At 44.8% G+C, this 81,894-nt stretch carries 76 protein-coding genes and 1 tRNA gene (1 of these 77 running past the window's edge); 35 read left to right on the forward strand and 42 right to left on the reverse strand.

Annotation, left to right across the window (positions count from 1 at the left end; translation table 11 throughout):
• A protein-coding gene (locus tag R7P72_RS03720; RefSeq protein WP_005374106.1) for a hypothetical protein crosses the window boundary here: on the forward strand, nucleotides 1-382 show its 3' portion. 53 nt of this gene lie to the left of the window's left edge; the window shows 382 of its 435 coding nt (coding positions 54-435); the start codon falls outside the window, past its left edge; it ends in the stop codon at nucleotides 380-382.
• 79 nt (nucleotides 383-461) lie between these two features.
• Here the strand turns inward: R7P72_RS03720 and R7P72_RS03725 are convergent, their stop codons facing one another.
• Entirely contained in the window at nucleotides 462-1,001 is a 540-nt protein-coding gene (locus tag R7P72_RS03725) for an NUDIX domain-containing protein (RefSeq protein WP_005374107.1), read from the reverse strand.
• A gap of 51 nt (nucleotides 1,002-1,052) precedes the next feature.
• Nucleotides 1,053-1,727: a pyrimidine 5'-nucleotidase gene (gene yjjG, locus R7P72_RS03730; RefSeq protein ID WP_005374109.1), complete on the reverse strand. Its 675-nt coding sequence runs from the start codon at nucleotides 1,725-1,727 to the stop codon at nucleotides 1,053-1,055.
• Between the two features lie 138 nt (nucleotides 1,728-1,865).
• Here yjjG and R7P72_RS03735 point away from each other — a divergent pair, with 138 nt between their 5' ends.
• From R7P72_RS03735 to R7P72_RS03760, 6 genes are all read left to right on the forward strand, one after another.
• Complete coding sequence (locus tag R7P72_RS03735) at nucleotides 1,866-2,789, forward strand: LysR family transcriptional regulator (RefSeq protein WP_005374110.1); 924 nt, start codon at nucleotides 1,866-1,868, stop codon at nucleotides 2,787-2,789.
• Nucleotides 2,790-2,904: 115 nt separating this feature from the next.
• Nucleotides 2,905-3,219, forward strand: coding sequence for a hypothetical protein (locus R7P72_RS03740; RefSeq protein ID WP_005374111.1), 315 nt, complete (start codon nucleotides 2,905-2,907; stop codon nucleotides 3,217-3,219).
• A gap of 47 nt (nucleotides 3,220-3,266) precedes the next feature.
• Nucleotides 3,267-3,953, forward strand: coding sequence for a helix-turn-helix transcriptional regulator (locus R7P72_RS03745; protein ID WP_005374113.1), 687 nt, complete (start codon nucleotides 3,267-3,269; stop codon nucleotides 3,951-3,953).
• A 164-nt stretch (nucleotides 3,954-4,117) separates the two neighbouring features.
• Entirely contained in the window at nucleotides 4,118-4,300 is a 183-nt protein-coding gene (locus tag R7P72_RS03750) for a hypothetical protein (protein ID WP_031778850.1), read from the forward strand.
• 849 nt (nucleotides 4,301-5,149) lie between these two features.
• Nucleotides 5,150-6,211: a glycine zipper family protein gene (locus tag R7P72_RS03755; protein ID WP_230849489.1), complete on the forward strand. Its 1,062-nt coding sequence runs from the start codon at nucleotides 5,150-5,152 to the stop codon at nucleotides 6,209-6,211.
• Entirely contained in the window at nucleotides 6,199-6,579 is a 381-nt protein-coding gene (locus R7P72_RS03760) for a hypothetical protein (protein WP_005374128.1), read from the forward strand. Before R7P72_RS03755 ends, R7P72_RS03760 begins: the two co-directional genes overlap by 13 nt.
• Before the next feature lie 90 nt (nucleotides 6,580-6,669).
• Here R7P72_RS03760 and R7P72_RS03765 read toward each other — a convergent pair whose 3' ends face one another.
• Together R7P72_RS03765 and R7P72_RS03770 are read right to left on the reverse strand one after the other, a co-directional pair.
• Nucleotides 6,670-7,221, reverse strand: coding sequence for a sugar O-acetyltransferase (locus R7P72_RS03765; protein WP_005374130.1), 552 nt, complete (start codon nucleotides 7,219-7,221; stop codon nucleotides 6,670-6,672).
• A 129-nt stretch (nucleotides 7,222-7,350) separates the two neighbouring features.
• Nucleotides 7,351-7,749 carry an OsmC family protein gene (locus R7P72_RS03770; protein WP_005374132.1) on the reverse strand — a complete coding sequence of 133 codons (399 nt, stop codon included), beginning with the start codon at nucleotides 7,747-7,749 and terminating at the stop codon, nucleotides 7,351-7,353.
• A gap of 202 nt (nucleotides 7,750-7,951) precedes the next feature.
• Here R7P72_RS03770 and msrB point away from each other — a divergent pair, with 202 nt between their 5' ends.
• Complete coding sequence (gene msrB / locus R7P72_RS03775) at nucleotides 7,952-9,094, forward strand: peptide-methionine (R)-S-oxide reductase MsrB (protein WP_005374134.1); 1,143 nt, start codon at nucleotides 7,952-7,954, stop codon at nucleotides 9,092-9,094.
• Nucleotides 9,095-9,127: 33 nt separating this feature from the next.
• The gene (locus tag R7P72_RS03780; protein ID WP_005374142.1) at nucleotides 9,128-9,274 is read left to right on the forward strand and encodes a DUF2256 domain-containing protein; all 147 of its coding nucleotides are present in this window, start codon (nucleotides 9,128-9,130) and stop codon (nucleotides 9,272-9,274) included.
• A gap of 61 nt (nucleotides 9,275-9,335) precedes the next feature.
• Here the strand turns inward: R7P72_RS03780 and R7P72_RS03785 are convergent, their stop codons facing one another.
• Genes R7P72_RS03785 through R7P72_RS03795 form a run of 3 tightly spaced genes read right to left on the reverse strand, consistent with a single transcriptional unit; the run spans nucleotide 9,336 to nucleotide 12,939 of the window.
• Nucleotides 9,336-10,043: an SDR family oxidoreductase gene (locus R7P72_RS03785; RefSeq protein WP_005374144.1), complete on the reverse strand. Its 708-nt coding sequence runs from the start codon at nucleotides 10,041-10,043 to the stop codon at nucleotides 9,336-9,338.
• Nucleotides 10,043-11,587 carry a cryptochrome/photolyase family protein gene (locus tag R7P72_RS03790; protein ID WP_005374147.1) on the reverse strand — a complete coding sequence of 515 codons (1,545 nt, stop codon included), beginning with the start codon at nucleotides 11,585-11,587 and terminating at the stop codon, nucleotides 10,043-10,045. The genes R7P72_RS03785 and R7P72_RS03790 overlap by 1 nt, the downstream gene beginning before the upstream one ends.
• Nucleotides 11,587-12,939: a DASH family cryptochrome gene (locus R7P72_RS03795; RefSeq protein WP_025768046.1), complete on the reverse strand. Its 1,353-nt coding sequence runs from the start codon at nucleotides 12,937-12,939 to the stop codon at nucleotides 11,587-11,589. Before R7P72_RS03795 ends, R7P72_RS03790 begins: the two co-directional genes overlap by 1 nt.
• Before the next feature lie 349 nt (nucleotides 12,940-13,288).
• Between R7P72_RS03795 and R7P72_RS03800 the strand changes: the two genes are divergently transcribed.
• On the forward strand, nucleotides 13,289-14,302 hold the full coding sequence (locus tag R7P72_RS03800) for a GGDEF domain-containing protein (protein WP_005374150.1): 1,014 nt from the start codon (nucleotides 13,289-13,291) through the stop codon (nucleotides 14,300-14,302).
• A 90-nt stretch (nucleotides 14,303-14,392) separates the two neighbouring features.
• Here the strand turns inward: R7P72_RS03800 and R7P72_RS03805 are convergent, their stop codons facing one another.
• Complete coding sequence (locus tag R7P72_RS03805; protein ID WP_005374156.1) at nucleotides 14,393-14,971, reverse strand: malate synthase; 579 nt, start codon at nucleotides 14,969-14,971, stop codon at nucleotides 14,393-14,395.
• Between the two features lie 174 nt (nucleotides 14,972-15,145).
• Here R7P72_RS03805 and R7P72_RS03810 point away from each other — a divergent pair, with 174 nt between their 5' ends.
• Nucleotides 15,146-16,702, forward strand: coding sequence for a DUF3612 domain-containing protein (locus R7P72_RS03810; RefSeq protein WP_005384164.1), 1,557 nt, complete (start codon nucleotides 15,146-15,148; stop codon nucleotides 16,700-16,702).
• A 387-nt stretch (nucleotides 16,703-17,089) separates the two neighbouring features.
• Here R7P72_RS03810 and R7P72_RS03815 read toward each other — a convergent pair whose 3' ends face one another.
• Nucleotides 17,090-18,445, reverse strand: a complete 1,356-nt coding sequence (locus tag R7P72_RS03815) for a diguanylate cyclase (RefSeq protein WP_005374160.1) — start codon at nucleotides 18,443-18,445, stop codon at nucleotides 17,090-17,092.
• Nucleotides 18,446-18,577: 132 nt separating this feature from the next.
• On the opposite strand from R7P72_RS03815, the gene R7P72_RS03820 reads away from it, so the two are divergent.
• Nucleotides 18,578-19,183, forward strand: a complete 606-nt coding sequence (locus tag R7P72_RS03820) for an alpha-ketoglutarate-dependent dioxygenase AlkB family protein (protein WP_025768047.1) — start codon at nucleotides 18,578-18,580, stop codon at nucleotides 19,181-19,183.
• Nucleotides 19,184-19,252: 69 nt separating this feature from the next.
• Nucleotides 19,253-20,341 (forward strand): DUF3541 domain-containing protein, encoded by a 1,089-nt coding sequence (locus R7P72_RS03825; RefSeq protein WP_017635514.1) that lies wholly within the window; start codon nucleotides 19,253-19,255, stop codon nucleotides 20,339-20,341.
• Nucleotides 20,342-20,395: 54 nt separating this feature from the next.
• Here the strand turns inward: R7P72_RS03825 and R7P72_RS03830 are convergent, their stop codons facing one another.
• On the reverse strand, nucleotides 20,396-21,604 hold the full coding sequence (locus tag R7P72_RS03830; protein ID WP_017635515.1) for a NupC/NupG family nucleoside CNT transporter: 1,209 nt from the start codon (nucleotides 21,602-21,604) through the stop codon (nucleotides 20,396-20,398).
• Between the two features lie 412 nt (nucleotides 21,605-22,016).
• Between R7P72_RS03830 and R7P72_RS03835 the strand changes: the two genes are divergently transcribed.
• The 3 genes from R7P72_RS03835 (at nucleotide 22,017) to R7P72_RS03845 (ending at nucleotide 22,891) form a co-directional block, all read left to right on the forward strand.
• The gene (locus tag R7P72_RS03835; RefSeq protein ID WP_021035910.1) at nucleotides 22,017-22,199 is read left to right on the forward strand and encodes a hypothetical protein; all 183 of its coding nucleotides are present in this window, start codon (nucleotides 22,017-22,019) and stop codon (nucleotides 22,197-22,199) included.
• Nucleotides 22,164-22,247, forward strand: a tRNA-Leu gene (locus tag R7P72_RS03840). Before R7P72_RS03835 ends, R7P72_RS03840 begins: the two co-directional genes overlap by 36 nt.
• A 32-nt stretch (nucleotides 22,248-22,279) precedes the next feature.
• Nucleotides 22,280-22,891 (forward strand): DUF2913 family protein, encoded by a 612-nt coding sequence (locus R7P72_RS03845; protein WP_005384170.1) that lies wholly within the window; start codon nucleotides 22,280-22,282, stop codon nucleotides 22,889-22,891.
• 78 nt (nucleotides 22,892-22,969) lie between these two features.
• Here the strand turns inward: R7P72_RS03845 and R7P72_RS03850 are convergent, their stop codons facing one another.
• The gene (locus R7P72_RS03850; RefSeq protein WP_205461108.1) at nucleotides 22,970-24,370 is read right to left on the reverse strand and encodes a tryptophanase; all 1,401 of its coding nucleotides are present in this window, start codon (nucleotides 24,368-24,370) and stop codon (nucleotides 22,970-22,972) included.
• Between the two features lie 297 nt (nucleotides 24,371-24,667).
• Nucleotides 24,668-25,912 carry an NADH:ubiquinone reductase (Na(+)-transporting) subunit B gene (locus R7P72_RS03855; protein ID WP_205461109.1) on the reverse strand — a complete coding sequence of 415 codons (1,245 nt, stop codon included), beginning with the start codon at nucleotides 25,910-25,912 and terminating at the stop codon, nucleotides 24,668-24,670.
• Between the two features lie 159 nt (nucleotides 25,913-26,071).
• Between R7P72_RS03855 and R7P72_RS03860 the strand changes: the two genes are divergently transcribed.
• The 3 genes from R7P72_RS03860 to R7P72_RS03870 all read left to right on the forward strand — a co-directional run bounded on the left by R7P72_RS03860 (nucleotide 26,072) and on the right by R7P72_RS03870 (nucleotide 29,049).
• Entirely contained in the window at nucleotides 26,072-27,460 is a 1,389-nt protein-coding gene (locus R7P72_RS03860; RefSeq protein WP_213904384.1) for a cytochrome ubiquinol oxidase subunit I, read from the forward strand.
• A 10-nt stretch (nucleotides 27,461-27,470) separates the two neighbouring features.
• Nucleotides 27,471-28,469 (forward strand): cytochrome d ubiquinol oxidase subunit II, encoded by a 999-nt coding sequence (cydB, locus tag R7P72_RS03865; protein ID WP_213907116.1) that lies wholly within the window; start codon nucleotides 27,471-27,473, stop codon nucleotides 28,467-28,469.
• Between the two features lie 175 nt (nucleotides 28,470-28,644).
• Nucleotides 28,645-29,049 (forward strand): hypothetical protein, encoded by a 405-nt coding sequence (locus tag R7P72_RS03870; RefSeq protein WP_025768052.1) that lies wholly within the window; start codon nucleotides 28,645-28,647, stop codon nucleotides 29,047-29,049.
• A 47-nt stretch (nucleotides 29,050-29,096) separates the two neighbouring features.
• Here the strand turns inward: R7P72_RS03870 and lhgO are convergent, their stop codons facing one another.
• The 3 genes from lhgO to R7P72_RS03885 form a co-directional block, all read right to left on the reverse strand.
• Nucleotides 29,097-30,323, reverse strand: a complete 1,227-nt coding sequence (gene lhgO, locus R7P72_RS03875) for an L-2-hydroxyglutarate oxidase (RefSeq protein ID WP_025768053.1) — start codon at nucleotides 30,321-30,323, stop codon at nucleotides 29,097-29,099.
• Nucleotides 30,324-30,331: 8 nt separating this feature from the next.
• Entirely contained in the window at nucleotides 30,332-32,455 is a 2,124-nt protein-coding gene (locus tag R7P72_RS03880) for a TRAP transporter permease (RefSeq protein WP_009705104.1), read from the reverse strand.
• An 88-nt stretch (nucleotides 32,456-32,543) separates the two neighbouring features.
• On the reverse strand, nucleotides 32,544-33,554 hold the full coding sequence (locus tag R7P72_RS03885; RefSeq protein WP_213907115.1) for a TAXI family TRAP transporter solute-binding subunit: 1,011 nt from the start codon (nucleotides 33,552-33,554) through the stop codon (nucleotides 32,544-32,546).
• Nucleotides 33,555-34,390: 836 nt separating this feature from the next.
• Here R7P72_RS03885 and brnQ point away from each other — a divergent pair.
• Nucleotides 34,391-35,701, forward strand: coding sequence for a branched-chain amino acid transport system II carrier protein (gene brnQ, locus R7P72_RS03890; RefSeq protein WP_025768055.1), 1,311 nt, complete (start codon nucleotides 34,391-34,393; stop codon nucleotides 35,699-35,701).
• 103 nt (nucleotides 35,702-35,804) lie between these two features.
• Nucleotides 35,805-37,013 (forward strand): GGDEF domain-containing protein, encoded by a 1,209-nt coding sequence (locus R7P72_RS03895; RefSeq protein WP_005374203.1) that lies wholly within the window; start codon nucleotides 35,805-35,807, stop codon nucleotides 37,011-37,013.
• A gap of 43 nt (nucleotides 37,014-37,056) precedes the next feature.
• Here the strand turns inward: R7P72_RS03895 and R7P72_RS03900 are convergent, their stop codons facing one another.
• Complete coding sequence (locus tag R7P72_RS03900; protein WP_213907114.1) at nucleotides 37,057-38,406, reverse strand: sigma-54-dependent transcriptional regulator; 1,350 nt, start codon at nucleotides 38,404-38,406, stop codon at nucleotides 37,057-37,059.
• Between the two features lie 171 nt (nucleotides 38,407-38,577).
• On the opposite strand from R7P72_RS03900, the gene R7P72_RS03905 reads away from it, so the two are divergent.
• Nucleotides 38,578-40,638 (forward strand): sensor histidine kinase, encoded by a 2,061-nt coding sequence (locus R7P72_RS03905; RefSeq protein WP_285437673.1) that lies wholly within the window; start codon nucleotides 38,578-38,580, stop codon nucleotides 40,636-40,638.
• A 147-nt stretch (nucleotides 40,639-40,785) separates the two neighbouring features.
• Nucleotides 40,786-42,177 (forward strand): glycoside hydrolase family 1 protein, encoded by a 1,392-nt coding sequence (locus R7P72_RS03910; RefSeq protein ID WP_213971483.1) that lies wholly within the window; start codon nucleotides 40,786-40,788, stop codon nucleotides 42,175-42,177.
• Nucleotides 42,178-42,276: 99 nt separating this feature from the next.
• Here the strand turns inward: R7P72_RS03910 and R7P72_RS03915 are convergent, their stop codons facing one another.
• Nucleotides 42,277-44,313, reverse strand: a complete 2,037-nt coding sequence (locus R7P72_RS03915) for a PhoX family protein (protein WP_017635525.1) — start codon at nucleotides 44,311-44,313, stop codon at nucleotides 42,277-42,279.
• Between the two features lie 266 nt (nucleotides 44,314-44,579).
• On the opposite strand from R7P72_RS03915, the gene R7P72_RS03920 reads away from it, so the two are divergent.
• Complete coding sequence (locus R7P72_RS03920; protein ID WP_005374208.1) at nucleotides 44,580-44,918, forward strand: YggL family protein; 339 nt, start codon at nucleotides 44,580-44,582, stop codon at nucleotides 44,916-44,918.
• Nucleotides 44,919-46,249: 1,331 nt separating this feature from the next.
• Nucleotides 46,250-47,149, forward strand: a complete 900-nt coding sequence (locus R7P72_RS03925) for a LysR family transcriptional regulator (protein WP_017635526.1) — start codon at nucleotides 46,250-46,252, stop codon at nucleotides 47,147-47,149.
• Here R7P72_RS03925 and R7P72_RS03930 read toward each other — a convergent pair.
• Nucleotides 47,117-47,461 (reverse strand): DUF5329 family protein, encoded by a 345-nt coding sequence (locus R7P72_RS03930; protein WP_017635527.1) that lies wholly within the window; start codon nucleotides 47,459-47,461, stop codon nucleotides 47,117-47,119. The two genes, R7P72_RS03925 and R7P72_RS03930, sit on opposite strands and share 33 nt — an antisense overlap.
• Before the next feature lie 95 nt (nucleotides 47,462-47,556).
• Nucleotides 47,557-48,570: an MBL fold metallo-hydrolase gene (locus R7P72_RS03935; protein WP_104980340.1), complete on the reverse strand. Its 1,014-nt coding sequence runs from the start codon at nucleotides 48,568-48,570 to the stop codon at nucleotides 47,557-47,559.
• Nucleotides 48,571-48,725: 155 nt separating this feature from the next.
• On the opposite strand from R7P72_RS03935, the gene R7P72_RS03940 reads away from it, so the two are divergent.
• From R7P72_RS03940 to R7P72_RS03950, 3 genes are all read left to right on the forward strand, one after another.
• Nucleotides 48,726-49,340: a TetR/AcrR family transcriptional regulator gene (locus R7P72_RS03940; protein WP_025768062.1), complete on the forward strand. Its 615-nt coding sequence runs from the start codon at nucleotides 48,726-48,728 to the stop codon at nucleotides 49,338-49,340.
• Between the two features lie 329 nt (nucleotides 49,341-49,669).
• Nucleotides 49,670-50,575 (forward strand): 30S ribosomal protein S6--L-glutamate ligase, encoded by a 906-nt coding sequence (rimK, locus tag R7P72_RS03945; protein WP_005374224.1) that lies wholly within the window; start codon nucleotides 49,670-49,672, stop codon nucleotides 50,573-50,575.
• 65 nt (nucleotides 50,576-50,640) lie between these two features.
• On the forward strand, nucleotides 50,641-51,069 hold the full coding sequence (locus tag R7P72_RS03950) for an ATP-dependent zinc protease (RefSeq protein WP_005384193.1): 429 nt from the start codon (nucleotides 50,641-50,643) through the stop codon (nucleotides 51,067-51,069).
• 66 nt (nucleotides 51,070-51,135) lie between these two features.
• Here the strand turns inward: R7P72_RS03950 and R7P72_RS03955 are convergent, their stop codons facing one another.
• The gene (locus R7P72_RS03955; protein WP_033906547.1) at nucleotides 51,136-51,861 is read right to left on the reverse strand and encodes an MBL fold metallo-hydrolase; all 726 of its coding nucleotides are present in this window, start codon (nucleotides 51,859-51,861) and stop codon (nucleotides 51,136-51,138) included.
• Between the two features lie 323 nt (nucleotides 51,862-52,184).
• On the opposite strand from R7P72_RS03955, the gene speA reads away from it, so the two are divergent.
• From speA to R7P72_RS03975, 4 genes are all read left to right on the forward strand, one after another.
• Nucleotides 52,185-54,095, forward strand: coding sequence for an arginine decarboxylase (speA, locus tag R7P72_RS03960; RefSeq protein ID WP_250159052.1), 1,911 nt, complete (start codon nucleotides 52,185-52,187; stop codon nucleotides 54,093-54,095).
• Between the two features lies 1 nt (nucleotide 54,096).
• Nucleotides 54,097-55,017, forward strand: a complete 921-nt coding sequence (speB, locus tag R7P72_RS03965; protein WP_053307121.1) for an agmatinase — start codon at nucleotides 54,097-54,099, stop codon at nucleotides 55,015-55,017.
• 409 nt (nucleotides 55,018-55,426) lie between these two features.
• Entirely contained in the window at nucleotides 55,427-56,632 is a 1,206-nt protein-coding gene (gene emrD, locus R7P72_RS03970) for a multidrug efflux MFS transporter EmrD (RefSeq protein ID WP_138939801.1), read from the forward strand.
• A gap of 310 nt (nucleotides 56,633-56,942) precedes the next feature.
• Nucleotides 56,943-59,108, forward strand: coding sequence for a S9 family peptidase (locus tag R7P72_RS03975; protein WP_213907110.1), 2,166 nt, complete (start codon nucleotides 56,943-56,945; stop codon nucleotides 59,106-59,108).
• Nucleotides 59,109-59,326: 218 nt separating this feature from the next.
• On the opposite strand, the gene R7P72_RS03980 is transcribed toward R7P72_RS03975, so the two are convergent.
• The 19 genes from R7P72_RS03980 to R7P72_RS04070 all read right to left on the reverse strand — a co-directional run bounded on the left by R7P72_RS03980 (nucleotide 59,327) and on the right by R7P72_RS04070 (nucleotide 76,356).
• On the reverse strand, nucleotides 59,327-60,322 hold the full coding sequence (locus R7P72_RS03980; RefSeq protein WP_017635534.1) for a porin: 996 nt from the start codon (nucleotides 60,320-60,322) through the stop codon (nucleotides 59,327-59,329).
• Between the two features lie 215 nt (nucleotides 60,323-60,537).
• Nucleotides 60,538-61,407, reverse strand: coding sequence for a metal ABC transporter solute-binding protein, Zn/Mn family (locus tag R7P72_RS03985; RefSeq protein ID WP_053307119.1), 870 nt, complete (start codon nucleotides 61,405-61,407; stop codon nucleotides 60,538-60,540).
• Between the two features lie 22 nt (nucleotides 61,408-61,429).
• The gene (locus R7P72_RS03990) at nucleotides 61,430-62,305 is read right to left on the reverse strand and encodes a metal ABC transporter permease (protein ID WP_005393560.1); all 876 of its coding nucleotides are present in this window, start codon (nucleotides 62,303-62,305) and stop codon (nucleotides 61,430-61,432) included.
• Nucleotides 62,305-63,033 (reverse strand): metal ABC transporter ATP-binding protein, encoded by a 729-nt coding sequence (locus R7P72_RS03995; RefSeq protein WP_025768067.1) that lies wholly within the window; start codon nucleotides 63,031-63,033, stop codon nucleotides 62,305-62,307. The genes R7P72_RS03990 and R7P72_RS03995 overlap by 1 nt, the downstream gene beginning before the upstream one ends.
• Nucleotides 63,033-63,959, reverse strand: a complete 927-nt coding sequence (locus tag R7P72_RS04000) for a metal ABC transporter solute-binding protein, Zn/Mn family (protein WP_130546497.1) — start codon at nucleotides 63,957-63,959, stop codon at nucleotides 63,033-63,035. The genes R7P72_RS03995 and R7P72_RS04000 overlap by 1 nt, the downstream gene beginning before the upstream one ends.
• A gap of 22 nt (nucleotides 63,960-63,981) precedes the next feature.
• Nucleotides 63,982-64,533, reverse strand: coding sequence for a DUF6162 family protein (locus tag R7P72_RS04005; protein WP_104980328.1), 552 nt, complete (start codon nucleotides 64,531-64,533; stop codon nucleotides 63,982-63,984).
• A complete protein-coding gene (locus R7P72_RS04010; RefSeq protein WP_005374251.1) occupies nucleotides 64,530-64,850 on the reverse strand; it encodes a hypothetical protein in 321 nt (106 codons plus the stop codon). The genes R7P72_RS04005 and R7P72_RS04010 overlap by 4 nt, the downstream gene beginning before the upstream one ends.
• 42 nt (nucleotides 64,851-64,892) lie before the next feature.
• Nucleotides 64,893-65,723, reverse strand: a complete 831-nt coding sequence (locus R7P72_RS04015; protein WP_025768070.1) for a DUF4198 domain-containing protein — start codon at nucleotides 65,721-65,723, stop codon at nucleotides 64,893-64,895.
• A gap of 15 nt (nucleotides 65,724-65,738) precedes the next feature.
• A complete protein-coding gene (locus R7P72_RS04020) occupies nucleotides 65,739-66,278 on the reverse strand; it encodes a DUF2271 domain-containing protein (protein ID WP_005374253.1) in 540 nt (179 codons plus the stop codon).
• Between the two features lie 21 nt (nucleotides 66,279-66,299).
• Nucleotides 66,300-66,929, reverse strand: a complete 630-nt coding sequence (locus tag R7P72_RS04025; RefSeq protein WP_005374254.1) for a PepSY-associated TM helix domain-containing protein — start codon at nucleotides 66,927-66,929, stop codon at nucleotides 66,300-66,302.
• A 133-nt stretch (nucleotides 66,930-67,062) separates the two neighbouring features.
• Entirely contained in the window at nucleotides 67,063-68,235 is a 1,173-nt protein-coding gene (locus R7P72_RS04030) for a tetratricopeptide repeat protein (RefSeq protein ID WP_005374255.1), read from the reverse strand.
• Nucleotides 68,232-68,852, reverse strand: coding sequence for an energy transducer TonB (locus R7P72_RS04035; protein WP_005374256.1), 621 nt, complete (start codon nucleotides 68,850-68,852; stop codon nucleotides 68,232-68,234). The genes R7P72_RS04030 and R7P72_RS04035 overlap by 4 nt, the downstream gene beginning before the upstream one ends.
• Entirely contained in the window at nucleotides 68,852-69,256 is a 405-nt protein-coding gene (locus R7P72_RS04040; protein ID WP_005374257.1) for an ExbD/TolR family protein, read from the reverse strand. The genes R7P72_RS04035 and R7P72_RS04040 overlap by 1 nt, the downstream gene beginning before the upstream one ends.
• Complete coding sequence (locus R7P72_RS04045; protein WP_005374258.1) at nucleotides 69,253-69,807, reverse strand: MotA/TolQ/ExbB proton channel family protein; 555 nt, start codon at nucleotides 69,805-69,807, stop codon at nucleotides 69,253-69,255. Before R7P72_RS04045 ends, R7P72_RS04040 begins: the two co-directional genes overlap by 4 nt.
• Nucleotides 69,807-71,174 carry a MotA/TolQ/ExbB proton channel family protein gene (locus tag R7P72_RS04050; RefSeq protein WP_042523423.1) on the reverse strand — a complete coding sequence of 456 codons (1,368 nt, stop codon included), beginning with the start codon at nucleotides 71,172-71,174 and terminating at the stop codon, nucleotides 69,807-69,809. The genes R7P72_RS04045 and R7P72_RS04050 overlap by 1 nt, the downstream gene beginning before the upstream one ends.
• Nucleotides 71,175-71,942: a DUF3450 domain-containing protein gene (locus R7P72_RS04055; protein WP_005374260.1), complete on the reverse strand. Its 768-nt coding sequence runs from the start codon at nucleotides 71,940-71,942 to the stop codon at nucleotides 71,175-71,177.
• Between the two features lie 74 nt (nucleotides 71,943-72,016).
• Entirely contained in the window at nucleotides 72,017-74,110 is a 2,094-nt protein-coding gene (locus R7P72_RS04060) for a TonB-dependent siderophore receptor (RefSeq protein WP_213907109.1), read from the reverse strand.
• A 207-nt stretch (nucleotides 74,111-74,317) separates the two neighbouring features.
• Nucleotides 74,318-75,691 carry a sensor histidine kinase gene (locus R7P72_RS04065; protein ID WP_005374264.1) on the reverse strand — a complete coding sequence of 458 codons (1,374 nt, stop codon included), beginning with the start codon at nucleotides 75,689-75,691 and terminating at the stop codon, nucleotides 74,318-74,320.
• On the reverse strand, nucleotides 75,691-76,356 hold the full coding sequence (locus R7P72_RS04070; RefSeq protein ID WP_017635544.1) for a response regulator transcription factor: 666 nt from the start codon (nucleotides 76,354-76,356) through the stop codon (nucleotides 75,691-75,693). Before R7P72_RS04070 ends, R7P72_RS04065 begins: the two co-directional genes overlap by 1 nt.
• A gap of 229 nt (nucleotides 76,357-76,585) precedes the next feature.
• Between R7P72_RS04070 and R7P72_RS04075 the strand changes: the two genes are divergently transcribed.
• On the forward strand, nucleotides 76,586-77,296 hold the full coding sequence (locus R7P72_RS04075) for a glycerophosphodiester phosphodiesterase family protein (protein ID WP_318110377.1): 711 nt from the start codon (nucleotides 76,586-76,588) through the stop codon (nucleotides 77,294-77,296).
• Nucleotides 77,297-77,331: 35 nt separating this feature from the next.
• Here the strand turns inward: R7P72_RS04075 and R7P72_RS04080 are convergent, their stop codons facing one another.
• The gene (locus R7P72_RS04080; protein WP_005374271.1) at nucleotides 77,332-77,814 is read right to left on the reverse strand and encodes a murein L,D-transpeptidase family protein; all 483 of its coding nucleotides are present in this window, start codon (nucleotides 77,812-77,814) and stop codon (nucleotides 77,332-77,334) included.
• A 242-nt stretch (nucleotides 77,815-78,056) separates the two neighbouring features.
• Between R7P72_RS04080 and R7P72_RS04085 the strand changes: the two genes are divergently transcribed.
• Together R7P72_RS04085 and R7P72_RS04090 are read left to right on the forward strand one after the other, a co-directional pair.
• The gene (locus R7P72_RS04085) at nucleotides 78,057-79,052 is read left to right on the forward strand and encodes a 2-hydroxyacid dehydrogenase (protein ID WP_318110378.1); all 996 of its coding nucleotides are present in this window, start codon (nucleotides 78,057-78,059) and stop codon (nucleotides 79,050-79,052) included.
• 85 nt (nucleotides 79,053-79,137) lie between these two features.
• The gene (locus R7P72_RS04090) at nucleotides 79,138-79,494 is read left to right on the forward strand and encodes a YibL family ribosome-associated protein (RefSeq protein WP_005374274.1); all 357 of its coding nucleotides are present in this window, start codon (nucleotides 79,138-79,140) and stop codon (nucleotides 79,492-79,494) included.
• 157 nt (nucleotides 79,495-79,651) lie between these two features.
• On the opposite strand, the gene R7P72_RS04095 is transcribed toward R7P72_RS04090, so the two are convergent.
• Nucleotides 79,652-80,683 (reverse strand): hypothetical protein, encoded by a 1,032-nt coding sequence (locus tag R7P72_RS04095; protein WP_025768076.1) that lies wholly within the window; start codon nucleotides 80,681-80,683, stop codon nucleotides 79,652-79,654.
• Nucleotides 80,684-80,786: 103 nt separating this feature from the next.
• Nucleotides 80,787-81,548: a hypothetical protein gene (locus R7P72_RS04100; protein ID WP_005374276.1), complete on the reverse strand. Its 762-nt coding sequence runs from the start codon at nucleotides 81,546-81,548 to the stop codon at nucleotides 80,787-80,789.
• Between the last annotated feature and the right edge of the window lie 346 nt (nucleotides 81,549-81,894).

An 81,894-nucleotide genomic window follows, 5' to 3' on the forward strand; every position in this document is an offset into this window, starting at 1 on the left:
CCAATCGATTGCTGGAGACAACGATTGGGACAAGATTGCAGATAAAACCGTCAGTTTTAAATCGGAAACCGACACAGTCAATCCACTGTCACCATTTGCTAACGCTCGTTTCAGCCACATCAAAATCAAATGTACGCAAGGTACGGTCGATCTGAAAAGCGTTAAAGTAATCATGAAAGATGGTCAGGAAAAGACGTTCGACAGTTTAGGTGTTCTGACTAAAGGCATGTCATCAAGAAGCTTAAGCCTACCAACAAAAGATAACGCGAAGTTAGACAAAATCGAGTTGAACTATGAATCGGTTGGCAGCACTGCGCTGCAAGTCGCGGGGGTGACCAAAAAAGCGCAAGTGGAAATCTTAGGTAAGAAAATCGACGAGTAAGCGATGGCTCAACGAACTCACCCAAACTAAAAACAGCGGCACTAGGCCGCTGTTTTCATTAAAAAATCGTCATGGATAACTAAATGAATTTCTTCAGCTTCGCCAAACCATAAGCGGCGATGGTGACACAATCTTTGATCGTGCCGTCGATCATCATCTGTTCGAACTCCTCAACAGAAAAAGCGCGAGTGATCAAATCCTCTTCTTCACTGTCGAGTTGATTGCCCACGTCCGTTAAATCACTGGCGAAGTAGACGTGACATGTCTGATTCAAAAAGCCGTATGCGATAAACTGCGCGCCGACATACGCCATAGTGCTCGCCTGCATACCCGTTTCTTCACGCAGTTCGCCTTTGGCAAGCTCAAGATGATCCGCATCTGGGTTTGATTCCCACGCCCCTTGTGGGATCTCCCAACAACGTTGACCTACGGTGTAACGGTACTGCTGAACCAAGTGAATCATCCCGTTATCGATAGCCAGAATCGCAGCACAATCAGGTTTGTCGACCACACCATAGATGCCCTCTGCGCCGCTCGGACGTAAAATTTTGTCCTCACGCACCGTCATCCACTTATTCTGGTAAACGACTTTGCTGTCTAGCTGTTTGATATCTGACATGATTATTCCTTGATTTTTCTGAGGGTTACTACGGAATAATACCCGATTCAGTTACGCCACCAAAATGTTCTTTAGTTCACTCAAAGACTCAACGGTATAATTTGGTGCGATACGCTCATCGACGCTTGCGCCTGTGGTATTTAACCAGCAAGTTTCAATACCAAAATTATTACCACCCAGAATATCGGAATGCAGGTTGTCACCCACCATCAGTACGCGCGTTTTGCATGGGTTGCCCATTTGCTGCATCGCGTATTCAAAAATACCTAAGTCCGGTTTTGCTACGCCCACTTGTTCAGAGATCACCACTTTATCGAAGTACTCAGTCATCCCTGTGCGCTCAAGGCGAATTGCTTGCAACTCTGTAAAACCGTTGGTGATAATGCCCATTTTAGCTTTGCCTTGCAGCGCTTCCATCAGCTCTTTTGCACCTGGCAACAAGCTGCAAATATCGGCCATTGCTTCTAAAAATGCACTGTTGAGATCTGCTGTTGTGGTATTCAACTTCTCAGCCCACTCGGTAAAACGCTTATGTTTTAGCTCATCTGCCGTTACTTTGCCGTCTTGGTAATCCACCCAAAGCGGTTTGTTTACGGTTTGGTAATGAGCAAAATCTTGTTCAGTAAAATCTACGCCTTTGCGAGAAAACATAAGCTGCAAACCTTTGAAAGCATCAAAGTGGAATAAGGTTTCGTCAGCGTCAAACAGGATCCAATCGTACTTCATTTTCTTCTTCCCAAAATCAAGGTCGTAATACTGGTGCATAGTCTAGATTGTTTTCTTCTTGAAGATAATCTCTATAATTGGAAATTAATTGTATCCTTGTGCTCAACAATAAATGCTTCACGATAATAGGAGATTGATGTGAACGCGATTGCCTCCCTGCCCGTTTTTGTTGCTGTTGTCGAATGCGGCAGCTTTTCCCTTGCGGCCAAACAGCTGAATCTGACGAAATCGGCGATCAGCAAACGCATCAACCAGCTAGAAGACGATTTGGGCATTCGTCTCCTTAACCGAACTACGCGTAAGCTGAGCCTGACCGAAGCGGGAGAACGCTATTTTGAGTACGCTTCTCAAGCGCTCAATCTGGCCCAGCAAGGCGTAGACGCGGTATCTGAGCTGCAAGGCTCTCCACAAGGTCGGCTCAAAATTACCGTGCCGATGTCTTTCGGTGTACTGCATATCGCACCTTTGATCAGCGAGTTTCTCGCTCGTTACCCGAAAATTGAAGTGGATTTAAACCTCGAAGACAAAATGGTCGATCTGGTTAAAGACGGTTTTGATTTGGGGATCCGTATTGGTGAACTCACCTCTTCCAATCTAATCGCAAAACGTCTCGCCCCTTGTAAAAGTGTGCTTTGTGCCTCACCAGATTACTTAGAGGAGTTTGGAACACCACAAAAACCAAGTGATTTAGTCGGTCACAACTGCCTGCGCTACTCCTATTTCCGTGGCGGCGTCGAATGGATGTTCATCAACAACGGCAGCGAATACAAGGTACTTCCAAAAGGAAACTTTATCGTCAATAACAGCGAAGCCATTCGCCAGTTGCTGTTAAGAGGTTCGGGCATTGCGCAGCTGCCAACATTTATTGCAGGGAGAGACTTTGCCGCAGGAAATCTAAAACCGGTGATGGAAGAGTATTCTCTACCAGAACACGCCATTTATGCGGTTTTTCCTGAGCGCAAGCACATGCCGTTGAAAGTAAGAGCCTTTATCGATTTTATCAGCGAAAAACTCGGCACAGATTTACCTTACTGGGATCGTTACAATAGCCCAGAAAAATAACCATATTGATGATAAGTGAGTGAGATTTCACTACTGACACGTTCTGACATTCCATCCGCGTAACCTTATTTGGAACTCAACAGGCAATCCGCCAAAACCAATAAGGAATCACAATATGGAAACCGTTATCGAAACTGTGCAATTTCGTCTAACCGCAGGCACAACAGAGCAAGACGTGATCGCCGCTGCCAAACAGTCACAAACGTTTGTGAAGAATCTGCCGGGCTTTTTGTATCGCTCACTCAGTCACGAAGCGACTGACGGTGTGTGGACAGACACCATTTACTGGCGTTCAATGGATGATGCAAAACAGGCGGGAAAACAGATTAAGCAAGCCGTTGAATTTCAGCCTCTGTTATCAATGATTGACTGCGAAAGCTTCGAGCTTAAACATCACAACTTAAAAATGTGCAGTGAGCTAGAGAAGTAATCAGCCACACTACCACTAACAACCAGTAGGTCTAGATAAGGAACATCATGAGCAAATCAGAACGACTGTTTGAGCTACTGACGCTTCTGCGCGCAAAGCGTTACGCCGTGACAGCGAAAGAGCTCGCAGAAAGAATGGAAGTTAGCGAACGTACGATTTATCGCGATATTCAGTCGTTGCTTAGTTCTGGTGTTCCGATTCAAGGTGAAGCAGGTGTTGGCTACCTGTTGCAAGCTGGCTCTCATCTGCCGCCTTTGATGTTCTCAGAAAAAGAGATGATGGCGCTTGAACTGGGTATGCGGATGGTTCGAGCCTGGTCGGATGTTGAACTCGCCGAAGCGTCTCACTCTGCGTCCACCAAAATACTTTCGGTATTGCCAGATAAGCTCAAACAACAAGTGGAAGATTGTCCGCTGATTGTGCCCGATTATCACACCCAATCCGAGACTGCCAAACGAGGGCAGCTTCTGCGCCACGCGATTGATCATCAGTTTAAGGTCAGTTTGGATTACCAAGATGAAAGCGGACAGGTGACCGAGAGAAAAATCCAACCGTTAGGCCAGTTCTTTTGGGGCAAAGTCTGGACGCTGGTCGCCTGGTGCGAATTGCGCGATGACTACCGCCAGTTCCGCCTCGACCGTATCCAAGCACTGCGTATGCACGATGAAGAGTTTCAGAGTGCGGAAACCAAATCTCTCAAACATTATATTGCGCAGTATGAATCGAAAGATTGAGTGTTCTTCATCCTTCCATCACAAGGATTCTAAATTGCTCTGCTCAATGCTCGATATTTGGAAAGGCACATTTGGTTAAACTAATGTTTCATTTTTAACAGATGCGCAACCAGCCTAAGATCGTTAACTTAAGTAGCACGTCAACCACACCGGAGCGTGAAGCTATGAAAGTACTGATTCAATACACCCAAGCAGGGAAATATCGAGATCAAGCGTGGGAGTCTTTAACTCTTCGATCTAAAGGTGATATGCAGGCCGTTACCCCTTCTTATGCTGCCCAACTTATCGAACAAAGCAAAGCGACACTTGTGATGACTGAGGAGCAACAAATCGTTATTTATCCATAACCGACTATTAGCCTTGTTTAACCAACCTTTGTTAGTTGTGCAAGGCTTACATCTCGCCATTACACGTTATCCATTTTATACACGACCAACTATATTTACATAAAAATCAATAAAATAGTTCTTATTTTCGTTCTCGACACTCCTTCAAAACGCCCTTACATTCATAGCTAAGATATAGGTTATCTGTTAGTCTCTTTATTTCTTCATGATAAAAATTAGGATAAAACCTTTGAAAAAGCATCGGTTTATTATAAGGATAGGTGCAATATGCAATTGATCTGGAACATTATTGGATACTTAATGTTCTCTGGTGTATTAGTTATTTTTTTTCAAACATTCTTTATAGGTATCATGCACCTTTTAATGCCAAAAGACATTGTCAATAGCTACTTTAAAGAACCTTATTTTAACACTTTCGAACTAGCTCTATTTACAGGTTGGCCTTACGCATTTTTCCGAACATTGATGTTTGTTCGTTTAATCGTTCAACCTAGCTCAGGTGAAAAGCGAAAGTTACCCGATGTATCCCAAGAGGTGCCTAGGTGGTACCGTCTATTATCCTTCATATTAATATGGGTAATTATCATAAACTCTACAATGTTAGCACTTGTATTTTTTATCGCAGGTTTTTTATCACTAGCAAATCATGTATGACCTTCACTTATCCAACCAAGTTTAATATCACACTTTAAATGTAAAAAATCACATTAACAATTTCATGCAAATAATAAATACATCAGCTAATTTGTAACTTTTTAAAATGAAAGTCTAGAATGCAAAAAATAAACCTTTTTAAATATAGTTTTTTGTTAGTATCTGCACAAACAAATTATTAGCTAAAGGTGCTCTGTGTCGGGATTATTTGAGTATAAAATAAAAACTCATGATAACTTATCATCAATTATATTAAACATGTATGGTGCTCCATATGGTAGCAAGGACTATCAGATGGTACTGACTCATATAATGACATTAAACAAGCATATTTCAGATCCTAACCGCATTAGAGCAGGCGATATCATTTGGTTATCAGCTCTACCCAAATCAAGCTCTCAACTTAAAACTCAAAGTAACAATGCGTTACCTCCTAAAAGTATCGCGAAGCTAGGGATCTACCCAGCGTCTAAACCTCAAATGCCCAGCTCTCCTCCCCATAAAGTTTTGCCTCCCAATCTTCTCAGCTACAATCAACCTCCAAAATCAATCTCAAATCAAGTTCCACCGCAACATGCTGACATGTTTTGGGCGTTGGCATGGCTAGAAAACAACGCCAATATGATTACTATTCCAGGAGGTACCTTGATGGGTGCTACAGGGAACTTGATGAGTAAAGGAAATATTAAGCTCATTGAGAACATCAACGACCTTTACGCAAACTATAAAAACGGAGTAATAAGTAAAGGACAATATGATGGTCGACGTAAAAAACATTTAGACCTACTAAAGAAAAATGTTGGCCCTATGGAAAAGCTGTTATTTGGCAACAAAACGACTCACCAGTCTATTCGCATAGCTCGAAGTGGAGGGTTACCTGCGAATGCTCATATAGTTAAACAAGCCGAAAAACTGAATAAAATAGCTCAAGCATCTAAAGTGGGCGGACATGTTTTAGTCGGTGTTGGTCTGACGGCTTCCTGCATTCAGATTGCGAATACACAAGACCAACATGAGAAGAATGAAATTTTTGTTGAGTCAATAACTAGCACAGCTGTAGGAATGGGTACCAGCGCGTTAGTCGGTCTATTTTTAGTATCAAACCCTATTGGCTGGGGGACTGCCATTGTACTCGCTGCCGGTTCAACGGCTGTAGGTTATGCATCCGGTAAAGTGGCAAAAAGCTTTTATAATTCAATTGAAAGCAAGCCAAACTTAGTCGCTAGTACTGGAATAGAGTCTATATGCAGCAAGTAATCACATTTCTTTTTTACACTTTAATGACTGGTGTGATTATTATTTTCTTACAAACCATTTTTATCGGTGTCATGCACTTTCTGATGCCGAAGGAGATTGTTGGAAACTATTTTAAAAAACCATATTTTAATGAATTTGAGCTTTCTTTATTCACAGGGTGGCCTTACGCATTTTTCCGAACATTGATGTTTGTTCGTTTAATCGTTCAACCTAGCTCAGGTGAAAAGCGAAAATTACCTAATATTTCTAGAGAAGTACCAAAATGGTATCGTTATTTGTCGATTCTATTACTAGGTATTATCATTGTTAACTCTGTTGTCGTTGCCCTGACTTTATCAATTGGTGCCGTTCTTTTAGCAATTGAGTGAGGAATTAACATTAAAATATAACGATGTACTCGACGAAGAGAGCTCAGTCTGAACTCTCTAATCGCCAGAGTTATTGCATACTAACCTCTACTATTCTTCGTTGAGACGGCGAATCAACTTAGCTGGCGTGCCTCCGTATAGACAATCTGGCTGCACATCATGGTTAACGACCGAGTTCGCCGCAATCACCGAGCGAGCGCCAACTGTTACACCTTGGTTGATGACGGAATTTCCGCCAATCCACACATCATCTTCAATCGTGATGGGTTTACAAAACGTTTCCCAACGTCGGCGACTGCGGTAATCAACAGAATGAGAAGCGGTATAAAATTGCACGCTCGGTCCAATGAGCACGTGGTTCCCGATGGTAATTTTGGCACCATCGAGCATGACCACGTTCATGTTGATAAAGGTTTCTTCACCTATTTCGATGGTCTTACCAAATTCACAATGAAAAGGGGACTGGACAATACAACGGCCTACCTTGCCAAATAGCTGCTTTTGCAATTCGTCGCGCTGACTTTCGTCGGTGTTATTATTAAGTGCTCTAAGTGCTTGAAGAGCATGGCTTCTAATGGCGTCAATTTCTTTGTCCATGCCATCAAAGACCTGGCCAGACATCATTTTTTCTAGTTCTGTCACTGGAAGACTCCTACAACCTGCAATTACTGCTTTCAGATTCTTCACAAGGTACGTGAACTGCGAAATAAAAAAAGAGAAAAGCCCGGACTTTTCTCTTTCCTGTTTTTATATTTTGTGGAGTCTGTCGGCTTACACAATTTCCCAGCTGTGGGTCATCTCAACACCTTCACCTAGCATTAAGCAAACCGAGCAGTATTTTTCTAGCGAGTCAGCCGCCACTTTTGCTACGACTTCTGGGTCAAGCTCGTCACCTGACACTTCAAAGTGGATATTCACTTGCGTAAAGATACGCGGTGCGGTTTCACGACGCTCTGTGGTTAGCTTGGCATTAACTGACGAGACCTTTTGGCCTGCCGTTTTCAAACCATCAACAACATCGACAGAGCTACAGCCACCAGCAGCCATTAGTACCATTTCCATTGGGCTTGGTGCGGTTGCACCACCATTGCCATCCATCACTACGGAGTGGCCCGACTGAGATTGCCCAAGGAATTTAAAATCTTCTATCCATTTAACTTCAGCTTGCATGATTTACCTCATTTAGCATCGCTTATTCAAGGCATCGTTGCCCTTACTAGCTGTGTGTTTCTTGTCGATACTTTAGCTCTATCGCATAAAAGGGCAACGGAATTTTCAACATTACTGTAATTTTTTCGCTCGGTTACCTTTCTCTATACGTAACACTTTTTATTTAAGTAACACTTACTACAAAAATAACGATGAGGTAGCTATGAAGAATATGTCTAAGTTATTGGCCGGTTTCTCCTTCGCACTTCCAGTCTTGTTTCTACTATTGAGTAAAACAGGTACCGCCGATACGATGGATAAGCTGAAGGCTTCAGAGAATACAAGAATCGCAACGCTAGCTGGCGGTTGTTTCTGGTGTACAGAATCGGATTTAGAGCAACTGCCCGGCGTAATCGATGTTGTATCAGGTTATTCAGGTGGTCATATTGAAAACCCGACTTACCGCCAAGTCTCTTCTGGTAAATCTGGTCATATTGAAGTGATTGAGGTGAAGTACGATCCTGCTGTCGTGAACTACGAGCAAGTGCTGGACTACTTCTTCCGTCATATCGACCCTACCGACGATAAAGGTTCATTTGTTGACCGTGGTCCTCAATACCGTCCAGCGATCTTCTACCATAATGCGGAGCAAAAGCAGATTGCTAAGCAGTTTATGATGGAAATCGACAAGGCGATGATCTATCCAAAACCGTTGAAAACAGAGCTGATCGAGTTTGAAAAGTTTTACCCTGCGGAGTCGTACCATCAGGATTACTACAAGAAGAGTAGCTTGAAGTACAAATACTACCGCTACGCATCAGGTCGCGATAAATATCTCGACGAAGTATTTGGTGAAGATCGAAAAGAAAGTCCTAAAACACTTCGACAGTTGATTGAAGAAAAAAAGTTGCTTTCGAAAGTGAAAGCGTACAGTAAACCTGCTCAGTCTGAAATCAAATCAAACTTAACAGAGCTACAGTATTACGTGACGCAAGAAGAAGGCACGGAGCGTCCGTTTGATAATGAATACTGGGACAACAAAGAAGCGGGAATTTATGTGGATATTGTGACCGGTGAACCGCTATTTTCTTCTACTGATAAATACAAATCTGGCACAGGTTGGCCAAGCTTTACTCGACCAATTAACCCGGGTTACATCGTGGAGAAAACCGATTATAAACTGCTCTACCCTAGAACGGAGATCCGCAGTAAGTTTGGTGATTCACACCTAGGTCATGTGTTTAAAGATGGTCCGAAGCCGACGGGATTACGCTATTGTATGAACTCTGCTGCGATGAAATTTGTACCTGTGAACAAGATGGCGAGTTTAGGCTACGGCGATTACCTGTACCTATTTGATAAGTAGTTTTAACCAAATTAGGAGTGAACATTCAGCGCGATGAAAGGTTTTAAATCCAACCTTCCCATGAAAGTCTGTCCGGTCTGTCAGCGCCCATTTTCTTGGAGAAAGAAGTGGGCGCGAAATTGGGAGGAAATCGTTTATTGTTCTGAGCGTTGCCGAAGAAATAAATCAACGAAAACGTAGGTCACTCCGACCCTCTCTGGAGTATGTTATTTCATTTGTATTAACGTTTGTACGCGTTCTCTTACCAAGGTAATAACGTCCCATCATAAGCCCAAAACGCCCCGCTATCTTGCGGGGTTGCTTTTTCTATCAAGCCTAATAAATCCTTTGCGACTCGCTCTGGTGTGAACAGCTTTCCCTCTGGCACATTGGTTTGAAAAGGTGCCGACAAAGCGGTGTCTGTAGTACCTGGGTGAAGTGACAGCACCGTGCCATGTTTGACCATTCTTTGCCATTCGATCGACATGGTTTTGAGGAACATGTTTAATGCGGCTTTCGATGCTCGATAGCTGTACCAACCACCTAACTGATTATCGCTAATGCTGCCAACTTTGGCTGAAATGGTCGCAAACTTAGGTGCAGTACTGCATTTTAGCTTGGGCGTGAAGTATTTTGCCAACAGTAAACTTGGCAAAGTATTGACCGTGATGGTTTGCTGAAAGAAGTCTGCGTCGAGCGAGCTAAGATTCTTCTCAGGACCTTTCTCTTGGGTGTGCAACATACCAACACAGTTCACCAACCAATCGACGTGTTCAATCTGCTCACTGAACGCTTTTACCTGCTCGTCTTGCGATACATCCACTTGATGCCAAACGACATTTGGGTGTTGCCAATCTGGTTGCTGCTTACGATAAGTGGCATGCACGCGCGCTTGAGGGAACCGAGCTGCGGCTTCTTGAACCATCGCCAAACCAATTCCACCATTGCCACCGACGATGAGTATTTCCATCACAAGTTCTCCACGTTTTCTATGTAGTGCTCTGCGGTATCAAGAATCGCTTGGCGTTGCTGTTCTTCCATGTTGTCCCAAGAGCGGAAAATCATCCCGATTCGTGGATTGGCTGCGAGGCGCTTGTCGTGTTTGTTCATAAAGCGCCAATAAAGGCTGTTAAACGGACACGATCCTTCCCCACTCCTCGCCTTATTGTCGTAATGGCAACCCTTACAGTAGTCGCTCATTTTGTTGATGTAAGAACCACTCGCCGCGTAAGGTTTGGTGCCAACAATGCCGCCATCCGCAAACAATGCCATGCCACGTGTGTTCGGCATTTCGACCCATTCAATCGCATCAACATAGATACCGAGATACCACTCATCCACTTGATCTGGGTCGATCTCGGTTAGCAAGCAAAAGTTACCAGTGACCATCAATCGTTGGATGTGGTGTGCGTAGGCGTAATCGAGGGACTGCCCAATCGCATTGCGCATACAAGCCATTTTAGTTTCACCATTCCAGAAGAAATCTGGCAGCTTTCTTTCTGCGCCCAATTCGTTGTTTTTCGGGTAATGAGGCATGTTCGCCCAATAGACCCCTCGAATGTACTCTCGCCATCCTAAGATTTGGCGAATAAACCCTTCAACTTGAGAAATGTCGATGTCCGCGTTGGAATGAAATGCCTTGAGTGAAGCATCAATGACTTCTCTCGGGTGCAGTAATTTGCTGTTAAGCGAGAATGAAATTCGGCTGTGATACAAGCTCCACTTAGCGTCGTGCTGGCCTGTCATGGCATCTTGAAAACGTCCGAATAACGGCAGACAGACTTGGCAGAAATGCGCGAGTAAAGAGAGGCTTTGCGCGCGATTAATCGGCCACAACAAGTCCCCTTCGAGATTTCCGATGGTTTTGATGTCATGTCGTGCCAGCCGCTCAATAATGCCGTGGATGTCAGTACTGAACATCAAAGGTTGTGGCAGTTGTTCAATGTCTTTGGCTTTGAGCTTGTTACGATTATTGGCATCGTAATTCCATTTTCCGCCGACGGGCTTTCCGTCTTGCATCAAGATGTCGAAGCGCTTGCGCATACGGCGGTAAAAGTGCTCCATCATGATGTGTTTACCTTGAGGAAACTGCGATTCTATTTCCTCAAACGGCAACAAAAAATGTTCCGAGTCGACACAACGCGTCACGACCCCATCAAGCTTTAGTTTGGCTAACTGCTCCAGAAGACGGTATTCATCCGGGCGTTGATATTCAAACTTACTTGCACCAACTTCACTCGCGTAGTGTTGCAAGACTTGCTCAAGATCGTCGAAGGATTGTGTGTCATCCAACGTGAGGTGCAGAACTTGGTGACCTTCACTCTGACGCTCTTTCGCAAACTGTTCCATTGCGGAAAAGAACGCACACACTTTCTGAATATGATGCGTGACGTAAGTATTCTCTTGCTTGAGCTCCGCAATCAGGTAAAGCACTTGCTCATCCGGTTGCTGAAACCAAGAGTGCTCACTGTTAAGTTGATCGCCCAAGATCAATCGTACGGTTTCAAATTGCATTACGGTTTCTCCGATGACGAAGCTTTGTCACTGCTGCCCATCACAATCGGCCAATCGACCATGTCTACACTATCCAAATGCGCGCCAGGACAACGACCTTGCCACCTATCGATGAACTCCATGTGCGGGTCGTACATTTCGGTTTGCTTTTCGAGGTTGAATTGTCGTGAACCACGCGGATCAGCACCAACGCCTGCTAAGTATTGCCAATTTCCCCAGTTTGATGCCACATCGTAATCGACCAGTTGTGACTCAAAGTACGCCGCGCCATAACGCCAATCGAGGCCAAGCTCATGCACCAAACAACTGGCAACTAACTGTCTGCCACGATTCGACATATAACCGGTTTCATTAAGCTGGTGCATACACGCGTTCACGATAGGAAATGGCGTTTCACCTTTCTTCCATTGTTGAAAACGGTGCGCATAAAAGCTGGTGAGTGGTGCTTGATTTTGGATGCCACCGAATCGGAACAGCTGCCGCTTGTATCGACGGGCATACCAATAAAAGTATTCACGCCAAAGCAGTTCGAAGTAAATCCAATAGGTTGAATCATTTGCGCCATTCGCGGCTTCATAACGTTTCAACATGGCATAAATAGTTTTCGGAGAAACGCACCCATGAGCTAGCCAAGGAGAGAACTTGGTGGAGTAATCCATGCCATCTAAACCATTGCGTGTTTGTTTGTATTCACTGGCTAGTGTGGAAGCAAAATACTGGCGACAATGTTCAAGCCCGCGGCTTTCTCCACCATGAAACGCAGCTTTTGTGTCAAAGTAATATGCAGTAACGGAAGGAAGATTCACACCTAAGGGAATTGGAGGTAACGAACGGACACTCTCGTGGGGCCGAGAGATGTCTAAACCTTCAACTTGCTTTCTAAACTGCGTGAAAGTGGTAGGCAGATTGCTCAAGTCAAATGGCAGTTGTTCTTCCCTTAACAGGGTCCGGATTGCTTGCTGTTTTATTTTTACATGAGACGCGCCTTCAACTGCGCGATCTAACGCTTGTTGCTCATCCGAACCGGGAAAGGCGTCAGCATATATATGTGTGACGCCGAAGCGATTAACAGCATACTTGATTGCTTGATCGGGCGTTAGTTCAACCGCCCATAATCGCTGACCAAGGTGATTCAAAGATTGATTGAGTTCACTAAGCGATGAGTCGAGAAACTGCAATTTCGCGCGCCCGAAAGAGGCTTCCTGCGCAAAGTGATGCAAGTAAGGCGTCATTGAAGGGTAGCAATACAAGCAAATTAACTCGTCCATTTCTACACTGGCGCTTTTCAACAGTGGGTTGTCGTGCAATCGCAAGTCGTTCGTGAACCAATAAAGTCCTATTTTCTTTTTCAATTCGCACCCTCAGATGTTAATTCTTCGTCTACGAGTTCTTTTCACGGAGACCCTGACGTTAAGCCTTTTGATTTACTTGCTTTTATACGAAAACGAGAGTTTGACGATCATTAGGTTACTAACGTTCACACGGAATCCATTTGCTGGATATCTCAAAACACGCAATACCACCAAATTCCTGTACATGTTTCATACTGATATTTTATAAAATTTGAATCCAACGGTATTGATCACGATCTTAATCACTCATTTTCTATATAAACCATGCAAAAGTGATAAAAATTAAAGCGACATTAGTTAATATCCGTTAATCTAAGCCCAATCCCATTTTGCTAGTACCATCGCAGAAATGACCGACGAGTTTAAGAAATCAACCGCTAATTTAAAAAAAGCGGTCCCACTGATGATCAAAAACCATGTTGCTGCCACGCCAGCCAACTACGCGCTTTGGTATACCTACGTTGACAAGACCATTCCAGAACTCAACTTTGAGTTAGACACGGTGTTAGAAAACTACGGTATTTGCCCGCCAGCAACCAATAAACAGCTTTACAACAACTATGTGGCCAGCAAAGCAGAAACCAGCCTTGAAGATCTTAGAACCAATGTAGAAGTTCTGCTACATGAAGTATCCAGTTCAATGAGCGATACGATTTCAGATACTTCCTCCTTTTCTGAGATGGTAGACAAAAGCTTTAATAAACTGGAAAAAGTTGAGGACAATAGCCTAAGCATTGAAGAAGTGATGGTGGTGATTCGTCAACTTGTCGCAGAGTCACACGAAATTCGTCACTCAACAAAGTTTTTGAATAGCCAATTGACTAACGCGAGTGAAGAAATTTCTCGCCTCAAAAACCAACTGGCTGAAGTACAGCAAGATGCGTTGTTCGATGGTTTGTCAAACCTATACAACCGCCGAGCATTTGACAAAGATCTCTCTTCACTTATCGCATCAAATCAGGCAATGACCTTAATCATGCTTGATATCGATCATTTCAAATCATTTAACGACAATTACGGGCACCTTTTTGGCGATACAGTGTTAAAAGCCATTGCCCGCCGGCTACAACAAAGCTGTCGAGATGGGATATGTGCGTACCGTTTTGGTGGTGAAGAATTCGCGTTAATTGTACCTAACAAATCTCTGCGAATTGCTCGCCAATATGCAGACACACTACGCCGGATGATAGAAAAACTGCGTATCAGAGATAAGCGCTCAGGCACACAAGTTCACAGCATTACCGCTTCTTTTGGGGTAGCAGAATTTGAGCCGGGTGATACGCCTGAAGCCTTAATCAATAAAGCCGATAAACAGCTTTATGAAGCAAAACAACTCGGTCGTAACCGCGTGATGCCAATTTAAATAAACTGACTAAGCGAAAACGACTTTTACGATGAAAAAGAAAACCCCGCGACGTAAAGTGCGGGGTTTTTGTATCCAATCATGAGTATCTTAATCGACGCTGTAACAGTAACTTAGAATGTAGTCGTCACCATTTTTTGCGGTATATTCTTTATCTTCACTGCATGCCATCGGCTTACCTTTTTTGTCGCCTTTGATTAGACTTATCCAATGGCGCATCGCGGTTGGTGCATTGCCAGTTAGTTCAGGATGAAACGTCGTGCGAGTTTCCAATTGAATATCGTCAATGTCCACTAATTCCACGCAACCAGTACCTTTGTGACAGCCAAACAGCACTTCTACATGATTACCCGAATCATCTTTAAACAAAATCGATTTTGGATCTTCCTTTTCACCAGTGTACGCCACGAAGTGTTTTGGGCTTTTCAGGCCGCTGTGTGTACCGTCTTTGAAATAAGCCAAAACATGGCGGTAATCAATCACGTAACTTGATACATCTTGGTGCGACCCATTCTCCAATGGAAACATGCGGTCTAGTAGTTGCTTCGCTTTTACTTGTTTCTCACTCTGCTGCTCAGCACTTACCGCTTCGACGGCAAATACGGCTTCAGCGATAAATGGGCGTTGTTGTTGTTGCATCTCTTTTTTATCGAAGTTCAGCATATTCATCGTCATATCCTCGCACTTAAAAACTCGTCCTAGAGTAAAAACTTAAATCCTTTATTTAAGTTTCAGGCAATTCTGTGAAGTGGATGGTTAATTTCCTTGCCTGCTCATTATGTAGACTAGCGAAATATTGACTACAATTTCACAACAAAAATTTTACAATGTGAATTTTACAAAATGTCTGTGTCAAAAAGCCTTATTCGTCAGTCTCATTTTCTTGGTACGAAAATTCGTAACCTAAGAAAAAACAACCATTTAACGATGGAAGATTTGTCTGCCCGTTGTGTAAGAATTAATCCAGAGTACGCTCCGTCGGTTTCTTACCTTTCAATGATTGAGCGCGGAAAACGCGTACCGAGTATCGATATGCTCGAAGTGATCGCGGAAGTTTTTCAAAAAGATCCTGCTTGGTTTTTAGATGATGAACCCGAATTAGAAGCCATCACACCCAACAAAGGAAATCGTGGCGGGATTAGTGGCATGGCGTTGGAGCCGAGCTTTCTGTTCTCCAATGATATTCTTCAAATCGCGATACCAGAAATGCTCTCCCAAACAGGTATCACGGGGCGTCAGTTTGCTCATCTCTTGATTCGAGCACACCAAGAAAACCATCAAAACCATTTTCCTGATTTAGAGCGCGCCGCCGAAGAGGTCGGCTTGAAGCGGCTGAATCTATCTGTAGAAGATCTCGTAGACATTGCAAAGAGTATGGGATTGGATATCCGCTGGGTAGATCGAGCGCCACAAGATGTGATTGATGAACTGGGCGTCAGCGCCAAACAGTTGATTACGTCTTTCATGGAGCCACCTGGGACTATTTATCTCAATAAACGAATGCGTGACTATCCAACCCGATTGAAGTATGACTTGGCGGTATATATTGGTCATCGAGTGCTCCATAGCAGCGATGCAATGAATAACGTTTTATCTATCGGGCATCAAAACAATTGGGAGCAAATGGACAGCCCTGTGTCGAACTCTGAACTCAATTCGCAAGATATCCTGCAAGCTTGGCGTGATTTTGAGTCCAGCTTCTTTGCCGGTGCCCTACTCTGCCCCAAAGTACCCTTTCGTCAGTTGCTTGACCGTTCTGGTTACGAGATTGATGTTCACAAAAAGGCGGGGGTTTCTCCTTCCGTTGCAATGCGTCGCATGACGGTGGTCTCGCCTTACCCGCATTGGCACTATTTTGATGCCTATGGCCCCGGCAAGTTAAAAGCAGTGTATCGAGGAAATGGTATTCCATTGCCTTGGGGCAACATGCGCAAAGTAAACGACCCTTGCCAGCACTGGGCGGTATTCCGACGCCTTTCCCAGCCTTTGGATACAAGTTCAGCGCAAATTTCGATTTTAAATGTTGGTGACGAGCCACGTATCTACTGCTGCGAATCGGTCAACGTATTTGATCCTGCGGGGAATAATCGCGTGCTATGTGCCGGTATTGATCTTAACCCTGCCATTTCTGCACAAGGTGGCGATGCCGTTTCCATAGCGGAAGAACTTAAGTCCCTTTGTGTCGCTTCCGGCGGAAGTAGTGTTATTCCTCCCCACATCAAAAAAGACTTAACGACTATCGCTAAGATATTAAACATCAACTGGATAGAGCGCGGGATTCAAACCCAAGCAAGGTTAATCTGCTCCAGAGGGGCGGTTTGTCCAAGACAACCTAGTTGTTACAGCAAGTGCGGAGAAGCTGATGAGACGGGCAACGACGTGAATATCATCGGTCTTTAGAAAGAAAAAACGCCAATCACAATAAACGTGATTGGCGGTATATACTTGTGAACAATTTGTATTCACTAACAACGTCAGTTGGCTAGGTGACCCTCGGCTTAATAAGGGTCACTCTAAGTAAAGCACGATGCGTGCCAACTTTAAAAAAGCCGTTTTTTAGTAGATCCAGATGCATATCGTTGCTTTATTAACCATTAATTTCGCAAACTGCATTTGCAAAATGCAAAGTTATGCAAATATGCCACTTAATGCACTGCTAATAACGACTCTCTCAGCAAAGTGTCTGTGAACATATGAAGTCACATATTCTTGCACCTCAATGATGATGAGATTTCGGACTCCCAACTTTACCATTCTTCTAACCCCTTATTGAAACTGGGTTCAGGCTCATCCGCCATGCTTTTGTTGATACATTCTCTCATCGGCTATTTTCATCATTTGCTCAGGAGATGACATTTGCGGGTCAAATATCGCGTACCCAATACTGGCTTTCAAATAGATAAGCGTTTCATCGTAAATGACGGGCGTAGAGCATAGCGCTAATCGAAGTTTTTGTAGAAGAGACTGAACATTTTCTTCCGTTCCTGGGTGATGAACTACAACTAAGAACTCATCACCGCCCATTCTGGCCACGATGTCTGATTTACGCAGAGAGCTTTTTACCCTTTCAGCCGTAGCGATTAAAACTTTGTCACCTGCGTCGTGACCATAGGTATCGTTAATGTGTTTAAACCTATCTAGGTCAATATTAATTAAGGCGAAGCTATAACGCTTTTTATAACGTTTCGCTATTTCAAACTGCTGCTTGTAAAACTTCATAAAATAGCGACGGTTTGGTAAATTCGTGAGTTCATCGTGTAAAGCTCTGTCATCTGCAATGGTATACAGTCGATAAATGGCGAACAGCGCGAGGCTAAGTGCGAATATAATGGGATAGCCGATTACTCTAGCTAAATGCAACTGATGCCAAGAGATTTGGCGATCAGCTTTACCTCCAGAGAAAACCACCATACTCCACCCACCATAAGGAAAATGAACCATCTCTTTTGCATATACCATGCTATTTACACTTTGCGCGCCAAAGAAAGCATCACCAAATGAGCCACCGCTATCGTAACCACGGATCATTAAAGGGTAACGATACGAGAAATCAATTACGCCGGTTTCTCTCATCAGAGCATCGAAATCAATCACCGCACTGATCACTCCCCAGTAGTCCTGATTCATTGGAGGATCAAGAAAAACAGGCACACGCACGATCAAACCTCGGCCACCTTGAATCAAAGTCACTGGCCCTGCGATGAAAATTTCTTGTACATCCTTGGCTTTTTGCACCTGTACCCACTGCTGTGGCACTGCGCGGTAATCAAGGCCGATTAGGCGCTCATTACCTTGGCGTGGAAATACATGACTAATTACATCATTTTTCGCGATACCGATGATTGTAATATGTTTACTTTTATTTAGGATTCGGTGAGCGGCGATACTCAATTCTTCTTCTTGATTTTTAGGAAGTAACGTAATGAGTGTCGCTAAAGTACTGGCTTTGTAGATATCCGCCATAAGTACCGCTTCCAAATTGGAACGGAGAATGGAAAGTTGTTCTTTGGCCTCAACTTGAACTCGCTCTTTGTGAAGCTCTTGCTGGTTTCGATTTAACAGCTCAATAACCCCAATACACAAAGCGAAAAAGGTGAGGAAGAACAATGCAAAATAGCATCGCTTTCTGGGTAAATAACGCATTTTCTCCCCACAACTCGTATACAACTACGAGATTTTTTATTTATTGTTAAAATTCTTATTATCACAAGAATAACCAATCATAATCAGAAAGGTAACAGTGATTGACAACTTTTATGTTTTAGGTGTGAGATGATGCATCAACAAGGCGATTTATTTGGCGGCGATCTATGGCAAGAAGTAGAAAGAGGAAAACTTTATTATGATCCTCATTTTCTTAACCATCTTGAGGCGGATAATTACTTTGACCAACTTCGAAAGACACTGCCATGGCACCAAGAACACATTACTATGTTCGGCAAGTCAGTACTTCAACCTCGCTTACAAGCGTGGCACGGTGATGCAGCATATACTTACTCAGGCTTAACCATGCAGCCTCACCCTTGGACTCCTGAGTTAACTCAGCTCAAAGTGCGTTGTGAATCAGTTGCTGATGTCACTTTTAATTCTGTTCTCGCTAACTTATATCGACACGGTCAAGACTCAATGGGCTGGCACCAAGATAATGAACCAGAGTTAGGTAGAAACCCTGTTATCGCATCTTTGAACTTAGGTGAAACACGTCGATTTTTGCTTAGAAATTTACATTGTAAAACTGAGATTGAATATGAGCTTTCTCACGGCTCCTTACTGATTATGGCTGGCGAGCTACAGCATCACTGGAAGCACTGCGTACCAAAAACCGCGAAAACCAAAGATGAACGTATCAACCTGACTTTTAGGCAAATTTTTAACTATTGACTCAGCTTTTACATTCTCAATTAATATTGATGGTAGGTTTAGGTTCAGGACTTCATAGGGAATGGATTTATGCGTATTAAACCTCTTAGCTTAGCGGTCTTACTCTCTTGCTCACTTACCTTTGCAGCTCAGGCATCACAGGAAGAGGTACCGCTTCTCGATAATACTCAATCAGCGCAGTTGATTCGTAGTACCTACGAACAGGAACTGTTCACTTTCCCGGCGTTTAAAGAGGGCCATTTTGGCTTACGCATGTACCGCCAAACATTAGATGAGAAATATCACGCTGCCATTTGGACCGACATGGCACAAGTAGCCAGCCGGTTAAACCAATTTGCTAATGAAGTCGTTGAACCAGAAGACATCATTCTCTATTCATCTCAAAGGCTGACCACGTATCAAGAGAAAGAAACCGAACGAGGTCAGCGACGCTATACCGTGACTAAACACCATCCTGAGTACCTTTATCTTGGTGTGGATTTGCTTGGCGCAATGGCAAGAGCAAACGAATATGGCCTACAACATAAACAAGACAAAACGCTGAGAAAAATTATTAGGCGCTACGATTTCTCGCGTTACGTTACGGACAAAGAGATGATAGAGGCATGGGCAGCTCAGCTTGCAAACCAAGTCTACTGGCTTCGTCAGCTAGGAGAGCAAGATGTGGTCGAGGAATTCACTCAAACCTTCCGGAACACCTACCCCGACGATAAAGATAAGATGCTTTCAGCTCAGCAGTATTGGAACAAACTCTATGGTATGACGCACATCATCTTTGCCGATTCAAAGTATTATCAGGAGCGAGTAAGCGAGAAGAAACACCAATGGATTTATGATTACTTTCGCAACAACATCGACACTATCCTACTGCGCGCCAAAGAAGACGTGATTGCGGAAGTCGGCATTTCGTTTTTGTTAGCAGGCTTGGACCATGATCCGGTCGTAAAGAAAACCCGCCAAGCCATTCGTCACGCAATCAACGCAGAAAAAGGGATGATTCCGTCGGTCGACGGTAACTTTGATCTCAAGTACGGCGAACACCGTAACGTGCTAGCCATCATGCTGCTCGATTGGAAAGGGGTACATAAAGCGCCAACTTATCAAGAGCACCCAGAGGCTTTTAAATCGATACCTTACGGCTTAATGCCCAAGCCTTAGAAATAACAAAACCCGCCATTTAGGCGGGTTTTTAGTGTGTATCTTCAATCTAAATTAGAGAGAGATAAAAATGCCCGCTAAGCACGCACTCATCAGGTTAGCGAGTGTACCAGCAGCAACCGCTTTTAGGCCTAGACTTGCAACATCTTTGCGGCGCTCAGGTGCCATCACGCCGATAGAACCCAACTGAATCGCAATTGAGCCAATGTTCGCAAAACCACACAACGCAAAAGTGATAATAATTTGAGTATGCTCAGACAGTGTCGCTTTGTGCTGCACAAAATCGATAAACGCAACAAACTCATTCATCACCACTTTCTGACCAATGTATGAACCCGCAGCTAGAATTTCGTGGCTTGGCACACCAATCAACCATGCGAGAGGTGCAAACAAATAACCAAAAATCGCTTGTAGCGTTACGCCAGAGAAACCAAGTATCTCGCCCAAGTTTTCTAGCCCCGTGTTCACCATCGCGATAACACTCACGAAAGCGATAAGCATGGTACCAACAGCAACGGCAACTTTCATACCGCCCATGGCACCGCTTGCTAGCGCATCAATAACGTTACTTTCTTCTGATTTATCTAGCTCAATATTGTTGTAATCGCTTGGCGTTTGACGCTCAGGAACGATGATTTTTGCCATCATCAAACTACCTGGTGCTGCCATAAAGCTTGCCGCGATCAAGTATTTGAGGTCGACACCCAAACCAGCATAACCACCAAGCACACTGCCCGCCACTGAAGCCATACCACCAGCCATCACGGCAAACAGTTCAGAGCGAGTCATGTTAGAAAGAAATGGACGAATAAGAAGTGGTGACTCGCCTTGAGATAAGAAAATGTTCCCTGTTGCAACCAAAGACTCTGCTTTACTCGTACCCAAGAACTTCTGGATAGCGCCGCCAATAAATTGAATCACTTTTTGCATAATGCCCAAATAGTAAAGGGCGGAGATAAGAGCACTGAAGAAGATGATGATAGGAAGGACACGGATAGCGAAGATAAAGCCAGAAGAAGCGAGGTCACCAAAGAGGAATTTAATCCCTTCATCAGCAAAGCTGAGTAGCCCCGCGACACCATTACTTAAACTCGCCAGCGCCGCTTGACCCAACGGGAAATAGAGCACCAAAGCAGCAAACCCCATTTGTAGCATCAAGGCGCGAGATACAGTTTTCCAATTAATGGAAGAACGACCCTCAGAAAGTAGGAAAGCACAACCTAGCAGTGCAACAATACCAAATAGACTAAATAGAACACTCATGAGCTGGACCTACTAAACGTTGAAAAAGAAAAAAGAGCCAAAGGAATTGGCAGAAGAAAGGGACAACGCAGCGAGTGATAACTCACTTTTAGATCCAGAATGTAGACAGAACGAATAGTTCGACATCTTATTTTTACCTTATACAAGCAATTGAACGTAGCTGGTCCGGTCCGTGGGGTCATTCACTGCTGGCGAGCATGTTGCTTGGCCTGCTCCATGTGACGGCTTGTATGGGTAAGGGTCCTGAACAACTAAACCCTAATTCCCGCTTAAACGGGACGCAAGTATAGCCAACAAAAAGAGATATTCATCACATTTATTTACGCAAACGTTCAAGCGTTCAAAATTTAGGCAAAAGTACTCTTTTGTCGTCATACCATTAATAAAAGCAAGGGCATAAGGATAGGCGTTGATGGTAAAAAACATAAAAGTGACCAATAAATACGCAATCAAACTCGAAAGAGCCAAAATTCGTCATTTTGCTCTCGCCAACAGGTGGATTTTGGTTATAATTCGCGTTGCTTCTTTCGAGGCCTCTGAGTATTCAGAGCATCATGATGCCGAGATGGTGAAATTGGTAGACACGCTAGCATGAGGTGCTAGTGCCTTTGGTGTGAGGGTTCGAGTCCCTCTCTCGGCACCATTATCCTTCTTCCCTAATTTTGTTCGAGTGTAATGCAAAGTTCTAAGCAGGCAAGACAGTCTACAGATGCTAACCAACTTCTGAGTGAGCTTGCGGTTCACGCTTTATTACACCTGCACTTTAAAATTCACGCGTCCTCGCATGGCCTCTCCCTTAAAGAACGTAATGACTTACTTCAGAAATGGCTGAAACCAAAACTGAAGAGTAATCGCTATAAGCTGATTAAAAAGCCGTTAAAGTCTTTGACTCAGCAGGCAAAAGGTGAGAACGGAAATCTGGAAGAATTACTCGAGCGCTGCGTCGGTGCAGACAAACCCAGAAATCCTCAACCCGATCTAGATAGCTACTTGCTGCTGATCAACGAGATTGAGAAGAAACTGGGGACTACCGTGTTATTATCGCGACCGGAAGACGTCGACTTATCTCACGACCAACACGGCTGTTTGCTGTGTGTGCTTTCTGAGAACTTAAATCAGCACTTCGATGATAATAACGCCCTAATCGCTCCTATTTCGATGCTGTTCCGCGGACCAATGAGTCAACGCTCACTTTTCCTTGGCAGCATTTACGCCAGTGGTACCTTCAATTATGAAGTGCAGTATCAAGACGACCAGTTCGTTCGCATCACATTAGAGTTAGCGTAACTGTAACGCTAAGAAATAAACGAATCGAAAAAGGCCGTGAAACTCGCGGCCTTTTGCTTATCTAGATTTAAACTTGAGTTAATCGATCTCTTTAAATCGAGCAGTAAAGTGGCGCAGCACTGGTGGCTCGTACTCGAAAGTGAGCCCTTTTAACTCATGTGCACGATTTTTCAGTTCGATAATCGCATCCGCAATGTAATCCATATGATCGTTTGTGTAGACACGACGTGGAATGGTCAAACGCATCAACTCAAGCTCTGACGCTTTTTGTTTACCCGTTTCCGGATCTCGACCAAGCAGCAACGATCCTATCTCTACTGCTCGAATACCCGCTTCCAAGTACAAAGCATTACACAATACCTGCGCAGGAAACTGATCCGCTGGAATATGTGGCAAAATCTTAGCGGCATCCACAAAAACCGCATGACCACCCGTTGGGTATTGAATCGGAATACCGCATTCACGTAAGCGCTCACCTAAGTATTGAACTTGGCTAATTCTATAGTGAAGAAAATCCTCATCCGCGGCTTCATACAAACCGCGAGCGAGCGCTTCCATATCACGCCCAGCCATGCCGCCGTATGTTACAAATCCTTCCATGGGTACGCAGCGCGTCTGCACCGCCTGGAACAACTCCTTATGATCACGAATACAACACATGCCACCAATGTTTACCATCGGGTCTTTCTTAGCTGACATGGTGAGCATATCACCGTACTGGTACATCTCACGGATGATTTCCAGAATCGATTTATTCTCGTAACCCGCTTCACGCTGCTTGATAAAGTAGGCGTTCTCACAGTAACGAGCCGAGTCAATCACCACTGGAATATCGTACTTGGTTGCAATCTCGTACACACTGCGCATGTTTTCCATCGACACAGGCTGACCACCGGAGCTATTACAAGTAATCGTGGTGATAATTGCACAGATGTTATGCGAACCGTGCGCTTCAATTGTTGCCACCAGCTTATCGATATCAAAATTGCCCTTCCAATCATAAGGCGTAGTGGTGTCGAATGCTTCTTCCGTTACCACGTTAATCGCTTTACCGCCATTGAGTTCAATGTGACCCGCTGTGGTATCAAAATGGTAGTTCGAGATAAATACTGGCGTTTCGCCACCACGCACCTGACGCATACGCTCAATCAAAGCGGGGAACAAAATTTGCTCGGCACCACGCCCTTGGTGTGCAGGCACGGTGAGCTTATAACCGAAGAAGTGCTCCACTGCATCACACAGGTTGTAGTAATTTCGACTCCCCGCATAGGATTCATCCCCCATCATGATGCCAGCCCACTGATTATCACTCATGGCACCAGTGCCAGAGTCAGTCAGCAAATCGATATAAACATCATCACTACGAAGAAGAAATGGATTATAGCCCGCTTCTTTTAACGCGACTTCACGGTCTGCCAAAGTCGTCATTTTGATTGGCTCAACCATTTTGATACGGAAAGGTTCTGGAATACGTTTCATTGTTAATTTCCTTATACGCATTGCCCTACGCAGTTTCACGTAAGACTAAAAAACAAATAGATAGAATGCTTTTCATGCAATTGCATTGAGGAAATCAACGAGAAGAGATTTTACTAAGAAGAGACAAGCAGTAGTCTAGGTTATACCAGAACGACAGCACCAAACGGCTATCGAGAATATCCTTTATTCTCATCGTCTTCGTCCTCCTGATAAAAATAAAAAGTCAGAAACCCCATGTCTCTGACCTTTTCAATATAGTGTAGTTTTCAATCAATTTTCAGTGAGGTCACCCTCATTTTAAGAAGGTCTCGCCCTTTTCATTCTGCGTTTGATATTACTTTCTTTGACTAAGTAATCGAAAAGTGGCGCGAATAAGTTAGCAAATAGAATCGCTAACATGATGCCTTCTGGATAAGCCGGGTTCAGCACTCGGATAAAAATCGTCATCACACCGATTAATAGTCCGTATGCCCATTTCCCGTTATTGGTAAAAGCTGCCGAGACAGGGTCTGTCGCCATAAAGAAGGTACCAAACGCAACCCCACCAATCACGAAGTGCCAGTAGAACGGCATGGAGAACATGGGGTTAGAGTCTGAACCGATCGCATTCAATAGTAATGAAGCTCCGATTAAACCGACCAACACGCCCGCAACAATTCTCCACGATGCAATCTTCATAAAGATGAGAACCAAGCCTGTTAGTGCGATCAACAACGTGGAGACTTCACCCATCGAGCCTGGTAAATTACCAACAAAAGCATCTCCCCATGAAATTGTTTGTCCTGTCATATTATTTATCAAAGCACTTTGCCCGCCTTCATACCATTGACTAAGTGGAGTAGCGCCAGAGTAACCATCAGCCGCGACCCACACAGCACCACCGGACATGTTGGCAGGATAGGCAAAGTATAAGAACGCTCGCCCTGCTAAAGCTGGATTTAGGAAGTTTCGTCCAGTACCACCGAAAATCTCCTTCGCCACAACAATACCGAAAGTGATACCTAAAGCCGCTTGCCATAGTGGAATTGTCGGGGGAAGGATCAGCGCAAAGAGTATAGAGCTGACAAAAAAACCTTCATTTACCTCATGCTTTCGCACAATAGCAAACAGAACTTCCCAGAAACCACCAACGATAAACACCGTCGCATAAACCGGGAGAAAGTAAGTAGCACCAAGCCACATTTTACTTCCCCACCCCGCTTGTGAAACCGCATCTAACGAGCCCCATACCCAACTCAGTTGCCATGAAGAAACAAGCGCTTGCTGAGCTGAGGCTTGATCCATTCCATACAACAAGGCATCACTCGCTTGCTGGCCTATGTTGTACATACCCCAGAACATGGCAGGGAAGACCGCCAACCACACCATGATCATAATACGTTTTAAATCGATGCTATCTCGAACGTGAGTCATGCCCTGGTTTACCTTACCAGGCGTGTAAAAAATGGTTTCGACAGCTTCGAAAAGTGGGTAGAACTTGTGATACTTCCCACCTGGACCAAACTTAGGTGTCGCTTTTTCAAAGTAATCTTTAAGGCTCATAACACTCCTCCTTTATCTAAAAGATGGTACGCACATGTGTAAAAAGCGATCGTTTTTTAATCTCTTCGTCTTCCTTCTTCGTATTTCACCTTGTTCGCCACTCTTCTGTCTCCTCTTTAAATCCGGCGAACAGTTTATCCAACGAAAAAGGGACCGCTCATGGACACACTCGCCATTGACCTAGCTAGATTCCAATTTGCCTTTACTGTCTCTTTCCACATTATTTTTCCAGCTTTTACGATTGGTTTGGCAAGTTATCTCGCTGTATTAGAGGGCTTGTACTTAAAAACGGGCAACAAACAGTACATGCAAATCTATAAGTACTGGCTAAAAATCTTTGCCATCAGTTTTGGTATGGGTGTGGTGAGTGGCATCGTGTTGAGCTATCAATTCGGTACTAACTGGAGCGTGTTTGCCGACAAAACAGGCCCAATCCTAGGCCCGCTAATGGGTTATGAAGTTTTTACTGCGTTTTTCCTCGAAGCTGGGTTTTTAGGCGTGATGCTTTTCGGTATGGATAAGGTGGGTAAGAAGCTTCACTTCGCCGCGACTTGTATTGTTGCATTCGGGACGTTTTTGTCTGCGTTTTGGATACTTTCGGTTAATAGTTGGATGCAAACACCAGCGGGCTATAGTATCAACGAAGCCGGACAGTTTATCCCAGAAGACTGGTGGGCGATTGTCTTCAACCCTTCTTTTCCTTACCGGCTCGTTCATATGTTGCTCGCCGCTTACCTTACTACTGCCTTTGTTGTAGCCGGCGTTGCCGCTTATCACTTGCTAAAAGCAAACCATAACCCTCTAGCCAGAATTATGTTCTCGATGGCAATGTGGATGGCTGCCATCGTGACACCAATTCAAATCGTTGCTGGAGACATGCATGGATTAAACACCCTTAAACATCAACCCGCCAAAGTCGCCGCGATGGAAGGGCACTATGAGTCTCACCAAGGCGCGCCATTGATCCTCTTCGGTATCCCTAACGATGAAGAAAAACGTATGGAATACGCACTGGAAATCCCCAAACTCGGTAGTTTGATTTTAACTCATGACCTCAACGGTGAAGTGAAGGGATTAGATGCTTTTCCAGAGGAGGAACACCCTCCTGTATCTATCGTTTTCTGGTCTTTCCGAGTCATGGTCGCGCTTGGTTTTGGCATGCTTGTTATTGGTTTGTGGAGCCTTTGGCTAAGAAAACGTCGCAAACTTTTTGATTCGAGGGCACTTCAACGTATTTGTGTGCTGTTTGCCCCAGCGGGGTTCATTGCAGTTTTAGCAGGCTGGATAACTACCGAAGTCGGTCGACAGCCTTACACCGTATACGGTCTTTTAACCACAGCCAATTCGGCATCGCCTATTGATGCCGCCGCGGTGAGCGTCTCCCTGACGGCGTTCATCGTGGTTTACTTTGTGGTTTTTGGAGCTGGCTTCTTCTATCTCCTACGTTTGATGCGCAAGTCTCCAACTCGATATGAAGAAGGTCTAGATAGCCGACTTCCTGATGGCACGAAAACTGATGCCATCACACATTCTAACCATCTAACCTAGGAGCTAACTCATGGATTACGCATTAATTTGGTACGCTTTGATTGGGCTCGCCGTTCTGATTTATGTCGTGTTAGATGGCTTTGATCTCGGTATTGGTATCCTATTCCTCAGCGCTAATGACGATGAAGAGCGCGACATGATGATGAACAGCATCGCTCCTGTTTGGGATGGGAATGAAACTTGGCTAGTTCTTGGCGGTGGTGGGCTTTTTGCCGTGTTCCCCCTCGCCTACGCGGTCATTATGCCAGCACTCTATGCTCCCCTGATTTTAATGCTGCTCGGGTTAATTCTGCGCGGGGTTTCTTTTGAGTATCGCTTCCGAACACAACGCGGAAAGTTTTTATGGGATAGCGCTTTTTTCATTGGTTCACTCACCGCGGCATTGATGCAAGGCATTATGCTCGGAACCCTGCTCCAAGGTATAGAGGTTAGTGAACGAGCATACGCAGGTGGATGGTTTGATTGGCTTTCGCCATTTAGCGTATTTTGTGGCTTGGCGCTTGTTTGTGCTTATATTCTGCTCGGTTCATGCTGGTTATTAATCAAGCTTCCAGAAGAGCTGATGGGGCGCTATTACGTAGTCGCGCGACGATGGGGACTAGCGATGGTAGCCTGTATATTCATCGCCAGTTTGTGGCTGCCATTGAGCCAAAATATTGTATTTGAACGTTGGTTCTCATTACCAAACTCGCTACTGTTTTTCATTTTACCAATTATTACAGCGGCACTTATTTGGCAGCTATTCAAAGCCTTACTCGACCACAAAGCCGTCCGAGCCTACGTTCTTGCGATCGACCTGTTTCTTGTGTCCGCGATGGGTTTCGGTGTCAGTACATTCCCTTACTTGGTCCCATTCGCACTCACTTATCAAGACGTCGCCGCGCCAGACAAAAGTTTGGCATTTTTACTTGCCGGTGCGGTGGTATTACTTCCTCTGATCATAGCCTACACGGCTTATTCGTACTGGGTTTTCCGCGGCAAGATGAAACGTGGAGAAGGATATCACTGATGAAACTAAAGCCCATTTTGTGGTTCATTGGCATTTGGCTGGCAAGCGTGGTCGCCTTGTTTATCATCAGTTCGTTGATACGAACTGCGATATTGTAGGCCCAGAGTCGACTGCACCACATCTGAAGCCATTGAGGTCTATACTCAAGCAAGAGTAAAACAACGGAGTGTTTTTTATGACCTTAAAGCGGTTTCTGGTAACTTTGATTCCTTTGACGGTTCCACTGTTTTCACCAAATGTATTGGCCGTAGACAAGCAGATGTCATCCGCCATGAAAAGTAAAATGCGGTCTATTTGCTCCGCAACAAACGAGCAGGGTCATTGGCAACTTGCTGAGGCAACTCCTGACGCCAGACGCTCACTCAACATGGTGCTTTATCAAATGAATGCCGATGATAAATTGAAAGCAATTCATGAGGTGAGAACCAAAATGGTCGGCGGCACCCATTATGCGTTTGAGTTCGAGTTGCAAGATGGCCAAGTCTGGAATGCAATTGTATTGCACAGTGCTCGCGGCGATTACATGATCGAGAGACACGCCAAGAAAGGCGAACTCTGCCCTAAAGATGGCAACTCCTAATTCCCAGATTCAAATACAATAAAGGCGACAGTTACGTCGCCTTTGTTTTATACCGTTTTCGCCTCTATCTTCTCATTCACTTTATCGCAAATGTACTCCCCAATGGGCATCGCAGATGTCGCTGCGGGTGAGGGTGCGTTGCAAACGTGCAGGCTTCTTGCGCTTTCGGCAAACAAGAAGTCATGAACCAAGGTTCCGTCGGATAACACCGCTTGCGCACGAATACCCGCAGGATATGGTTTGAGATCGTCTACCTTGATGCTTGGGCAATATTTGTTGACCAACTTGAGGTAGCCCGGCTTCCACCACGAGTTCTTAAACTCATCCAGTCCGGTTTTTAGATGCTTATGTGTCACCTTCCAGAAACCGGAGAAACTGAGCATTTGCATGGTATCTTGCAAGCTGAAGTTAACCTTGTCGTACCCTTCTCGCTTCCAGCCTTGCACGGCATTTGGACCTACGGTCACACTGCCATCAATCATGCGGGTCAGGTGGACGCCCAAGAATGGCAAATCAGGGTCTGGAATTGGATAAATGAGATGATTCACCACTTGGTCGTGTTTGCTATCTAAGCGGTAGTATTCACCACGATAAGGAATGATTTGGAAATCGGTCGGAATAGACATCATCTTAGTCATGCGATCCGCCATCAAGCCGCTGCAAGTGACCAAGAATTTGGCATTGAGCTGCATCGTTTGACCGTCTGAAGTGCAGGTCAGTTGGACTTCTTCGTCCTTCTCTTCGGCAGCCACAACTTTGGTTCTCAAACTGATTTGACCGCCGAGCTTTTTGAACTCTTCCGCCATCTGCTCAGTGACCAAACGATAATCGACAATACTGGTGGTTTTGACATAAATCGCGCCCAATCCCGTGATGTTTGGCTCAGCCAGTTTAAGTTGAACTTCATCGAGTAGCTTTACGTCGATGCCGTTGACATGGCAGCGCTCATAGAGGGCATTCATGCGTTCGACTTCTTGCTCATTGGTCGCAACCAGTAACTTGCCACAGTTCTCCACCGGAATATCGTGCTGAGCACAGAACGAAATGGTTCGCTCTACCCCACGCTTACAAAAATCGGCTTTTAGGCTGCCCGGTGCGTAGTACACTCCAGCATGAATCACGCCGCTATTGTGTCCGGTTTGGTGCTTCGCAAAACCGGACTCTTTCTCAACCAATAAAATGGACTTGTCTGGGTGGCGTTGCTGCAGTTGCCATGCTGTCGACACACCAACGATACCGCCACCAACAATGATGTAGTCATAGACTGATTTCATACGACCTCTTATAAAACCGATAGTTGAGATTGTTGCAATTTGAACTTGCGACCACTGTAAATGAACACCGCGACAAATACCGCGCAGCTTGCCACACGAACCAACATTGGGATGTCGTGCCAAACCAGCAATGTACCCACCACTACCAACAAGAGGCGTGTCAGAATGTTTAGAGGACCTTCCAAATAACCTTCAATCGCACCAATCAATGCATAGGTACCGATGATGGCAAAGAAGCCCACGGTAATCACTGACGTCACATCCCAACTGACTAAGCCTGTGTAGGCAATAAGTAATGGTACAAGATACAAACCCTTAGCGATTTTCCACGCCATCAAACCAGTGCGCATCGGTGGTGTTTTGGCGATGGTTGCTGCTGCAAAAGCGGTCAAACACACTGGTGGTGTAACGTTACTGTCTTGCGATAACCAAAAGATGATGAGGTGAGCAGCCAGCAATGCCAAGCCTACCGCTTCCATACCCAAACTTTGCTCTAGTAGGGTTTCCATAAAGTCCGCAGGTACTAACGCCACCATTTCTTTCGCGGTTTCCAACGCCATTGGTGCATTAAGAAGTTCCAGCTTTTCTGGCGCCGCCAACATAAAGATGGCTTTTGCTTGTTCAGGCAATTGACCCGACACCATCAATTCAAGCAATTGGTTCTCTGCAATCAACTTGTAAAGCGCAGGGGCAGACAGTGTACCCAATACAATATACGCCGCTGTCACAGGTAAACCCATACCCAAAACAAGAGAAGCGAGTGCAATCAGAACGATCATGATGAACAAGTCACCATTCGCCCAACCATCGATCATCAATGAGAACGTGTTGCCGATACCCGTTGTACTGATCACGTTGATCACCAAACCAATACCCACCAGCAATACAGCGGTTGTCGCCATGTTTTTCGCGCCTTGCGAAAGTGCTTCGATGATCGCTTTTGGTCCCATCTTATGATCTTTCGAAAACCAAGACGCCACCACCACTGAAATGATCGACAAGCCCGCAGCGTAAGTTGGCGTAAAACCTTGAACCAACAAAGTGACCAATACCGCCAGCGGGATAAGGTTGTGCCAACCGCTGATCAACACTTTTAATAGAGATTCATCGCTGGTCGTGATTTTTTGAACGCCGCTGCGTTTGGCTTCGATACGCACAAAGAACGCAACAGACAAGAAATAGATAAGAGCAGGAATGAAAGAAACCGCAATGATATCAACATAAGGAATTTGCGTGTAAGACGCCATGATGAAAGCACCCGCCCCCATCACTGGTGGCATCAACTGACCACCTGTTGACGCTGCAGCTTCAACACCCGCCGCAAAGCGCGAAGGGAAACCTGCTTTTTGCATTAAAGGAATACTGATAACACCGGTTGAAACCGTATTTGCCACACTAGAGCCCGATACTGAACCCATCAAACCGGAGCCAATCACTGCGATAAAACCCGGACCACCAATGATTTTGCCAGCCGCAGCACGTGCCACATTGATGATGTAATCACCGACACCAGAGCGCACAAGAAACGCACCAAACAGAATGAACATGAATACGAAAGTCCAACTGATGCGCGAGATAGAGCCAAACATGCCCTCAGAAGAATAGAAGCTACGGTAGAGCAAGGTTTCCATGCTCAAACCCGGGAAGTGGAAAATACCTGTCGCCCACTTACCCCAAAGCACAACGTAACTGAGACACACCACAATCAGCACTGGAATAAACCAACCCATGGTGCGTCGGATAAGCTCAATCACAATCAGGATTGCCATGATGGCGAAGACCCAATCGCTGGTCACGAACTTCACACCACGTTCGTAGAGCGCATCTTCGGCATAGGGAATGTATAGCAAACACGCGACCGCGCCCATGGCAATTAACACATCGATACCGAGTGCAATCTTACTCTGCTTGAGAGAGATATGAGCCGGATACCAAAGCGCACAAATCACCGCAAAGCCAGCAAAGTGGGTCGCGGAAATCCATAACTCTGGTAACGTCGATAAGGTATTAAACCAAATGTGCAAAGCAGACAACACCACGCCAAACACTGTGATTGTGGTGGTTACCCACGGAAAATCAGTGCGCGTGGGCAGCTCAAATTTCTGCAATTCCTTTTCTATTGAGTCGCTCATCTCATACTCCAAGCTCTGGCGGCTTTTTCCATCTTAGAAATCGGTAGGGATAAAATGCCCCGAGCCAAAACTCGGGGCCAAGTTAGCGTTATTTCGCCATTAGGTCTGATGGGATTTCGATGCCCATTTCTTTGTAGTAACGCGCCGCACCTGGATGAAGAGGCACTGGCAAGCCAGCAATCGCTTTCTCAATCGCCATTGCTTTTGTTGCTTTGTGGATTCCTTGTAGAAAAGGCAGGTTCTCGTAGATCGCTTTGGTTAGCTGGTAAACGTCTTCTTCCGAGATATCTTCACGAACTGCCAAGAAGTTTGGCTGTGCAATGGTGGTGATCGGCTTATCTAGACCCGGGTACGTGTTCGCTGGGATCTCGTACTTCGTCCATAGGTTGTAATTGCCGTTCGCCTCTTTGATTTGTTCGTCAGTAAACGAAAGAATCGAAATGTCTTTACCCAACGCAGCAAAAGCTTGAGTAACCGCACCAACAGGTACACCTGCAGGCGTGTTCATGCCGTCAATGGTACCGTTTTGAAGTGCGCTCGCGCTGCCGCCGTAGCCCATGTAAGCAAGATTGAACTTATCAGGGTCGACCTTCAGACCTTTCATGATATGGCGACCCGAGTTCTCAGTACCAGAGTTCTTCTTACCGATAGAGAACTTCTTGCCATCTAGGTTGTTCAGGTCAGTCACCGTGCCAGTTTTTGCTAAGTCAGAGCGAACAATAAAGTGCTCAACGTTTTGCCAAAGCATAGAGACTGAGCGCAGCTGCTCTTGGCGACCGCTTTTCTCATAAGGACCTTCGCCAGACCAAGCCCATGCACCGTAAAGACCTTGTAGAATCGCGAACTGTGCTTCGTTTTCGTTCAGCAGTTTGACGTTTTCACCAGAGCCCGCAGAGCTGATTGCAGAAAGGGAGAAGTGGTGCTTTGGTGCCAATTTCACTTTGCTTAACGTCGCCAGCGCTACGCCCACAGGGTAGTAGGTACCACCTGTCGATGCCGTTGCAAGAATGTAGCTACGATCTTCTGCCGCAGCGTTAGCAGCAATACCAAAAGAAGTCACAGCGACAGCCAAAGCTTTTACCAGCTTGTTCATTTTCATTATTACTCTCCGTGTAGTCGTTTCACGATTGGGGATTTACATCATGTTAAATCTTTATTAACAACAAATTCCCTAGAGCAATTGAAATGCCAACTTTTAACCCTTTGTATTTATTGAACTAAGTGCTGAAAGACATCAAAAATGAGCAAAATCATGCTGATTTAATAGCAAAGTAATGAGCAAGATCTTGCTCATTGAAGAGAAGAAGGTTGCACGCCTAGATCGCAAAAGGTTAATAAAATGTGATCAAGACAAAATAAATGCACGATTCACTAATAAGCAATATTTTGCCGATGCAATTTTGGATTGAACTGCAACTAATGAGCGTCTTAACAATAAGAAGAAAAAGCGCATCATTCTAAACTGCTCACTTTATCAGCGGAGGTTTATAGCCTAAACGACTACAAATAGCACAAAAATACAGCAAAACAAGCCATGTTACAGAAATGAAAAGTCATTTATTCTAATTTTGAATTTAAAAAGCAGTTCGATCCACCAGTTCAGAAACAAACATTGACCGTATCAACTTATTTTCTACTTCGGGGTTGTGCCAATAGCCCTATGTTCGTTAGGGTAACAACACACCAAGGCAAACGTATTCCTTGGTATTTTTTCGTCATTAAGGATCACCCATGTCAGCAACTGCGCAATTACAATTCGCTTTAAAACGCCCATCTGGCGTTGCTGCGGCGATCCTCCTGCTCTCTCTGAAACTGATTCAGAGCTGACAGGCTATATCTAAACTTTCTGTCAGCTTGAGAAGAAGCTGACGGGAACGCCACATACTCCTCCCATTCCTTTCAGTTTCTTCCAAGCGAAACATAAGAGGAATAACAATGTTAAGCGCACGCAATATCGCCGCTTTGGGCTTCATGACTTTCGCCATGTACTTAGGCGCAGGTAACCTGATCTTCCCTCCATTTTTGGGTTACCAAGCAGGTGAAAACTTTCTGAGCGGGATGTCTGGCTTCCTCTTAACGGGTGTTGGTCTGCCTGCGATGGCACTGGTGATGGTGGCTATCGTAAACGGTTCAGACAAATTAACCGCTGCCCTGCCTAAACCTTTGGCGACAAGTTTTTGGGTGATGGTATTTATTGTGATTGGCCCTGCGTTCGTAATCCCACGTGCGATTACCGTCGCTTATCAATTCAGCTTTGCGCCAATGTTTGGTGATGCCGCTTTGGTGCCTTTCACTATTGCCTTCTGTGCTATCACCATTCTATTTGCTCTATATCCGGGTAAGTTGGTCGACAACCTAGGCAAGATCTTAACGCCTGCCTTGATGGCAATCTTGATCATCATGTCTGTGACGGCTTTGGTTTCTCCTGCAGGTGAGCTAACTGCCGCAACGGGACCATACGTATCTGGCGCATTTGCTGAAGGCTTAACCCAAGGTTACATGACCATGGATGCATTAGGTTCTATCGGTTTTGGTTGGATTATCTTCCGCGCGATTCGCAGCATGGGTGTGGATTGCCCGAAAGCCACCGCAAAATACACGCTAATCGCAGCTTTGATGTACGCGGTTGCCATGGCGTTTGTTTACATCTCATTGGCTTACATTGGCTCGACAAGCTCATACTTGGGTTCTGAGTTCAGCAATGGTGGCGACATTTTAACGGCATTCACCTTCAGCCACTTCGGCGCGTTTGGTTCACTACTACTAGGTGCCGTGATGGTATTGGCGTGTTTGACTACTGCTATCGGCGTAACCACCGCAGGCAGTGAGTTCTACGACAACACTTTCAGCAAAGTGAACTACAAAGGCTGCGTTATCACGACCATGGTATTGGCTGGTTTGATCGCCAACGTAGGTCTAGAGCAACTATTGGCTATCACATTGCCAGCGGTTGTGGCGCTTCACCCAGTCGCGATTGCGTTGATGATCATGGCACCAGTGCGCAACAAGATGTCGCAAATCATGGTGGTAGCAACCGCATTCACTGCTCTAACGTTTGGTTGTGTTGATGCGCTGCACATCCTAGGTTACATGCCAAGTTCCACTGATGAGTGGATGGGTAATTACATGCCTCTGTACAATGACTTTGCTAGCTGGATTGTGCCTAGCGTATTTATGATGATTGTTGGTCTGCTGTTTACGACGAAAACCAACCAAACCGAACAATTCGAGCTGGTGAATGAATAGCCGTTTAACATAAGACATCGCTCAATAAGTGCGTTACTATGTAGCTCGCTTATTGATATCAGGCAAAGGAGTTGCCTGAATGAAAGATTGATATGGGTCGCCTATGGATAATCAGTATCTAGACATCAGAACACTGAACTTTATCGTTATTCTGTTCTCTTGCATTTACTCTATTAGTCTGCTTTGTTATCAATACACTCAGGGTAGAGTCAAAGGCTTAAAAACCTTCTCGATATCACTACTGTTTATTGGTTTAGGCCCTTTTTTACTTGGCTTTAGAGGCTCTGCGCCAGACTGGCTGACCATCGTCATAGCCAACACTCTCATATTAGTCGGCTTCTTGCTTACGCTATATAGCGTAAGCATTTTTCGTCAATATCCTTTAAAATTGGCTCACTGTCTTACCTTGTTAACACCTGTTTTCAGTGGTTCATTTTACTATTTCACCTTCCATGACCCTTCTATCAAAAGCCGCATTATTTATCTGAGCATGTATATTTGTATCGTCACCTTCTTTAGTGGTGTCGCCATGCTTAAAGGTACCCAAAAGGACTTAAAGCTCCCTGTTAAAGCAATGGCTTACTCTTTCTTTGGATTTAGTTTTTTTATGGGATTTAGGGCGCTTTGGAGTACTTTTTCAGGTGAGTTACCAAGTTTTATGGTCGCAGGCCTTATCCATCAGCTGACTTTCTTATTTAGCATCTGCCTGATCGTTGCTTTGAGCTTTAGTATGCTGTGGTTAATTAACGGACGCTTGGTGCAATCCATAAATGATCTCTCTCATTTAGATGCACTCACAGGGCTATATAATCGTCGAGCCATGGAAGAAATCGTTCCAAACTTGGTTAGTAAAGCACATAAAAAAAGCCAAGCAATCAGCATTATTATGACTGATGTCGACAAGTTCAAAGCGATTAATGATCACTATGGTCACACGGTTGGCGACTCCGTCATGGCAACGATCTCCACTATTTTTAAAAAGCATCTTCCTGAGTCAGCCTGCATTGTGCGATTTGGTGGTGACGAGTTCATGATTGTTTTGCTCGAAAAAGCACAACAAGCCAAAATTGTCGCAGAGCAAATTCGCCTTGCGGTCGAAACTGAAACCGCTTTGCAATCATTTAAAACTGAAGTGACCATGAGCTTTGGTATCAGTCAGTTATCTGAGGGGCAATCACTTCAAGAGGCGCTTGCTGAAGCAGACGAAGCGCTATATAGCTCTAAACATACTGGAAGGAACCTCGTTACCTTGTTTGGAGAAGGGAAAGACCTAAATTATAAGTTTGTCCCAGCTCCAGCCAAAAGCGCATAACGTGTTTGTTATGCCAGTAATTTCGAATTAGCTAGAAATCGCACTAAGTATAGTCGGAGCGATTCAAACCAAACTTCTGCATCTTTTGGTTAAGGGTTCGACGTGGTAAATCCAACTCCTGCATCACCTCATTGATGCGTCCATGATGCCTAACTAAAGAATCATGTAGCACCTTACGTTCAAAGTTATGTAGCTGAATCGCCAACGGCACGCCTGCATGCGTCTCTTCGGTTGTTGAGGATGGTCGACTGGAGAGAATTTCCATCACGGAGACGGTTTCATCCAATGCAAAACGCATCGCTACATTCCTAAGCTCACGTACGTTACCGGGCCAAGAGTAAGCAAGAACGGCCTTTCTATCGGCTTCACTCAGCGGACGACTCTCAGGATTACTTTTCAGAGCAAAGTGTTCGAACAAGATCAACGCATCTTCTTCTCGCTCACGTAGCGGTGGCAAATAGATCTGCGCCACATTAAGACGATAGTACAAATCCTGACGAAACTCGTCATGATCATTGAGATCTTCTTTCGCGGCGGCGATCACTCTTAAATCAACCGAGATCTGTTGGTTACCCCCAACGCGCTCTACCGTATGTTCCTGTAATGAACGCAACACTTTCACCTGCATCGACAGCGGCATACTCTCGATTTCATCAAAGAATAAGGTGCCTTTATCCGCGTATTCCAATTTACCAATGCGCTTTTTACCCGCTCCAGTAAATGCCCCTGCTTCATGCCCAAACAGCTCACTTTCAAACAAGTTCTCAGGAATAGCACCACAGTTAATTGGCACAAAATGATGGGTTCTACGTTGGCTTTCATTGTGCAAACTGGTCGCTACCAGCTCTTTACCACAACCTGTCTCACCGTAAATGATCACGTTGGTATCAATGCGTGCTAACTTGGCTACTTGTTCTCTAAGCTGTTGCATAACTCGGCTTCGCCCAATCAACACTTCTTCTAAGCCGCTAACGCTAGAAAGGTACTCTTGACGATCTTGAGTAGACGTTTGTGCGCGATAACTCTCGACCGCTTCGGTCACACGTTGAGATAAGCGCTCAGGTTGGAAAGGTTTCTCGATAAAATCGAACGCACCGTTTTGTAACGCCCCGACAGCCATGTCAACGTCACCATGTCCGGTGATCAAGATAACCGGCGTTGGAATGTGATTGGCAATCAGGCTTTCTAGTATCGACAAACCATCGGTGTCCGGCAGGCGAACATCACTGACAATCGCATCAAATTCTTGGCTAAGAATGGCCGCTTTCCCCTCTTCTCCTAAACTGAATGCGGTCACGTCGAACCCCGCCAGTTGCAGCCACTGACTGGTAGCCTGACGAACAATGTCATCGTCTTCGATAAGTGCAATTTTAGGGGTGTCGTCAAAAGCCATGAGTTACTACCGTAGGTGGAATAGAAATCGCTCTTTGCTAACGGTAGCAAAAACCACTGAGGAGAAAAGGAGCTAGATCTCACTTCTTGCTTACAAGTCTTTAACATCCAACCAGTTAGGCGCACTCTTTAATGACTCTCGGTGAGAACGCACTAGCTGAACGGAGTCAGTATGCAGCGCAAAAGGAATGGCAAAACGTGGCTTGTGGTCGTAATTGCAGCAGTGCTGATGTTGTCTTGTTATAGCGCCAGCAGAGAGGTTGCTCGTCAATGGTTGAGCGTACAAACTCAAACCGAAGCTCAACAAAAACTGCTCGACTATATCGGTGAAGTTCGCCGTGCACTCAAACGCTTCTATCACTTGCCTTACCTTGTCACCAATAACCCGGAAACCATCGCGTTTGTGAAAGGAAACCGGACTTATTACGAACCGTTGCAAACCCAACTGACTCAGCTAGATAAAGCCGCCAATACGGAAGGTTGGCTAATCCTGTCTAACTCTGGCGAAGTATTGGTCTCGAGTTTAATCGAAGAGCGCTTTAGCCTATCTGACCGAAAAGCCATTGTGGAACAAATTCACAATCAAGGCGGCGGTGTTTCCTTGGTGAACAAAACCAAAGGTTCGAGTCCGTTGTATTATCTTGCAGCCCCTATCTACGACGGTCTGGATATAGCAGGCATTGTGGTGGTGCAAATCAACCTCAGCTTATTGACCGAACAGACTATTACTAGCCAAGACATCATTACGTTGCAAAATCGCCAGCAACGCTTTTTCCTATCGAGCAGCTCGCTCTATAACGCTGACTGGTTTAACGAACCGAGCAACACCGTTCAGTTAGAAACGCAGCGCTTATACGACAACACCAATATCAGTGTGTGGACGCTCAATCAGCAACGCTATTTTGCGCACACCGTAAAATTGGATGATTTGAATTGGTACGTAAGCTACCTCACCCCTTCTAAGCCGATTCAGCAAACCATCAACGTAATTGGTTGGAGCGTAGCAGCGCTACTCTTATTGGTTATATTACTCGTCATCATTGGTCTACAACGTCGCCAAAAGCACATCAATCAACAGCGAATTCAAGCCCTGTTGGAAGAGTCTCAACGCCGCTTGAAACAGATGATCAATAAAACCCACGTTGGTTTGCTATTGATTGATGAACAAGGACAACTGTTCGATCTCAACCCAATGGCGAAGCGTTTGTTCTGTTTACCAGAAAGCGTCAATCGACACGCTTTTGCTTGGGAGTTATTCGATGCAGGCAATCCTAATTCCACCACACTTAAGTTGCTCAAGGACTTACCTAAACATAAAGAGCTCGCAGAGATCAGTACGGTCGAAACCATTGCCAGACGCAGCGATGGAAGCGTCTTCCCTGTCCTGTTCTCGCTAACCAGTTTCCCTTGGCATGGCGAGCAGTATTTCCTTGCAACGATCATCGACATCAGCAAGCGGAAAAAAGCCGAACAGTCACTGCAACAGGTCAACCAAGAACTGGCACAACGGGTTGAAGAGCGAACTCAAGCACTAAAAGAGGCGCAAAGCCAGTTGATTGAATCGAGCAAAATGGCCGCCTTGGGTCGCATGTCGAGCGCGATCACTCATGAACTCAATCAGCCGCTGACGGGCTTGCGTACCCTGCTCACCACGAACGAGCTGCTAGCAGAGCGCGGTGAAACCGCGATGATGAAAGCCAACAACGTATTAGTACAGAAGCTGATTGATCGCATGGCAAGCATGACTAGCCAGTTAAAGACGTTCGCCTATAACAAACCAGAAAGCCTACAAGCAATTTCTCTTACCTCCGCACTCGAAGAGACCTTACGCGTTTATCAATCCCAATTAGACAAAGTGGATGTGCGTGTTCGTGTTCCTCATGACTTACCTAATATCATGGGTGAAGAACAACGACTGCTTCAGGTGCTCGGTAATCTTGTCTCGAATGCGCTAGACGCAATGAACAACACCACCAACCCGCAGCTCAGCTTGATCGTCAACCCAACCGGCAATCAGGTCGAACTGATCGTCAGTGATAATGGCTGCGGCGTGTCGGATGAGATGCTTGAGTCGATGTTCGAGCCCTTCCAAACCTCAAAGAAAATTGGTGAAGGATTGGGGCTGGGTTTAGCGATTACGGCCAACAATATGCGTGATATGAACGGACAAATTACCGTGCATAAGAATGAACAAAATGGGCTGACTTTCACTCTATTGTTCAAATCAGCCTAGGTTGATATTGATTACAAAATCATCATTAGAACTAGGCATCCCCGCTGTTTGAGAAAAACACGATCTCGATACAAGAATCCCTCCTTGACCTACACTATTCTCAAGCAAATAAAACGAATAACTTCCGAACGATAAAGAGTGAGAAACATGATTAAGTTTCCTGAACATTTTCTTTGGGGTGGTGCCATTGCTGCAAACCAAGTAGAAGGGGCGTACAACCTTGGGGGTAAAGGGTTATCGACATCAGACATGCTGCCAAACGGTATTTTGAGTCCGCATCAAACCCGTGAAGAGCGTACACCGGGTATCAAAGACGTGGCGATCGACTTCTACAATCGCTACCCAGAAGACATCGCGCTGTTCAAAGAGATGGGCTTTAACTGTCTGCGTCTCTCTTTGGCATGGAGCCGCATCTTCCCGAACGGGGACGAACTAGAACCTAACGAAGAAGGTTTGGCGTTCTACGATAAAATTTTTGACGAACTTGCCGAGCACAACATCCAACCTTTCGTGACCTTATCTCACTACGAAATGCCTTACGCACTGGTTGAAAACTATGGCGGTTGGGGCGATCGTCGCGTCATCGAATTCTTCGAACGTTATGCTCGCACAGTGCTGGAACGCTACAAAGACAAAGTGAAGCTGTGGTTAACCTTCAACGAAATCAATATGTCTCTACACGCACCATTTACTGGTGTTGGTTTGCAAGAAGGCGCCAGTGAACAAGAGATTTACCAAGCGATTCACCACCAGCTAGTCGCAAACGCAAAAGCGGTAAAACTTTGTCAGCAAATCGTACCAAACGGCAAGATTGGTAACATGCTGCTTGGCGCAATCAATTACCCATACACCTGTAACCCTGATGACGTGCTGGCAGCAATGCATGAAAACAACAAGTGGTTGTTCTTCGGTGATGTGCAAACACGTGGTCAGTACCCTGGCTACATGAAGCGTTACTTCCGTGAAAACGGTATCGAAATTCAGATGGAAGCAGGCGACTTAGAAGAAATTGCATCGGCAAGTGTCGATTTCATCTCATTCAGCTACTACGCAAGTGGCTGTGCAAGTGCAGACCCGAAACAGAAGGAAGTGGGTAACATTGTCGATAGCGTACCAAACCCATATCTTGAGAAGAGCCAATGGGGTTGGTTGATCGATCCAAAGGGTCTTCGCGTTCTGCTGAACTTCCTTCACGATCGCTACCAAAAACCACTGTTTGTCGTAGAAAACGGCTTAGGTGCACGTGATGAAATCGATGAAAACGGTGAGATTCAAGATGATTACCGCATCGCTTACTTGAACGACCATCTTGTTCAAGCACACGAAGCGATTCTGGATGGCGTTGAGCTGATGGGCTTTACCAGCTGGGGGCCAATCGATTTGGTCGCAAACTCAACCGCAGAGATGAGCAAACGTTACGGCTTTATCTATGTCGATCGTCATGATGATGGGCAAGGAACGCTAGAACGTAAACGCAAGAAAAGCTTTTTCTGGTATCAAGACGTGATTCGTACTTCAGGCGGTTCATTGAAAAGCTAAGCCGGTTGTCTAGGTATAAAGTGCAACTAGGCATTCGCCTAAACCATCAAGCCCTGCAATTGCAGGGCTTGAATTTTAAGGTGTTTATTCATTTAGAGATTAAACTGCAATCTCTCCACCGTCTTCACGTCGAATAACCACTGTCGCCGCTCGTGGGCGCACAGAAACACCAGCAGGCGTTTCTTCGGCTGCATCTTCACTGTATGGCCAGTTGCCTGGGTGCTGAATATTCACAAACAATGATTTGTAATCAGGGCTGATGGTAAAGCCTGTTACTTCACAACCATTTGGTCCGACAAAGAAGCGTTTCAATTCAGCTTGATTATCCGCACCAATCACAGCTTGATCACCATTCTCATCTGTTAGCTTAGATGGCACAACAGCCAACATTTGATCATTGGTGTAAGACGTGACTTCATCTGCGCCGTTATCAGTCTGAATCCACAAAATACCACGGCCATCAAACGCTAATCCGTCTGGGCTCGCAAACTGGTTTAACTCATTCAAGCCAGAACGGTTGGTATCTGCATCACCATTTGCTGGCGAACCAAACACAAAGATATCCCAAGTAAAGTCAGTTGCTGAAGCACCTTCATCCCAACGAATAACATGACCAAACTTATTATTTAAACGTGGATTCGCAGGATTGGTTTCATCTGTACGGCGCGTATTGTTCGTCAATGTTAAATATACTGAACCCGTGAATGGATCAACCGTACACCACTCTGGTCGATCCATTGGTGTTGCCCCAACTAAATCCGCCGCACCCGCAGTATTGATGATAATTTCAGCCAGTGAATCAAAGTGATCCGCTAATGTACCACCAGCGGTTGTTACGCTATCAAGCGTTAATGGTAACCAAGTACCTGTGCTGTCTTCATTGAAGCGCGCCACATACAGTGTGCCTTCGTCCATGTACTTGTCACCCATCGCCAAGCGGTTATCAGGGTTAGCATCTGCTGGATCCCACGCTGCCGCAGATTCAAATTTGTATAGGTATTCAAAGCGAGAATCGTGACCAGAATAAAATACCACTGGTTTGCCTTCTTCAAGCTTACCGAAAGTACAGCCCTCGTGACGGAAACGACCTAGCGCAGTACGTTTCTTCGCACGTGAGTTTTGCGTGTAAGGGTCAATCTCGACAATGTAACCGTGACCATTGGCTTCATTACGGTAATCATCCATCGCACTTGCTCCTGTTGGAGCCACATTAAAGCGAGAGAACTCATCAAGACGCTCTTCTGCATTTCCTGCTAATGTCTCCCATAGGTAACGAGTGCTTTGGTCATCGACACCAATGCGATCTTGCTCTTCTGTACGAGTCCCGGCGTTAACAAAGTAACCTGGCCAGTTCTCTTCACACGTTAAGTACGTGCCCCACGGCGTGTAGCCGTTGCCACAGTTGTTTAACGTACCACGCGCTTGGCTGCCATCTGGTGAGAAACGAGTGACAGTTAAAGATGTGTGGGCTACCGGGCCAGACAAATCCATGACTGTCGCACCAGTATAACGACGGTTTAGTGGGTCGGTATCAACCAACTTCCACATGTTGTCTTCCAGTTGAATGCGAACCACTGATACACCGTGCGCGTTAATCTCTTTGCGCACTTCATCTACAATGGTACGTACGCCATTTTCAACCGTCGGACCGTTTGGATGCAGTGCTGATGTGTCGATGTACTCGTGGTTAATACATAGCAAGCCATCTGTAGTGCTATCGTTCAATGGGAAAAAATGCATGCCGTCATGGTGCATGCCTAGCGCATTTAACTGATCGGTACTGGTGTTGGTACCATCATTTTGCCATGCGCTGCCTTGTGCATTAAGTGGTGTTCCCCAAGGTACTAGTACTTGTGCGGTGTAGCCTTGTGGAATTGAAACTGCGTCAGTGAGTGAGCCAGGGATAGATTCAAAGTTAAGAACGGCTTTAGATGCGCCCGAACCACTGCTTACTGTACTCCCTGAGTCAGACGAGTTACAACCAGCCAATCCGAAAGCACCAAACGCTGTCATCGCACTGATACCTAAACCACCTTTCAGAATGCTGCGTCGAGATAGGCTCGCTTCTAATACTTCTTCAAATGGTTTGTTTTCACTTTGGTTATAACGCGTCGCGTCAAAGGTTTCCTTGCTCATTTTTACTTTCCCGATCTTATAGTTTAATTAATAAATAAGTGATTAGTTGAACGGCAAGAAGTTTGGATAAGAAAAATGACAAAAGTGCTTAAAACATATGAAACTTGTGTTTCAACAATACTGCAAACCAACCAACACAGCTAACGAAGCAATTAAATTCTGGTTACATAATCACCAACTGTATCGCTTCATTCTGATTTTACTTGGGCTAAAGTGTGATAGAAGGTATAAGGTGTACGAAATCAAATCATCTACGAGAGATAATCATGAAATTAGACAAGATCGATAACAAGAGCCGTCGTATCCGTAAAAAGCTGTTCTTAGGTGAGTTCGCAATCCTAGGTTTCGAGATCAGCTGTGAAACAGACATTAACGACTTCGACCGTTACGATGCATTCGTTGATGACTTTATCGACTACATTGACGAGCTTGGTCTTTGCTTCGGTGGCGGTGGTCTAGAACTGTTTGAAGGCTTCCTATGTTCTACTGACCGTTACGGCAGTGCGACTGAAGAACAGAAAGCGCAAGTTATCAAATGGTTAGAAGCACGCCCAGAAGTGAAAAGCGCGCAAGCGGGCGAACTAGTTGACGCCAACTACCTGTAACTAAAGGGCAACCTGTAATACGCAGAGCTCAGTAAATGGTAGAGAAAGCTGGTCTTAAGACTGGCTTTTTTATTTTTGGAAGAATGCGATATTAAAAATAGGGTGCTTGGGAAGTTGCGCGGAGTGATTGTGGCGTTTTTGAGCTGGCAATCAACGGGAAACTGCGTTCCACAGCCAGCTCGTGCCTTTAGGTATAATTAACTATGATTTTTTAGCTGGGGCGTCTTTCGTGTCTTTCCAGTATTGAATACGCACACGATGTAGCTGAGCTCTTCTAGTCTTTTTCATAGTAAAGTCCCTCATCTTATATAAGTAACGCTCCTCATGGAGCTTATTGTCTAAGGTCGTATCCCCTTCAATCTATAAGGGAATCAATCATTTAACCGTGACCAATTTCACAACATAATGATAATTACCGATTTCTTGCAGCCTGTTTTTACTGGCAAACGGCATATTATCTATCTGACACAGTTAACTTACTCACCAGATATGACAGAAAAATGGCAATCAAGTTCCCTACTTATACTGTCATTGAATCTTAATAAGGATTAACAAGGTGGGCATTTCAGATCTACCATACTGTTTATAAAAACCGCAAGAATTTTTATTTCTTTTCAAACAAATCTCTACTCAAGATCAATTCACTTTCATCTTTATCGTCTCCCTTTTAACGCATTGTGATCCAGTTCAATCCACAGAACTCGGAGCAAAAAGCGCTCATTAATACATTCACCACCAAACTTGTGCGAGATCTCTTACAAGAGTTGTAAGCAAATAGATTAACCACCTCTAAGAGCAATGCCAGAAAAAACATTAAACATATGATTTAAAAGTAATATTTAAATTCACTTAAAATAATAAGTAAAAATAATTTAGAAAAGTTAATTGAGTCAAATCAGCAAAACATCAATACTCAATTTGTCGACAGGATGTTGGCGGGAACAGGAAAAAAGCCTAAAGGATTGGGTATCTTCAGGATGAAGATTTGATAGCTTAGGATGAGTTGTCAGCAAGGATGTAGTTAAGCTCTAGGATAGAGTTCGCCCGTCAGGATGATAGGCAAGAATGGACACCGCTAGGAAGGCGATGAACAAGGAACTCGGTTAAAGGACTTAGCCACAATCAAGGATAGATGCAGGGAGCACCTATTAGTAGCTGGATTGCTGCGAAAAAGAATAAGCCCCGTCTGGGAAACCAGGCGGGGTTTTATTTTGTCTGTAATGTATTGATAACGATTCATCTTTATCGTTTAAGTCTTCTCTGTTTTCATAAAACACCGTGCTATCATTTTCTTTACGTCTCCCAACAAAGCTCTCAGAAAATCACACACTATGCTTAATCCTGTTTGGTTACATACATTTAAGACATTGATTGAAGTCGGTCATTTTACGCAAACGGCAGAAAAACTTTTTATGACTCAGCCTGGCGTCAGCCAACACATCAAAAAATTAGAGCAAAGTTGTCAGCATGCCTTGATCAAGCGCGAAAACAAAAGCTTCGAATTAACCGAGCAAGGCAGGATTGTCTACGCATATGCGCTCGAGTTAGAAGATAGAGAGAAGAAGCTGCTCGAAGAGCTCAGTTTTGATGATGCGTTTTCAGGCCACTGTAAACTGGCTTGTTCTGGTGCAATGGCGTTAATGTTGTATGGGCCCATTTTGGAGAAGCAAAAACAGCACCCGAGCTTATCGTTACATTTAGAAGCCGCGCCAAATCAATCTATTCTCAACGCCATAACGCAAGGGCACATCGATATTGGTATCGTGACTGATGTTCCCAACAAAGGTCTGTTTCACAGTGAGCGAATTGGTAAAGAGAGGTTGTGCTTGGTTCTGCCAAAGCATTATCAAAATAAGCAGATAACGCCACAACTCTTGCATGACTGTGGTGTCATTAGCCACCCTGATGCCGAGCATTACATGACGCTGTTTTTTGACCAATGTGAAGAACCACAGCTCCAAGAAATTAAGATGAGCGATTTACCATTATCCGGCTACGTAAATCAATTGAGCCAAATTTTGCTGCCTGTCAGCAAAGGACTTGGCTTCACCGTGCTGCCTCAAAGTGCGGTCGACAATTTTCCACTAAAAGACACGTTATACATTGCTCAACTGAAAAACACTGTATGTGAAGAGCTATTTCTGGTTCGTAAGCGCAGTCGTGCTCTACCTCTGCGCTATCAGACCATCAAAGAAGTGTTATTGGATGTGATCGGTGGTGCGCATCAATGATGTTAGCCACTCTTCGCTGGTAATGCGTTCCTCTTGGCAATCCACCCAATATGGTTTGCCAGATAACCAACTTTTCGACGCAACTTCTTTTATAAACACATCCACGGAATCAACGTCATCTTTGGCGTAATCCCATTTATTGCGCATGTGTTCTGCCGCTTCTTGATTAGTGTACGCCTTGCCGTTGCGGATAAAGGTGCAAGAGGATTGCTCAACTCGTTTTATCAACGTCGAGATATCTTGCTCTACCCCTGCTAGTGCAAAGGTGGGCAGAATGCTTAATGTAAGTAACAACGTCCACTTTGCTTTCATCGCACCTTTATCTTTATCCCTGACCACGTAACTACTAATAGTAACTACTGATAAGTGACTTAACTATTCTGGTGTTTGGCTGTTTAGCTCAGCAATTATTGCCACCATGCCTTAGCAGGCTGAGGCTCCGCAATCGCCAAGCGTTGACCAATCTCAGGGCTCACCAACGTAACACCGCGCTCTTCACTGATGTCTAACGCACGTTGCATTGGCTCATTCCAATCGTGCATTGATAAATCAAACGTGCTGTTATGGATCGGCATCATCACTTTGCCCTGCACATCGATGTGTGCTTGAACGCTTTGCTCTGGGAACATGTGAATGTCTGACCAGAGTTCATTGTACGCACCTGTTTCAATCATGGTGAAGTCAAACGGACCGTACTTTTCGCCAATCTCTTTAAAGCCATTGAAGTAACCAGAGTCACCACTGAAGAACACTTTGTGTTGTTGTGCATTGATAACCCAACTGCCCCACAGCGTCGTATCGCGGTCTGTCAAACCTCGACCAGAGAAATGCTGAGTCGGAGTTAGTGTATATTCAATGCCGTCAACAGAGTGTGACTCCCACCAGTCTAGTTCGATCACTTTCTCTTTGGGTACACCCCAATTCACCAGTAATTGGCCAACTTTTAACGGCACCAAGAAAGTGCCCACCTTATCGCCTAGCACTTTAATAGAAGCTTTATCTAGGTGATCGTAATGGTCATGACTGATCACCACCACATCGATAGTTGGCAAATCTTCTATCGTGATGGGGGGTTGGTGAAAGCGTTTTGGCCCTGCCCATTGTACAGGAGACGCGCGATCACTGAATACAGGGTCGGTCATTACCAGTTTTCCATCGAGCTTCATTAATACGCTTGAATGACCCAGACGATAGATGACGTCATCTTGCTCTTCTAACAGTTGCCGCGCTGTGATCGCATGCACTGGAATTTCAATCGTTGGTGTTGGGTTAAAGCGCTCAGTCGTAAAATACGCTTTCATGATTTCGAACATGTCGCCCAAACCGCTTTTGTATTCCAACTCTGTATTTGCAAATTTGTCCGGGTATGTTGGCGCTTTTTCAGTATCAACATTAGAACAAGAAATCATGGATGTACCCATCGCGAACGCTCCTACTGTGGCTAGCAAAGTTTTTTTCATAAAAAGTTAACCCGAACAAATGTAAACTACACGGTGCAGTTTACATTCTAATTATCAAAAGTAAACTACTTAGTGTAAAATAGATCAAGAAATGATCTTCTTAACTTAGCAAGCTTATGAATGTAAAAAGAAAAAGTCGTAGCGAAACCAAAAGAGAAGCCATCTTGTGCGCGGCAAGGCAAGCGTTCCAAGAGTTTGGGGTGCAAAACACCAGCATGGATAAGCTCTCTGCAATCGCACAAGTCTCTAAGCGCACGGTCTATAATCACTTCCCTTCTAAGGAAGCGATCGTGACGGAGTTGCTGACTGAGCTTTGGCGTTCGTCAATGATGGAAAGCGATATTAAACGCTTGGCCACTCTGCCACTCAAAGATCAATTGATTGAATTACTCTACAGCGAGATCATTGTGGTGACGGAACCAAACTATATTGAGCTGGCAAAAGTGGCATTTGGGCACTTCTTATTTAAGCCGGAAGATCTCAAAGAACAAGCAGAACAAATGTCGAAACAGGAAACCGCCCTGTACCGCTGGCTTACTGAGAAATCGAACAGTGGCGCTTTGCAAATTGATGATGTACATATAGCAAGCACTCAATTGCACAACTTACTTAAAGGCAGTGCATTCTGGCCGCAGTTAATGGGAATTCGCCCCTCTTTGTCGAATGAAGAATCTAGGCTGTTAGCTACCCAAACGGCGGAACTTTTTTTAAGTCACTATCAAAACAGCTAAAAACAGCGGTCAAATTGGCCGCTTTTTTAAGCGATAATTCGTGACAAAGCGATGAAATTTTTGCTCAATTTTATTTATCTCACCCTTGACAGTCTCATACCGCAAGGCGTGAGCGTTTGATAAAATATTTTTGTCGTGTCGACGATGCTTTTTCGTTTTCATCTCACAAAAAAACGCCCTAAGGTGCGCACCTCTGACGACGTGGTTGTTCAACCACAATTCTAAATCGTTGAAGTAAGTAGGTTATGTCATAACATGATCACCTGCCTACTGCATTCTATGCTCTATACTTATATTTTAATTTGGTACTGACTTACTAAGGAATTGCCATGCGTATTGCTATTCTCTCTCGTAATGAGAATTTATATTCAACCATGCGCCTAAAACAGGCGGGTGAAGAACGTGGGCATCAAATCGATGTGATCGACACGCTTCACTGTTATATGGACATTACGAGCAACAACCCTAAGATCCGCTACAAGGGTGAAGAATTACCGCAATACGATGCTGTTATTCCGCGTATTGGGGCATCTATTACGTTTTACGGCACTGCTGTTGTACGTCAGTTTGAAATGATGGGTACATTTTGTGTCAACGAATCTGTCGCGATCAGCCGCTCTCGTGACAAATTGCGCTCATTACAACTGCTATCACGTAAAGGCATCGGTTTGCCACGCACTGGCTTTGCTCACCATCCTGACAACATTCAGGACGTGATCAAAAACGTTGGTGGCGCACCTCTAGTGATTAAATTGCTAGAAGGCACTCAAGGCATTGGTGTTGTACTTGCTGAAACAAATAAAGCGGCAGAAAGCGTGATTGAAGCTTTCATGGGTTTGAAAGCTAACATCATGGTGCAAGAATTTATCGAAGAAGCAAAAGGCGCGGACATCCGTTGTTTTGTTGTCGGAAATAAAGTTATAGCCGCAATGAAGCGCCAAGCAAAAGAAGGTGAGTTCCGTTCTAACCTTCACCGTGGCGGCTCTGCACAACTCGTGCGTTTGAGCAAAGAAGAGCGTGCGACCGCTGTAAATGCTGCGAAAGTGATGGGCTTGAACCTTTGTGGTGTGGATATCCTTCAATCTAAAAATGGCCCAGTGGTAATGGAAGTGAACTCTTCCCCTGGTCTAGAAGGCATCGAACTAGCAACGGGTAAAAACATTGCAGGTATGATCTTCGATTTTATCGAGAAAAACGCTAAGCCAAATTCAAACCGTACTCGCGGTAAAGGTTGATTTTTGTTTAACGCACAAGAGAGCCAAAAAACGGCTCTCTTGTTACTCGTCGCTAGGATGACACTATGAATCAGAAAATGATCATTGGGAATGCCGAAGCTATTTGCTTGCCAGAGTTAGGGATTACTCACCTTGAAGCGCGTATTGATACAGGCGCTCAAACCTCTTCATTACATGTAGACAATATTGATTGCTTTGAAAAAGATGGTCAGTCTTATGTTGCATTCGATCTGCACCCAGATGTATACCATTTAGAACAAGTGGTTCGCTGCACAGCGAAACTAAAAGCAAACCGTAAGGTTAAATCTTCTAACGGTACTTTTGAGCACCGCTGCGTGATCACGACGATGCTGCGTATGGGCGACCAACAATGGCCAATCGACATTACGTTGACTAACCGTGAAAAAATGACTTACATGATGTTGTTAGGTCGTCAAGGCATGGCAGACAAAGTGCTCGTTGATCCTAGCCAATCTCACTTATTGGCATCTTAACCCCGTAGCTTCAGATGAGTGATCGAACGTTTTTGTTGAGCATCACTCGTCTGGCTTTATCTTCGCCTACTTCCTACGAAATAACGCAAACAACAATCCCTTCGCTTTAACTTTTGTCACTCGCCAGTGCGTCATTGGCTTAGTCGGCGCTGTATTCAAAATGTGCTGATACGCTTTTTCATCCAAAGTCACCTCTCCCCCATGTGCCAGAAGCAAACATTGCGGATTCATCTCAAACACACGCTTTAATGATTGCCGATATTGATTCGGATGAAATATGGGAAACGGCGCAATCAGATGCTTTTTCACCTGCACCATTAAATCCGCCACATACAGCACATCTTGTTCAGAATGATAAACCGACAGATCTCGATCAGTATGCCCTAGCGTTTCTAGCACCTGCCAATCATCAAATCCAGGAATAAACTCTCCATCAATAAGTTCAATATCTGGCTTTAACTTGCGGGAATACCACAGGTTTTGCTTTGGTTTACGCATCCGATTCGCCATCCAGCGTGCTAACATTAAATCGGTCAAATGCATTAGCCAACCGTCTACACCGCTATACCACTGGCTCTCTCGCTTTGCGGCCAATAGCTTACATCCTGTTAAATCACGTAGTTTGTGCGCACCACCAGCATGGTCTGGATGCATGTGGGTCACAACAACCAACTTTAGGTCAGAAAAAGGACGATGGAGTTGATGTTCAATAAAGTCTTTAAGATGAGGGATGTCTGCTCGACTGGCACCATCAAGCAACAATAATTTATCGGAATATTCGGCGAGATACATGGTCTGAATGTACCCCTGAATTCTGTGCAGCTGCAAAATATGTCCTTATTTTAGTGAGATGCTTCATGACCGAATCCTTACTGGTCAGACCAACTATAACAGCAGAATGGACGCTTCGGTAAACAAATATTCACACGTAGCGACGACAACAAATCATAATCGAGATGATAGATTTTAATCATTAGACTCAAGGGCCCTTTTATCCGTTAATGCGCGCACACGGAGTTCGTGTCAGGGTATGAGGTAAATACCTCATGATTTGCTTTTTTGTACTTTTCCTTCTAATTAATTAAGGAGTTAAGTACATTTTTGTGAGAATCGAGTTGGAAAAAGCAACTAAATTAGACCGCATCCGCGCGGACTACAACGTTCACTACTGGAGCCAAGGTTTCTACGGCATTGATGACCAAGGCGAAGTATATGTATCACCACGTAGTGATCGTGCACATCAAATCCCTTTCAGCGCTATTGTAAATGAGCTAGAAGCGAAGCAGTTAAATCTGCCTGTATTAGTACGCTTCCCGCAAATCGTGCACCAACGTGTGCATGGTATTTGCCACGCATTCAACCAAGCAATTGAAGAATACCAATATCCAAACAAATACTTGTTGGTGTACCCAATTAAAGTAAACCAACAACGTGAAGTGGTGGATGAAATTCTAGCGAGCCAAGCTCAACTAGAAACCAAGCAGCTTGGTCTTGAAGCGGGTAGCAAGCCAGAGTTGTTGGCGGTACTTGCATTGGCTCAACAAGGTAGCTCCGTGATCGTGTGTAATGGCTACAAAGACCGTGAGTATGTGCGTCTTGCACTGATCGGTGAAAAGCTGGGTCACAAGGTATTCATCGTACTAGAGAAGCTTTCTGAGCTGGATCTGGTACTAGAAGAAGCGAAAAGTTTGGGTGTAAAACCGCGCCTTGGTTTACGCATTCGCCTCGCCTCTCAAGGCGCAGGGAAATGGCAAGCAAGTGGCGGTGAAAAATCGAAGTTTGGTTTATCAGCATCGCAAGTGCTTAGCGTTATTGAACGTCTTAAACGCGAAGGCAACCTAGACGCGATGCAACTGGTTCACTTCCACCTTGGTTCACAGATGGCAAACATCCGTGATGTACGCAATGGTGTGAACGAGTCTGCACGTTTCTACTGCGAACTACGCGCACTCGGTGCAAACATCGAGTACTTCGATGTGGGCGGCGGCTTGGCAGTGGATTATGACGGCACACGCAGCCAATCATCGAATTCGATGAACTACGGCCTTGCAGAATACGCACGTAATATCGTGAACACAGTGGGCGATGTGTGTCTGCAATACGAACAACCAATGCCAGTGATCATTTCGGAATCGGGTCGCTCGCTAACAGCGCACCACGCTGTATTGATTTCTAACGTAATTGGTACCGAGTCGTACCTACCGGAAGAAGTACATGAGCTTGATGATGACGCTCCGCTTTTGCTACAAAACATGTGGCGAAACTGGGAAAACTTACAAGATGGTACAGACGCTCGTGCGTTAATTGAGATTTACAATGATACCCAAAGTGATTTGGCAGAAGTGCACTCTCAATTTGCTACAGGTGTGCTTAACTTGGAACAACGTGCGTGGGCAGAACAATTGTCACTGCGCATTTACTTCGAATTAAGCCGCAAGATGAGCACTAAGAATCGCTTCCACCGTCCAATTCTGGACGAGTTGAGCGAACGTCTTGCGGATAAGTTCTTCGTGAACTTCTCGCTCTTCCAATCTCTACCAGATGCTTGGGGTATTGATCAGGTGTTCCCTGTTCTGCCACTTTCTGGTCTTGGCGAGGCGGAAGAGCGTCGTGCAGTGATGTTGGACATCACATGTGACTCTGATGGCGCGATCGATCACTACGTTGATGGTCAAGGCATCGAGAGCACGCTACCTGTACCAGCTTGGAGCAAAGACAAACCGTACTTAATGGGCTTTTTCCTAGTAGGCGCATACCAAGAAATCCTTGGTGACATGCACAACCTATTTGGTGATACTCACAGTGCTGTAGTCAATGTTGATAAACATGGTCAATTTGAGATCAGTTACATCAACGAAGGTGATAGTGTAGAAGACATGATGCGCTACGTTCATATCGACGTGGATGCGATTCGTGACAATTATAAACAATTGGTTTCACAGCGAGTTGAAGCCAATGAACAAGCACAAATCCTAGCAGAACTAGAACAAGGTCTAGCAGGATACACCTATTTAGAGGACTTCTGATATGAATGATTTGTTTACTAAAACTGATTATTCGCTTTACTCCAACTCTATGTCGTTTTTACGTCTGCCGTACATTCGTAACCCGGTATCGGCAGACGCAGACGTTGTGGTGTTGGGAGTCCCTCTGGACATGGCAACATCTGGGCGTCCAGGTGCGCGTATGGGTCCAGATGCAATTCGCCGTGCCTCAGTCAACTTGGCATGGGAAGGTAAGAAGTTCCCGTGGAGCTTCAACGTATTGGATAAACTGAAAGTGATCGACGCAGGTGATCTCGTGTTCGATTGCGGTGATGCGGAAGATTTTACTTACCGCCTTGAAGCGGCAACCAGTGAAATTCTAAAAAGTGGTAAAACCATGTTGGGATTGGGCGGTGACCACTTCATTACGCTACCTATCCTGCGTGCCTATGCGAAGCATCATGGCCAAATGGCGTTGATTCACTTTGATGCTCATACGGACACCTATGCAAATGGCAGTTCATACGACCACGGTACGATGTTCTACCATGCGCCGAAAGAAGGTTTGATCTCAGCGAAGAACTCAATACAAATCGGCATTCGTACGGAATACAAACAGCAAGATCACGGCTTCAATGTGATTAATGCGATGCAAGCGAATGACATGTCGGTGAACGAGATCCTAGAAGAAATTCGTCGCACCGTCGCAGACAAGCCAATATATGTCACTTTTGACATCGACTGCTTAGACCCGGCCTTCGCACCGGGAACTGGTACACCAGTTTGTGGTGGCTTGAACTCAGACAAAGCGCTGAAAATTATTCGTGGTTTAGCCGGCATGAATATCGTGGGTATGGATGTTGTCGAAGTATCGCCTCCATACGACCACAGTGATGTTACCGCACTAGCGGGAGCAACCATCGCACTAGAAATGCTTTACGCATACGCATCTGAGCGCGAATAGACATAATCATTTCTAAGGGAGCTTCGGCTCCCTTTTCTTTCTGATGCTTTCCTCTACCTTTTATTCACTCGTTTCATCTTGAACTCAGATCAACCGAGCAGACGCTTTATTTTTGCACTTTAACCATTAAAACCAGTTACCTATAAGGCTCATTCTATTCACGAAAAGTAAAAGATTTAACGTAATTAGACAAAGAAATGCACCGCTTTTTGAAAACAAAATCGGATTAGTTTTTCTAATTGAAATCATAGATTTTTATCTTGCTCAACTTCACACTTTTCGATTGCTAATTATACAAGCAAGCACTATTATCTCGCGTAAATACCCCCGCAACACAAGAATTCAGTTGGCACTCTGTAAAAGAGCGCTAAGGGTTTTTACGTCTTAAATTTTTTGGAGAGATACGCAAATGTCTGCTTCGTTTCCATTAGCGAAACTTACCTTTTTAATCGCTATATTGACTGCCGTGGGTCAAATGACCCAGACAATGTACGTGCCTTCAATCGGTCATATGGCGGGCGAGTTTTTGGTATCTGCGTCATCACTTCAAGCTGTGATGGCTTGTTACCTAATCCCATATGGCTTGTCGCAATTTGCGTATGGCACACTATCGGACCGCTTGGGACGCAAACCGATCATCATCGTCGGGCTGCTTATCTACATCGCGGGTACACTGGTAGCATTATTTGCACATCAATTTGAATGGTTCTTGATTGGTAGCTTTATCCAAGGCTTAGGTATTGGCTGCGGCGGTGCGATGTCACGCACTCTGACTCGCGATTGCTTTGAAGGCTCTGATCTACACAGAGCAAACAGCTTAATTAGCATGTGTGTGATTTTCTCACCATTAATGGCACCAGTATTAGGCGGCTACCTAACAGAAGCTTTCGGATGGCGGTCGAGCTACTTGTTCTTAGCGCTATTTGCTATCGCGGTTGTGATCACCATGATGACAAGCATGATGGAGACGCTACCAAAAGAGAAACGCAAATTCGAACCAGTAGCCAAAAGCTACAAACACGTTTTGTCTGACCGTCGCTTTCAAGGCTTTTTGATTTGCCTGGTTGCAACATTCGCTGGTGTAGGTGTATTCGAAGCGGCGGCTGGGGTGTTGTTAGGTGGGGTATTAGAATTACCTGCAACAACGGTAAGTTTGCTGTTTATATTGCCGATCCCAGGTTACTTGGTGGGTGCGGGCTTATCTAGCTACATCGCAAGACGTCGCTCTGAGCGTCGTGCTTTAAACGTAGGCTTGGTCTCTATTTTTGTGGGCTCTGCTATTGTGCTCATCCCAGGCTTGTTTGGTTTGACCACGGCGTTAACGCTAGTTGGAGGCGCAACCGTGTACTTTTTGGGTGCGGGTATTCTCTTCCCAGCAGCAACAACTGGAGCGATTGCGCCATTCCCATACCATGCAGGAACAGCAGGCGCGACATTGGGTGGCATGCAAAACTTGGGGGCAGGTGTCGCAACTTTGCTCGCGTCACTATTTCCAGCGCATAACCAGATGCCTTTGGGCATTATGATGATGGCAATGTCGGTAATTGCAATGCTTGGGTTAATGTGGGTGAATCGAGCACACAATCACTCAAACGAAGTACCGCAAGTTATCTGATCATTATCAGCTTACTTTCAAAATCCAAAGGGACACACTCAACAAGTGTGTCCCTTTTTTCATATCACACTATATCGATTTCCCGATGAGAATGATTTAACTTTCGAATTGATATTTGTTAAAAATAACAGCTGCTTACACAATGTGTTTTCAGCTTCCTTCAAATTGAGTAGCCAACTCGAAAATATTGAGGATTCTCACTTTTTCGGCATACCCCATAACAAAGAATGGACAACTGAAAACCACTAACAAAATGAAAGCCCAGCCCTCAGGATGAGGCCACTTGGGTGTACAATAAGGATAAAATCAGATGCGTTTCACTTTAACTACGTTGGCCGTCTCGGTCGCGCTTGTCGCCGGATGCAGCAATCAAGGAATCCCCAGCATGACTCAATACTCCCAAACACAGATCGTTGCTCAACAAACTCAAGCTCCGGTTGCGAAAAAAGTCCCTCACGCGATGACTATTCATGGCGATACCCGCGTTGATAACTACTACTGGATGCGTGACGACGAACGTAAAGACCCTGAAATTTTACAGCACCTAGAGAAAGAAAATCAGTACGCAGAAACCGTTCTAAAGCACACTGAAACATTTCAAGATACGCTATTTGAAGAAATTAAAGGGCGTATCGCAAAAGACGACAACTCAGTACCGGTTCGTAAAGGCAACTACTTCTACTCCAGTGAAGTGACCGGAGATAACGAGTACGAAGTCCATTTGCGAGCTAAAGACTTTGCAGGCAAAGACAAACAAATCATTTTAGATGTCAATGAACTAGCAAAAGAACATGAATTTTTCAGTATCGGCGGCCTATACGTTAGTCCGAATGAAAACTTATTGGCGTATGGCGAAGACACATTAAGCCGCCGCGTGTACACCCTTAAGATCAAAGACCTGACAACAGGCAATTACCTACAAGATGAAATCGAAGGGGCCTCAAGCGCTGTCGCATGGCAGAACGATAACAACGCCTTTTACTACATCAAAAAAGATCCACAGACCTTATTGGGCTACCAAGTTTATCGTCATGTATTGGGCACACCACAAAGCAGCGATGAGCTGATTTTTGAGGAAACCGACAGCGCCTATTACACCTCACTAAGCAAAAGCAAAGATGGCGAAGATATTTATATCTGGCATTCGAGTACAGAAACCAGTGGGGTCTCTATCATTGATGCGAACAACCCTAAAGCAAAGGCGAAACCGTTCTATCCTCGTGAAGATGGCATTGAATACAGTATTTCTAAGCTAGGCGATTGGTACTACATTTATACTAACTATCAAGCCGTCAACTTCCGTTTGATGAAAGTTCATCAAAATGACATGCATGACCGCTCTAAATGGCAAGATGTGATTGCCGCAGACGACAATACTCAACTTGTCGACTTCGAGTTATTCAATGATCACATCGTCTATGAGCAGCGCTCTAACGGCCTAGCAAGCGTCACTGTACGTCAGCTTTCAACAGGAAAAGAACTCCCCCTCACATTTAATGACGATGCGTTTGCTGCCTATTTGACAGGTAACCTAGAGCTGGATAACGAGAAAGTTCGTATTTATTACAGCAGTTTAACCACTCCAGGAACCTACTACGATTTCGATCTAAAAACGGGCGGGTCAGAAATCATGAAGCAAACACCTGTACTTGGTGATTTTAATCCTGACAATTACCAATCAGAACGCATCATGGTCACAGCCCGTGACGGTAAAGAAGTACCCGTTTCTTTGGTGTATCGTAAAGACTTATTTAAGAAAGATGGTACAAATCCACTCTACCAATATGGTTATGGATCTTATGGCGCAACCATTGAGCCAACTTTCCGCTCGACACGTTTGAGTCTATTGGATCGCGGCTTTGTTTACGCCATTGCTCATATTCGTGGATCTGAAATGCTTGGCCGCCCTTGGTATGAAGACGGTAAAAAACTAACCAAGCAAAACACATTCAACGACTTTATTGATGTGACTAAAGGTTTGGTTGAACAAGGCTACGGCGCGAAAGATAAAGTCTTCGCTGTTGGTGGCTCTGCAGGAGGTCTCTTAATGGGGGCTATCATCAACCAAGCACCAGAACTGTACCGCGGTATCGGTGCACATGTTCCGTTTGTGGACGTGGTAACCACTATGCTCGATGAATCAATTCCATTGACCACCAATGAGTATGATGAATGGGGTAACCCAAATAACAAAACATACTATGACTATATGTTGAGTTACTCGCCTTACGACAACATCAAGGCGCAAAACTACCCGAACATGTTGGTAACGACTGGCTTGCACGACTCTCAAGTACAGTACTTTGAACCAATGAAGTGGGTCGCCAAACTTCGTGAAATGAAGACAGACGATAACGTCTTGTTGTTCAAAACCGATATGGAAGCCGGACACGGCGGCGCATCTGGTCGATTTAAGCGCTTAAAAGAAGATGCGCTAGAGTATGCCTTCTTCCTCGATTTACTCGATAAAAAATAAGCGTATTAATAGAACTGCATCTCTTCTAACAACAAAAATGCCCGCAAGTTGCGGGCATTTTTTATAGACGCACTCTCTAAACAAAGAGTGGGGTTACCTAAGCACAGAATGACTAGCGTCTCTTATAGCCAAAGGATAGCAGAAAGAAAAACGCCTACTCACAACGAGTAGGCGTTAACACAATAAATGTGTTTAGGCAGTAGAAACTGGCCTATTTATTAGAAGTAGTAACGAGCACCTAGAGTCCAGTAGTCGTTCTCTTCATTGTTGTAGTCGTTACCTAGATCAAACTGGTAAGCTGCAAACGTTACGAAAGCAGGAGTTACAGCGTACTCTGCTTGTAGCGCAGTTTCGCTTGAAACTGTCTTATTGTCTTCTTCGTCTTCTACGCCTTCGTAGTTAACGCTGAATGTCCAATCGTTTACGCCGTATGCCAAAAGAGCTTCAAGTTGAGAAGTGTCTTTACGCATTTGGTAGAAGTACTCGTTCATACCGTATACTACTGCTGCGTATAGACCTGAACCGTACTGACCGTAGTTTACAGAGAATAGGTGTGATTCAGCGTTCTTAGTACCTAGAGTCGCGTTTTTAACATCACCACCGCTGTATACGTAGCCTAGACCAAAGCCAGCTACAGAACCGCTCAATGCAACTTGACCACGTTGCTCGTATGTTGTTGCATCTGAAGTTTGCTCACCTTGCCAACCTAGACCTAGGTTGAAAGCAAAACCTTCACCAAATTCAAAACCTTTACGGTAGCTAAGCATTTTATCAGCACGAGCTGAGCCTAGGTTGCCGTGGTTGTCGTACAAAAAGTCGTTCGCAAACGCGATTGGTAGATCCGCAACGCCAGCGACATCGTAGTAAGGTGACCATTGAGTACCTGCTACTAAACGGCCAAACTGCTCATGAGTAGCACCGATGTAACCTAGACGAGTTTTGAACGATTGCTCGCCACCGTTTAGGTAGTTAAGCGCCCATTCGCCTTTAGCGTCGATAGTAATACCGTTGCCAATGTCTTTCTTACCCGCAACGTTAATACGTGGAGACACTTGGTGAACTTTTACATCTTCTTCGAAATACTCACCCACGCCAACTGAAACGTGACCGCCGATCGATAAAGATGTACCATCGCTGTTGTAAACTTCTGCTGCGAAGGCCTGTGAACCACATGCTAGTGCCGCCACTGCAACGGCTAGAGTTTTCATTTTCATTGTTAACATCCGTATAGTTGTTTGTACCGGTTCGCTTAGAAACAGATTAAATCCGAATCAATCGCAACGAACACATAACAAAGTAGTAATGAAATAGAAATGAAACAAACACTTTCTTATGCAACCAGTGGTATTAATGCTCACATTTTGAACTGAGTCACAAAAAAATAGGGAACTTTTCATTCCCCATCATAAAATCTGTGGCTTTTTACGTGTCACATCTCCCAACGTGCGAGTGGCTTCTCAGTTTTGATACCCTTACTGCCCCAGCGGTCAATAACATCAATTTGCAGTATGCGGCTCGGTTTAATAAGCGATGTCAAGGTTTTCGACGGTCGTTTATCCGTCACTAACCATAGCGTTTTATCTTGTTCAAACTGAGCTTTTAAAGATAATTTGTCTTCTTCTGTCCACTCGAGTTCCGGCTTAAATTCGCGCCCAACCACAAACAATTGGTTGCCAGAGGCAAAGTCCTCTAATGACTCACTCATCAGTACCACTGAATCGATGCCTTTATCGAAGATCTCTGCCTGTTGTTGGTTGATCAGTTCACGCACATTGAGCATAAGAGCCTGTTGATTCGTTTGAATAGCCTTTTGGTGTTCAGGATATACACGTTGTAGATCCTCTCCAACAATGCCCGCCATTCGGATTAAGTTTGTAGGGTTCAGCCATGCGTACTTCGATGTTGACCCGTTTTCCAATGTCAGTACTGCAACTCCTTGAGCTCTAGGAGAAATGGCCTGCGATGCATCGATTTCAATCAAGTGAATGTTGCCCTGTCGAGCGTAAACATAAGTCGGGTCTTGTTTCCAAATCGCACCAAGAGTAACAGCAACCGTCGCGGCTTGACCCGCTTGCTTAACTTGCTCTGTACCTTTATTTGCGAACCAGTTCTCAAGACGCTCAACGCCGTAACGCTTTGGAGGCAGATACTGAGTCTCTATCCCTGTACCTTTCATGAGTTGCTCAGACAACATGTACGTGACGGGAGTGCTGGTTAAAATGTCTTTGGCGCTTGCCAACGATGGAAGTGTCGTCGCTATAACCAAACCAAAAGTTATCGCTAATTTTTTTATCTTCATGTTCATTACTTTATAAAAAGGGTTACGCTTTTTGTATAATTCGGTAAACCGTTGCTGTTAGGAAAAATGCCGCAGAAACAATGATGATGGATGCGCCTGATGGCACTGGTAGCTCAAGCTCCATCGGCAGTATGGTTCCTACTAAACACGCAATGGTTGCCAATAAAGAAGAAAGGAGAACGAAACTGCCCATGCGTTTAGTCAATAGCCTAGCCGTTGCACCAGGAATCAGTAGCAATGCACCAACCAATACCGCGCCAATAATCTTTACCGCGGCGATGGTGACCAAGGTGATCATCATGACAAATAAGTAATCATAAAAGCTGGTATTAAAGCCGCGTACACGTGCAATATCCGGGCTAATACAAGTCAGCAAAATGCGGTTAAACGTTGGAATAAGAAGCAGTAATATGATCAAACAACTGATCGCTAAAATAAGGATATCGTTGTCCGTCACAGTCAAGATCGAGCCAAACAACACGTTCTCCAACATGTGAATGTTGATCTTGCGAGCAACGTACATTAACAGCGCAGCACCAACCGCTAACGCTAGTGCAAGAAAAACCCCAACCAGTGTGTCGTAAGGTACATTCGTACGATTACGAACAAAGTGAAGCAACAGCGCAAAAATCATACAAAAGCTAAACAATCCGATGATCGGATTCTCTGGCGGCTCACCGAGCAACACACCAATCGCGATTCCGGTAAGCGCAGCATGCCCAACCGCTTCAGAGAAAAAAGCCAGTCGCTTGGCGATGACTAATGTACCAAGACCACCAAGTAATGGCCCTAATATCAGCGCTGCCACAATTGCGTTCACCATGAAAGCATAAGAAAAGCTATCGCTTAACCATCCAGCTTCAACGCCGCTAACCGCTAACTCTCGCAACCAATCCATTATGCAGCCTCCACTTTTGCTGTGTAGTGCTTGAATAATGTTTCTATACGATCAGGACTTAGCACATCTGAATGGTGCCCTGACGCCACAATTTGACGATTTACAACATGGACCTGCGCATCTAAACGGCGCACTGCGGTCACGTCATGGTGCACTGCCAGTACCGTTTTGCCTTCTCCAACGACTTCATGAATCAAACCTTCAAGATATCGAACACCTTGCTCATCCATGCCAGTTGTAGGTTCGTCTAAAACCAATAAATTGGGCTCATCCAGTAAAGCTTGCGCAAACAAAACACGCTGTTGCTCACCGCCAGAGAGTTGCCCCATACGACGATCGCAACGCGTTGCCATACCCACGCGATCCAGCTGGGCCAGGGCATGTTGAGTTTGTTTGGTTTTACGTCGCCAAAATAGAGGGATACGAGTTTGGTTAAGCAGTACAAAATCCATCACGGTTAACGGGAGGCTTGCTTCAAACATCGCTTTTTGTGGCACATACCCTATCTTCCCCGATGCAGCTGATGGTTCTGGCCAATTGAGCGCTATGTTTCCCGAAAATGGCGTGAGTCCAAGTACCGAACGAAGCAAAGAGGTTTTACCACCGCCGTTCGGTCCCATAATCACGTGACATTTCGCGTTCTCGAATTCGGCGCTGATGTTCTGCAAAATGATATTGTCGGCGTATTTTAGGCCCACGTTACTTAAGGAAACGGAAGGTCCAGTCATTACGCCTTTTCCCCTGCTCGCTTACTCGCCACAAATTTCATGGCTTCGATTAGTGTTTCCACATTATCTCGCATCTCAACCTCGACTTTATCAGCCTCATACTCACCGTGAGTCATGTGAGAAAAGCGATAAAGCTGCACCCCAGTCGCCTCTTCGATGGTATCAACAAAGCGATTCGGCATATTGAGCTCATAAAACAGAACATCAATGCCCGATTCACGAATTTTCTCTATCGTTTCCTGTAGCTGACTTGCACTTGGTTCAACGCCATGAGCAGGCTCAATGACAGCGGCAACGTCAACACCAAACTCCTGAAGGATATATCCGTAAGCATTGTGGGTTGTCGCCACCTTCATACCAGCCGTGTCCAACTCACCAAGAGACAACATTGCATCACGCTTCATCAGGCGAAATGTTTTCGCGTATTTACGAGCATTTTGGCGATAGAACGTAGCATTGTCTGGGTCCAATTGGCTTAGCTCACTCGCGATGGTGTAAACCTTTTGAATGGTTGTTGATAGACCGACAAAGGTGTGAGGGTTCACTGCTCCTTGACCAACAGACTGCCCCATAGCGGGCAATAAAGGCACTTCTTTGTTCGCTTCGATAACCACGAGATCATCACGCTGAGAAGCCTTGATCACTTTCAGTGCAAAATCGTCATGACCAATACCATTGATCACTATTACGTCCATTTCATTTAAGCGCTTAAGATCATTAGGTTGTGGCAAATAGTTGTGAGGATTAAAACCAGCATCAACCAAAGGAATGATGTCCGCCTTCTCACCAACAACGGCTTTAACATAGCTGTAATAAGGTTGTAGCGTAATACCAATACTGAGTTTTTCGGCAGCAAAGCCAGTAGAAGACACCGTCAATAACGCGGTGGCTGTAAGAATACGACGTAAAAGAGAGCGTTTGATCATAGTACTTATCAATTATGTTGTCTTAATGGGCGTGAGAGTGGGAAGAAGAGTCTGACACAACGATTTGTTTCCAACCGAAATCGTGGCGTTTTGCTAGCTCGCTTAGTCCATCCACATTTAACGAACGGCTAGAATCATTAAACCAAATATCAGCTTGAGAACTGCGGCTATCCAACAGCATGGAAGCAGAGCCTTGGGCACTGGTCTTCACGCCAATGTAGACACCGTCATCAATTCGTTGCCACTGATGAGAACCTTTACGCTTCCAATTTTGGTCTTTCACGAAAGGAGCAATCCAAAGCGCCTCCATATCAGAGATCTCAGGCCAAGTTCCGGTATCTAACTGCAAATCACGAATCTCTTCATGAGCGAGCTTAAGTTCAGCGATCAACCCCAACTCATTTTGATGTAAATCCGTGATTAACACTTGATGAGACTGCATGTCTGGCTTTTCAGTCGCGACCTGATGGTAGGGCATAAGTATGGCTGCTGAACTGAGAATTGCTGCGATTGTCAGTGCGACCCACTTTCCTTCTCGGTTACCATCATCAGGGCGAACTTTCTGTACACTCATTTCTCTTTCAGCTCAACGATATCCACTTCCACCGGGCTTTCATGTCCGGCATCAAATACCAAATAGAAATCTGTTTCAGGGTGAGTAAATTCTGCGATGGAACGCTTATCTGTTTTTTCTTTGGCGATCAGATTGTCGTCGTAATCGTACATTTCGACATCGTAGTCGACCGCTGTGGATCCATCCGAGTAGCCCGCTTCACAAATCACTTTATCTTGCGCCAAGTGACAGCTCATCAGAGGAAAATGTGCAGCAGCGTGAAAGGACGCAAATCCAGAAAAAAGCAAAACCGCTTTTAGAAGAGAAGTGTTATTCATGATAATTCCAAAATGGCCCAGCAATTGCTGAGCCTAATTCGATTAGTTAAGTTGAGTTTCAAACGTTAGGTGAACATTGGCACTCGCTTTATCCGCCAATGGATTATCTTTCAATTCACCTTTGTAGTTCGCTTTCATTAAGTAGCGCCCGGCGACTTCTGGCGTGAAAATCACTTTGCCATCTTTATCGCTCACCACATCGATTTGTTCTTGATGGTTTCGGTACATGGTCCCTTCACGTGTAATCTCAGCAGTAACGCCCTCTTGTGGCTCTCCGTTAAAGAAAAACTGGAAAGTCACAGGCTCACCTTCAATGATGTCCGATGGATGCGTGATCGGTTTCATCTCTAGCATTTTGCCTTCAATCTCCAACGCTTTGTCCGTTGGCATACCAACCGTAATGTAGCTTTCTGCTCGGGTGTAACTTAGTTGAGTAACCACATCACGCGCTTGCTCGGGAAGCACATCACCACGCTCAGCTTTGCTTGCTCGCGCCCATTTCACCGTATCACGACGGCCCGCTTTGTATTGTGTGTAGTAGCTCGGCTGATTATTAATCGCAACTTTGTGCGTGCCTTCTTCTGTAAAAAAGAAATCAAACATAGAGCGACGCTTGCCACGAACAACAAAGTTAGGACGCTCAGAGCGGCCATCCGGCATCACCACAAACGCCTGGTCACTACCCGCAGGCTTATCAAAAACAAACGTTCCGTGAGAGGCAGTAACATCAAATGTCAGCCAGTCACCGCCTTCTTTAGAAACCGTAAAGTGAGAGGGCAGAACCCAACGTGGATGTGCTTGTGCGGTGGTGGTTACAGCCAATCCCATTGCCATTACACTCGCCAATGCCACTGCTTTCATTTTGGTTTTCATTGTTGTGTCCTTTAATCACTTAACTTGATAATTGACGGTGATGACACCCGTCTCTTGTGTTGGTTTAAGCTCATAGCGCACGTCACTGTCCGCTAGCGTTATTTTTTGACGTAAGTAGTTTCGCCCACCGTGTTCACGAACGACTTCGACGTACAACGTGTAATTTCCTTGTTCCAAACGCTCCCCTGCGTCATTGGTTCCATCCCAGACAAAGCGGTATTGACCAGCAGGACGTGTTGCAGAAGTCACCGCATCAACAAGTTCACGATCATAACGACCCGCTTTTCTCCACCAGCTGCGTAGATCTTTTAACCATTCGTCTTTCCCTACCCATAACTGAATGGTTTTAACCGGTTTACGCTGATCGTTTTCAACCCAAACCGCCACATAAGGGCGTGCATACATTGAGGTATCTATCTTTGGAAGTTCGAGTTCGAAGTCGACCTTCGCGTTATCTGGTAGAGGCGCCGCGGAAAGAGAGAAAGGAGCAAAAGCCGCGATCAAAGCGGCTTTACAAAAGTGATTACTGCGGAAAAATCTTCCTGTGTTCAACATAAGTGTTCTCTAAAAAAGCTGTTATGGAACAGCAACAAAATAAATTACGAGCGACAGTAACGTACCAAAGCTCATCCATTGCATAGACGTTCTGAGCGTCTTCTTCTTAGGCAGTAACAAGCACACGCCTGTAAGAACAAAAAACACCATCAAAAGCGCAGTGACGTCGATAAACCACTTCCAAATCCCACCACTGTTGCGTCCTTTATGTAGATCGTTCAGCAGCGCAACAATACCGTAGTGCGTCGTTTCGACGTCTGCTGCACCAGTAGTCATATCAATAAAGACCGTAGCGTTATAACCCGGGCCTTTAAAATCCATAGAAAGCTCTCCGAGTAACAACTCACCTTGCTCAACTTCGGTATACACATCTAGTGCGGAGGGAGTGCCGCGAAGCTCGGTTTCTTTAGTCAAGAAAGCCACCAGCCCTTCACGATTAGGTTGAAAGGTATCTGAATGTGAGAATAAAACTGAGTGCGGAACCGTCAGAGTATGTTGTTGAATGATAGGTTCGCTGCGTTCAAACAATTCGGGGCGATTGAGGGTAATACCAGTTACTGCAAAAAACAGCGTAACTAAGAGAAGAGCCATCGAAATATAGATATGTAGGCGGCGAGCCCAAGTTTGAACACCTTTGCTTTTAAGCAACATAGAAACAATCATCACCAATAAATGTGGGGCATAATTTAGGTGATAATCATTCGTATTGGCATTTAATTTACATTGTTTACTTTAAACAAAAAAATACCCGAGACTGAGCTCGGGTATTTAATAAAAATGTTCGCTATGAGTTCTGCGTCGATTCTACTTTGCGTAGCTGAGATAGATACTTAACCCAACTTTTTGCCTGATTCGATGGCTTAATCTCATTCGCTCTTTTGGCATTAGCGAGCGCATCGTCAAACCGCTTAAGTTTGTAGTAAGCGCGAGTTTTGATAAGTGCAACATCCGCTTTACGACCTCTGACATTATCGAGCGCGGCAATGGCATCTTTATAATGGCCTTCTTGCACCAGCAGTTGAGAATAGTTCCAGTAATACTGCCTATCTAGCTGAGCTGCAATACGCCAGCTATCAATAGACTCTTCCCACTCTTTTGCCATTTGCCAATACGTTGCTTGCTGAGCTTTTAGCTTACTATTCGAGTTTACATCCTCTAGCTCGTTCATCACCAATGCAGCTCTCTCAGGAATACCTCGTTTCGCGTACAATTGTGCCAGCAGCTTTAAGTCATCTTGGCTAAGTTGTAACCCTTTCAGTTTTGCCAACGCCAAAGAGTCTAGGGCACGTTTGTTGTCATCAACCCGTAGATATAGAGCAACAAGCTGACGCCACCATTCAATTCGCTCAGGTTCAATCACTATTAAGCGTTTGATGGTCGAGATTGCCGGCTTCCACTTTTTCAGTTCTAGCTCAGCAGAAAGCTTTATCGACAATGCGCCAAGCTTGTCTGGCTGACCAAACTTCTCATAACGAGCCATTGCTGAAAGCACTTTTTGCCACTGACTCAGTTGATAATGAGATTGGGAAATACGCAGCCATAGTTCATGCGCTTTTTGACCTTTAGGAATGTTTTTGCTCAAGGCATAGTAATGAGGTAAAGCCTTAGAAAAACGTTGCTCGTTCAGCAGTATATCAGCCAACATTTTTCGGGTTTGCCATGCTTGCTCATCTTGTAGCAAACCACTATTGACTGCCAACTCAAGTTGCTTAATCGCCGCTTGAGTTTGCTCGTTCTGCCAGTAAAAAATACCCAACATTCGAGCGACATAAGCTTGGTCATATCCACGAGAAAGCTCCATAGCTTCAAGAGATGAAATCGCTTCTTTTAGTTTCTCCTCTTGAGCCAAGTTGTGTGCTCGTTGAACTCTCGCTGCGGTGTATTGGCTTAACTCACTGGCAATGGTTGAGAGTGCACTCAGGCTTAATACCGTACCGATTAAGAATTTTTTCATCATTTGGCTAACTTGAACTCCACTTTAGCGGTTTGTCCGAACTGCTCAATTGACACACCATCCTCAACTTTTGGCTGATACTTCCATTTTTTAAGCGCACGGATTGCTTCCCTTTCAAACATGCGCTCGGGCTCAGCCTCGATCACTTCAATATCTTTTGGTCGTCCAGTTGCATCGATCGTGAAACGCATAATGACATAACCTTCCACTCTACGTTTCAGCGCCTTACTTGGATAACGAGGATCAACACGATACAACGGCAGTGCTTGCTGGTTGCCCATTGTTCCCTTCAAGTTTGGGGCGCTAATCGCGATGCCTTCAAGGGCTGTGTTTAAACCTAAAGCACTGACTGGCGTCATCTGACTCATTGGTTCCATTTGAGTGTCAGCTTGAGACAGATCCATTGGCTCCGGCGCTTGAGGTGGTTCTGGTTGCTCCGGCACTGAACGTTGACGACGCTGCACGTCTGCTTCATTCTCTACCATCACCATATCAAAACGAACGGCTTCTGAAGCTTCTGGTGCACGCTGGTTGCCTTTATCAACCATCCACGCCATAAAGCTAAACAAGCTCACAGAAATTAACAGTGATGCTGGTAGTGCAAGTAACAGCCTGCCCATTAAGGTTTCTCCGCCGCCAATGCAATGTTCTTCACACCCGCCGCCTTTGCAGCGTCCATCACTTTCACGACAGTGCCATTGTAAGCATGCTCGTCAGCTTGGATAACTAACGAGGCATCAGGTTGATCAAGTAACAGGTGCTCAATAGAGGCCTCAACACGCTCAATATCAACCACTCGTTTGTCAATGTACACATCATTCGCTGCCGTTACTGCGATAAAAATGCCCGCGTCTTTTTGACTTACTACATTAGAAGCCTGGGGGCGATTCACTTCTACACCGGATTCACGTACAAACGAACTGGTCACAATGAAGAAGATCAACATGATGAAGACGATATCAAGCATCGAGGTTAAATCGACTTGAGCTTCATCTTGTTGGTTAGGTCTGCGTCCGAGTCTCACTTTTGACTCCTTAAAGATTGTTCTAACTGGATAGCTTTTCGTTCACACACTTTGCTAAGGCGAGCATGAATAAACATGCCCGCAAGCGCTGCTACCATACCTGCCATGGTTGGCAGCGTAGCAAGTGAGATACCAGAAGCCATCAATTTCGGATTGCTGCTGCCTTGCGATGCCATTACGTCAAACACCGTAATCATGCCTGTCACCGTCCCTAACAACCCTAGCATTGGGCAAACCGCCACAAGTAGCTTAATAGTCGATAGGTTTTGGCGTAGTTCGATTTGCGCTTTTGCAATCCATCCTTCACGGATTTGATGCGCGTACCAAGAGTGGTGCTCTGATCTTGCGTGCCACTGCTCACAAAGCTGTTTTTTTACCCCAGGGAAAACCGTTGTGAGATAAATAACTCGCTCCATAACCAACAGCCAGCACACCGCCACGACGGCGGCCAGCCACCATAGGATTTGACCACCTTGCTGCATAAAGCTCGTCAAGGTTGTGGCCCAATCCTCACTGATCAAACCCAATGTGCTGAGTAGGATCTGCTCCATTACGCTGCGTTCTCCGCTAAGGTGTTAGAGTGACTTTTGTTATTCGGCATATCACGCTCAGCTTGTTCTGCAACTAAACCGATGCCTTGTTTTTCTAAGATACTGCGAATATTTTCTGCTTGAGAGCTCAATACGTTGTGCGCTAATAGCAAAGGCATGGCTGAAACAAGGCCAAGTACGGTAGTCACAAGTGCCATCGAAATGCCACCCGCCATTACTTTCGGATCACCATTACCAAATTGAGTGATGACTTGGAAGGTTTCGATCATACCCGTTACCGTGCCTAGTAGGCCAAGCATAGGAGCTAGAGCAGCAAGAAGCTTAAGCATCGACAACCCTTTTTCTAGGTGGGTTTGCTCATCAACAACGGCTTCCAAAAGACGTAGTTCTAACGCTTCTACGCTGCGATGCTTGTCTTTCTGGTATACCGCAAGCACGCGACCCAAAGGGTTGTTTCCTGGCTGCGCTGGGGTTTTCAGTTGCTTCATGATTTTCTGGCGCGAAATCATCAGAGATGCACCACGTACGAGCGCAATCAATAGGCCGATAGCCAATAAACCAAGGATGATTTTGCCGACAACGCCACCCGCATTTAGGCGATCAGCCAAAGTCGGTGAGTTTGCGAGCTGCTCAAGAAGAATGCCACGTGACGGATCTATGACAAGCGCATCAATGTCACCAGAGGAAATAGTATTCGCTGTTGGACCGCTTTCAGGCTGACGAAGATAGTTTACCGCATCTCCGCGTTGACCATTCCACTTAACGTAGCCAGTGTCATCCAGCAGCGCCATAGAACCAAGACGAACACCACTAACCGTTTGTTCACGGCCCTCGCCATTTAGCAGTGTGAAAGAGACGTTTGCCATTTCACCGCTTGCTTTGATTTGTTCTTCCATGCTGCGCCACATCGCCTGAAGTTGGGTCAACGTTGGCAGTGATTTAGCCGCAACAATAGCATCGATATCTTTCTGATATGAGTTTGCATCTACACCGGTTACTGAGCTTTTTAGCTCAGACTCTAGCTCTTTTGCGTTCTGGCGAACGACGCCAAATAACTCACCTAGGCTCCCGGTTTCTAGACGCAACTTTTCTTCTAGCTGTGCCAGTTCTGCTTCATTTTCACCGAAGGTAACACTTAATGAGTCCGCCTCTGCTTGAAGAGCAGCACGCTCTGCCACCAATTTATTCTTTATAGCCTGTAGGTCTTGCTCTGTTTGCTTAAAACCTGATTCACGCGCGACATTGTGCGATTGCTGTTGACGATTTTCTTGCTGCGCCTTTTGTAACAACGCATCACTAGCAAAAGTTGTATAAGGCATTAATGCGGCTGTCGAGATTAATGCAACCGATAACCATTTTTTCATCATTTATTTGCCCTCCGCAGCGGTTAACGACACTGGCAGAGTTAACATACTCGGCGCGATCTGTTTATTCGCCATAGCGAACGCTTTGTCTAGCTCTGATTTTTGCTCAGAACCCACTTGTTGCCATGCTTGTTGTTGCTGTGACCAGCTCCAAAATGTGTCACCAGATAAGCTACGCGCTACCAAAGACAAACGGCCTAAATAGAGAATGTCCGCCTCCACAGCTTCATTGTCACCCAGGTTAATCTTGCCTTGGTAAACGCCAAGCTTGGTGCCGTAATCCATTTCAATTTGGTACGCTTCTAAAATACGACGAAACTTCTCTGCATCCGCAACGTCTGCACGCGTCATCATGGAATCCAGCTTTGCAATTCGCTCCTCACGTTGCGCTTTGCGTATAGGCTTGTCGTTAGCGACGAGCACTTTTAAGCCCTCAAGCATGTGATACATTAAAGGCACGACACCTTGACGAGTTTGAGCAATCTGTTCAATTTGCTCGTTCAAGCTATCAACTTCTTGATTTTGGCTCTCAACAAGGCTTGCAAGATGATCGCGATAAATCTTCAAGTTACCGACTTCTTCTTGCAGCTGCTCAATTTCAGCTTCTAGAGTAAGTGATTTTTCTGCGCTTGCATCAATACGTTTTTGGCTTACCGCCGACGACTGGTTTGTTTTACTCTGCACAGCTTGTGCATCGTTTAAGTTCGCCGCGTGAGCGGGAATCAAAACCGATGATATCAACAGAGCGATACTTGATTTCATTAGATTCATACGAGTTATATTTCTGTGTTCCAAAAACGACCAAAGGGGAAGACTACCCTTCCCCTTTAATAATCAAATTGTTATCAGTACTTGAACTGGATTGTTGCCATGTAGTTGCGGCCTTCTCCAACCACAACCCCACTCGCACCTTTTTGCTCGCTATTCGTGCTACCACCACCTGCGAAGTAGTCGGTATCGAATAAGTTCTCGACATTGAATCGAGCAATGATATCCAAGTTTTCATCGTACTTATGTTTGTATGACACGCCCATATCAACGCGAGCGTAGCCATCTTTCTTGAAGGTATTCGCCGCATCACCGTAGCGATCACCTTCATAAATCAAACCAAGGTTTAGGTTCGTATTGTCCTGAACCTTGTAGCTAGACCATAGACTTGCTGAAAACTCTGGCACATCTACAGGGCGGTTGCCTTCATATCTTTCTGCCTTCTTAAGCTCTGCATCCAAGTACATTGCAGAAGCGGTTAGCGACAACTCAGGGGTCACAAAACCTTGGGCCATTAGCTCAGCACCTTTGTGTACTTGCTCACCACCTTGAGTTTTCTTATGTAGAACTTTATTACTAGTATCTTTACCACTTTCAACATCCAGCGACATGTTCTCTAATGTGATATCAAACACAGCACCAGATACAAATAAACGCTGATCAAACAGTTCCCACTTAGTTCCGATCTCGTAAGAGATACCACGCTCAGCGTCGAGTTTCTCACCTTCATTGATGTAGGTACGACTACCGTTGCTGACTTCACCTTGAGGCATGAAGCTTTCAGAATACTGAACGTAAACCGAGCCATTCGTCGATGGGTGGAATATCACACCTAACTTTGGAGAAACTTGGTTTTCGGTCAGTTCATCATCACGCTTTTCGTCATAACGAACGCCTGCAAGCACTTGCCAGTAGTCATTAATCGTCATCATATTTTGCGCGTAGATACCCCAAGTGTCGTGCTCGCTTGTGGACTGTTTAACTTTCCCAGAGTAGCCAGGACGAGGCACTGTCTGACCGGCTTCTATACTTATAGGGTTGTAATACTTTTGGAAACGGTCATAGGTATACTCTAGGTAGTTCGCACCTACCAAAAACGTGTTATCTGTACCAAACAAAGAAAAGTCCGTCGTCACATCTATATATGCAGTATCAAACACCCAATTATCTTTGCGTTCGTTACCAGAATGGTCGATCTTAGTATCTTGGTCATAAGTTTCGAAACCTGGGTAAGACTCCACATCAAAACGCTTAAAGTCTTGACGGTTGTAACCTGCTTTTACGTTCACGTTATCCGTGACTTGCGCATTAATATCGACACCGTAGTTTTCTACTTCGTTATCAATTTCAGACCACTGCGCATCCCAAATGTACTTATCACCGCGAACCGCTTTGCCATCAACAATGTATGCGCCAGAGTCTACGCTACCATCGTCTTTCGTGCGATCGTAATGAGCCGATACCATAAAGTTGTCGGTGATGTCGTACTCAACCACTAAGCCCGCTACCGTACGATCTGTTTTAGGCTCAGTGCCATCACCGTATCTGCGCCAAGAGCCGTAGCTTTCTTTGGCAAAAATTGCGCGCGCACGCAGTGTCTCTGCATCATTTAGCGCGCCACTCACATCAAGCACAGTGCGTGAGTGATCATTCGAACCTAGATCTTGACTCAAACTTGCTTGTGTTTGAGTTGTTGGTTTTTTCGAAACCATGTTTACCAAACCACCCGGCTCAGATTTACCGTATAGCAGACCTGATGGACCTTTAAGCACTTCAACACGCTCTAAAAGCTCAATTGGCTGACGGTAGTGTGACCAGTGTTGACGACCATCACGAAGAAAACCGTCTGAACTGCTAAGTTCAAAACCACGTAGAGAGAAACGTTCGCGGTTACGGCTTGTACCACCCGCGCTAACACTTGCATCGTTACGTAGCACTTCACCAAGTGTACTTGCACGCTGCTCATCAATTACCGTTTCATCGATAACCGCTACTTGTCCCGGCGTTTCCAGCTGCGTCATTTCCATGCGCATTGCTGTACTGTTTGTATCTGCCTTGTAGCCGAACTCTCGACCTTCTACAACTACATGTTCGTCTGTTTGAACTTCCGCCACTGCAGGTGTTGCTAACACTGCACCGATCACTAACGCCAAATGGCTCTTAGTAAACATATCCTTTCACTCCGATTATTATTTTTCGGGTCACATACTTGTTGAATGCGATTCCCTCTTAATTATTTCGCGGGTGAATATAAGTGATAAGTATTACCATTTGCATTAAATTTACATTCTTTGCATTTGCAAACTTTTGTAAAGTACTCTCTGATGATGCGCCATTATAATGTGACTTTAGTCACAAAAGTTACAACTTAATCATACTTATTGCTTGAACACTAAAGTAACCCTCAGACCACCTTGCTCACGGTTTTTCGCCGTAACTGCTCCACCCATAATACGCATGGATTCTTTGACAATCGCAAGACCTAAACCGTAGCCACCAAGCTTTTTATCTCTAGAAGCATCTAAGCGCGTAAACGGATCAAAAATATCGACCAGCTTGTTATCTGGAATACCAGGCCCATCATCAGATACTGACATGATGGTGAACTGCTGCCCTTCTTTGACATAATTTTCCAGAGAAACTTCTATCTGAGATGCTTGTCCTGAATATTTAATGGCATTACCAATAAGATTGTTCAAACAACGAATGACGAGCGTTTCTTCACAAAAAGCTTTAGCACATACAGCTTCTGAGCGGAAAGACAACGTCTGTTCTGACTTCAAATCTATTTTGCAACGCTCTACTTGCGGGGAGAGCAAAACTTCTAAATCACAGCGTTTCGTGGCTTTGTCGAAGCGCGCATTTTCCAAGCGACTGAACTCCAATATATCGCTGATCAAATGGTTTAGCTCTTTTGCTTCATCTTCTAACCTTGTCACTAGACTTTGCTCACTTTCTCCAACACGCTTTCGCAAAAGATGCAGAACCAAGTTCTGCCTCGCTAACGGCGTTCTCAATTCGTGAGAGACATCTCTTATAAGCAGTCGCTGCTTTTCAGCGAGAGAATGAATCTGTTGCGTCATGTGATCGAAATCTTGCGCTAACTCGTTAAACTCACGCGTGCTCGACTTCAGCTCTTTCACGACACTGACATTAAAATCGCCATTAGATAGCTTTTTGCTTGCTTCTCTCAATCGATCCAATGGTTGCTGTAAGTTACGTGCCATTAGCAGTGAAAAGAGCGCCAAAATAACCACTGCAATCACGACTTTGAGAATAGAGAAATACAGAATGAAGTCATTTGCAGGGTGCAGTCGATGTGGCAACTGAATCACTAAAGTATTGCCATGAACTAAAGGAATATTGATGATGGGGCGATTCACTTTCCCCTCAAGTTGATCATCGATGCTTCTCTTAAATTGAAGTTTGAACTCGAAGTGCGGATGCATCAGACGGTGCGTAACTGGTTGCTGATGTTCATTCAACACAAATAAATAAAAGTTTTGCGCATTTGCCCAGTCAGCAAGTTCGTCCATGTCTCCGTGCTCAATCAATACGTTAGCTTGATGTGCAAGGTCTAGCATTTCTTCTCGCACACTATCGGGCACTTTCAACATGGCTTTCACCAGAGCTTGTTCCGCTAAGGATTGCACGACCAAAATGCTAATGACAATTGCGGTCATGCAACTAAATAACTTGAACGCTAAGCTGTCTTTACGTTTTGCAATAAAAGGTGGACACCGGAGCTTCATTAACAGTTTACAGCCTCTAAATAACTGTAACCTTTGCCACGGAAGGTTTTGATATGTTGCTTGGAAAGCCCCGCTTCAACTAACTTGCGACGTATGTTACTGATGTGCATATCAAGGTTGCGATCAAAAGGACTCAGCTCTTTCTTTAACACTTCAGTTTGAAGCTCTGCTTTTGAAATCACGACTCCTTGGTTTTTTACCAAGTAGCTCAATAGTTCAGCTTCCGTACTTGTGAGGGGTAAGCTATTAAGCTGGTCACTGATCGTTTGAACGGTACTACACATCGTCTGACGTTGACGTTCCAAGCCAACACGACGAAGAATCGCTTTGATGCGCATTAGAAGCTCAGCGACATTAAAGGGCTTTCCGATATACTGATCGGCCCCCGCTTGGTAACCATCAAGCATCGAGTTTTCATCGTTGAGAGCGGTAAGCATTAGGATAGGTGTCGCGAAGCGCTGACAGATCCTACGAGCAACTTGCATACCGTTAAGGTTTGGTAACATGACATCAAGCAATACAAGATCTACAGGCGTTTTTTCCATATATTGCAGCGCACTTTCACCGCAATGTACAGAAGAGACGATGTAGCCCTCCTCTTGCAAAACCGCTTCTAACAGCTCACACAAAGGAACGTCATCATCGACTATCAAAACTCGTGACATTACCACTCACCATTCAAATAAAAATGGTTCGCATTTTATTACTCATTTACCAATTAAACAACTAACACTCTAATGCTTTAAGTCCACAGGACTCAGTCCAAGAAGCAGCAACGTGCCATTAGAGTTTAATGTTCACTTTTACTAAAGGTTCCTAACAATATGCACCTAGATATATCTTCATAGAAAAAACGAGTACAATCTGGCAACCGCAAAGCAAAAGATAAAGCGAATGGAAACGTTATTAATTGGTCACCGTGGCGTGGCAGGTTCATACCCTGAGAATACAAAAATAAGCATTCAGGCAGCCATTGACCTGGGGTTGAAGTGGGTGGAAGTGGATATACAGCCTACCAAAGATAATGTTTTAGTGGTTTGCCATGATCATACCGTCAATCGATGCAGCAATGGACAAGGGCGTGTTGATGAGCTCACCCTGGAAGACTTAAAAGCATTAGATTTCGGTAGTTGGTTTAGCACAGACTTTTCAGGCGAGAAGATCGTGACACTAGATGAACTGCTCACTTTAGCTACTGAGAATAAGCTTAACTTGAATATCGAAGTTAAAGTAGACAACCATCCAGCGGAAGAAGTGGCGCAGACTCTCGCCAATGCGTTAACAAAAAGTCCAATGCCGCAAGAGAATGTACTCCTATCGAGCTTTAGTCATGACGTCATTAGAGCGATGCACAAATACTGCAGTGGCTACCGATTGGGTGTGTTAAGTGAATTCTTTACGAGAAAAGATAAACGCCTTTTGGAAGAAGTTAGTGCCTATAGCTGCAACCTAAATATTAACTGGGTTCGTACTCGCCAGATAAACAAACTCCAACAAGCCGGTTACAAAGTGATGTGCTATACGGTGAACAATCCAAATAAACTGAAATACCTACCTCAATTAGTCGGTATTTTTAGTGATCATCCACAGCGCTTTATGCCATAGCCTATAAGAGCCAGAACATTAAAGGGGACCTTTTATTACCACTCAATCTGAATTGGTGTCCCCATCTCGACAAGCTGGATAAATTCGTCCATCTCCTCGTTGGTAATCGCAATACACCCATTAGTCCAATCAAAACTTTGGATGTAAATCGGCAACTGACTCTCACCGTTTTTTAAGCCATGAATTTTGATGTTCCCTCCAGGGGACACACCTCGGCGCTTCGCTTCCAACGTATCAATCGCATCAGGGTAACTGATATGCACAGAACGATAAAAAGCAGAGTCCTCTATAACATAATCTAGAGTGTATTCGCCCTCTGGCGTGCGATTGTCTCCCTCTTCTTGTTTATGTCCTTGCGGGTTCGCTCCTAAAGCAATTCGGTATTCTTTTAGCACTGCTCCTTGTTCCATCAAATACATTCGACGCTTAGACTTGTCGACTTTAACAAGGTCAACAGCTGCGTGAGTGCCCGAAGCAAACACACAACACAAGAACATAGAGAACCATTTTACTGACATTGTCGTAACGCCTAAGCTAATAAAGTGAACAAGAGAAGAGCGATAATGCTAGTCAGTTAATGCTCGTAAAGCAAACAGTATCTAATGCGGAACCGTAAGATAGCACTCGCTGAAAGGCGTACTTCTTGTTGTTGTTTGATACAACAAAAGTCAAAGAGAAGATTTCTCTATTCATTGCGGCTAAGTTGCATTACTTTATAAGCATATTTATTTATAAAGTCCGTACTTTTTGAGAGGGAACCATGATTAACATTGCTTTTTTTAGTGCAAAATCCTACGACGAAGCCTCTTTTAATAAAATTAAAAATAACCGCGATTTTGAATTTCACTATCACGACTTCCGACTAACCGAAAAAACAGCCAAGATGGCGCACGGCAGTGATGTCGTATGTGCGTTCGTTAATGATGATCTTTCAGCTCCCGTTCTTAAACAGCTTTCTCTAGGCGGGACCAAGCTTATTGCTATGCGCTGCGCGGGATTTGATAAAGTTGATCAACAAGCAGCCAAAGAACTAGGCTTACAAGTGGTTCGAGTTCCAGCTTACTCACCAGAAGCAGTGGCAGAGCACACGGTTGGTTTAATGATGTGCCTAAACCGCCGTCTTCACAAGGCCTACCAACGGACACGTGACGCCAACTTCTCGCTAGAAGGTCTTGTTGGCTTTAACTTTTTCGGAAAAACCGTTGGTGTTATTGGTACGGGTAAGATTGGTATCGCGACGATGCGTATCTTCAAAGGGCTTGGCATGGAACTGCTTTGCTACGACCCCTACGAAAATCCATTAGCACTAGAAATAGGAGCCCGTTACTGTTCGCTTGAAGAAATCTACGCTAATGCGGATGTTATCTCTCTCCATTGTCCAATGAGTGAAGAAAACTATCACTTATTGAACGAAAAAGCCTTCGCGCAAATGAAAGATGGTGTAATGATCATTAACACCAGTCGAGGCGAGTTGCTAGATTCACTAGCGGCGATAGAAGCGTTGAAACAAGGTAAGATTGGTGCGCTTGGCCTAGACGTGTATGACAATGAAAAAGACTTATTCTTCCAAGATAAATCTAACGATGTCATTGTAGATGATGTTTTCCGCCGTTTATCGGCTTGTCATAACGTGCTGTTTACTGGCCACCAAGCATTCTTGACTCACGAAGCACTTAATAATATTGCCTCTGTGACGCTTGATAACGTCGGAGCCTTTTTCTCTGGTAACGTATCGGGCAATGAACTGATTAACTAAAGCCAGACAATCGAGAAGTATAGTAGAGCGTGTGATCTCAGCTATGCTATACTTCTCGACTATTTAAAATTTGAGCCAAATTACCATGAGCATAAAAACTGATATTCAAAAGCTGCACAACCGTTTAGATACATGCCAACGTAAACTTGATGCGGCACGTTCTCGTGGTGATCACGAAATGATTACAAAGTTCACGGATGAAGTAGAACAGCTTACCAAAAAGCTTAACCAGTTAAAGCACAAGCAAAACTATGAGCTGAACAAAGAACGTAAAAGCTTACTTGATATGCCTTTCTCTCGTGAAATCACCAAAGCAGAACAAGCGGACATCGGCAAACTGAAAAAACGCGTACGCGGCTTAGTAATCGTTCACCCATTAACAAAAGTTGGTAAAGAACTTCGCCTTGATGTGATGACAGGCTTTGCGCCAAAAGAGTTTTAAAACTCGCATTAACATTTATGGAGCCCAAGCATTTGCTTGGGCTTTTTATTTTGTACTGCTTCATTAAATTTCATCGAAATATCAACCCATAAGCTCTTAAAAAGGCCAGCGACAAAAGCCACTGACCAAATTCAAAATGCCAGTCTGCATTACTCGCCTACGACAGTTGCTGCAACTTGTGCTCCACAACGGGGTCATTCGGAACTAACTGCTGAGCCACTTCCAAAAGTTGTACTGCATCTTGCGGATTGTCATGCTCATGCTTCATCGCAATATCAACAAGTGGCTGAATATCGATTTGCGCTTGATGCTCCTTCACATGTTCTTTCTTTTCTTCAATTAACACATTATGAGCGGTACTCAGTAAGTTCAAACGATGCTGTGAACTCGCATTCGCCTTGTTAAGGCACTGATAGTAATCTTCTTTTAATCGCAGCGTTTTAGTCTGATGACGAAACTGCGCTATATCTATCTTCTGATAACGTATAAAGTCTACAGCCACTTGCTTATAAAAACCGAATTTATTCAAATACGTCGCGTGGGTACCATGTCCCATCCCGAAGACTCTTAAGTGAGTGAGCTCTGGGTAGCGTTTGGCGTGAAGGCGGTCGATTTCATTAGTTGGATCATAAATGATGTAGCCTTTTGCATCGCCAAGGTCAAGGTCGTGATACTTTCCTTCCCAATCAAATTGTTGGGCTAGTTCAGTACTTGGCCTATCATCCCATGGCACCAAAACTCTGTTTTTTGTGCTGACCGGGTGAAACATCAATACTTGATCCAACTTTAATAGATTGGAAAAGGCACCAATAGCAAAACCACCGCGGCTAAGCCCATAACCTAAACGACATTCAAAAGGCTCAAGTAAAGTTGATAGCTGCTCTAGAAAGAAAATCAAATTACGGCTGCGAAACCAGTTACTTTTCCCAAGATGCTGAAATGAAATAATATTTACTTTTTGTTTCTGGGCTAAGCGATAACCCCAAGGCGCAAAGTCTGAGTGTAAGTCCTGTACTTGTAGATTCGTACCAGCAGGGGAAAAGGTGAACAACAACGGTTTATTGCGGTCGACAAACTCATACTTAACAAATACATCATCAAGTAAGTCCTCCCCGGACATCGGTAGCCTGGTTTGCTGTTCTTCACGAGAAAGAGCCAGCCATTCATCCAACCAGTACAGTAACTTCATTAATCCTCCATCTAAATTGCGCCTAGCAATTGTGTTAAAAATCTAGTTTTTAGTGTGTGATCATCTCCCCCTGGTTACAGGGGACTCTGATATCAGTCCTCTTTTAAAACAAAGCGTGAATTTGCTTATTAAATTGGTCAATATCTAAGGTTTGATGGCGAACAAACTCCTGCGCCACCAGATTAAAAAATTCTAATTTATCTAATTGTGTGGATTGAGTGCCGTGTCCCATACCGACGACTTTTAAATGGGTAAGCTCTGGATAACGTTCAGCATGAAGACGATCAATGCGATTGGATGGGTCATAAATAATATAACCTTTGGCATTGCCCAAATCTCGATCATGGTAGCCGCTTTCCCAAGCAAACTGCTGAGCAAGCTCAGTACTCGGCCGATCATCCCAAGGCACTAACGCTTTATTTTTAGTGCTAACAGGATAAAACAACAAAAGATGTTCTAGTTTCAGCAAGTTAGCGAACGCGCCAATTGCAAAGCCACCTCGACTTTGCCCATAACCCAAACGACATTTGAAGGGATGAAGCAACTCAGATAGCTGCTCCAGAAAGAAAATCAAATTCCGACTACGGAACCAATTACTTTGTCCTAAATGTTGAAAGGCAATAATGTTTACTTGTTGTTGTATTCCGAGCTCGTAGCCCCAAGGAGAAAAATCCGGAGTTAAATCTTGTACCTGCACATCAGTACCGGAAGGAGAAAATGTAAACAACAATGGCTTGTTAAGATCGACGAGTTCATACTTCACAAACACATCATCAAGTAAATCGTAGCCAGAGATAGGTAAAGCCATCTCTTGTTCTTGTTGAGTAAGAGCTTGCCATTCATCTAACCAGTAAAGTAGCTTCATTTTTTCTCCAAGTGCATCCGCAGTATTTAGACTGGAACTCTATCAAAATGCGTTTAAGCATCCCACGTTGAGACTTAAGAAAGCTCTATTTGAAGCCCAAATGAGACGTATGGAAATGTCTTCGATTGAAGGTATTACTGCGTAAACTAAACCCAAAGTAGGTACGCAAAAACTTGGAGAAAGAGCTAGAGAAAAATCAATTAGAAGTTTCGATAACAGCGGTTAAAAAACAGCAGATACAAAAAAACCGCTGTAAGAACAGCGGTTTTTTTAAAAGTGGCGGAGAGATAGGGATTTGAACCCTAGATACGCTATTAACGTATGCCGGTTTTCAAGACCGGTGCTT

This window comes from Vibrio sp. Vb0888 (genome assembly GCF_033338835.1).
In the GTDB taxonomy this organism is placed as follows: Bacteria; Pseudomonadota; Gammaproteobacteria; order Enterobacterales; family Vibrionaceae; genus Vibrio; species Vibrio alginolyticus.

Coding starts and splice junctions, on each gene's coding strand:
- R7P72_RS03725 (WP_005374107.1), bottom strand. CDS start 1,001: ATGTCAGATATCAAACAGCTAGACAGCAAAGTCGTTTACCAGAATAAG.
- yjjG (WP_005374109.1), bottom strand. CDS start 1,727: ATGAAGTACGATTGGATCCTGTTTGACGCTGACGAAACCTTATTCCAC.
- R7P72_RS03740 (WP_005374111.1), top strand. CDS start 2,905: ATGGAAACCGTTATCGAAACTGTGCAATTTCGTCTAACCGCAGGCACA.
- R7P72_RS03745 (WP_005374113.1), top strand. CDS start 3,267: ATGAGCAAATCAGAACGACTGTTTGAGCTACTGACGCTTCTGCGCGCA.
- R7P72_RS03750 (WP_031778850.1), top strand. CDS start 4,118: ATGAAAGTACTGATTCAATACACCCAAGCAGGGAAATATCGAGATCAA.
- R7P72_RS03760 (WP_005374128.1), top strand. CDS start 6,199: ATGCAGCAAGTAATCACATTTCTTTTTTACACTTTAATGACTGGTGTG.
- R7P72_RS03770 (WP_005374132.1), bottom strand. CDS start 7,749: ATGCAAGCTGAAGTTAAATGGATAGAAGATTTTAAATTCCTTGGGCAA.
- msrB (WP_005374134.1), top strand. CDS start 7,952: ATGAAGAATATGTCTAAGTTATTGGCCGGTTTCTCCTTCGCACTTCCA.
- R7P72_RS03780 (WP_005374142.1), top strand. CDS start 9,128: ATGAAAGGTTTTAAATCCAACCTTCCCATGAAAGTCTGTCCGGTCTGT.
- R7P72_RS03785 (WP_005374144.1), bottom strand. CDS start 10,043: ATGGAAATACTCATCGTCGGTGGCAATGGTGGAATTGGTTTGGCGATG.
- R7P72_RS03790 (WP_005374147.1), bottom strand. CDS start 11,587: ATGCAATTTGAAACCGTACGATTGATCTTGGGCGATCAACTTAACAGT.
- R7P72_RS03800 (WP_005374150.1), top strand. CDS start 13,289: ATGACCGACGAGTTTAAGAAATCAACCGCTAATTTAAAAAAAGCGGTC.
- R7P72_RS03805 (WP_005374156.1), bottom strand. CDS start 14,971: ATGAATATGCTGAACTTCGATAAAAAAGAGATGCAACAACAACAACGC.
- R7P72_RS03810 (WP_005384164.1), top strand. CDS start 15,146: ATGTCTGTGTCAAAAAGCCTTATTCGTCAGTCTCATTTTCTTGGTACG.
- R7P72_RS03815 (WP_005374160.1), bottom strand. CDS start 18,445: ATGCGTTATTTACCCAGAAAGCGATGCTATTTTGCATTGTTCTTCCTC.
- R7P72_RS03820 (WP_025768047.1), top strand. CDS start 18,578: ATGCATCAACAAGGCGATTTATTTGGCGGCGATCTATGGCAAGAAGTA.
- R7P72_RS03825 (WP_017635514.1), top strand. CDS start 19,253: ATGCGTATTAAACCTCTTAGCTTAGCGGTCTTACTCTCTTGCTCACTT.
- R7P72_RS03830 (WP_017635515.1), bottom strand. CDS start 21,604: ATGAGTGTTCTATTTAGTCTATTTGGTATTGTTGCACTGCTAGGTTGT.
- R7P72_RS03835 (WP_021035910.1), top strand. CDS start 22,017: ATGGTAAAAAACATAAAAGTGACCAATAAATACGCAATCAAACTCGAA.
- R7P72_RS03845 (WP_005384170.1), top strand. CDS start 22,280: ATGCAAAGTTCTAAGCAGGCAAGACAGTCTACAGATGCTAACCAACTT.
- R7P72_RS03850 (WP_205461108.1), bottom strand. CDS start 24,370: ATGAAACGTATTCCAGAACCTTTCCGTATCAAAATGGTTGAGCCAATC.
- R7P72_RS03855 (WP_205461109.1), bottom strand. CDS start 25,912: ATGAGCCTTAAAGATTACTTTGAAAAAGCGACACCTAAGTTTGGTCCA.
- R7P72_RS03860 (WP_213904384.1), top strand. CDS start 26,072: ATGGACACACTCGCCATTGACCTAGCTAGATTCCAATTTGCCTTTACT.
- cydB (WP_213907116.1), top strand. CDS start 27,471: ATGGATTACGCATTAATTTGGTACGCTTTGATTGGGCTCGCCGTTCTG.
- R7P72_RS03870 (WP_025768052.1), top strand. CDS start 28,645: ATGACCTTAAAGCGGTTTCTGGTAACTTTGATTCCTTTGACGGTTCCA.
- lhgO (WP_025768053.1), bottom strand. CDS start 30,323: ATGAAATCAGTCTATGACTACATCATTGTTGGTGGCGGTATCGTTGGT.
- R7P72_RS03880 (WP_009705104.1), bottom strand. CDS start 32,455: ATGAGCGACTCAATAGAAAAGGAATTGCAGAAATTTGAGCTGCCCACG.
- R7P72_RS03885 (WP_213907115.1), bottom strand. CDS start 33,554: ATGAAAATGAACAAGCTGGTAAAAGCTTTGGCTGTCGCTGTGACTTCT.
- brnQ (WP_025768055.1), top strand. CDS start 34,391: ATGTTAAGCGCACGCAATATCGCCGCTTTGGGCTTCATGACTTTCGCC.
- R7P72_RS03895 (WP_005374203.1), top strand. CDS start 35,805: ATGGATAATCAGTATCTAGACATCAGAACACTGAACTTTATCGTTATT.
- R7P72_RS03900 (WP_213907114.1), bottom strand. CDS start 38,406: ATGGCTTTTGACGACACCCCTAAAATTGCACTTATCGAAGACGATGAC.
- R7P72_RS03905 (WP_285437673.1), top strand. CDS start 38,578: ATGCAGCGCAAAAGGAATGGCAAAACGTGGCTTGTGGTCGTAATTGCA.
- R7P72_RS03910 (WP_213971483.1), top strand. CDS start 40,786: ATGATTAAGTTTCCTGAACATTTTCTTTGGGGTGGTGCCATTGCTGCA.
- R7P72_RS03915 (WP_017635525.1), bottom strand. CDS start 44,313: ATGAGCAAGGAAACCTTTGACGCGACGCGTTATAACCAAAGTGAAAAC.
- R7P72_RS03920 (WP_005374208.1), top strand. CDS start 44,580: ATGAAATTAGACAAGATCGATAACAAGAGCCGTCGTATCCGTAAAAAG.
- R7P72_RS03925 (WP_017635526.1), top strand. CDS start 46,250: ATGCTTAATCCTGTTTGGTTACATACATTTAAGACATTGATTGAAGTC.
- R7P72_RS03930 (WP_017635527.1), bottom strand. CDS start 47,461: ATGAAAGCAAAGTGGACGTTGTTACTTACATTAAGCATTCTGCCCACC.
- R7P72_RS03935 (WP_104980340.1), bottom strand. CDS start 48,570: ATGGGTACATCCATGATTTCTTGTTCTAATGTTGATACTGAAAAAGCG.
- R7P72_RS03940 (WP_025768062.1), top strand. CDS start 48,726: ATGAATGTAAAAAGAAAAAGTCGTAGCGAAACCAAAAGAGAAGCCATC.
- rimK (WP_005374224.1), top strand. CDS start 49,670: ATGCGTATTGCTATTCTCTCTCGTAATGAGAATTTATATTCAACCATG.
- R7P72_RS03950 (WP_005384193.1), top strand. CDS start 50,641: ATGAATCAGAAAATGATCATTGGGAATGCCGAAGCTATTTGCTTGCCA.
- R7P72_RS03955 (WP_033906547.1), bottom strand. CDS start 51,861: ATGTATCTCGCCGAATATTCCGATAAATTATTGTTGCTTGATGGTGCC.
- speB (WP_053307121.1), top strand. CDS start 54,097: ATGAATGATTTGTTTACTAAAACTGATTATTCGCTTTACTCCAACTCT.
- emrD (WP_138939801.1), top strand. CDS start 55,427: ATGTCTGCTTCGTTTCCATTAGCGAAACTTACCTTTTTAATCGCTATA.
- R7P72_RS03975 (WP_213907110.1), top strand. CDS start 56,943: ATGCGTTTCACTTTAACTACGTTGGCCGTCTCGGTCGCGCTTGTCGCC.
- R7P72_RS03980 (WP_017635534.1), bottom strand. CDS start 60,322: ATGAAAATGAAAACTCTAGCCGTTGCAGTGGCGGCACTAGCATGTGGT.
- R7P72_RS03985 (WP_053307119.1), bottom strand. CDS start 61,407: ATGAAGATAAAAAAATTAGCGATAACTTTTGGTTTGGTTATAGCGACG.
- R7P72_RS03990 (WP_005393560.1), bottom strand. CDS start 62,305: ATGGATTGGTTGCGAGAGTTAGCGGTTAGCGGCGTTGAAGCTGGATGG.
- R7P72_RS03995 (WP_025768067.1), bottom strand. CDS start 63,033: ATGACTGGACCTTCCGTTTCCTTAAGTAACGTGGGCCTAAAATACGCC.
- R7P72_RS04000 (WP_130546497.1), bottom strand. CDS start 63,959: ATGATCAAACGCTCTCTTTTACGTCGTATTCTTACAGCCACCGCGTTA.
- R7P72_RS04005 (WP_104980328.1), bottom strand. CDS start 64,533: ATGAGTGTACAGAAAGTTCGCCCTGATGATGGTAACCGAGAAGGAAAG.
- R7P72_RS04010 (WP_005374251.1), bottom strand. CDS start 64,850: ATGAATAACACTTCTCTTCTAAAAGCGGTTTTGCTTTTTTCTGGATTT.
- R7P72_RS04015 (WP_025768070.1), bottom strand. CDS start 65,723: ATGAAAACCAAAATGAAAGCAGTGGCATTGGCGAGTGTAATGGCAATG.
- R7P72_RS04020 (WP_005374253.1), bottom strand. CDS start 66,278: ATGTTGAACACAGGAAGATTTTTCCGCAGTAATCACTTTTGTAAAGCC.
- R7P72_RS04025 (WP_005374254.1), bottom strand. CDS start 66,929: ATGTTGCTTAAAAGCAAAGGTGTTCAAACTTGGGCTCGCCGCCTACAT.
- R7P72_RS04030 (WP_005374255.1), bottom strand. CDS start 68,235: ATGATGAAAAAATTCTTAATCGGTACGGTATTAAGCCTGAGTGCACTC.
- R7P72_RS04035 (WP_005374256.1), bottom strand. CDS start 68,852: ATGGGCAGGCTGTTACTTGCACTACCAGCATCACTGTTAATTTCTGTG.
- R7P72_RS04045 (WP_005374258.1), bottom strand. CDS start 69,807: ATGGAGCAGATCCTACTCAGCACATTGGGTTTGATCAGTGAGGATTGG.
- R7P72_RS04050 (WP_042523423.1), bottom strand. CDS start 71,174: ATGATGAAAAAATGGTTATCGGTTGCATTAATCTCGACAGCCGCATTA.
- R7P72_RS04055 (WP_005374260.1), bottom strand. CDS start 71,942: ATGAATCTAATGAAATCAAGTATCGCTCTGTTGATATCATCGGTTTTG.
- R7P72_RS04060 (WP_213907109.1), bottom strand. CDS start 74,110: ATGTTTACTAAGAGCCATTTGGCGTTAGTGATCGGTGCAGTGTTAGCA.
- R7P72_RS04065 (WP_005374264.1), bottom strand. CDS start 75,691: ATGAAGCTCCGGTGTCCACCTTTTATTGCAAAACGTAAAGACAGCTTA.
- R7P72_RS04070 (WP_017635544.1), bottom strand. CDS start 76,356: ATGTCACGAGTTTTGATAGTCGATGATGACGTTCCTTTGTGTGAGCTG.
- R7P72_RS04075 (WP_318110377.1), top strand. CDS start 76,586: ATGGAAACGTTATTAATTGGTCACCGTGGCGTGGCAGGTTCATACCCT.
- R7P72_RS04080 (WP_005374271.1), bottom strand. CDS start 77,814: ATGTCAGTAAAATGGTTCTCTATGTTCTTGTGTTGTGTGTTTGCTTCG.
- R7P72_RS04085 (WP_318110378.1), top strand. CDS start 78,057: ATGATTAACATTGCTTTTTTTAGTGCAAAATCCTACGACGAAGCCTCT.
- R7P72_RS04090 (WP_005374274.1), top strand. CDS start 79,138: ATGAGCATAAAAACTGATATTCAAAAGCTGCACAACCGTTTAGATACA.
- R7P72_RS04095 (WP_025768076.1), bottom strand. CDS start 80,683: ATGAAGTTACTGTACTGGTTGGATGAATGGCTGGCTCTTTCTCGTGAA.
- R7P72_RS04100 (WP_005374276.1), bottom strand. CDS start 81,548: ATGAAGCTACTTTACTGGTTAGATGAATGGCAAGCTCTTACTCAACAA.